Raw genomic sequence first — 115343 nt, 5'->3', positions numbered from 1 at the left:
CTCCTGGAACGTCGCCATGTCCGGCGCCACGCATTTCAGGATGAAATCGACCTCGCCGGACAGCATCCAGCATTCCCGCACCAGCGGCTCCGAACGCACGAACTCCTCGAACGCCTTGAGATCGGCGTCGGCCTGACTCGACAAATGGACTGAGGCGAACACGGTCACGTCGAAGCCGAGCCTGCGCGGATCGAGCAGCCCCCGGTAGCCGGTGATGTAGCCTTCCTCCTCCAGCGTCCTGACACGCCGCAGGCACGGTGGCGGCGAGATGCCGACCCGCTTGGCGAGCTCGACATTGGTGATCCTGCCATCGGCCTGGATTTCGCTCAGGATTTTGAGATCGATCTCGTCAAGATTCTTGGACACGGGGATGGCAGGCTCTGGCGGGGAACTGGGGGAGACGACGCTCCCCGGGCGGATGGCAACTCTCTTAGCGCAAGCCGTCCAATTTGCGCAATTTTATTACTCTAGATTTCCCCTGTTGACCGGGTCGTGAAGGGAAAATTCGCCGAGATGCGTTGCAATTCTTGCATGGCTCGCCAGATGGCTTAGACTTCGATTTGACATTTTCGATGAGGCTTCGGGGCGTTTCTTCTGCGCATTCCGCTCGCTGCGTCGTCAATTCTCCCCTTTCCAGCGAGTTGTCGTGCCCATGCAAGCTCCGATCCATGCCAAAGTCGTCATCATCGGTTCCGGCCCTGCCGGCTATACGGCGGCGATCTACGCGGCACGGGCGATGCTTGAGCCGGTGTTGATCCAGGGCATCCAGCCGGGCGGCCAGCTGACCATCACGACCGACGTCGAAAACTACCCGGGCTTCGCCGACGTCATCCAGGGCCCCTGGCTGATGGAGCAGATGGAGAAGCAGGCGACGCATGTCGGCGCCAGGATCAGGACCGACCTGGTCACCAAGCTCGAGCTTGGACAGCGTCCGTTCCGCCTGACCTGCGATTCCGGCGACGTGTATCTCGCGGAGACGGTCATCCTCGCCACCGGCGCGCAGGCGCGCTGGCTTGGACTGCCGTCGGAGGAGACGTTCAAGGGCTTTGGCGTCTCGGCCTGCGCGACCTGTGACGGCTTCTTCTATCGCGGCAAGGAGGTCATCGTGGTCGGCGGCGGCAACACCGCCGTCGAGGAAGCGCTGTTCCTGACCAACTTCGCCTCGACGGTCACGGTCGTGCACCGGCGCGACCATTTCCGCGCCGAGCGCATCCTGCAGGAGCGGCTGTTCAAGCATCCCAAGATCAAGGTCGTCTGGGACAGCGCGCTGGACGAGATCTGCGGCGCCAGCGGGCCTTCGAAGGTGACGCATGTCCGGCTCAAGAACGTCAAGACCGGCGCTGTCTCCGAACTGCCCGCCGACGGCGTGTTCGTCGCGATCGGCCATGCGCCGGCCACCGAGCTGGTCGCAGGACAGCTCAAGCTGAAACCGTCGGGCTATGTCGAGGTGGTGCCGGGCTCGACCGCGACCTCGGTGCCCGGCGTGTTCGCGGCCGGCGACGTCGCCGACGAAACCTATCGGCAGGCGATCACCGCCGCCGGCATGGGCTGCATGGCGGCCCTCGAGGCCGAACGCTTCATCGCCCACGCGGCGAGCGAACGCGCCGCTGCGGAATGAACTGACGATGCCACGATCACGGGATGGATTTACGGATATGGATTGGGACAAGCTGAAGGTGTTTCACGCAGCGGCGGAAGCGGGCAGCTTCACGCATGCCGGGGAGCAGCTCGGGCTGTCGCAATCGGCAGTCTCGCGCCAGGTCAGCGCCCTCGAACAGGAGCTCGCGGTCTCGCTGTTCCATCGCCACGCGCGCGGCCTGATCCTCACCGAACAGGGCGACCTCCTGTTCCGCACCGCGCATGACGTCTTCATGCAGCTGCAGGCGGCCCGCGCCAAGCTGACCGACAGCCGCGAGCGGCCGAGCGGCGACCTGAAGATCACGACCACGCCCGGCGTCGGCATCAACTGGCTGATTCCACGGCTCGGCGAATTCACCGCCATGTATCCGGAGATCCGGATCTCGCTGATCGTCACCGACGAGGAGCTCGATTTGTCGATGCGCGAAGCCGACGTGGCGATCCGCACCCGCAAGCCGACCCAGCCCGACCTGATCCAGCGCAAGCTGTTCGCGATCAGCTTCCACGCCTATTGCTCTCCCGAATATGTCAAGCGCTTCGGCACGCCGCGGACGCTCGACGAGCTCGACGATCATCGCATCATCATGCTAGCCGACGGCCAGGTCGCGCCGCATCTGCAGAACCGCAACTGGCTGGTCGATGCCGGCCGCAACGGCTCGGGTCCGCGCGAGGCGTATTTCAAGGTCAACAACATCCTGGGCCTGGTGCGCGCCTGTCAGCAGGGTCTCGGCATTGCCGCGCTGCCCGACTACCTCGTCGAGGAAAACAGCCGCCTCGTGCAGTTGTTCGGCGAGTCGGATTCGATCCAGCTCGACACCTACTTCGTCTATCCCGAGGAATTGAAGACAGTGGCGCGCGTGCAGGTGTTCCGTGACTTTGTCGTGAGCAAAGCACAGCGCTGGCCGGCTTGAGATTGTGCATGTCTGACATGCGGTGCACCTGCTTGCTGCAGGACCGCATCGAGGACCATACTGCAGTTGCGCTGAGCGTCGGCGTTGCCGCATTGTCCCCCTCCTCCAGTGGCGCGGGCGCTCAGAAATCCTTCTTGGAAGGTGATTGTGTCGGCCTCTTTGGCCAGTACCTCCAGCCGGGCTCATTGGGCCCGGCTATTTTTTTGTCCCGGCACCTGCGCATCGTTGACACCACCGCCTGCACCGCGCATGTAGGTCGCATGTCCACGTCGTCGCACACCAAGCTGTCGTCGAAAAAAGCTCCCCGCCCGGGGACATGTGGACGCGCGCGCTAGAATCTCTCCAGAGTTTCACCGCCGCACCACCAGCCCCGCCGCAAGGACGGGGCTTTTTTGCGTGTCCCGTCTCCGGCCTCAACACCCAAGGAGATGGACCATGATCGACACTCGAACGCGACTGCAGGGACTTTGGCTGCCGCTGATCACGCCCTTTCGCGACGGCGCGCTGGATGAGCCGTCGTTGCGCGAACTGATCCGGCACTACGCCGCCAAGCCCATCGATGGCCTCGTGCTCGGCGCGACCTCAGGCGAAGGACTGGCGCTGTCGTGGGACGAACGTGCGCGACTGGTTCACACCGTGCGCGACGAGCTCGCGGCCATCGGCCGGGCGTTGCCGATCTGTCTCGGCGTCGGCGGCGTAGCCACCTCCGATCTCATCGAAGCGCTCGATCGAACGGCATCATGGCCGATCGATTTCTATCTGATCTCGAGCCCGCCTTACGTGCGCCCGTCGCAGCGCGGGCTGCTGGCACATTTCACTGCCTTGGCCGACCGCGCCGCGCATCCGATCGTGCTCTACAACATCCCCTACCGTTCCGCCGTCGGGCTCGACAACGACACGCTGCTGCAGCTCGCCGCGCATCCCGTCATTGCTGGTCTCAAGGATTGCTGCGCCAACCGCGCGCAGACTCAGGACCTGATCGCGCGCCGGCCCGCCGGATTTGGGATCCTGACCGGTGAAGACGCCCAGAGCTTCGACGCGCTTCGAGCTGGCGCCGACGGCGCCATCCTGCTCTCGGCGCATCTGGAGACCGAGACGTTCGCCGCGATCCTGCAGCATGTGAGGGCCGGCCGTCATGACGCGGCAGCAGCGTGCTGGGCGCAGGTCGAGGGTCTCACGCGGCTGCTGTTCACCGAGCCGAGCCCTGCCCCGGCAAAATACTGGCTGGCGCGGATCGGCCTGATTGCAAGCGCGCAGCTACGGCTGCCCATGGTGGAGGTCGGCCCAGAGCTTGCCGCGCGGCTGGATCAGGAGATCGAGCGCCGCCGGCCGGCGACACAGGGTCGGGTCGCCTGAGCGGAAGCCAGCATAATCATCGGCTCTGTCTCGACCTCCGCCCATCAGCGACGACAGAGCCGGCCCACCCCTGCGGCCCGGACACCGGCACGGAATCCCCGTGGTTAATCCGAGCTAACAGATGTCGTCAAAAGCCGCGTAGTCCGAAACCTCGTGTTTAAAGATGTTCCGCTATGGATGTTGAAAACGTTTTGAGAGCGCGGGGGCGTCGTGGCTTTTCAGGATCATCCATTCCCTGACCGTCAGGGATTCAGCGTCGAAGATATTCTCTGGGCGGTCGGGATCTGGTCGGTGATCCTGACCCTCACTCCGGCGATCGCGTTCTATCTGTTGATGGTCGCCTGACCTTGCCGCGCATCCTGCGCCGCGCCGGCTCGCAGCCGATGTGGTCGATGCGAGCCAATGATCCGATCTGACGCGAAAAACGCGCGGGCGACCGCGCGTCGATGCCTCACAAGAGATGAGGGCTCAGGCCGCCTGCTTGTGCATGGCGCCGTTGGCCGACACCGTGCCGCGAATCGCCCTCACCGAACGCTCGATCGCAGCCCAGAGGCGCGCGATTTCGGCCGCCGCGCGACCTTCCGCGTAGTATTCGCGAACGCCTTCGCCCTGCCCCAGGGCCATCAGCAGATCGGCACGGTTGGTGATCTGACCACCCCAAACCGGCGCCTTGAACTTCGCCAGCGCCTCGCGGGCGATCGTGACGATCGGGCTTTCGGCATCGTCACGGCGTGCCGGAGCGCCGTTGAGAACGACGGCGTAGGGCTTGCGCGCGGCACGGCAGGTCTGGATGGTTTCCTGCACGGCGTTGACGTCGAACACGCCCGGCCGCGCCGGGATGATCACCATGGTCGCGTTCTTGATGGCATCCTCGACCACCGCAGAGATTGTTGGCGGCGTGTCGATCAGCACCCACTCGACGCCGTCACGGCGGGCCGCGGACACGATCGCGCTCACCGAGTTCACGGCGGTCTTGATCGGCGGCTCGTTGGTGCCGCGCAGCTTGTGCCACAGCGTCAGCGACCCCTGAGGGTCGGCATCGATGAGCAGACAGGACTTGCTCGCCTTGATCTGCGCAGCGAGATGGGCGGCCAGGGTGCTCTTGCCTGAACCGCCCTTACGCGATGCGAAAACAATAACGTTCATACCTTGGCCTCCAGATTGACCCCGGCGGCGAAAATGAATCAGTGAACTGATTCGCGGAAGATAAATTTAGCGATTGATAAGGCGTAACTCCTGATTGCCGAAACGAAATGGTTTTTGAGTCACACCGAGAGCAAAAAAGCGGCACACCGGAACGCATCCCCGACAACATCCGGTCTTGCTCGATCGCATTTGCAGGCTGAGGATGCGCGAGACGCGAAAGGAACGCATCTGCCGTTCGCGCCCGTCCCCGCTGTCGCAGAGTGCGGGTCTTGCTCACGTGGCATCAGGGCGGATCGACTTCTTCACTTTTCCGGCGCGGGCGTTGACCGGTTTCCTGGTGACAACGGGCCTGATGCTCATGGGCCGGTCCGCGCGCCCCGAAGACCCAGCTTCACGCGGCTGCGGCCCGAACTGGGCCCGACATGGCGGCGACAGCTCCGCCTTGCGGCGGACCATGCAGGCCGTCACGCGATCGACGTCGGGGATCTCGGAACTACAAAGCCGGAAGGCATCGCTCGTGCACGCCTGCTCTTGCTCGGCCGTGTAGGCGCGCGCCGCTGCCGGCACCAACAGTGCGGCTGCCGCGATCAGTACGCCAGCGACGCACGGATTGAGATCCACCCCCCTCATCGTTCCCTCCCCCTCGTCGGCACAAATTGTGATTGAGCGAGACGGGATTCGCAAGCAAGGCACAGCCACGGGCCAGCATTGTCAGCGTTGTGGGGGCCATCGACCTGCATCGGTCGAGCAGCGGGAGCCGATATCTCCGTTGAAATACGGAGATCAGAATCACACGAAGCGAAGCACCCGGTCTCGTGTGACGATGATCTTGCTGCGAAGCGCATTTGCGGACCGATTGGCCAGGTCCACCACCTCACGCGAACGAACCCTGAACGATCGCGAGCGGCTGGGAGATCAGTCAGGTCTCGCACCGGCGTGACACCGCGGTTCCGTTGATGGAGTCCGCGATGCCCTTTGTCGTCCTCACCAACGTCAGCGTCAGCTCACCTTGCTCATGACGCCGACCAGATCGGCGTCGGCCGGGGCGTCAGAGGGCACCAGCGTAGCAGCGGTCGCGCGCTGCGGGCGCATCGGCTGCGGTATGGCAGCGACGCTGGAACGGCCAACCAGGATGTGAGCCGTGATGACGGCCGGAACACCGAGCCCGAAGACGATGTGCACGGTGCTGATCCACGGTCGAAGTGCTTCGGACCCGACGTAGTAGAGCCCGAACGCGGTCGCGATCAGCAGGCCATACATCGCAAGGCTGACGATTCCGGTCGCACGGTTCTTCCGGGCGCGCCAGGCGCGCTGGACGTGCATCGGGCCTAGCGCCCCCAGCAGCATGAGCGTCACCATCGCCGCACCGCCATGGGTGCTGAGCAGGAATGCGGCGGCCTGTTGCCAAGCCTCGCTATCCACCTCCGAGCGGGTCTTCATCTGATCCGCATAGATCCAGAGCGCTCCACTGGCAAACAGGAGCCCGAAAATCGCGTAGAGGGCGAACCGAAACGCACCTTTAAGCCGCATGCTGGAGATCTCCTTGCCAATCCGATGTGGTGAGGACGTCGCCGTTCGCGGCAACGAGCATCGCGCTCGCCTGCCATTTGGCGAGTTGAGCTGCGGCACGCTCGCCGGCGAGCATGACGATCTTGGTCAGCGCATCGGCGACCATGCACGTTGGCGCGCGGACCGTTGCGCCCTGGGCGGCCATGGCCGGCAGGCGCGTTGTTGGATCGACCACCGCAGTGTCCGTCGTCTCCGCCGATCGGAACGGATCGAAGCGGCGCGCCGAGGATGCCAGTGCGCCATTGCTCACTTCGACCTGGCACAGCAGCCGGTCCGGCGCGCGCGGATCGCGAATATGGACGAGGCGGGTGCCGGGTCCGAGCACCGCGAGGTCGCCACCTGCATTCACCATGGCGGCGCGCACGCCACAGCTGCGCAATGCATCGATTGCGCAGTCCACCGCATATCCCTTCGCGATCCCGCCGAGGTCGATCTTCAGGCCGGCGTGGCGAAAGCGGACCTGGTGGTCGGCCAGCAGCTCGATCGCAGCAGCGGCCTGCGAAGACGAGCCGCGTGACGGCTGTCTTACGCCGGCGACGCCGATGTCGAAGGTGCCGTCCGAATGACGGGCCATCTCCAGAGCCGTCTCCAGCACCGCGTAGGTCGAAGGATGCACCATCACGGCGCAATGCGATGCCTCGCGGTTCAGCCTGGATACGTCGCTGTCGGGATCATGGAAGCTCATCAGCCGATGCACCTGCGCCACTGCGGAGAACGCCGTTTCAACGGAGCTCTCCGCATCGCAGCCCTGCGCGTCGGCGATATCGATCTCGACGAACGTCCCAAGCAGGGCTCGTGCGCGCCGGATGCTAGCGGAAGTGGCTGGCATGATATGTCAGCACCTTCTTCACGCCTTCCGTCAGATGGGTCGACGACAGCGTGGCGCCGGAAATGTTCCGGATATCCGAGTTGATGCGCAGCTCGTTCTGACTGCCCTTGCCGACGAACTGGCCGAGCCAGTTGGGATCGTGCACCTCGCCGCCATACGACTCGCGGTAGTTCAGGATTTCGACGCGACGCACCTTGCCATCGGGCCCGATCGCGACCGTATAGTCGATCAGAAGGTGCTTGCCCACGACGTGGTCGTAGTAGAAGTAGCCGCCATTGCTCGCCTTCCACACCCGGCCTTCTTGAACCTCAGAAAAGCTGGCCCCTGGAAACGCGGCCTTCTGCGCTTCTTCGACGCTCATGTACTGCATGGCGTAGGCCGGCGCGGCGATCGACATGACGGCCGCAGCGGGTGCCGTCCATTTCAGCCAATCGCTCATCGCGTCCACCTCAAATCTGCATTCATGTCACGTCCTCCCTTTGATCAAATCTTGCGTCTTCTCGACATGCCACGCACCGTCGGCTGACCGAGAAGCACAGAAGCAGCTCCTGCTTCTGACCCCGTCCTCCCGACTTTCAGCAACGGCTTGCTGCGAACCGTTGTGATTGTCAGAACCAGCATAGTAAGTGGTCCGATTGCGGCGAATTGCCGCGTCGATGTTGGCGATTTGCCGGAGTGGCTGGGGAATAAGAATGTTGCTTGAGATTGCCGCGGCACGAAGCCCTTGCCTGACGGCGAGCGGCACGCGGACCTGTCATTTCAGCGGCATACAAACAAGCTTGCGGCAGTTTAGATCGATTCAAAAATGAAGGTCATCGTTCGGGCGACACATCGGAAGCGCGCCGCTGTCGCAAGCCGGTCGTTCCTCGGGTGGCGGTGAGTCAGCACCGCCACGGCATCGCAGCGTATCAGCCCTGTCGATGCCGCGCATGCGGCATCGACCTGGTGAAGAGCAGAGTACAGACCACGGCTGCGACCTACCACGGCATCTGGTTCATCGCCTCCCAGCCGTTGCCGCCATAGGGAGAGGGCACGACCTTGATTTTCGCCATCATGCCTCCGTCCTCGTGCTCGAGAATGTGGCAGTGGTAGACGAACTCGCCGACCTGCGAGAACGGAATATCGACGACCACCGGCTTCGAGGTGCACTGGCCGCTCCGCCACTGCTCGATGCTGCAGACTCCGCTCTGAGCATCCATGACTTCCGGAACGTTCGGCGTCGCGACACCGAGCGGGACGTTGTCCTGCAGCATGCCGCCGCCGATGCTCCTGTTCAGCGCCACCGACAGCGGCGTGTTCTCGCCCGCCTTGCTGTTGATGGTCCTGAACCGGGTCTGATGGATGTGGAAGTTGTGATTCTCCGTCGAGAGCTGCACCAGCTCCCAGGTTTCATGGACCGGCCGCTGCCCCGCGGCGAGTGGCAGGCAGACGATGTTCTGCGCCGGATCAAACTGACTCACCGGGAGCTGGGTGCCGGGCACCGGGTTGCCGTTCTGATCGACTTCCTCATAGCCGAGACCAAAAGTGCCATCGTCGGTCAGATCGGCGAGGCCGAAGAAGATCCGGCGACGATGACCCGCTGGCAGTGGGCGGCACCCGCTGGGCAACGCCGAAGCGCTTGCATACGGGACCTTTGCATCGAGAATGCCCGACGGCTGCATCGTAGCGAGCGCGTCACCCCTGATGTCCAGGCCATAGGCGATGTGATTGCGCGAGCCATGCTGGTGGAATTGCACCTTGGCGAGATCGACCGCCGGCCACTGGTCGCCGCTGCCCATCGTCAGCCCGGCCATCTTGAAGGTCGCTGATGCGGTGTGCCCGGGACTGGCGATCGCTCCCGTCGCCGGGTCTCGATAGGTGACGAACACCTCAGTCCGCGAGCTCGGCATCATGACCATCTGGGTGACGCAAACCGGCTTCGAGTGGAAGCGCGAGGTCGGCAGGGGCGGACAAGGCACGACCCGGAAGCGTGCGCCGCCGAGACGAACCATGGTATCCATGGTCGTGTCCTGCGGCAGGTTCACGCTGACGCCGTCGACCGAGATCAGCTGCATGATCATCGGCTTCTGCGACTCGTCGTCCGTCAGCTGAAGATTGTAGGACAGGCTTCCGGACGCGTTGGTCAGCCGCCAGACCTCACCGTCGGAGTCGGTCACCTTGATCTTCGGGAACGTCCGGCCGTTCACGGTGAAGAACCATTTGCCGCCAGAAAAATTGGAGCCCTCATCGGCCGAGTTATCGACGCCCGGACAGGACCCCTCACGCACCTCGGAGCTGTCGGCCGGAAACTGCGCGCAGAAGCCGGGATCCTGCTGATTGATCACCTCGCCCGGCTTGACGTCCGCCGGACCGCTGTCGAACTGCACCGGTCCGCCTGGGGCGACCTGAAGATCCTTCAGGATCAGATGGCGCACGCTTGCCTCGGGAAACGGCGTGTCGCGCGCGTCGCCATGCGCGTAGTCCGAGACCTCGCCGACCGAGATGATGCCCGCCAGCCCCTGCGAAACCTGGTTGAGCGAAATTCCGTGGATGTGCGGATGAAACCAGAACTGGCCCGACGGGTGATTGCGCGGGATGTCGATCCGGAAATCCGCATAGTCCATCTTGTTGGAGCCGTGCTGATGGGTCGTCTGCGGCACCGGCATGCCGTTGGCCGAGTTGAAGATCTGCACGAAGACGTAGTCGCCGAAGGTCTGGTCCTTGAGCGTCGGCGCGCGCGGCTCGACGATCAGCCCGTGGGTATGCAAATTGGTCGGATTGCGGAACAGATTGGCCTGGCCGGGATCGGCGTTGTGGTTCACCTTGGCCGGGTCGAGCTGCGGCAGCTGATTCACCAGCCTGATCTTCAGCGTGTCGCCCTTCTGCAGAGCCAGTCGCACGCCGCCGTAGTCGGCCACCGCGGCGCCGGCCGGGCAGGTGTTGCCGGACGCCGGCCGCGGGCAGATCTCGTAGACCCAGCCGGTCGGGTTCATCGGCGAGCCGCTCGGTGGAGCAAAGGTGATGGTCGAAATCGGCTTGGCCTTCGCGATCATCAACAGATCGAGGACGCCGTGCCTGCTCCTGAACACCGTCGGCTCGGCCAGATCGTGGGCGCTTGCTGCGGCCCCCGCCAACGTCAATCCTGCCAGCAGCGCGGCTGCGGATGTCAGTGTCCTTCTCATTGGCTTCTTCAGACGCCCGGCTAACATGCCTGATCCCCATTTGACTCGAGATACGATCGTTACGATGCGATACAGGTCCGACCGGCGCGGCTTACGAGCGTCTCGCTCGAGCCGTCAGCGATTGGTGCGCCCGCACCCTCCCCTCTTGTCGCTAAGAATGACGGGTGTCTCCTTTGTGACCGTTTCTTTCGTTTTGTGAGAATCGCGATCCAGCCTTTAAGAATCGATCTAACAAGTCGGCCTCGCACGTGCGGTGTGCGCATGGCGTACAAGATCGACACAAAATCGACAATCAAATCACGTCGTTCGCATCAGAACTGATTAGTCGTACGGACCTGCCGCAACAAGCCGAACTCTCTGCCGGCGATCTGTCACGACCTGCCCCCAAGGAGACCAAAGGATGCTGCTTGCTGCTGTTCTCGCATGGGCTTGCAACGTGGCCGGCATGGCCTGTGGAGCGCCGACGACCGAGATCATCCAGAAGGCGTATGAACAGGAAGCGCCATCGTCCGGTGTGCGCCACGACAAGGGACTCAAGATCGTCGAGTCGACATGCGACAAGGGCGACGAAAGCGGTCGTTTCCTGTGTCAGGTCTCGTTCGTATCCGATGACGATCCTGACAAGCGGCTTTATTTCGACATCGTCTCCGCGGCTCTCACCGACAAAGGATGGGTCCTGACCAGCGGATTGTGCAAGCGCTGACGGCGGCTGGGAGCAACGACCAGACCGACCTCCATGAAAGCCGCCGCGGGGTGCCGCCCCGCCGATACGACATTCCCTGATCGTTCGTTCCTCACAGTGGTCGGCGTCCAGAGCGTTGCCGCTGATGCATCCGAAGCAGCCGCGATTCCGGCGACAGGAAGGGCGGCCCCGCTTGGGCGAGCGGAGGCGCCGTGGGTGTCGACGGCACGTCGGCGACCGTGGTGGCGACCGGATTGGCCGACGGCCCTGACGGCGAGGCGAAATACAGGACCGCGAGGTCGTCGCCCTTCTGCAGCGTGGCCGACCTCGCCTCGACGTGACGCAGCGTCCAGCCCTGATAGTCCGCACCGGTTCTGATCCGCAGCGGAGTCCTGCTGCCCGGATCGAGGAAGATGGCGAGACCGCGGTCGCCGTTGACGACAGTCCCGACCAGCGAGAGCTGCGGCCGCTCCGGTGCGCTCTGCTCCTGCACGACCGGCGCAGCCGCGACGGCCGGCGGCGGCGTATCGGTCGGCGGAGGACGCCGCGCCGGCGAGAAGATCGGCCGCTCCCGGGTTTCCGACAGTTGCTCGAGCGGAATGGCCCATAGCGGATTGCCGCTCCTCACTGGCGTGCGCGCCGTGAACGGCGCGTCACGCGACGGTGTGGCCGGCTCGGCGAACGGCTGGCGGGCGACATCATGCCCCGCCGATCCGGCGATGCCGTACGCCGAGGCCGCCGCGATGGCGCAGCAGCAGCCGGCGACCCCAAGTTTGACGAGACGCCTCATTGCGGGCCCTGCCACTGTCCGGACACCGTGATCGTGACGCGTAGTTTGCCGCCGGATATCGCGGGTGACCCGTTGCCCTCGACCACCAGCTCATCGACGAACAGACATGGCATTCCAGCCTCCAGGTCGTACAGGACGGGCTGCAGGGCGGACTCAGCAGCTTCGAAATTCGCGGTCGCGCTGATCTGACCGTCCTTGGCGCGGGGACCTTGCACATCGAGCTGCGACGATGAAACGCTGCCGCCGTGGCGGGTCACCACGTCGCCGAGGCGCTGCAGCAGGGCCGCGCCGGCCACGGTGACGGTGGGACCTTCGAGGAAGGCTGATCCAGCCATGCGGGCAGCACCGTCCCCATCCCGATGCGCCGGCATCAAGCTGTGTGCGTCCAGCAACCGAAGCGTACTGGTCAGCGCGCCCACCTCGTCGCGCTGATCGAGCATGCTCTTGATCGGAAGCATCGTCGCAGCGATCAGCACGAGCAGCAGCCCGGCATAGGCCAAGGCGGCCACCGAGGGCGGGGCGGGAGTGCCTGTGAGGAATTTCGCAGTGCTCATGTGCCAGGTCCAAAATGCGGCTTGATGCCGGCTTCGATGCGGAAACGCTCCCCGGACTCATCGGCTGAACGTGTCGTCGGCGCGGAGAATGTCGCGCGCGTGAAGTGGGCCGACTGCTCGATCAGCCTGACAAGCGCGGGGGCATCCTGGCTGGTCCCCGCAATCTGCAGCTTGTCCTTGTCGATCCGCAGCTCGGTCACATAGGTGTTGTCCGGAAGCACCCGCGACAGGGCATCCAGCACCAAGACGTCGGCGGCGGTCGCCTGCTTGCGGCGCAGGAGACCGCGCAACGCAGCGCTGTCGCTGCCTTCCAGATCGAGGCGCAGCGCTGCGCGCCGCTCCGAGATCTTCTGCGACAGCAGCCGCTGCTGTTCATCGAGCTGCTCTCCGACGATGCTCCGCGCCGCGAGAGACAGCGTCGCCGCGATTGCAGCAACCATCAGGACGGCCGCCAGCATGCGGCTGACGCGTCCGACATCGAGCGACCCGCGCAGTTGCTGCTCGGTCAGCCTCGTTGCGCTCGGCGTGCCGAGCTCACTTGCGTCCGCAGTCTGGGCGGTCTCGGGTGCGGCAAACAGCACGACCGATCCGGCACGCCAGGATTCGGCGAGCCCGACGAGGGCATCGAACCTCGTCCTTGGCGCGGCGATCACGGTGGTCCGAATACGGTCACCCGATATCTCCACTGGAGGCGTGCTCCCGAACACCGCCTCATGCGCCGTCCACGGCGTCAACCGATCGAGCTGCGAGCGGATCATGGCATCGAGAAACTCGACGGCGCGCCGGGGAAGCTCCATCGGCTTCCACAGGAAGCGGTCCGGCATCAGCACGATCTCGATCCGGCTGCCGCGCAGGAGATCCTGCCAGCTCGTGGAAACCACTGGAACGCTCGCTTCGCCATCCGGCATGAGGACGTGACAGTCCGGCAGCGACGATCGGCCGGGTCGCGCGATCATCCGCAGGATGAAGACATTGCGCTCGGTTTCGATCAACTGGATCGGCGGCTTGAGATTGAGCCGGCCGATCATATCCACGATGATCGCGGCGACCGAGCCGATCCAGGCTGCGAGTTCGCGGCGTACTCTCGTTGCCATCATCATCACATCGCCCTTCCTGACGACCTGAGCATTGCGGGATTTCCGGCATCGTCGCGCCAAGCGAGGATCTGGTACGGGTCGTCGCCATCGCCGAGCAGGATGACGGCCTCGACTGCGGTCCGGCGACCGGCGTCGAAGCCGATGGTAATCCACACCCGGACGGCATCGCCGACGTCCAGGGTCGCGCCGGCACGGGCCGGTCCGAGCGCTGACGCGACCGATCGACCGTCGCGGCGCAGGCCGGTGCGCTGCTCGAGGAAGCTCTTCAACAGATCCTGCGTCATCCCGGGCAGCGCAGCCACCACCTCGGGCGCGGCCTCCAGCGCATCGATCTCGCGCCGGCCGCTGAAGACGGTCACGAAGGGCATCGCCTTGTCGGCCAGCGCCGACGGCAGATTGAGCACCAGCCGAAGCTCCTCGCTATTGGCGAACGGCGCACCGCGCGGCACGTAGTCCACGCCGGCTGTCCGGTAGAGGTCGCGCTCGCCGTCCGACGCCGTCTCGGTCAGCGGCGTCCGCCAACCGATGATCCTTTCGGCATACTCTCCGGCCTTGTCTGCACTGGCGCCGAGCACGCCAAACAGGTTGGCCAGCATCTGCTTGGACGCGTGATTGAGATCGACGCGGGCACCTTCCGAGCGGAACGTGACCGACACCTGCGCATGATCGAGCCGGAATGAAAAAGCCCCTGCGGGTGGCCGTTGCGATTTCGGCGCGGAGGACAATTTGTAGGCGGCGAGCTCCAGGCTTGCCGAGGCCAGCGCGGCCGATCGCAGGCGCGCATCATCGAGCGACAGCCGTTGGACGGTGCTGACGAGATACACCGACAGCGCCCCAGCCAATCCGGCCAGTGAGATCAGGATCCACAACACCGCTACGAGGATGAAGCCGCCTTCGCGATCATCACGATCCGGGATCGGGGGCTGTGTCGGCCAGCGCATGGTCATGGCTCCGACCGCGCGGAGGCACGCCCGACGGTGGTGTCGGCCGACAGCGCCTGCCGATCGCAACTGCTGTCTGCGGGACGGCAGACGCTGTCGGCCGGCGCCGAGACATGGATGACGGCAATGCGAGAGACCGAGGGCGTGCTCGCGTCGCCTGCATTGCGTACGGTCACCCGCACGGCTGCCGGCAGCTTCTCGGCGTTGCGCCACGACGACGTCCAGGTCCGGTCGGCACCCGCATAGGCAAACGACACCCGGTAGGGCGCCTGCAGCAGCACGACCGGATCGACCAAATCGCGGTCCGATGAACGGCCCGGCGCGAATGCCGCGCGCTTTCGCGTCACCACGGCGCCATCGCCCTCGCCTGCTCCGGCGACGCGGACCAGGTCGAGGCCGCGGCCGCCTTTCGGTCCAAGCGAGATCCGCACGAAGGTGATCGACGTCTCGGATCCATCGAACAACACGGATTTGGTCTGACCGTCGGGCCGGATGAATTCAGACGCTGCAATATCCGCGCTGATGCGGTCGAGGGCGACGCTCACGGACTCACTGCCCTGGATGCGACGCAGGCCGCGATCCCAGTTGGGCAACCAATGCGAGGTGATCACAGCCAGCGCCGACACGAGCAGCCCCATCAGCGCCATCGCGGCGAGAGCCTCGATCAAGGTGAAGCCCGACTGAGGATCGTTGGCTTCCCTCGTCATCGCTCGGCCTGCTTCCGAAACAGACGGATCGTCTCCAGCTCCATGGTCGCGCCCGAGGGCGAGCGAACCTGGACCAGGATCTTCTGCGGCAGCCAGACGGACGCATTGCCGGGCGCGCCGACATCGATCGCGAACGGCTGCGCCTGCGCGCGCCAGGCGTGCGCCATCGACTCGCCGGACTGAGCCAGAGACGGCGAGAGTGAACGCGACGGAAAGGCCAGCCACAGCGCATTGTAGCCCGCCTGCACCAGCGCGACATGCTGCTCCAGCCTTCGGCTGCCGCGCGCGGAAGATCCCATCAGCGCGGCAATGGCGACAAGCGACACCGCCACGATCGCGAGCGCCACCAGTGTCTCGAGCAGGGTAAATCCTGCGCTCGATCTATCGCTTGGCGTGGTCAGCATTCGACGCAACTTCGATCCTTCCGGTCAGCCAATTCACGCGAATGTCGTAGCCGGCATTGTCATGCGTGAGCGTGATGACACCACCGCACGACATGCCTGAGCCGAAGAAGCTGATGGTCTGGAGCGCGGGCCGCTCGTCGCAGTTGCGCGGCAGGACCGTCTCGAACCGCACGTCGTCTGGCAGACGAACCACTTGTCCGCTCGTGCTGGAGCGGATCACCCGCGCCTGCGCATCAATCCGCGTCGTGACCTCGCCCCCGCGCCGGATGGCGGCATTCCGATCGGCCTTCAGCAGCGCCGCAACCTCGATCGCATAGGCTTCCAGATGCGGCCGCGAGGTGCGCCTTGAAACCGCAGGCAGCAGCACGGCCGCCAGCAGCCCGACGATCGCGAGCACGCAGACCACCTCGATCAGAGTGAAGCCGGCCTCGCGGCCGTCACGGCCGGCCATGCTATCTCACCCCGACGGTGGTCGACGACGACGAGATGTCAGCGGCGAGATCCACGCCCCCTTCCTGTCCGTCCGCCCCATACGATACGATCTCGTAGGGCACCTGCTGTCCGGGCGATCGATAGGCATAGGCGTGGCTCCAGGGATCGCTCGGAACGTTGCCGCCTTTGAGATACGGTCCGGCCCAGCCCGGAATCGTCGCGGCCGGCCGGACCAGCGCAGCCAGACCTTCCGACGTGGTCGGGTAGCGTCCGGTGTCGAGATAGAACAGATCGAGCGCGCTCGAGAAGCTCTGGATCTGAATCCGCGCCGTCTTGACGCGGGATTCATTCAAGGAGGTCAGCACACGCGGACCAATCAGCCCCATGATCATTCCGATGATGGCGATGACGACCAGCATCTCGACCAGCGTAAAGCCGCGCTGGGCCTCGTGACGTGCGCCACGAGCCCGTCGGGCCATGCCGATAATCCCTGCGTGTTTCATCTGATGGTTCATCTTCTGTTAGCCGACGAGTTGAGTGACCGACAGCAGCGCGGACATCACCGAAACAATGAGGCCGCCCACGACGGTGCTGATGAGAATGATTGCCGCAGGACCAACGATGCCCACGATGCGATCGAGGTGGCGTTGCAGCTTGGCCTCGTAGAATTCAGCAATTCTGCCGGCAAGGACCGGCACCTGCCCGGTCTCCTCGCCGATCCGGATCATACGGGTCGCCATGGCCGGCAGGATGTTCGCCGCCGCCAGCGCCTCCGACAGCTTGCCGCCATGGCGCACGCGGTCGGCCGCAGCGCTCCACTCGCCCCCGTTGCCGGTGACCGACATGATGTCGACCAGGATGCGCAAGGTCGCGGTCAAGGTCAGGCCGCTGCCGAGCAGGATCGCCAGATTGCGGCAGAACACACTCGTACGATATGACCGGAACACTGTCGCGAGGCCCGGCAGCCGGCAGAGCTGCGCGATCAACGCAGCACGGACGCTGGCCCGACTGAACAGCAGAAGGCCTGCAGCGATGACCGCGCTCGCCGAGATCGCAAGCGCGGCGCCATTGCCGCGCACGAAATCGGAGATATCGAGAAACGTGTTGATGGTCGCGTCGGTCCTGGCACCGAAGTCGCGCAGCACGGCCGAGAACTGCGGCAGCACGAACAGGACGAAGAACAGCATGACCAGCGCAGCGGCGATCAAGACAAACAGCGGGTATTGCATGGCGTCGCTGAGCTTGCGACGCATCGCTTCCGCGCGCGCCCGCTCGGCGCCGAGCACGTCGAGGACGTGATCGAGACTTCCCGAGGCTTCGCCGACCCGCACCAGCGCCAGGTACATTGCGGGAAATTGCGAAGGATGATGCGCCAGCGCGTCGGCAAGGCTTTCTCCGGCGAGAATGCTGGACCGCAGCCGGCTGACGATCGGACGCAGCCGTCCGATGTCGGCGTCGCCAGCCAAAAGTTCGAGGGAATCCTCAAGCCGTGCACCGGCCTTCAGCAACAGCGCCAGGTCGCGCGTGAACGTCGTGACATCAGCCTGCGTCGGACCGCCGAGCCAGGCCAGCATGTCACGGGTGACGGAGCTTGCCGCCCTTTCCTCAATCGTCTCGATCGGCAGCAGCCGCAGATACTCGATGCGGTCGATCACGTCCTTGGCCGTCGCCGCCGAGATCGTGCCGTGCACGACGTCGCCCTTTTCGGTCAATGCGCGATAGCGGAACTTGCTCACCGGCTCACCTTAACGTCGTCACGCGCAAGATCTCCGCGACCGACGTCACGCCGGCCCGGCACTTTGCGATTCCATCATCGAGCATCGTCGTCATGCCGCTGCGGACGGCGGCACGGTCGATCATGCCGGCATCGGTCGCCCCCTGGATCAGCGATCGGATCTCCTGGTTGAGCTCCAAAATCTCGAAGATGCCGAGCCGACCACGATAACCGGTGCCACCGCAGCTGTCGCATCCTGCCGGCTCATACACCGTCTCGCCGGCATCGAAGCCGACCGCGGCATAGCGCGGGTCTGCGCAGAGATCGTCGGCGCTCAGCACCCGCTGCGAGCGGCAGCGCGCACACAGCCTGCGGACCAGTCGCTGCGCGATCACCGCCCGGAGCGTCGAGCGGAGCAGAAAGTCCTCGACGCCGAGATCGAGCAGCCGCGGCACGGCCGCCGCGGCGTTCTCGGTGTGCAGCGTCGTCAGCACCAGATGGCCCGTCAAAGCGGCATGAACCGCGACATGGGCGGTCTCGCTGTCGCGCACCTCGCCGACCATGATGACGTCGGGATCCTGCCGCACGAACGATCGCAGGGCGGAGGCGAAGGTCAGTCCGATGGCCGGCTTGACCTGCGACTGGTTGATGCCCGGGATCTCATATTCGACCGGATCCTCGATGGTGAGGATCTTCCGCGTCGGCTCGTTGAGCATCGACAAGGCGGTCGCAAGCGTCGTGGTCTTGCCGCTGCCGGTCGGCCCGCAGATCACGATCATGCCGTGCGGCAACGCCAGCAGCCGGCGCAGCGATCGATCATCGTGCGAGGCAAAGCCGAGCTTCTCGATCGACAGCAGCCCGCGATCCTTCGGCAGCAGCCGTATCACCGCCGACTCGCCATACTGGGTCGGCATCACGGCGACGCGCACATCCAGCTCGAGACGACCGATGCGCAGCCGCGCGGCGCCGTCCTGAGGCAGGCGCCGTTCCGCAATGTTCAGCCCGGCGACGATCTTGATCCGCGAGATGACCGCCTGGGGCAGCACGCCGGACGGCTCAGGGACCGGCTTCAGCAAGCCATCGACCCGCATCCGGACCGACAGGCCGCTGCGCATCGCCTCGACATGGATGTCGCTGGCGCGCAGTTCGACCGCCTGTTCAAACAGGTCATTGACGGCACGCACCACCGGCGCACCGGTGGCAAGATCGCGCAGGCTCTCAATGTCGTCTTCGCGCAGCTGCGGCTGCGCCGCTTCGCTGCGAGCCGGGACTTCGTCATCGCCGGTCAGCCGGTTCAGCGCAGTGGCAATGTCCTCAGCAGAGGCGACGACCAGCTCGATCGGGCCGCCGAACACCAGCTCCGCGGCACGCGCAGTCGCAGTGTCGCGTGGGTCTGCGACCGCAAGACATGGCCTCTGGTGGGCGGATTGAAACGGAAAGACCATCGTCTCCCGCAAAAATCGCCGGGAAAACTTCTCCGCGAGCGGCGTCGCGGCCAGCAGCTTGGCCAGTGCAATCCGCGGCAATCCAAGCTGCCGCGCAATCTCGTCGGCGAAGCCTGGAGATGCCGGATCCGTCGCCCCTGCTGAGCTGATCCCGACCTGTCCAAGCGCTGCTGCACTGGACGGTCCGGCGAAAGACCGGACCGGCGCATTGCCGCCTTGCACATCGTCGGCGAGTCCAAAAGGAGGAGTCGAGCTCATGGCGCGTCCCGTGACAGATCTTGTCGATCACCTCATTGCGGAGGGCAGGTTTGCGATTACTTCGTTTTCTGAACCAAAGATGACGCTTATGAGATCAGCTCATTAGAAGAGCTACAAACCTGGTGCCGACACGGTCACACCGACTCGACCGCGGTGCCATTCGAGCGCCAGGCGCTGGCCCTCGACGACCTGATCGAGCGACATCTTGATTGCGACCGCATTTCGAATTCGCAGATACGGTTCGCGCTGGCGAATGGGTGCCGCCGCAGCCGCCAGGCTCAACCATTTGTAGGCCAACACGTGATCCTGGCTCACGCCGAGCCCCTTGTCGTAGCTCAGGCCAAGAAAATGCTGCGCCGCCGGATCTCCGGCTTCGGCGGCTCCGGTGAACAGCTCGGCTGCGGCTTCGTACGATTGCGGGACGCCGAAGCCGTTCTCGTACATGTAGCCAAGCGCCGTCATCGCGCGCGGATGGCCGCGCTGCGCCATCGGCGCGAGCAGCGCGGCAGCGCTGACATAGTCGCCGTGCGCGAAGGCTGCCCATCCATCCCCCCGCGGCCGGGCGCCGGCCGCGGCGAAGCCGACAACCACCGCCAGGATGGCGACCGCAATGGTCGGCCCCCGCCTCATCGACCGCCCCGCGGCGTCTGAAGGGCGCTCGTCGATACCGGCCCGATCGTGCCGCGCAGCTTCGAGCGCAGCTCCTCGGCGACGTAATGCGCATCGGTGCCGTCGCGAATGATCTGGGGGCGAATGAAGATGATCAGCTCGGTCCGGCCGCGGGTGCGGTCGTTGTTGCTGAACAGATCGCCCAGCACCGGTATCTGGTCGACGCCGGGCACGCCGTTGCGCGTACCCTGACGGGTTTCGCTGATGAGGCCGGCCAGCAGCACGGTCTGGCCACTCGCCACCGCGACCGAGCTCTTGACCTTGCGCTGCGCGACGGTCGGCGTCAGGCTGTTGGCCGTCTGCGGCGAGACGTTGCTGATCTCCTGCTCGATCTCCAATCGTACATTGCCGTTCTCGTTGACGCGCGGCGCCACTCGCAGGATGATTCCGGTGTTGCGATAGTCGATCGTGTTCACGACCGTGTTGCTGGTCGTCAGCACCGTCGCGCTGCCGGTCGAAACCGGCACCTGGTCGCCGACCTGCAATGTCGCGGCCTGATTGTCGATCACCACCAGCGAGGGATTGGACAGCACCTTGACGTCGGTGACCGTGTGCAACGCGCTCAGGATTGCGCTTGGCTGCGATTCCGATCCGACCAGGAAATTGAAGCCCGGGAAGGCGCGGCTCAGGAAGGCGTTGGTGATCGTGCCGGCGGCCGAGGCAACCGTCGTCGGCGCCGAAGTCGAGGTGGTGTTGAGGAGCGAGCCCTGGTCCGGCCGCAGGCCGAGATTCTTGCTGGTCAGATAAGCCTGCACGCCGTAGTTCAGATTGTCGTTGAGTGTCACTTCGGCGATGGTGGCATCGATCGCGACCTGCAGCTGCGGCCGATCGCACTGTCGCAGCGTGGCTTCGATGACGCGATAGTTCTCCCGATCGGCATAGATCAGCAGCGTATTGTTGACCACGTCTGGCGTGATACGTACGCCGTCCATGAGCGGCTTGCCGCCCGTGGCGGATGCACGCGAATCGGGGGCCGCATCGCTGCTCGTCTGGGTGGGCGGCGGAGCGCCACCGAATCCGCGGTTGGCGACCAGACCGTTGTTGCCGGGCTGCTGACCCGAGAAGCTGCCCGTCGACGCCGTTCCGGCGGCCGACAACCGCTCGCTGCTCGAACTCGATGAAGCTCCTGATCCCGGGGCGAGATCGGTCGACGACGTGTCGGCCGAATTTCCCGTGAACATCTCGTTCAGCACCCGCGCCATCTGGCGCGCTTCGCCGTATTTGACGCGGTAGACATGGACGCTGTTGCGGAGCGTGCTGCCGGCATCGAGCCGCTTGATCCATGTCTCGGCGGTCTTCAGCAGCGCCGGCTTGCGGCTGATGACCATGACCGCGTTCATCCGGCTGACGGTCTGGAACTTGACCATGTTCTGACCGAGGCCGCTGTCGCCCGTGTCCATGATCTTCTCGAGCTCGGCGACGATCGGCTCCGGATTTCCGTTGACGATCGGGAAGATGCCAACCGATTGCCCGTGCATCCAGTCCGCATCGAAGCTCAGCGCAGCATCGACCGCGGTGCGTCGTTCGGATCCGGTGCCCTGGATCAGCAACATGTTGCGGCCCGGATCTGCACGCACGCTGCCTGGCTTGAGAGCAAAACTGTCGAGCAGCTTCAGCAGCGTCGGTGCCGAGACATATTGCAGCGGAAGCACCGTGATGCCGTAGCCGGGCTCGGTCGCAGCACCGGGAGCGTCCACATTGCCGGCGCCGACCGCCTCGCCGAGCGGAATCAGTCGATAGCCGGAGTTGTCGCGAACCAGCGCCGTCCCGGACAGCCGAAGCGCGTTCTCGAGCACGTAGACCACGTCCGATTTTGGCACCGGACGCACCGACGACAGACTGACCGTTCCCTGGATCCGCGGATCGATGGTGTAGCCGACGCCGAGCACGTCGCCGAGTACGACCTTGGCCACGGTTGCGATCGGCGAATTCTCGAAATTCAGCTCGAACCCGTTGCCGATGGCCTGCGAATGGGCCGCCGCCTGCTGCACCGGGAGCGCTGGCGACGCGGGCGCCTCCGCGCGTGCGTCTCTGGGATCGTCGTTGCCGCCATAGATTTCCGCACGAGCCCGGCGCGCCGCGGGCGACTGCTCCGGCATGGCCTGCCTTGGATAGCGCGGCGAAAGGTCGAGACGCCCGACCTTGTCGATCACGTCGTCGCCACGACTTTCGCTCCCGAGCGTCGCCGGGTTACAGCCCGCCAGGGTCATTGACACCACGGTCAGCGTGGCAAGCGCGCAGCTTCGCAGCCAACCAGGGCCCACATCAGCAATCTCTAACACTCGCCCGCCCACCCAATCTGCCGAGTCATTCCGTCAGTTACGATGTCCCGGGGCGGAATCACTTTCGCTCCGTCCCGGGTCGTCAGTTCGCCTCCCCCGAGGGAAGCCGCTGCCTGCAAGGCAGCGGCTTTGGCTCGTGTTGCCCGTTACCAGAGCCAGCCGACGCCGGCGAGAACCCGGTCGGACATGGCACCGGTCGCGCTGTGGTCGATGACCTTGGTGTAGTTCAGCTTGTAGACCAGGCTCGGATTGGGGAACACGGCGACGCCGACGTCGTGGAACGTCATGTCGCCGCTGCCCGTGATGTTGTTGAGTCCGTTGGTCAGATCGGAGCCGAGCATGCCAGATGTCTGGAAGTTCTGGCGGGTGTAGCGGTAGAACGGCACGATGTCGTAATCGTTCGGCGCCCTGAAGTGATAGGCGATCTCTCCCGAATAGCCCCACATGTTCTTGCCGACGTTGTTGTCGTCGACGAGGTCATTGTTGGCGCGAAGGTTCTCCGGATTGGAGAAGTTCACATAGGCATACTCAGCCCGCAGCTCCAACCCGGTGTTCGGAACGCGGTAGCGCGCCTCGGTATTGAAGATCGTCATTGCGTTCTTGCCGAGCGGCACCTCGCTGCCGTCCGGCAGGGTCGCATAGGCCCCGCGCGGCGTGACGTCCGGCGAGTAATAGATCGCCGAGCTGCCGGCAAAGCCGGGGAGGAAAGACGGTGTGTAGCTCAAGCGCAGCGTATAGGCGAGCTGGTTGCTCAGCTGCCTAAAATCTCCGATTGGCGCGCGCGAGAGCGCGAGCGCTTCCGAGCCGCTGATGCCGCCTTCATAGCCACCGGGGTTGATATGACCATTGTCGCCACGATGATCGAATCCGTCGCCGAAGTCCTCCGCGCTCTGGCTGACCTGGAACTGGTAGTTCAAGCCATCGACGATCTTGCCGTAGAATCCGGCGGCTGGCGCATACCAGGTGGTCGGGATCAAACCGTTGGCGAGCTCGGGCCGCTGCACGGTGTAGAACAGGGTCGGCTCGTGATACAGGTTGGTGAACGAGATCGGGATCAAGTCGACACCTGGCGAACGCAAGGTGAAATGATCGTTGAACTTGATGTCGAAGAAGGCCTGCTCGACTTCGACCGCGCCATGGAGCTTGTCGTCATTGTCGAACGCGGTGCCGCCGTGCTCCCACTCCAGCTCGGCGTTGAAGGTGATGTAGTCGTTGACCTGATAGGTCGGCAGCAGCACCAGACGGGCCATGTCGAAGCCGCTCTGCCACTGGCCGTTCGCCGCGGGGTTCTGGCTCGAACCCAGCTTGATCTCACCGTACATGCCGATCCGCATTCCCGGCACCGGCGAAGGCGCCACGCCGAACAGATCCTTGCCGGATGGCGGAGCAGCCTTCAGATCTGCAGCGGGCATGAATTTCGGCTTGGGGTCGGCGTCGGCAAATGCCGCAGCGAGCCGAGACAGAGGAGAAGACGACGGTGCGGCGTCGGCCGCCGTCGATCCGCCCTTGACGTCCTTCGAGTCGGCGAGCGCCATGGCGTTGCTGACCGAGGCGTTGTTGGTCGAGACGTTGCCGACCGGCTTGGACGCGGCCTGCGCGTTGTCGGATGCCTTCGAGGCGTTCCCGCGTGCGTCCTTGGCGCCGGTCAGAGCGACCGCGCCCGACGGATTCCTGGATGCGAGCGACGCCGACTGTCCGACTCCGGCCGGCTTCTTCGTCTTGGCGTCCTTGAGCTCGACCTGGAGCGTGTTGATGCGCTGCTCCATGGACTCGATCTTCGCCATCATCGCCTTGACCGCCGCCGCGTCTGGAGACCGCGACGATCGATCATCGGCCGCCTGTGCTGCTGCCGCGCTCAACGCCAGTGTCGACACCGCGGCAAGCAGGGATGGCAGAAGTCTACTGCGGCCGCGAACTGGACGACCGCCGTTGCCCATACTCAAAGTGCCGTCATGTGAGGACACGGATCTATCCGTGTGTCTCCCGCTGCAGCTAATCAAGACCATCAGTCAAACCTCCCCATAATGATGCGCGGACGAGCATCCCCTTCACCCGCGCCGCCGTGAACACAGAAGTCGTGCGCGACTGCGAGCCATTCGCGCTAGAAGCCTGCGATGTCGATACTTGGGCTTGCCGGAGATGCTGGCGTGTCATCACTTGGGCGACGCCCATCGAGTGACATGGCCATTGCCGGCCCCGCCGATCACAGCGGCGGCCGAAGACGATGGCTAAGTACTTTCAGCTTCTACTAATTATTGCCCGACGCACATGCGACGCGCGAGACAGCGAGCACCACAGCGTTGAGCTGCATTCGGGCTGTCGCGGCGCGCCGCATCGGGCGCCGCCACACTTGGTCGGCAACGGCCGCACTCCGAGAGAAATTGCGGTCTGACGATGGCGCGGCTTGGACGACACGCTGGAATGCAGCGACAAAGCGGGACTACACGTCGCATCGATTGCGGCAAGACGACGCATGATCCGTTCACCACGCGATCGTCCGGACGCAGGCGAATACCTGCCGCAACCAATCAAGGCAGTCCGCGCCGACGCGGATATCGCCTGTTTAAAGGAATTCTAAACGCCCTCGCAACAACCGACGGCAGCAGTTCTTCAAGCGATAACAGATCAGTTGGTGCAGTTTTCCATGGGAAGACACCGTCGACGGTTCTCTCATCATTACGCCGCATTGCGTGACCCTATTGTCCGTCAATTAGTGTGGTCCATCCGTTGTTGGTTAGTATTTCCGCGAGAACGGGGAGCGAACAACATCACCTGGGCCACGCCAGGACACGGAATCACAGAGCGCGTCCATTTTGCTTTGACGCACGCGGCCCGCGTTGGCCGCAAAGCGGAATGACGTCAGGACCGGGATTTGAGGGTGAACCGATTGCTTCGCTTGGTCGCCGCCATCATCGGAGAGCCAACATGAACGCTGTCCATCGGCTGGAGCCGGCGGTCGGACCGTTGCAGAATGCGCTTGGCCATGTGGCCGAGGCGATCCTGCACGACGCGCAATTGGTCGACCGACTGTCCGACCATCAGCTCGCGGGCGGACAGCGCTTCGTATTTCATCAGCACGAGCTGGAGAACCTGCCGGGTGTCACCTGCAATACTTTCGATGCGCATGGCCCCGTCTGGCTGGCGGTCGAGCGTCTGATCGCGACGCATCCGCCGGCGGTCGATTCCGATCTGGCGATGTGGATCGACGTGCCCTCCGATCCGGACCGGCGTCCGCTGGTTCGGCAGCGGGTTACGATCACGGTGCAGGCGACCGAGAAGGACCAGCTGATCGCGGCCGCGCAGGCACGCGCCGAGCAATGCGCGCCGGCAAGCGGACAGCCGGCTTCTGCCGGGCTCTGGAGCGTGCGCTTGCACCTGGAGCATCGCCCGGATGTCGTCGAACGTCTGGATCGCTATCTTGCCGGGTCGTGGGCGGCGTGGGCCGCAGCGGAGCGGCCACGCCGTCGGAGCATCGCGCTTCACCACAAGCTGCGCGACATGGCCCGCGTGACGGGTGCGGGGCGCAACGATGCGAGCTGCGAGATCGTGTGGGGTGTCGGCGTATCGCGCTGGCGCCGCCGCGGCCGCGAGTTGGACCTGCCCCTGCTCGAGCGTCTGGTCGAGATCGAGGTTCTCGACGGCTCGGACGCCGAGATCAGGATCCGCCCCCGCATGGTCGGCGCGACGGTCAATCTTCGCGCATTCGAACCGCTCACATCCGCTGCAAAGCTGGCGAGCAACACAGCCGAGCAGCTGCTCGAGCGCGGCGCGGAGCTTTCGCCTTTCGAGCCCGCCAGCTTCGAGCCCATCCTCAGCGCCATCGGCTCGCAGCTCGACCCGGACGGGATCTATTGCCCGGGGCTGCCGGATGCGGCGTTGCTGCTGCCCGAAGAAACCGAACAGCTGGTCGTCTCGGATCGCTGGGTGATCTTCGCGCGGCCGCGCTCGGACGGACTGCTGCTGCGCGACATCAAACGCCTGCAGCGAGCATTGGACTACACGCCGTCGAACGAAGGCTGGCTGACCGCGCTGGCGCACCGCTTGATCGGGGCTCCGGAGCACGACAGCCATGACGGCGCGCGCCGGCGGCTCTCCAGCGTGATCGGGGACCCGATCGACATCGTGCCGGCTGCCCAGGTCGCGGCCGACCGCGGCGATCTGTTCTTTCCGCTGCCGACCAACTCCGACCAGATGGAGATCGTGCGCCAGCTCCGGCGATCGGACGGACTGGTCGTGAAGGGCGCAGCTGCGCCCGACCGGACGTCCGCCGTCGCCAACGTGGTCTGCCATCATCTCGCGCTAGGCTTGCGTGTCCTCGTCGTGTCACGCAACGAATCCGCGCTCTCGGCGCTGTCCGAAAAGCTGCCCCGCGCCGTTCGCGAGCTCACGGTCGATCTGACCGGCTCCGACAAGGACGTGTTGAAGCACGCTGAGAGCGTGGTCAGCCGGCTGCTGTCGATCCTGGACACGACCGACCTGCAAGACCAGGCCGAACAGGTCAATCGGCTCGAGCGCGACATCATCGCGACCAGTCACGAGATCACGCGTCTCGATGACGAGGTCGCCGACATCGCCGGCCGTACGATGCTGCGATCGGGGACCTCCGACGTTCCGTTCGACGCGCTGGCAACCATGATCGCCGATCGCGAGACCTATGCGTGGTTCACGGATCGGCCACTGCGGTTTCTGGGCGAGACCGACCTGATCGTCGCGGCGGTCGAGCAGGCGCGGGCGGCGCGGTTGCGACTTGGCGGAGATATCGAATATCTCGATGACCAGTTGCCGGAGATCGCGCTCCTGCCTGACGCCGCTTCTGTGATGCGTCTGCATGCGGATTTGCAGCCGATTGCCGCGCGGAGGGATCGGGACGGCGATGATGGCGCGCTGGCCCGCCAGGCCGTCGCGACACTCGAGCCGGACGGCGCCGGCAAGTTCGCGGACGATCTCGACGCACTGGCGGCAGCGCATCGGGTGATTGCCGACGAACCATGGCTTGCAGCCTTGTCGCCGGTCGGCCCCGAGGCCAGCGAGATCTCCGTCGACGGCGGCATCCTGGTGGATTTTGCCCGTGATGCATCCTCGTTGTTATCCCGACGGGCTGGCTTCCTGGTAAGGCCGGTGGACATGCCTGCGGACGCCTTTGCCAACGAGGAGCTGCTGAGGACCGTCGAACGGCTGTCGGCCGGAGAGAAGGCATTCACAACGTTCTCGCTGTCCGGACGCGCGTTGAAGCCGACACTGGATACGATCAAGGTGGCCGGCTTCTCACCGAAGAGCGCGGCCGATTGGGCGCATGTGCGCGACTATCTGACGTGGCGGCGCCACCTGCATTCACTCGACGTTCGATGGCGCTCACTGGCCGCGGAGATCGGCGCACCCACGCCAGAGCCGGACGCCTCCAACACGCTCCATGGCCACGAGCGCATCGTCAGGAGCGTCGAGGTGGCGATCGTGACGGCGGCGCTGGCCAAAGGCAGTGTCCTGACCACCGTCGCCAAGCTGTCGATGCCGGACGCCAAGGTCGCCAGCCTGCTCGGCGACAGCCGCCGATTGGCCGCGCTTGCATCCGTCATCAGAAGCACGGCCGGCCGAGTCGGCAAGCAGCGTCGTGAGCTCGAGCGGCTGAACGCGCTGTTTCAGGGCTGCGGTGCGATCACGGCCCGGGTTCAGTCCGAGGTGCTGTCGCAGATCGGGCGCGATGACGTCGACCCGCGCGAGATCGAGACACGCTGGGGTGCCATCCGCAGGCAGTTGCAGGGCCTGCATGAGCGGCGCCAGGACGTCGAGCTCATCAACGAGGTCTGCCAGACCATGACCGAGGCCGGAGCGAGCGCATTCGCCCGGCGAATCCGGACCGAGCCGGCTACCGCCGACGGCGGTGACCCGGTGCTAGTTGCGGATTGGATGATGGCCTGGAACTGGGCCGTGCTGATCCGGCAGACCGCAGGCGACGGTCAGCAGCAGCTGCTGCAGGATCTGTCGGACCAGCGCGTCGCATTGGAGACGCGGCTGCGGGAGCTGTTCGAGCAGGTCGTGGTTGCACGAATGCATCTCGCTTTGGCCCAGAACACGAGCGGCGCCGTGCGGCAGGCGTTCACCATGTTCACGACGACCTTGCGCAAGATTGCCGCGACCTGCTCCGGCCCCAGCGCGTTCCGGCTGCGCCAGGTCGCGCGCGAGGTCCTCGAAAATTGCCACGAAGGCATTCCCTGCCAGCTGATGCCAGCTTGGCGCGTTGCCGAGCAGTTGCCGGCGCGGCTGGACGCCTTCGATCTCGTCGTCATCGACGACGCCTCGCGATCAGACCTGCGCGAGCTCACGGTCCTGCTCAGGGGCCGCAAGATTCTCGCCGTTGCCGAGGACCGGGCGAGCGACGAGACGGTCGCGCCGGGCGATCGCGACATCGCAGGCATCACGCATGCTCCACTCGGCGGCGTTCCGATCTCCATTCGCCAGCTCATGCCGCCGAAGACGGTGCTCTGCGATTTCCTCAACTCGCTGTTTCCCGAGCGGGTGATCCGGCTCCGTGAGCATGCGCGTCGTCTTCACCCCGTTGCGCTGCCGATGGCCGGCCCGCCGCAACAATTCGCACAGTTGCAAACCTCGGCGAGCTCAGCACATTCGGCACATGCTGCGCCCGCCGCCGCTGCAGAACACCCTTCGCCGGCCGCACTGCCCGTCGCGCCACCGGCCTATTCGCTGGAAGACGAGATCGCCACGGTAGCGGAAAGTCTGTCGCTCGCCCGGCGGGAGCAGCGTGACGAGAAGCGCGTGTTGAGGGAGCGTCCAGCGCCGGACTGGCTGCGCAGCGGAGCGACGGGGAGCACGGTGGAGCCCGACGCCTCGTCGCTTGATGCGCCCTCTGCGGCGCTGCCGGCCTGGATAGGGCAAGCAGACCCAGTGACGGACAGCGCGAACGAACCTCGCGCGGACGCAAGGTCGACGCTGGACGAGACGGCCGAAGTCTCGCGCGCCAGGCCGGCGAATGGACCTGAAAAATCCGAGGCAACGCCGCGAGTGCAGGCCGAGCCTTCGCGCAGCCGCATCATCATTGATCATCAGCGGCTGTCGGCACGCCTGCGTCCAGCACTTGACCAGATAAGAACGCGGCCGCGCCCCGCGCTGCGCCGATACGCCGTAGCCGCGGCCGCGGTCCTCACCATCACCCTGGTGACCGCATCGATCTTCTGGCAGCCGACAGGAAGTCGGATCGCGGCGTCCTGGCACACAGTCATGAACCAGTTCGCGGCCTCGTGGAATGCGGCCTCGCCTGCTGCCGCGCTGCCGGCGAGCACCGAGCCGCGCAAGGTCACCGCGGAGCGGATGATGCCGGACGCCAGGAGCACGGCCGAGACGCTGGTATCGCATGCCGTTCTCTATCAGGAGGATCCGCAGGATCCGGGCGGCAAGCGCTATCTCGGCAAGGTGACCTGGCACGTCGAGCCTGCGGCCGGCAGCGTGCCGGCCTCGATCAAGGGCGATGTCGAGATCGACAAGCAGATGAAGGCCACCTTGTCGCTACGGCCAAACAAGGAAAACGACATGCCGGCGAGCCACATCCTGGAGGTCAAGTTCAACTGGCCGGGCGACCCGAGCCACGCAGGAGTCGACTCCTTGAAGGGCGTCAGCATGAAGGCCAAGGAGGCCGGCCGCGGCGCTGCCTTGTCCACCCTGACGGCCAAGGTCACGCCGGAGTTCTTCATGATCGCGCTATCGGCCAATGAGGTCGACAAGACGCGGAACGTCCTGCTGCTGAAGGGCAAGGAATGGATCGACATCCCGATCGTGTACAATGGCGGCAGTCGTGCCGTCCTGGCGATCGAGAAGGGAGCGGAAGGTGAGCGCGCATTCACGGATGCGTTTACCGCCTGGGGACAATGAACCGGCGGCGAGGACCACGCATGGCGGCTCGCGCATGCTGACCGGGATCGACGTCCTCAAGCCGTCGCAGGCGGCGTCTGATGAGCCGGCAAGGCCGCTGGCGACCGCCACTTATCCCGTGCCTTGCGAGCGGTGCGGGCGCGTGGTGCGCGTCGCGTTGAACGCGCTGCGTGCTCCCAGCTTCCATCACGTCGCTGAGCAGGCCTCGTGCCCCGACATCCAGGAGCGCCGAAGCAAGGGTGACGGCGGGCTGCTGCTGATGATGTGCGGCCCCTTGAAGCAATCTCTCGCAGCCTTGTGCGATGCCGCCGAGGTCGACGCGACCGCTCCGAGCCGCGACAAGCCCGGACAGGTTGTCTGCAGCATCCCTGGCGTGTCGATCGCCCAATACGCCCCGGACGAAGCGCGCAGCCGCGCAGAGATCTGGCAGGCGCACGGGCATGACAGGCTGGCGCGCCGACTACGCGAAGCCGCTGCCGTCGCCGAGCGCGGGCCGCCGATTTGGAGCCGTGTCGCGGCTGGCCTCGGCGCATTGCTGCTCGTCGGAGCCGGCAGCTGGTTCATGCTGGCGCGCGAGCCGGCACCGGCTCCGCCAGCGCAACCGCAAGCGCAAGCGCGCGAAGCCTCCGAGACATCGTCGGGTCCCGCCAGCACCGACCCTGCCTTGCGCAGCGCCGCGGTGCAGGCCCTATCCGCCGCGACCGCCCCCACGCCGAGCCCGCCCGTCGATGCACCCGCAGACGCGCTGGCGATCGCGGAGCCGGCGCCTTCGCTCGCAGGCGTCACCCTCGCCGCGGATTCGACAGCTCCAGCAGCTTCGACGCCGGCGCCAAGTCCGGAAGCGGCAAAGGTCCGCCTGCCCGACATCGTGATGATCCCAGGCGGATCGTTCGCAATGGGCGGCACGGAGAGCTCTGAGCTTCCGATTCACCGCGTCACCGTCCAGCCGTTTGCGCTCGGCAAATACCCGGTCACGATCGGCGAGTGGAAGGAATGCGTCGCCGACAAGGCGTGCGCCGAGGTGATGAGTGGTCCGGATGACAACCCGGTCACGAACGTCAACTACGACGATGCCCGGGACTATTTGGCGTGGCTCTCGCGGACCGTCGGCAAGCCGTTTCGGCTTCCGACCGAGGCCGAATGGGAATATGCGGCGCGCGGCGGGGCGAGCACGAAGTTCTGGTGGGGCGACCAGATGCGCGCCGGCATGGCCAACTGCAACCGCTGCAACGAGGCCGGCGCACCTGCACAGCTGATGAAGGTCGGAAGCTTTCCCGCCAATCCGTTTGGCCTGTTCGACATGGGCGGCGGTGTCGACCAGTGGGTCGCCGACAGCTGGCACAAGAACTATCAGGGAGCGCCGTCGGATGGCTCGGCCTGGATCGACGAGCAGAGCTTCATCCGTGTCATTCGCTCGGGCTCGTGGAAGAATGATGCGAGCTATGTGCGCAGCGGCAGCCGCGACCGCTATGATGGGCGCGTGAGGTATCCGACCCATGGCTTCCGCATCGCGGTTTCGCTCTGACGAGGGTCGCTTGGACATCTGCTGAGCTTGGCCGGGATACCTGTCGACGCCGACGTCAGCCCCAGGGCGACTGAGATACCGTGTTGCAGCGGGTCTTTAGCCGTGCGGATCACCGGCCGGACGATCGTTCTTTTTCGCCACTTTATTCAGATTCTTATCTGAAATCGGAAAGTGAGACGGATTGGAACCTCAAATTTGCCTTGCTAGGGTCGATGTATCGATCGGCTGCCTTGTTCGATAATTACCATCCATGATCATCTCATTTGTGAGTTCGGAGTTATGAGGGGCGAAAAATCCGCGCATTCAGCGCCGCTGGCCGACCTGACGTCGTGGCGGCGATTTTGTCATGCGCCGATCGCGGCGTCCGCCTTTGCCGCTGCGCTGATGCTGTTACCGACGCAGGCAGCGGCGCAGGCAAAGACGGCTCCCAAGGACGCCTACCTCTACTTCATCTCTCCCAGCGACGGCGACACTGTGAAGAGTCCGTTCTGGTGCCGGTTCGGTTTGCGCAACATGGGGGTGACCCATGCCGGCGACAGCTTTTCCAACACCGGCCATCATCATCTCCTGATCGACTCTGACGAACCGATCAGCCCGGGCGAGCCAATTCCGCAGGACAGGAAGCACCAGCATTACGGCGGGGGCGAGACCGAAGCTCTGATCGAGCTGCCTCCGGGCAAGCATACGCTGCAGCTCGTGATGGGCGACGGCATGCACTTCAACTTCGATCCGCCGTTGGTGTCGAAGAAGATCACGATCACCGTCACGGACAGTTCGAAGCGCCACAGCCGGAGCGCCGAGCAGGCGCACAGGCGGAGCAGGCGCGTTCACGAGCATGCGGCCCGCACGAGCGAAACATCCACGGCCGAAGCCGCGCCGCCCGACCCGTCAAAATCGGCGGGCGCCGTCGATTTCCTCAAAGGCTTGTTTGCGGGCACGAAGTGACGCCGGATCATGATCCGTTGAACAGGAAGGGCGGGCCTCGTCTCGCGCTTTGGTCCCCCCAACATCGGCTGCCCCGCAGCGAACACGATCTCGCTGCCGGCCGCAGCCGACGTGATCTGCAATGGTCAACCGCGGCTCACCTCATGCGAACCCACGCGCCTTTGCCGGCCGAGGACTTCACGGCGGCATCGATGAACTTCACACCTGCGAGTCCATCCTCGACGGTTGGGAACAGGACGTCAGGAGCGGGCTTCCCGCCCACTCTCGCCGCGTGGATGGCGCGCGCGGCCTCGGCGTAGATCGTCGCGAAGCCTTCGAGGTAGCCCTCCGGGTGGCCTGAGGGAATGCGCGTGACGCGGGCCGCCTCGCCGATGGCGCCGGCGCCGCCGCGGGTCAGGAGCTGCTTGGGCCGGCCATACGGCGTGAACCAGAGCTGGTTCGGATTCTCCTGCGCCCATTCGAGTCCGCCCTTGCTGCCATAGATCCGCAGCGTGAGGGCATTCTCATTGCCGACCGCGACCTGGCTCGCCCATAGCATGCCCTTGGCGCCGCCCTTCCACTTGAGCATGATCTGGACATCATCATCCAGCCGCCGTCCCTCGACGAAGGTGGAGAGCTCGGCGAGCAGCTCGTCGAGCTCTAGCCCGCTGACGAAGCAGGCTAGATTGTAGGCATGCGTGCCGATGTCGCCGATGCAGCCGCCGGCACCTGCGCGGGCCGGATCGGTGCGCCACGCGGCCTGCTTCTGGTTGCTCGTTTCGAGCCGCTCGGTCAGCCAGTCCTGAAGATATTCGGCCTGCACCAGCCGAATCTCGCCGAGCTCGCCCTGTGCAACCATGGCCCTGGCCTGTCGCACCATCGGATAGCCGGTGTAGTTGTGCGTCACGACGAACACCCTGCCCGTCGTCCTTACCAGCGCCGCCAGCTCTTCGGCTTCGGTCACGGTCGTCGTCAGCGGCTTGTCGCAGATGACGTGGATGCCCGCCTGAAGGAAGGCTTTCGCGACGGGAGCGTGCATGTGGTTTGGCGTGACGATCGCGACCGCCTCGATGCCGTCAGCCCGCGCAGCTTCGGCCTTCGCCATCTCCTCAAAGGAGCCATAGGCGCGATCCTCCGCAAGGCCGAGCTCCTTCGCCGAGGCCCTGGCCCGGATCGGATCGGATGCCAGCGCGCCGGCCAACAGCTCGAACTGGTCATCGATGCGTGCGGCAATGCGGTGGACCGCACCGATGAAGGCTCCCTGTCCGCCGCCGACCATTCCCAGACGGATCCGGTCATGTCGACCGGCGTGGTTGCTTGCCTCGATCGCCATTTTCGTTCTCCGCTCAGGACAGGCCCAGCATCTTGCGATTGGCCATGTCATCAGTGCCCGAGCCCGCGAAATCGTCGAAGGCCTTCTCGGTCACGCGAATGATATGGTTCTTGATGAACTCCGCGCCCTCCTGCGCGCCCTGTTCGGGATGCTTGATCGCACATTCCCATTCGAGCACCGCCCAGCTCGCATAGTCATATTGCGTCAGCTTGGAGAAGATCGCGCCGAAATCGACCTGTCCGTCGCCGAGCGAGCGGAAGCGGCCGGCGCGGTCGACCCAGCTCTGAAACCCGCCATAGACGCCCTGGCGCCCGGTCGGATTGAACTCGGCGTCCTTGACGTGGAAGGCCTTGATGCGCTCGTGATAGATGTCGATGTAGGCGAGATAATCGAGCTGCTGCAGCACGAAGTGCGAGGGATCGTAGAGCAGATTTGCGCGCCTGTGGTTGTTCACCCGCTGCAGGAACATCTCGTAGGAAACGCCGTCGTGCAGGTCCTCGCCTGGGTGGATCTCATAGGCGAGATCGACCCCGTTCTCGTCAGCGTGATCGAGGATCGGCAGCCAGCGCCTCGCGAGTTCGTCGAGTGCGGCCTCGACCAGGCCGGGCGGACGCTGCGGCCACGGATAGATGTAGGGCCAGGCCAGCGCGCCGGAGAAGGTCGCGTGCGCGGTGAGCCCGAGGCGCCTGGACGCCACGATCGCGCGCTTGACCTGGTCGACAGCCCAGCTGGTGCGCGCACTCGGATTGCCGCGCACCTCGGGCGCCGCAAAACCGTCAAAGGCCGCATCATAGGCCGGGTGAACCGCCACGAGCTGGCCCTGCAGATGGGTCGAGAGCTCGGTGATGGCAAGTCCGTGGCGCGCCGCGATCCCCTTGATCTCGTCGGCGTAGTCCTGCGACTCCGAGGCCTTGTGGAGGTCGAACAGCCTGCCATCCCAGGTCGGTATCTGGACTCCCTCGTAACCGAGCGAGGCGGCCCACCCGCAGATCGAATCGAACGAGTTGAACGGCGCCGCATCCGCAACGAACTGAGCCAGGAAGATTCCCGGTCCCTTGATCATCCTCATCGCATGCTCCCTCTCCCGTGGAACAGCAGTCTCGATTGCCGTCGACTGAAAATGCAACCGATAAATCTACGACCGAGATCGGGGGCGACAATCAAAACGTCTGATCCGGTGCGGTCGAACTATTGGTTGCCGGGTTCTCAGACGCGAAGGACGCCGAGGCCTGCGATTGTCCGCTCGAATTCGACGAAGCCATGCAATGTCGATGATGCCGGCTGAGATCGTCCGGCGGCGTCTCCCCAAGCACGGCTCGGGCGACCGGCTGCGGCGGCCCTGGTCAAGATTGCCCAAGGATACGGAACTCGTCGCAGCCCCGAAACTCGGTCGGCAGCCCCCTCCGCAATGCGGTTCAGGAATCTGATAGAGAGCCACGGCCCGAAGGCGACCCGCAGTACGTTGATGATCAGCGCGTCCGGACAAGGCCATATGCACGCCAGTCCGGAATCGGGATCGACGACAAGCGGCCGACTCGAACGGATCGGGTGCCGATCACATACATCGGCTCGACATCGCCACAGATTTTTTGGGGGCTAAATCAATCGACCGAGATCTGGTGCCGGAGCCTGATCGCCGCGGTTGCCAGATGGCAGCTAGCCCAACGCAGGCCGCCCAGCCAACCTAATCCTAAATCATTGATTTAATTGGTACAGTTGGGTGGGCTCGAACCACCGACCTCCTGTTCCACAGACAGGCGCTCTAACCAACTGAGCTACAACTGCATCGCCATGGATCGCCCCGCTGGGGCGTCCGAACGGGCCGGAAACTAGGTGCAACGGGAGAATTTGGCAAGGCCGAGAACCGATAAAGTCTCCCGCCGTGCCCCCGTTTTTGGACGTCGTTTCGAGCCGTGTCGACGGCATCCGAAAAGATATCGGACCCGGTCGCGACGCGCCGGGTCCTGAGACCTTGATCGCCAGACACAGCACATCGCGTGCGCCCGGCCGAAGGTTGGCCGCCTCAGGCCGCGGGCTTGAACAGCTTGGTGGCGCTTTCCTTGATCGGCTCGACCGTCTCGACCGCGACCTTCTGGCCGAGCTCGCCGAGCTCCTTGGCCTGAACCGTGAACGTCTCGAACTGCTTGCGGACGAACCCGGTCCACAATTCCATCGCCTCGGTTGGCGACTTCACGCCGAACAGGCCCTGGGCGAAGTCGAGCGAAGCCGTGGTGTTGGCCTTCGTGAACTCCATCACCTTGGAGGAGTAGGCGCCGGCGCCCTTGCTGGCGTTGGCGAAGAAGGCCTCGATGGCGGAGTTGTGGGTCTCGGCCGCATCCTTGAACTTGGCATAGTTCTCGCGAGCCTGCGAAACGCCCTTTTCCGCGAGCGCGCGCATCTGTTCGGGAACCTCGAACGGAATGATCGATGCAGAGAAAGGATCGGTGGCATTGGTCATGGCATGCATCCTTCGAAACATTGAGACTGGACCGCCCCGGCAATCGGGAAGTCACTTCGGATCACGCAGAGGAACCGCCCCTGGAGGTAACAACCTCGCGTAGAGCTATAACGTGTCGATTTTGTGCAACGCAACGGAAATTCCGACATCAGGAACTCTTTGTCGCGCCCACGCACGAACACGATCTCTCCTCAACCCAAAAGGGTAGGATCCGGCGAGCCGTCACGCCTTGGGCTTGGTGGCGTCGATCGTCGCCTGCTGATGCCTGTCCCCTCTCGCTCCGCCTGCTCGGCCAGCGGACCGCATCTGGCCCCGGATGAGACGTGCCCACGACGACCCTCGACCGATTTGCCCGCCATCGTGACCACCCGCTCCGCAATTACAACATCCAACCCGTGTTTCTGCCTCCGGTTCAGCGCCGCGGCGGCGCACGAGGAACACATTAAGGTTATCCAAGCTTTAGCAGGATCGGAGCACGGCCCGGCCGTGGACCTCTGCCCTCAAAACGCGCGATAGTAACGAATTCTTAACGCTGCCACCTCCGGCCGCCGATCAACGTCACGAGAACCGTTCGCCGTCGCCGCCCATGAACCAAGCCGATCTCGAATTGCAGGCCCTCAGCGACCCCCGGCTGGCCATCCATGCCGCGGGCGGACTGCCGGCGTGGCTGTGGTCGGCCGATGGCAGCCGGGTGCTGTGGGCCAACGCGGTCGGTGCTCGCGCCCTCGGTGCCGCGAATGTGCCGGCACTGCTCGCCAAGACGTTCGGTCCCGCCGATTCGCACCGCCGGCAGATCGCGCAATTGGCCCGACGGCTGCCCGAGACCGGCTCGGTTCGGCTGGAGCGTGTGCGCGGCTTCGGCGCGCCGCTCGGCACGCTGGCGACCTGCGGCTGCGCCCTGATCGACCTGCCGGACGGGACGCGCGCCGTGCTGATCACCAGCACCGACACCGGTGGCCGCGGCGTTCCGCTGGCAGAGCGTCTGAAGCGTCTCGTGGAAAGCAGCGAGCATGCGATGATCGCATTCACCCAGGACGGCCAGTTCGCAGGCCTCAGCGCAGCCGGACGCCGCCTGTTCGGAATGCACGACCTGAGCGCTTCAATTTTCGCTGCGGCCCGCAGCACAGCACTTGCCGATGGTGCCGCCGAGGTGACGCTCGGCAGTGAGCGCGCGGTGCTCTACCGGATCGGCAGCGGCAGCCAGATCGGACTGGTCGCCGTGCCGTTGCCGGCCCTGCCCGACGAGTTGGACGCACCGAGCCTGACGCTGACATCAGATGCAGAGCTCACCGCAGATGCCGTCCCGGCATCACCCGCTCCCGTGGAGTTCACCCACGCGGACGTGGCCGAGACTCCGCCTGCTCCTTCGATGGATGACATGACTGAACGCGAGACGGACTACGAAGCACCTGCGCTGTCGAACGAAGCGCCGGCCGAATTCCTGATGATCGACGATCCCGCCGAATCGGACCTGTTCGAGCCGTTGGCGATGCCGACGCAGACCACGGCCGACATGCCTCGCCCAGACGCTGCGCCGATACCCGGCGAGGAGCACCTCGCCGAAGCGCCCGCGTCCCCGAGACAGCAGGCGCAGGACAACGAGTCCAGCACGATGGCCGATCAACCATCGGAGCCCAGCCGCCGCCATCCGCTGCGCTTCTCCTGGCAGATCGATGCCGAGGGACGATTTTCGCTCGGCTCCGACGAGTTCGCCCGCCTGCTCGGCGCTGCCAGCGCCGCATATCTCGGTCGTCCCTGGCACGAGATCGCGGAGGCGCTTGGACTGGATCCGGACCGACGCGTCAGTGCGGCGATCCAGACGCGGGAGACCTGGAGCAACCTCGTCGTCACCTGGCCCGCCGGAGGCGGCGAGCATCTTGCCGTCGAACTCTCGGGACTGCCCGTCTTCACCTTGGACAAGGCCTATTCCGGCTATCGCGGTTTCGGCGTCTGCCGCGACCTCGATGCCCTGAACCGGCTCGAAGCGCTGCGGCCGACCGGCGCCGGTGCGGCCGAAGCGCCGACGACCGACGAAACCGATCTTGACCAATCCGTCGCTGCCCCATCAGAGCCTGCTCAATCCGACCATGCGCAGGCCCCAGATGCGCCGCCGCGGCAAGACAACATCACGGCTCCGGCGCATGACACTTACATTGCGACAGAAGCGCCCCACATCGATGGGAGCAGTCTCGAAGGCGCTGGAAACGTCGTGCCGTTCCGGGCCCCCGGAGAGAGCAAGCTTCCGGCGCTGACGCCGGTGGAGAACAATGCGTTTCATGAACTTGCGCGCCAGCTATCGGCCCGGCTCGAAGGCGAGATCCGCAACCCGGCGACGGAGCATTCCAACCTGCCGCCCGAGCCGGGCTCCCGCGTGAGCGAAACCTTCGGTCCGCAGCATCAGGACCTGCCGGCCGCCGACATGACGAGCGAGCGCGGCGCCGGACTGCAGGCCGAATGGCTGACGCCCGAAGCGCCGCCGGCCCAGGGCGACAGCCAGCGCGACCGGATCCTGCTCGACCTGCTGCCGACCGGCATGCTGATCTATCGGCTCGACCGGCTGCTTTACGCAAATCCGGCCTTCTTCAAGCAGATGGGCTATGCGGATCTCCAGGCGCTGGAACAGGCCGGCGGCCTCGACGCCCTCTATGTCGAGCCCGGCGCATCATCCGTGACCAGCAGGCCGGAAGCCGGAACGCCGGTCACGATCTCCGCAGCCGACGGCTCCTCCAGTGAGGAGATCAAGGCCGAGGCGCGCCTGTTCACGATCACCTGGGATGGCGACAGCGCGCATGCGCTGATCTTCGCGCCGGCGCCCGGCCCGGCGGCGGCGCTCCCCGCAGCCGCTGACGCGGCGCCGACGCATGCTCCAGCACCCGCTGCACCGCCGCCGCTCGTCGTTGCGCCGCCTCCGGCGGCCGGCCATGCCGATGCCGAAGATCTGGCTGCGATCCTCGATGTCACGACCGAAGGCATCCTGATGTTCGATGCCGGCGGCAACATCCACGCCTGCAATCGCAGCGCCGAGGCCTTGTTCGGCTACGACGGCGCCGAGCTGGCTCGCCGCAATCTCATCGAGCTGTTCGCGGCGGAGAGCGCGCGGCTGGTGTTGGACTATCTCGACTGCGTGCAGCAGAACGGCGCCCCCGGCGTGCTGGATCAGGGCCGCGAGGTGCTCGGCAAGGTCGCCCAGGGCGGCGCCGTCCCGCTGTCGATCACGATCGGCCGGACCAGGACCGACGGCCCGAACTTCTTTGCCGTGTTCCGCGACCTGTCGCAGCTTCGCCGCGGCGAAAGCGAGTTGCTGCAGGCGCGGCGTGTCGCCGACCGGGCGGCCAATGCCAAGGCCGACATGCTGGCGCGCATCAGCCACGAGGTGCGGGCGCCGCTCAACGCGATCATCGGCTTTGCCGAGGTGATGATCGGCGAGCGCTTCGGCACGATCGGCAATGCGCGCTATGCCGAGTACATGAAGGATATCCGGACGTCCGGCGAACGCGTCGTGTCGCTGATCGACGATCTGCTCGAGCTGTCGCGCATCGAGACGGGAAAGCTCGAGCTTGCCTTCACCGCACAGAATCTGAACGAGCTGGTCGAGAGCTGCGTCGCGGTGATGCAGCCGCAGGCCAACCGCGCCCGCATCATCATCCGCACCTCGCTGTCGCAGACGCTTCCGCCGGTCATCGCCGACACCAGGGCACTGCGCCAGATCGCCATGAACCTGATCTCGGCCTCGATCTCGCTCGCCAATGCCGGCGGCCAGGTCATCGTCTCCACGGCAATGTCGGATTTCGGCGAGGTGGTGCTGCGCTTGCGCGACACCGGGCATGCCTTGAACGATCAGGCGGTGGCCGCAGCGCTGGAGCCGTTCCGCGCAACGGGCGCTGCCGAGCAGAGCGCCGATAGCACTGGTCTCAGCCTCTCGCTCACCAAGGCGCTGGCCGAAGCCAATCGTGCACAGTTCCACATCAAGGCGGCGCCGAAATCCGGCACGCTGATGGAAGTGGTGTTCTCGCGCGCAGTTGCACGCAATCAGAGCGCCGGCTGAGCCGATCCCGCCGATCGGGTCGCGAGCGCGCGCAGCTTGAGACCGAGCAGCAGCGGGCCGAACGCCAGCACGAAGCCTGAAAAGGCGATGATCCAGGCGATGGCCGCAACGTGCAGCAGCGCGCCGGCATGGTCCGGCACCAGCACGGCGCAGATCCGCGTGACCGCCGCGACGATGATGCCCAGATAGACCACATGGGTCGCTGCGGAGGCCGTCAGCACCTGCCCGGTATGGCCGAGCGTGGCGCGCGTCATCACTGCGAGCGTCATGATGCCGGCGGCACCGACCATCCAGGCATGCAGCCCGGCGCTCGGCAAGACCCATCCGACGCTCGCCGCCGCAGTGAGCAGGAATCCCAGCGGCACGAACGCGTAGCCGACATGCAGGATCACGAGCAGCCGTTCACGCAGCGTGCGGTCGCCGGCCCAGCGCGCAAGCCTCACCGCATGAATCAGGCCGGCCGCAGCCAACGCGAGCCCGGCGACTGCGTTGTCGGGCACCACGATCCAGCCAAGCAGGCTCAGCACGCTGACCAGCAGGACGGCGACGTCGAAGCGACCGAACGGCGTCGGCAGACGGCCGGGGTTGTGCTTGACCAGCCAATTGCGTGTGAAGCTCGGGATGATACGGCCGCCGATCAAGGCCAGCAGCAGCACGATCACGGCAACACCGACGCGGATCGCATGGTCGGCCGTGCCTCGCAGATGCGCCTCGATGTGAAACGCGACGTTTCCGCCGCACAGCACGGCGACGATCGCAACCACCGGAAGGTTGCGCCAATTGCGGCCGACGGTGATTTCGCGCGCGGCGGCGAGGACCACCAGCAACAGAAAGCTCGCATCGATCAGGAGCGCAGCCCACCAGGGGCCCAGCGCCGACAATGTCACGGTCACGCGCCCGGTCATCCACACGGTCACCAGCGCCAGCAGAGGCGCACCACGGATCGGCAGGCGCCCGGTCCAGTTCGGGATCGCGGTGAACAGGAAGCCGGTGACGATGGCCGGCAGATAGCCGTAGAGCATTTCGTGCACGTGCCAGTCGCGGGGCGTGAAAGCCGAACTCAAGGTCAGTTCGCCCTGGAAGGCCGGAAGCCAGATCAGGATCGACAACGCCGCCTGGACCGCGCCGAGCAGGAAGAACGGCCGGAACCCGTTGGCGAGAACAGTCCAGCCCTGATAGCTCCTTGGAATGGCCATGTGCATGCTCGCTCGCTTGACGACGGACCGCGCCCGTCGCCCCTATGTAGTTGAGCCAGAGCCGGGAAGGTTTGTGCCAGCGCAAACTTCGAGGACACAGCGCCGAAGGGAACGCATGAGGCTCCACGTCATGCTCGCGGCAGGGAGCGGCGACATCGTGGAAGCAGGCGATCGGACAGCCGGCGCAAGGCATCTGGAAGGAAAGTAAGGCGCCCGTCATCTGCGGCTTGGCCGCATGACATCGTCGATCAGTCCATCGAAGGAGATTGGCATGCGCGGCTCCATCCGCAGGTGGATGGTCGCGCGCGCATCGTTTTCCATCTTGGCCGCAGCACAAGCACCGCGGCGTGCACCGGTCTAGACCGCGCGGCTGTGCAACTGCTTCGATGCGTCGAGATGGGCATCGAAGGCGGCGGCGACACTGCGCACCAGGAAGCGGGAATGCTCGGTCACCGCCAGCGCGCTGCCGTTGAGCTCGACCACCCCGTCGGAAATCAGCGCGTGCAGCCGCGGCGCCGATTGCAGCATCACGTCGGCCTCCATGCCGTGGCGGGTGCAGATGACATCCAGGTCGACGCCGTAGTCGCACATGATCCGCTCGATGATGTCGGCCCGCAGGCGGTCGTCGTCGGTCAGACCGTAGCCCTTCACCGTGGCAAGGCTGCCCGAGGCGATCTTCTCCTCATAGGCGCGCACCTGCGGCGCATTCTGGACGTAGCCCTGCGGCAGTTGCCCGATCGCCGACGCACCGAAGCCGATCAAGAGGTCGTTGGCATCGGTGGTGTAGCCCTGGAAATTGCGATGCAGCCGGCCCTCGCGGAACGCAATCGTCATCGGGTCGGATGGCAGGGCGAAATGGTCCAGCCCGATCTGGACGTAGCCCGCATCCTTCAGCGCATCCGCGATCGCGCAGGCCTGATCGTAGCGCTCCAGACTGTCCGGCAACGCGGCGTCCTCGATCTTGCGCTGATGCGTCTTGAACGACGGCACATGTGCATAGCCGAACACGGAGAGCCGATCGGGGCGCAGGTCGATGGCGCGCCGAACGGTGTCGAGACATGACGCCACGCTCTGATAGGGCAGGCCGTAGATCAGGTCGAAATTGACGCCGGCCACGCCCGCCTCACGCAATCCGTTCGTGGCCGCGGCGGTCTGCTCGAAGCTCTGCACCCGGTTGATAGCCCGTTGCACCCGCGGATCGAAGCTCTGCACGCCGAGGCTCGCGCGGTTGACGCCGCTCCGCGCCAGCGCATCGATCATCGCCGGCGTCAGCGTACGCGGATCGATCTCGACGGCGATCTCGGCCGACGGCAGCACGGCGAAGGAATGGCGCAACGATCCGACCAGATCGACGAAGGACTCCGGCGCCATGATGGTGGGCGTGCCGCCGCCGAAATGAATGTGCCCGACCTGAAGCCGGCGGCCGATCTGGCGCGAGACCATGTCGATCTCGCAGCGCAACGCGGACTCATAGACCGCGATCGGCTCGTCGCGCTTGGCGACCATGGTGGTGCAGCCGCAATACCAGCACATCGCGCGGCAGAACGGCACATGCAGGTAGAGAGATGCCGTCGCGCTCTCCGGAATGGCGCGCAGCCACTCAGCGTAGGTGGAGGGGCCGACCGCAGCGGAGAAATGGGGCGCCGTGGGATAGCTGGTGTAGCGCGGAAGGCGCTCCTGTCCGTAGCATGCCGCGAGATCTGGTCTCATGTCCTGCCTGTCCACCTGATTTTGGACGTCTTTGACACAAGGCAAGCAGCACGGCCTTGAGCTTCCTCAAGGCCGGCCGACAGCTGCCCCGTCGGCTACCAGTAGAATGCCGGCTTTCGCCAGCGACATTGCGCTTCGTCAAAGTGGCCGGTCGATTTCGCAACGATCATCGGATTGCTCACGATTCGAGGGACCCGCGATGGATGTTCTCGACCTGCTCATTCGCCTGCTTGCCGTCCTCATCGATGTCCGCGGTCATATTCCTCAATCCGGCGGGTTCGAGTCGTTTCGCGACGATTCCACACCGACGGGCCTGTTCGGCCACATCGCCCTGTTCCTGACCACGATGTTTTGCATCGCGGCGGCCGTGGCCTTCGTCGTCCTGCTGTCGGTCCGCTGGCTGAGCTGACGCTCGCGCCAGAGGCTCGCGCGCTTGCCTCGAGCTCGCGCCTGAAGAGATCGCGACCTATCCGTCGGCGAAGCGTCGCCTCACCGAAAGGCACCTGTCTCAATCACGCTTGAGCTGATTGCCCCACGAGTGGCTCAGCCTGCCCTTGTCCGCAATCGAGCGCCGCCACTCTGGGCTTCCGCCGTGAGCAGCACGCATGGCGCCGAAGCATCGCGCAGCAGCTGAGCCGACTGATGAAGCGCCATCCACACCCAACGACGACAGGCCGGGCCACAGCAAGCCGTGACATGTCACGCTCCGACGGTGCCATGGCACTGGCACAAATGACAGTCACTCAAAATCAACTTTCGGTTGCGACACTCAACTTACAAACGTTAGAGAATTGCCGTTGAGAGACGCGATGAGCGGACCAGGAGGCGAGTGTGGTTTCTCGACATCCGCCGGTCTTCTTCACGTCCGACCTGCACAGGTACGGGATCGGCAACACGAGCTGGTTCGATGACAATTCGCCCCGCGCATTGGCTGGGCGCTGCCTCGTCGACGCGCTGGAATATCTGCGGGCCTCGCCGAAATTCGCCGCCAAGGACTGGCATGTGGTGAATGCGAACGCCGCGCGCATCGTCCACCAGTGCCTTGCGGACACCGCAGTCGCGCGCCACGACATTCTCGATCGCGTGGCGCCGGCCATCGAAGAGATCTGTGCGCGGATCGTCGCCAGCCGCCAATTTCGCATCCCGTTCTATGGCGACGATTTCTGGGACTGGGCCAGCGTGGTCGACGCCTTCTGCGAAGTACAGACAGTCTCCGCCACCGCAGCGCAGGTGGCTCGACGTGAGCTGGACCAGTTTCGCAGAACCGTCCACATCCGCATGCCGAGCGGCCTTTCGATCGGCGACCCCGAGCAGGAATGGTTTGGGCCGGCGATCGCAACGCGCGCCCATCGCCTTCTGGATACGCGCGTATCGGGCTTCGACCCTGACTTGCGCCACGAGTTGCAGGCCCAGGCGCTCGAACGCATCGAGCGCGGCAGATATCGCGGCCGGCAGGTGACGCCGTGGCAGATCAGCTGGCACTACGGTCAGGTGGTCGGCGAATTTCAGCGGGCCGCGAGCGAACAGGCGGCAGAGCTGGCGGATTTTGCGTGGCTCGCGGTCCCGCTCGAACCCGCCAAGCGCGCACTTGTTCTCGCGCGCATCCTGCAGGGGGCCGGCGCGATCAGGGACCGACGGACGGTCCTGCAGACGCTCGAAGAGCTCTATCGCTGCGAGACACCCGGCCGGCCGCTCGGCCAGGGCGTGATCGGCGCCAGCATCGAGGCCTCCCTGGACGTGCTCGAGGCCCTATGGGCGCAGCTCGATGACCGCGAGAAGGCTGGCATCAATGCGATGCTGGACGCTCTGCGTTTCCTGCATGCCAAGGCCCATACCATCGGTTTCGTCGTCGAGACGCCAGAGGATATCGAAGGTCTGATCCAGGCGATGGGGCCGGGCACGCTGGTCGAGCAGCGCAACGCCACGCGCGCGATCATCCGGCATTCCTGCTTTCATGCGGTCATCTGCCTGGGTCGGTCAATGACCGAGGTGGCAAGCGCCACGTCGGTCGTGATCGAGGAGCACGGTGCGCGCTGGGTGATGATGCCGGAACGGGGGCATGCGCTCGGCCCCCCGCTTCCGCAAGCAGGCCAGGGCGCGCGCTTCGTCGGCGCCGGTCCGGGTGATCTCGTGATCAGCACTGCGTTGGCGCCGTTCCGGATCGATCTCAGGGTGCGGGATGCGCTCAGCATTGCCGAGCCGCCGCTCCCCAATCAGGGGAGCATGATCATTCCCACCGACCCCGAGCTGTGCCACCTCGCCCATCAATCAGCGACGACCCTGCTCGGCGAGATCGGAGTGTTCTTCGAAGGGGTGACGGTCACATGCGATGGCAGCGGCGCGGAGGCGGACGTCGCGGCGGCGTTTCCCGGTGCGCTCGCCAGCGATGAAACCGCTTACGTGATGGCGCTGATCTGCCTCGGCCGCAGCGTGCCCTGTCTCGTGATCCAGAGTCTTGCCGAGACGGCGCCGCGGTCCGCCAGGAGCCCGGACCGCAACGCGGCATGCCGCCTTGCGGTGAAGGTCTCGGAGATGCTCTGCCGGCGCTGGTAGCGGCGCGCCTCAGGTGTTCTTGAGGGCGACCCGGAACTCGGCTTCGGTCTTTGCCTTGACCTCGTCGAGCGTCACGCCGTCGGCGAGCTCGATCAAGGCCATGCCGTCATTGCCGTGCTTGTCGATCGTGAACACCGCGAGATCGGTGACGACCATGTCCACCACGCGCTCGCCCGTGAGCGGCAGGTTGCACGTCTTGAGCAGCTTCGGACCGTCCTTGGCGCTGTGCTCCATCACGACGACCACGCGCTTGACGCCGGCGACGAGATCCATCGCGCCGCCCATGCCCTTGACCATCTTGCCCGGGATCATCCAGTTGGCGAGATCGCCGTTCTGGGCGACCTGCATGGCGCCGAGGATCGACAGGTCGATATGGCCGCCGCGGACCATCGCGAACGAATCGGCGGACGAGAAATAGCTGGTGATCGGCAGCTCGGTCACGGTCTGCTTGCCGGCGTTGATGAGGTCGGGATCCTCCTCGCCCTCATAGGGGAACGGACCCATGCCGAGCATGCCGTTCTCGCTCTGCAGCGCGACGTCGACGCCCGGCGGAATGTAGTTCGAGACCAGCGTCGGAATGCCGATGCCGAGATTGACGTAATAGCCGTCACGCAGCTCCTTGGCGGCGCGGGCCGCCATCTGCTCTCGCGTCCAGGCCATCAGACTTCCTCCCCGGTTGCAGCGGCGGCTTCACGTTTGCGCACGGTGCGCTGCTCGATGCGCTTGAGCGCGGTTCCGACCTGGATGATGCGCTTCACGAAGATGCCCGGCGTATGGATATGGTCGGGATCGATCTGGCCGGCCGGCAGCAGATGCTCGACCTCCGCGACCGTGAAGCGGGCCGCCGTGGCCATCATCGGATTGAAGTTGCGCGCGGTCTTCCGGTAGACGAGGTTGCCGGCGGTGTCGCCCTTCCAGGCATGCACGATCGCCAGATCGGCGAACAGGCCGCGCTCCATCAGGTATTTCTCGCCGTCGAACTCGCGGACTTCCTTGCCTTCGGCCACCAGCGTGCCGACGCCGGTTTTGGTGAAGAACGCCGGGATGCCGGCGCCGCCGGCGCGGATGCGCTCGGCCAAGGTGCCCTGCGGGCAGAATTCGAGCTCCAGCTCGCCGGCCAGATATTGCTGTGCGAACAGCTTATTCTCGCCGACATAGGACGAGATCATCTTCTTGATCTGCCGCGTCTCGAGCAATCGGCTGAGGCCGATGCCATCGACGCCGGCATTGTTGGAGATGACGGTGAGATCCTTCACCCCGGACTCGCGAATGGCGTCGGACAGGGTTTCTGCGATGCCGCAAAGGCCAAACCCACCGGACATGATGGTCATGCCGTCCTTGAGAAGGCCCGCAAGGGCGGATTTGGCGTCCGGATAGACCTTGTTCATACGGGAATGACCTGATGGAGAGCGGCGACCGCGCGGATATCGACCGGATTATTAGGCGAAATCTTCGCAATGCGTCAATGATGCCTTCCCAACGCGCACGTCCTGCTTTAGCTGTCGCACCGGTCTGCGGCTCCGGGACAATCATCCGGAGTCAGGGACCAGCGGGCTCCGCCGCAATCCGGCCACACCAGCGGCGCGGCCTTGAAAGCGTCAAGAAAGCGCATCAAGTTGTTGATGTTGGCAAGGGTTTTCGGCGCGCCCTGCCCATCTCCGGTAACCAGCGATCCGACGATCCCAGGACATGTCCGTGACCATGGCCCAAGGAATGAGGCGCCTCGGCACACCGATTGCGGTGCTGCTTGGCATTGCCTTCGTGGGCCTGCTGGCGAGCTCATGGCTGGTCAATCGGGAGGCACTGCGGCGCGCCGTCGAGACCCAGATCCGCGCCGTCACCGGACTCGAGCTCGTCGTCAAGGGACATATCGACGTCTCGTTGTTTCCAGGCAGCTATGTCTCGTTCCACGACGTCGGCCTCAAGGGCAGCGGCACCGACGACCCCGCGCTTCGGGTCGACGTGCTGACCGCCAATCTGCAGCTGCTGCCGCTGCTGCTGCAGCGCTTCGAGATCGCCGACGTGATGATGCTGCGGCCGGAGATCAACGTCATCCGCGAGGCTGACGGCAACAGCAACTGGACGCCTTTCATCGAGACCATCGCCCATACGATGCGCCCGGGGCCCGACAGCCAGATGTCGTTCTCGGAGATCCGCATCCAGGACGGCATCCTGATCTACGAGGATAACGGCCATCATGCCTCCGAGCGGCTCGACGACATCGACCTGTCGCTGGCCTGGCCCTCGATCTCGCGTTCCTTCGCCGCGACCGGACAGTTCGACTGGCGCGGCCAGCGCATCGAGGGCTCGATCAGCATCAGCGATTTCCTCGCCGCACTGTCGGGAGACCGGTCCGGTCTGAAGATGCGGCTTGCCAGCCCGCCCCTGAAGATCGCCTTCGACGGCACCGTCGCCAACCGCACCAGCGCGTTGATGGAGGGCACGTTGACGGTGGACAGCCCGTCGCTGCGCGACGCGCTGCGCTGGACCGGACAGGCCCCGCTCGGCGGCGGCGGCTTCGGCCGCTTTGCGCTGCGTGCGCGCGCCAATGTGGTCGGCGCCTCCATCGCGCTCACCAACGTCAATGTGGAGCTCGACGGCAATACGGCCGAGGGCGTGATGACCTACGCCAATAACGGCCGCCAGGCGCTGCAGGCGACGCTCGCGGCCGATGCGCTGGACTTCACCCCCTATATTTCCACCTTCCGGCTGCTCGCCAACGGGGCGCGCGACTGGAACAGGCAACTCTTCGACCTGAAGGCCTTGTCCACGACGGATCTCGACATGCGGCTATCGGCCGCAAAGGTCACCGTGGGCTCGTCGAAGCTCGGACGCACGGCGTTAGGCGCGAATCTGCGTAACGGCGTGCTCGCGCTTTCGGTCGGCGAAGCGCAGATGTATGGCGGCGTCGTCCGTGGGTCGTTCGGGATCGCGCGGGCCGACACCGTCGCCGACGTGAAGGCCGAGCTGCAGTTCACCGACGTGGATCTGCAGGCCTGCGCCAACGAGATGTTCGGCGTGTCGTCGCTGTCGGGACGCGGCAATCTCAACGTCTCGCTGACCGCGTCCGGCTCGAGCCCGTTCGGGCTTGCGCAATCGCTCGACGGCAGCGCCAATCTGCAGGGCCGCGACGGGGCGATCTCAGGCTTCAACGTCGAGCAATTGCTGAAGCGGCTTGAACGCAGCCCGCTGTCGCGCGGCGGCAGTTTCCGCACCGGCTCGACCCCCTACGATTCGCTGACCATCGCCGTCAAATTCGCGGACGGCGTGGCGACAGCCGATGACATCCGGGTCGAAAGCCCGACCGCGCGGATCACGATGACCGGCACGGCGTCGGTGCCGAGCCGCGAATACGATTTCAAGGGTGTGGCGAGCCTGTTGTCATCAGGCAATGGCAGCAACGGCTTCGAGCTGCCGTTCGTGGTGCAGGGGCCCTGGGAGGATCCGCTGATCTTTCCCGATCCCGAAAGCCTGATCCGCCGCGCGCCGGCGGCGGCGCCTCTGCTCGACGCGGTCAAGGACCGCAAGACGCGTGATGCGGTCCGCTCGGTGCTCGAGCGCTTCACCGGCGGATTGCGTCCGGCACAGTCGGACAGTGCTCCGCAAGCCGACACCCCGAGCGGCGAGACTCCCGCCAAGCCGAATTGAGCAGCGACGCCGATCGTTCGAGCCGCACTTGAGGCGCAGCCGGCAGGAGCTGCGGCCTCGACCTATGTCTGATATATTACTTCTGGATCGAGTCCGGTCCCTGGGTTAGTGTCCAATCAACCGATCAAGCAAGATCGGCGGATCAGGGAGAGACACGTGAAATCCAGGGGAATGGGTGCGCTTTCAATCGCAGTCGCAGCCGCCGGGCTTTTTTGCGCTGCAGCACCAGCCATCGCTCAGGACACCATCACGATCTGGTGGAGCAAGGGCTTCTACAAGTCCGAGGACGATGCGCTGCTCAACGTCGTCAAGAAATTCGAGGCCAAAACCGGCATCAAGGTCGAGCTGTCGCAATACGCGATCCAGGACATGATCCCGAAGACGGTCGCCGCTCTGGATTCCGGCACCGTGCCTGATGTCGCCTATGCCGACACCTACGACGTCCAGGCCCAGGGCAAATGGGCCTACGAGGGCAAGCTCGAGGATCTCACCGATATCCTGGAGCCGATGAAATCGGCGTTTGCGCCGAACACGATCGAGACCGCCAATCTCTATAACAACGTCACCAAGAAGAAGGCCTATTACGGCTTTCCGCTGAAGCAGCAGAGCATGCACGTCCAGATCTGGGGCGACCTGCTCGAGAAGGCCGGCTTCAAGCAGAGCGATATCCCCACCAAGTGGGAGGACTACTGGACGTTCTGGTGCGACAAGGTGCAGCCGGGAATCCGCAAGGCGACCGGGCAGCGCATGTATGGCGTCGGCCAGCCGATGGGCGTGGAATCGACCGACTCGTTCCAGTCGTTCTACACCTTCATGGACGCCTACAACGTCAAGCTCGTCGACGACGACGGCAAGCTGCTGGTCGACGATCCAAAGGTGCGCGAGGGCCTGACGAAGGCGCTGAAGGACTATACCGACACCTACATCAAGGGCTGCACGCCGCCGTCCTCGACGACCTGGAAGGATCCGGACAACAACGTCGCCTTCCACAACAAGACCATCGTGATGACCCACAACTTCACGATCTCGATCGCCGCCAAGTGGTTCGAGGATTCGACCAACCCGGCGCTGACGCCCGAGCAGCGCGCGGCCGGCAAGAAGGCCTATGAGGAGGACATCATCACCGCGTCCTTCCCCAACAAGCCGGACGGCACGCCGATCAAGTATCGCTCCGACGTCAAGACCGGCCTGATCTTCAGCAATGCGAAGAACAAGGCGCAGGCCAAGGAGTTCATCAAGTTCCTGATGCAGGAAGAAAACCTTGGCCCCTACGTCGAGGGCGCGCTGGGCCGCTGGTTCCCCGTGACGACCGCCGGCCAGAAGAGCCCGTTCTGGCAGGCCGACCGCCACCGCAAGGCCGTTTACACCCAGTTCACCGGCGGCACCTCGCCGTTCGACTTCACCAAGAACTACAAGTTCACGATTCTCAACAATGAGAACGTCTGGGCCAAGGCGATGAACCGTGTCGTCAGCGAGAAGGTTCCGGTCGAGAAGGCCGTGGACGAGCTGATCGCCCGCCTGAAGGAGGTCGCAGGCTAGTTTCTCGCGTCGCGATGCACTAGCCTGAGACCCCTGACAACGACAACAGTTCCGGCCGCAGCGCATGCGGCCGGTTCGGCTATCGGCGGGACAAGACGACCCGGGAAGAAACGACCATGGCGATCACGCTCTCAGCTTCCGATTCCGCGCTCGCGGAAGCGCCGCGCCCGGTGCTGCTGACACCGTCACAGGTGTGGGGCATCGTCATGCTTGCGCCCTACCTGCTGATCTTCCTCGCCTTCGTCGTCTATCCCGTCGGCTACGGCCTGTGGCTGGCGCGCGATCCGGCCAGCTACGTCGCGCTGTACAACGACCCGATCTTCGCGCGCGCCGCCGTCAACACGCTGATCTTCCTTCTGGTCGGCATCAATCTGAAGATGGTGATCGCGCTGTTCCTGTCCGGCTTCTTCATTCAGCAGCGCGGCTGGATCAAATGGCTGTCGGTCATCTTCATCCTGCCCTGGGCGGTGCCGTCGATCCCGACCATCCTGTCGGTGCGCTTCATGCTCAATCCCGAATGGGGCATGGTCAACCACCTGATCTTCAACCTCACCGGTGATGACGGCCCGAACTGGCTCAACGACCCGACGATCGCGCTGTCGATGGCGATCGGCATGCACATCTGGAAGTCGCTGCCGTTCTGGACGCTGATCCTGATGACCGGCCGGCTGGCGATCTCACAGGATTTGTTCGAGGCGGCCGAGGTCGACGGCGCCACCTGGTGGCAGAAGTTCCGCTTCATCACCTGGCCGTCGATGCAGATGCTCTACATCACCTGCACGCTGCTCTCGATGATCTGGACGCTCGGCGACTTCAACAGCGTCTATCTCCTGACCGGCGGCGGGCCGGCCGATCTCACTCACGTGCTGTCCACACTCGGCATCCGCTATCTGCGGCTCGATCAGCTCAGCCTCGCCATGGCCTCGATCGTCTGCGCCATGCCGCTGGTGCTGCCCCTGGTCTATTTCATGATGAAGCGGTTGTCGCGATGAAGCTCCCATCCTTACGCGAAGTCGGCACCGAAGCCCGGCTGCTGCTGATCGGCATCCCCGTCTTCATCTGGACGATGATCCCGATCTATCACATGTTCCTGTTCGCGATCTCGCCGAAGGAGGACGCGTTCTCGGGCAAGCTGTGGCCGGACCATCCGACGCTGCACAATTTCTCGATCGTGTTTCACCAGCAGCATTACTTCCTGCGCGACTTCTGGGTCCAGTTCGGCAACTCGGTCGTGATCGCCGTCGCGGTCGGCGCCCTGACGCTGATCATCGCCACCTGCGCGGCCTACGCGATCTCGCGCCTGCGCGTGCCCGGCAGCCGGATCGTGATGAACCTCGCGCTGTTCACCTATTTCATTCCGGCCGCCTTCCTCGCGGTGCCGATGTATCGCACCATGGGCAAATACGGCCTGCTCAACAACGACTGGTCGCTGATCCTCGCCATGGTGACGATCGCCTCGCCCTATGCGATCTGGGTGCTGAAGCAGGCCTCCGACAAGCTGCCGGTCGAGCTCGACGAGGCCGCCGTCATGGATGGCGCCAGCCCGCTGCAGATCTTCCGCCTCGTCTACGTGCCGCTGATGATGCCGTCGCTGGTTGCGATCGGCACCTATGCCGTGCTGCTGGCCTGGAACGAATATCTCTACGCGTTCCTGCTGCTCTCCAACGACAAAGCGATCACCCTTCCCGTGGCGCTCGGCAACTTCCTCGCGGCCGACGACTCGCCGTGGGAGCTCCTGATGACCACCGGCTTTATCTATGCGCTGCCGCCGGCCGCGGTCTATTACGCCTTCAAGCGCTACATGGTGGGTGGGCTCACCGCAGGCGCCGTGAAGTCGTGACGGCGCGATGAGCGTCGGGTTCCGACAGGGGCGCCTCGAGGATTCCTCGCGCCCCAACTGGGATGGCGATGGTCCGCGCCCGATCGACTGGTTCGCGTGGTATCCGGCCGCGGACGGCGCGCTCGAAGCCCAGCTTCCGATCGCGCCGTGGCCGCAAGGCTGGTTCAAGGCCGGCCCTGCGGCGCTCGAGGCGCCGCTCGCTGCCAACGGGTCTTGTCCGCTCGTGGTCTACTCGCACGGCACCGGCTGCAACGGCCTGCAGTTCGAATGGCTGGCCCGCGAGCTGGCGGCCCGCGGCGCCATCGCGGTCGCCGTCAATCATCACGGCAACAGCAACGCCGAACCATACCGGGCCGAGGGCTTCCTGTGCTCGTGGGAGCGGCCGCGCGACATGTCGTTGCTGATCGACCACATCATCGCTCATCCCGAGTTCACGGGCCGTATCGACCTCGACCGCATCTTCGCGGTCGGCTATTCGCTCGGTGGCGTCACCGCCACAGCCCTGCTCGGCGCCATCATGATCCGCTCGCCGTTCGAGCCCGGCGCCAATCTCGGCCGCGGGCCGCGCGAGTTTCCCGATCTCGTCGATCATCTGCCGCGCCTGATGGACGAAAGCCAGATCTTCCGCGACTCCTGGGCACGCATGTCAGCCTCCTACCACGACCCGCGCATCAAGGCGGCGCTGCTGCTGGCGCCCGGCCGCTCGGTGCAGGGGTTTTCAGAGGACAGCGTCGGCGCGATCGACGTCCCGACGCGCATCATGGTCGGCGGCGCGGATGCGCTGCTGCCGGCCGCCTGCTGGCTGCACGAGCGGCTGGCGAGCAGCGATTTCGATATGGTCGCCGCAGAGGCCGGCCACTACGTGTTCCTGCCTGAGAGCACCGAGCTCGGCCGCAACGCCGATCCCGCCTGCTGCGTCGACCCCCCGTCAGTCGATCGCGGCGCAGTCCATCGCTTTGTCGTGGCCGCCGCGATGCAGCTGTTCGCTGACTAAGCGGCGCTCTCGCAACGACGACTGCTAAAGAGGCGCCGCGCTCTCGCCGCGATCGCTCGACAGCTTCGACGCCAGCGACGCGATCACGATCACCACCGCAATCAGCCCGATCACCAGCGTGCAGATCGCATTGATCTCCGGCTTCACCCCGAGCCGCACTTCCGAATAGATCCGGATCGGCAGCGTCGCCGACCCCGGCCCCGTGGTGAAGCTCGCGATCACGAGATCATCCAGCGACAGCGTGAAGGCCAGCATCCAGCCGGCGACCACCGCCGGCGCGATCAGCGGCAGAGTCACCATGACGAAGGCACGGAACGGATCGCAACCGAGATCCATCGCCGCCTCCTCCAGGCTCCGGTCCAGCGAGACCAGGCGCGACTGCACCACCACGGCGACGAAGCACATCGTCAGCGTCGTGTGCGCGATCGTCACCGTCCAGAAGCCGCGCTCGGCGTCCAGCGCCACGAACAGCAGCAGCAGTGACAGACCCGTGATCACCTCCGGCATGACCAGCGGCGCATAGAGCATGCCGGAGAACAGCATGCGGCCGCGAAAGCCTTGGCCGCGCGACAGCGCGACGGCAGCGAGCGTCCCCAGCAGCGTTGCAACGGTGGCCGACGTTGCTCCGACGCGGAGGCTCATCCATGCCGCGTCGATCATCGCGCCATCGTTGAAAAACTCGTGATACCAGCGCAGCGACCAGCCGCCCCACACCGTGACGAGGCGCGAGGCATTGAACGAGTAGATCACCAGGATCAGGATCGGCAGATAGAGGAACGCGAGGCCGAGCGTCAGCGAGGCGACGTTGAAGCGGGACAGGCGAGAGGCGCTAGGCATGGGCGGCGAGCTCCTGCCATGTCGAAAGCGAGTAATTTTCCACCCTCCCCTGGAGGGCCCTCCAGGGGAGGGTGATCAGCCGGGCGAACATCGAGACTGCGCCGTCCATCACCGCTGCGCCTCCAGCTGCCGGCGCTGCAGGCGGTCGTAGAGCAGGAGCGGAAGCAGCAGCACGCCTAGCAGCACCACGGCGATGCTGGAGGCCACCGGCCAGTCCTTGTTGGTGAAGAACTCCAGCCACAGGGTCTGGCCGATCATCAGCGACTTGGAGCCGGCGAGCAGGTCGGGAATGACGAACTCGCCGACGATCGGAATGAAGCACAGCAGCGCGCCGGCGCCGACGCCGGGCAGCGACAGCGGAAACGTCACCAGCCAGAAGATCTCGCGCGGCGAGGCGCCGAGATCGGCGGCGGCCTCCTCCAGCGCCGGTTCCAGCTTCGTCAGAGTTGCGAACAGCGGCAGGATCATGAACGGCAGATAGGAATAGACGATGCCGACATACATCGCGCTGTCGGTCGACAGCCACACCACCGGCGTCGACACCAGATGCAGCGCGAGCAGGATCTGGTTCAACAGCCCGTCATGCTGCAGGATGTTGACCCAGGCATAGATGCGGATCAGGAACGAGGTCCAGAACGGCACGATGACCAGCATCATCGCGATGCCCTGCCAGCGCCGCGGCAGACGCGCCATTCCATAGGCGATGGGATAGCCGATCAGGAGCAGGATGGCCGTCGATGTCACCGCGACGACGACGCTGCGCAGATAGGATGACAGGTACAGGTCATCCGATAGCAGCAGGCGGAAATTGTCCAGGGACAGCGCCGCGAAGGCGTCCGAGAGCGACGACAAGCCATCCGCGAGCGAGAACACCGGCGTATAGGGCGGCTGTGCGATCGCCGTCTGCGACAGGCTGATCTTGGCGACGAAGGCGAACGGCACCAGGAAGAACAGCACCATCCAGACATAGGGCGCGATCGCCGCGAAGCGGGCCGGGCGCGAGAAGATGCGGCGCGCGCTCATCGCTCCAGCACCACGCAATCATCGGGCGTGAACCAGGCCACGACGCGCTGGTTCAGGCCATAGCCGTCGGCATCGAGCCGCGCGGTGTTGGCCTGGGAGGCGTGCAGCACGGCACCGCCATCGAGCCTGATCTTGTACACGGTCTTGCCGCCGAGATAGCTCGCATCGGTGATGGCGCCCTCGACGCAATTGATCGCTGCGGCGTCGGCTGCCGGCCGGCGAAGGGCCAGCCGGATCTTCTCGGGCCGGATCGCGACCGCAACCTTGGTCTCGGAGATCGGTGCAACGGGCTGCGCGGCAACCAGTTCGCCGGCAGCCTGGGTCACGACTCTGAGCCGGTGCGGCTCCCGCGCGGTCACCTCGCCCTCGAACAGATTGATGTCGCCGACGAACTCCGCGACCCAGCGCGAGGCCGGCTCCTCATAGAGCCGGCGCGGCACCGCGACCTGCTCGAGTTTGCCCGCGTTCATCACGCCGATCCGGGTTGCCACCGTCATCGCCTCCTCCTGGTCGTGGGTGACGATGATGAAGGTCATGCCGAGCTTGCGCTGCAGCTCCATCAGCTCGAACTGCGTGCTCTCGCGCAGCTTCTTGTCGAGCGCGGCCATCGGCTCGTCGAGCAGCAGCACCTGCGGCCGGCGCGCCAGTGAGCGCGCCAGCGCGACGCGCTGCTTCTGGCCGCCCGAGAGCTGGTCGGGCTTGCGCTTCTCCAGTCCTTCGAGCTTGACCAGCGCGACCATCTCAGCGACGCGCGTGGCGGTCTCGGCGCGCGGCAGGCCGGCGCGCCGCAGGCCGAAGGCGATGTTGTCACGCACATTCAGATGCGGGAACAGCGCGTAGTTCTGGAACATCATGTTGACCGGCCGCTCATGCGGCAGCACCTGCGCGATATCCTCGCCGGACAACAGGATGCGGCCTTCGTCCGGGGTCTCGAAGCCGGCCAGCATGCGCAGCAGCGTGGTCTTGCCGCAGCCGCTGGGGCCCAGCAGCGCGAAGAACTCGCCGGCGCGGATGTCGAGCGAGACGCCGTCGACGGCGCGGAAGCTGCCGAAGCTCTTGACGACGTTCTCGATCCGCAGAATGGGCGGTTGGGGATCGGGGCGCGGCTCCGCGGATGGTGATGGCGCCGGCTCGGCGGCGGGCTCGGGGGTCGCGATCTCGTCAGCCATGATCCGGTCAAGTCACCTGCCGGGCCCCAACGGCCCGGCTGTCGGCAAGCTAGCCGCCGATCGACTGCAGCTCAACCGCACGGGCCGGACTATCCCCGTCGCCGTCGCGGGCGGGCGGCGTGGCCCGCGCTCCGGCGGTGGCCATGAACGTGGTCAAGGCTTCGCGTTCGGCTGCAGAGACGGTCAGGCCGAGCTTGGTCCGCCGCCACAGCACGTCCTCCGGAAACCGCGCCCATTCCTTGGTCATGAGATAGCGGACCTCGGCCTCGGTCAGCTGCGCACCGAAAGCCAGGCCGAGGTCGGCCCGGCTCCCGGCGTCGCCGAGAATGTCCGCCAGCCGGGTGCCGTAGGCGCCAACCAGGCGCCGTGCCTCGGCCTCGCCGAGGAAGCGCCAGCGCTCGCGCACGTCGTCGACGAAATCTTCGAAACGATCCCAGTCGAAGTCGCCGCCGGGCAGCGGCGCGCCCGCCGTCCAGCGTGACGACATCGGATAGAATCGGGCGAGCTGGGACACCGCCTGCTCCGCGCGGCGGCGGACGGTGGTGACGTCGCCGCCGCACATCGTCAGCAGCGGCGCCTTCCGCCGGCCCGCATCGAGACTCACGACCGTCTCCAGCCGTGCGCCGTCGCGACCGCGCATCACCATCATGTTGGCGCCCGACACGGTTCTGATGACGTCGGCTGGCTGGATGTCCGAACGAAAATAGCGGTTCGCGGCCTTGCAGAGATAGCTGACGTCGGCCGCCCGCATCGCCACCGCGGCCGGGTCCCCCTTGAAGTCGTGAGCGATCGTGCCGATCAGCGTGAAGTCGCGCTCATAGGGCTGGGCGAAGATCAGCCGGCCATCGGGGTTCTGAAACACATAGACGGCGTCGACCTCGAACAGCCGGGGCACCACGATCTGGCTGACCTGCCGTGCCGTCACGCGCGGCGGCGGCTGGCGGAGCACGGTCTCCGCCGTCGAGATGCTCCACGCTCCCGTGGCGTTGGCGAGCGCGCCGGCGGTGACGACACGGCGATGGCCACGATCGATGATCGCCAGGCGCCAGATGCGGTCGCGATCGGCGCGCACGCAGCGGGCGCCGGTGCAGATCGCAGCGCCGCGCTCCGCGGCATCCAGCGCCGTCAGCACCACGAGGCGGGAATCGTCCACCACGCAATCAGAATATTCGAACGCCGTCCCGATCGGACGCTTCAGCGCGTCACCGACCGGATGATGCGTCACATCGAGCGTCGTTGCCGCGGGCAACAGCTTGCGGGCCGCGAGCCGGTCATAGAGCCACAATCCGGCACGCAGCTGCCAGTGCGGACGCTCATTGGCAGGGGCGGGAATCGCAAAGCGAACCGGGCGCACCAGATGCGGCGCCGTCGCCAGCCAGATGTCGCGCTCGGCCAGCGATTGGCGGACGCGCATGAAGCCTCGTCGCTCAAGCGCGGCGAGATCGCCATGCACCAGCCGGGACGTCGCGGAGGAGGCCGCGCTGCCGAGATCGCCCTGCTCGATCAGCAGCACGCGCAAGCCGCGGCCGGCCGCGTCGCGCGCCAGCGTAACGCCGTTCAGACCTCCACCAATGATCGCGAGATCGTAGTCCGCCATGCGCACATGTCTTTGAGCGTGTCAGGACGCTCGATCGTAGACCTGCGCTGATGATTCTCGTAGCGACCCGGCTTGCGGATCAACCGATATATTCGCGCTGTTGCACGGCAGCCTCTGACCGCAATCCTACGGTCAGCCCGTTTTACGCGCGGTCGCAACGACGTCGTCATGCGCGCGGCCGACGACGCCGTCATATTTGTCGATCGGCAAGGGCTTGCCGAGCAGATAGCCCTGAACCGAATCGCAGCCCTGCTCGGCGAGAAAGCCGAGCTGCTCGAGCGTCTCGACGCCTTCCGCGACGATCGACATGTTCATGCCGTGGCCAAGGCCGATCACCGCACGGATGATCGCCGCCGATTGCGGATTGCGGCCGAGATTCATGACGAAGGCGCGGTCGATCTTGATCTTGTCGAACGGGAACGCCTGCAGATAGCTGAGCGACGAGTAGCCGCTGCCGAAATCGTCCATCGAGACGCGGACGCCGAGCGCCTTCAGCCGGCGCAGCAGCGCAACACCGCGATCGAAATCCTCGATCAGCACGCCCTCGGTGATTTCGAGCTCGAGCCGTCCCGGCGGCAGACCGGTCTCGAGCAGAATCGAATGCACCAGAGCCACCAGGTCGCCATGGACGAATTGGGCCGGCGACAGGTTGACCGCGATCTGCAGCGGCTTCGGCCAGGACGCCGCCTCGCGGCAGGCCTGGCGCAGGATCCACTCGCCCATCTCGACGATCAGCCCGCTCTCTTCGGCGAGCGGAATGAAGTCGCTCGGCGGCACGAAGCCGCGGACCGGGTGGTGCCAGCGCGCCAGCGCCTCGAAACCGATGATCTCGCTGCAATCGACGGTGTGGCCGGAGCTCGCCTGCGGCTGGAAGTACAGCGACAGCTCGCCATGCTTGATCGCGACCGAGAGCTCCTGATGCAGCACCCGGCGATCGCGGATCTGCTGGTCCATCTCCGGCTCGTAGAAGGTGATGCTGCCGCGCGATTTCGCCTTGGCCCGGAACAGCGCGGCGCCGGCATTGGCGAGCAGCGAGGCCGGGTCCGAACCGTTGTGCGGAAACACCGAGATGCCGGTGGTGAGCGCGGTCCGGATCGACTTGCCGTCGATCTGGAATTCGACGGCAATCGCGTCGGCCAGTTGTTCGGCCAGCGCCCTGCCCGCCTCCGGCTGCTTGCCGTCGATGATCAGCCCGAACTCATCGCCGGACAGGCGTGCGACCACGCCGCCGCGGGCGACATGATGGACGCGGCGGGAGACCTCGATCAGCAGCTTGTCACCGATGGCGTGGCCGAAGACGTCATTGACATCTTTCAGGCCCTTGAGGTCGACATTCAGCACGGCGAATTCCTCGTCGGTATCCGCGCAGGCTTCGATCATCTGGCTCAGCGCCTGCAGGAAGGCGGCGCGGTTCGGCAGATCGGTCAGGCCGTCATGATAGGCCATGTGCGCCATCCGCGATTCGGTCTGGCGCCGGTCGGTCACATCCTCATAGGTCTTGATCAGATATTGCGGCTGTCCGCCGTCGCCGACCACCGTCACCCGGCGGGTCAGAAACAGACGCAGACCGTCCTTGGTCGAGATCGGATGCTCTTCGGTCATCAGGCTGCGTTTTTTGACCGCAGCCTCGTCGCGCGCCACGATCAGCCTCGCCTCGCGCGGATTGAAGATGTCGGCGGCGGTCAAGCCCGTCGCTTCCTCGCGCTTGCGGTTGAGGATGATCTCGGCGCTGCGATTGGCGAGCAGATAGCGGCCGTCGTCGACGCTCTCGACGATCAGCGAGACGGGAATATTGTCGACGATGAGCTCGAGGAACTTCTTGGTGTTCTCCAGCTCGAGACCAAGCGAGCGCCGCTCGGTCGCATCATCGAACACCGAGATAAGGAATTGCGGCTCGCCATTCTCGTCGCAGGCCACGACCCGGCTTGAATCCAGAATGAGCTGCTTGGTGCCGCGCTGGATCAGGAGCTCGGAGCGGTGCGATGTGCTCGGAGCAAGCGTGGCGATACGATCGGCCGCTTCGATGTTGGCGGCGGTTTCGACGGAGAACAGATCCTGCGCCCGGCTGCCGACGATGCGCTCGCGCGGGATACGTGAAAATTCCTCGAAGGCGCGGTTGGCGAAGATGTAGCGGCCGTCCTCGATCGTCTTGGCGGCGACGCAGACCGGAACGTGATTCAACACCGATTCCAGGAACTGCTTGGTCGAGGCGAGCTCACGCTCCAGCCGGCGCTGCTCCGTGCAATCCTCATGGATGCCGATCGATCCGCCGGTCGGCAGGCGGAAGATCTTGGCGCGCACCGCGCGGCCGTCCGGCAGTTCGGTCAAGCACCCGTCGGGCTCACGCGCGAGGCGCGCATAGTCTTCGACGGTGAGCTTGAGCAGGCCGCGCTGGCGGCGCAGCTCCACCAGATCCCGGCCGGTGCAGCCGGGAGGAATATCCGCCCGCCCCATGCCATAGATTTCGAGAAAACGGCGGTTGTAAAAGACGACCCGGTTGGCGGCGTCGGTCAGCATCAGGCCCTGGCTCAGATTGTTGAGGGCTGAGCTGATGAACGCATTGCGCCGCAATTGGGCGCGCTTGGTGCGGCGCAATGCCGAATGGATCCAGATCAGGACCGAGGCCAGGAATGCGCAGATGACGATGCCGCCGATGACCACCTTCCAGAGCACGTCGGGCTCGACGGCTCCGATATAGCTGGACGGCGACAAAGGTGAGATACCGGGCGAGGCAGCCCAGGCCGTCGTCGACGACGCGGCGGTCAGCGAGGCCATCGCGGCCACAACGACACGCGCACGAAACGCGTTTCGGTCGCTCGCCTGCCAATTGTTGCCAGCCATCAATCACCCGCGGTATTCGGATGGCATTCTCTGGCTCGACCGGTTGGGATCGGGTAAACGGTTTCCACAAACTTCGAAAAAGACGAAGCAAATCCTGGCAATGACCTTGTATGATGAACGATTTGCTAAGCAGTGGCATGCTTTGGAGCGGAGTTCCGCCCACCAGGGATTGCAAGCGGAATGACTTCCCGGAATCATCTCAGGAAAGCGTATGGATAAGGTTGATTGCGTCGTCATTGGCGCCGGCGTCGTCGGCCTTGCAGTGGCCCGACAGCTGGCCCGGGCGGGTCGGGAAGTCATCGTGCTCGAGGCCGCTGAGGACATCGGCACGGTTACGTCATCTCGCAACAGCGAAGTGATCCATGCCGGCATCTACTACAAGGCCGGCAGCCTGATGGCCCGCTTCTGCGTGAGCGGGAAACGCATGATGTACCGCTATTGCGACGAGCACGGCGTTCCCTACCGCAATTGCGGCAAGCTGATCGTTGCGACCAGCCCGGCCGAAACCGAGAAGCTCCAGGGCATCCGCGCCCATGCCGAGGCGAACGGCGTCGAAGGCATGCGGCTGCTGACAGGCCCGGAGGCGCGCGCCATGGAGCCGGCCCTCGCCTGCGAGGCCGCCCTCCTGTCGCCGTCGACCGGGATCCTCGACAGCCACGCCTTCATGCTGTCGTTGCGCGGCGAAATCGAGGACGCCGGCGGTGCTTTCGCATTCCATACGCCGCTGCTGCGCGCCAAGGCCGCGGGCAGCGCGATCGAGCTCGATGCCGGCGGCGAGCAGCCGATGACGCTGTCCTGCCGGCTTCTGGTCAACGCCGCCGGCCTAAACGCGCCGACGGTCGCCCGGCTGATCGACGGCATGCCGTCAGAGCTGGTGCCCACCGCCTATCTCGCCAAAGGCAATTATTTCAGCTGCAGCGCCAAGGCTCCGTTCAGCCGGCTGATCTATCCGGTGCCGGAACCTGGCGGGCTCGGCGTCCATCTGACGCTCGACATGGCCGGCCAGGCCCGCTTTGGCCCCGACGTCGAGTGGATCGATACGATCGACTACGCCGTCGATCCAGCGCGCGCCGAACGCTTCTATCCGGCGATCCGCAAATACTGGCCGACATTGCCCGATGGTGCGCTGATGCCGAGCTATTCCGGCATCCGGCCGAAGATCGTCCCTCCCGCGGTGGCATCGCAGGACTTCGTCATCCAGGGCCCGCGCGATCACGGCGTGGAAGGACTGATCAATCTGTTCGGAATTGAATCACCCGGGCTGACATCATCGCTCGCGATCGCCGCCCATGTCGGCGAACTCACCGCGAGCTGACATCCGCAACGCCGGGTCGCGAGGGGCGACGGTCAACGAAAATCGATGACCCCATCCGTCGGCGGCCATCGGTCCTCACTCAAACTCTTATCAGGATTGCGCCTGGGACGGGGTTTATCCGCCGTCCCAGTACGCGTGGTCTTGCGATGGTAATTGACGTCGGTTGTCGTCACATCTCAGTGAAGCGTTTCGGTAGTGACCTGCCTCAAGCGCTCGATCTCATCCTTCACCATCAGTTTACGCCGCTTCAGTTCAGCAATCCGCAGATCGTCGGTCGATAGATGCAGGAGAGCTTCATGCAATTCGTTTTCAAGAACTTTATGCTTACGCTCCAGTTCAACGAGATGCGCCTGAATGGCCATTCGACAGCTCCTTGGTAGGTGAACCCGAGATTCGACCAGGGTGAATGAGTGTACACAAGTCGCTTGACCTGTCGATGGGGCCAAAAGACCGCACATGCAAATTTGAGCACCGTGTGTAATGAAGCGTGAGGAGATGCGGACGATTCGAGAATCGACGCCAACCTGAAATTCACGGGACAGCGGCCGAGATCATGAGGTTCGCGGCTTGCTTATCAGCTTCGCAAGCGCAATATTTACGCCCGCCTTTCGCTAGGCTTCCCACTTCCTTCCGCATTTTTGCTATCATAGATCATGGCTGACCAAGACGAGCGCGAACTGCAGGCCGAACTCGCGCGCCTGCAGCAGGAGCACCGCGATCTCGACGCGGCGATTGACGCTTTGCATCAATCGCCCGCCCCCGATTTGTTGCGGCTGCAACGGCTGAAGAAGCGGAAGCTTCTGCTACGCGATCGGATCGCCTTCATCGAAGACCAGATCACGCCCGACATCATCGCCTGACGCAAAGCGTCAGCGCTTTTGTCGTATTTTGCACTGAATGGAGGCTGGGGCGGTACGAGACTGATATTGACATTTAGGAACAAAACAAGAACAATCAAGCCGCTTCCTATCAAGCCCTCAAAGCCCAGGACGGTTCTGATGCCCGCCTCCTCTCCCTATGACCGCCTCTACGAACAGGCCTGCGATCAGGCCATTGCGATGTGCGACGGCAATCTGCGCTCCACCATCAAGGCGCTGATCATGGCGAACGAGTATCTCGAGCTGGAGCTGCAGGAGTTGCGCGCCGCGATCTCAAGCGGCTGCATGCCAAACACCGTCTCAGACGAAGCGCAGAGCAATGCGGCGTAAGCCTGCCGAGCTCTAAATCTCTGATCGCGACGGCACCTGCTGGAACCTCGCGAGCGCAAGGAGGATCGTGCCATGCCTGACGTGACCTACTACGTCGCCATGCCCTTCAGGCGAGACGAACTGGGCACGCTGATTGCCGGAGCAGCCGAGGAATGTCAGAGCTCGACTGCCGCGCTTCGTCGCGCGGAGGCGATGTCGCGCCTGCCGGACAACATCGGTGCCATCGCCTTCAGCCGCAGCGGCGATCCGTTGATGGGCGAGTTCAGCGACGCCAAGCTGCTGCACAAATTCGGCGCGTTGCCCGACGATCTCGGCGAGGTGTAGTCGATCGATCTTGGCGGGATGTCATCGACGCGCAGGACCGGTCGATGCGGGACCGCGGTCGCTGCACACGCCATCGTCATCCCGGCGGACGTCCATAACCAAAGCACGTGATATGGCGGCAGGCCGGCGGCTCCGATCTCGCGCCACAACATCTCCCAGGGCGAAAGGGCTCGCTGCCAAATCCTCCGCGGCGCCGCTGCGCGGCTCGGGCTTGCCCGGGAACGACGGCGAAGGTTGGCGAGCGATGAGTTCGTCGACGCTCCCTGCCGTCGATCAGGGGCGGATCTCGTGTCTGCGCTGCGCCTTGCGGATGTACATCGCACGATCGGCCTCCTCGAGCGCACGCACCGGGTTGACCCGCTTGTCCAGCAGGGCCACTCCGGCCGAAGCACCTGCACGCACGGCCTGATCGGCGAAGGTGAAGCTCAGATTGTCGATCGCTTCCTCCAGCGCCGCGGCCTTGACGCGCGCATCGGTCTCGCTGAGGTGCCAGAGCAGGACACCGAACTCATCACCGCCGAGCCGTCCGATGACGTCGGAGGAGCGGACCTCCTCGCTGAGGACGCGCGCAACGGCCTTCAGGACCTCGTCGCCGGCGGCATGGCCGAACATGTCGTTGATCGGCTTCAGGCGATCGACATCGAGCACGACGAGGGCGCCGGTGGCGTCATAGCGCTTGATGAAAGCGATGGAGCGGTGGAGCTCGCGGGCGAAACCGCGGCGATTGAAGATGTCGAGCAGGAAATCGCGCTCGGCGGTGGCGGTCAGTTCCTCGATCCGCAACTGGGCCGCCGCCAGCTCAGCCTTGAGGCGCCGGATCGTCTGCCGGGCGCCGGCCGGTATGGGATCGGGCCCCGCTGGTGGCGACCGGCCGGCCCGCAAAACCCTGGGACGGTATCGAGTTCCACGCTTGCCGGCAGGTCCCGACCTCTTCATGCGCTTCTTTTTCATCCGATCCCCTACCGCACGGAGGTTTGGACTTGCCGGGTTTAACCAAGACAGGATAGTCCATTCAGACCTCCATGCCATGGCTTGCCGCTGTCAGGACCGATCCTATACTCCGGCCCATGCTGAGGGATTCCCGAGAAGAATTGAGGTCATGACCGCCCCGATCGCCATTATCATGGGAAGCCAGTCCGACTGGGATACCATGCGCCATGCCGCCGCGACACTCGGCGCGCTGGGCGTGAGCTATGACGCCCGTATCGTCTCGGCGCACCGCACCCCGGATCGGCTGTATGCGTTCGCCAAGGGCGCGAAGGCGGCTGGCTTCAAGGTCGTCATCGCCGGCGCGGGCGGCGCCGCTCATCTGCCGGGCATGACGGCCTCGCTGACGGAGCTGCCGGTGTTCGGTGTTCCCGTCGAATCCAAGGCCCTGTCGGGGGTGGATTCGCTCTATTCGATCGTCCAGATGCCCGCCGGCATTCCTGTCGGCACGCTGGCCATCGGCAAAGCCGGGGCGATCAATGCTGCACTGCTGGCGGCGAGCGTGCTCGCCCTGACCGACCCCGCGCTGGCCGAGCGCCTGTCCACCTGGCGACAGTCGCAGACGGATGCGATCGCCGAACGTCCGGAGGGCGCGGCGTGACCGGCTCCGATCGGGTCAAGCTCAAGCCCGGCGACACCATCGGCATTCTCGGCGGCGGTCAGCTCGGCCGCATGCTGGCGCTTGCCGCGGCCCGCCTCGGGCTGCGCTGCCAGGTATTCTCGCCGGACCCGGATTCACCAGCCTTCGATGTCGTCCTGAACGCCACCTGTGCGGAATATGCCGATGTCGAAGCGCTGGAGCTGTTCGCCAACGACGTCGACGTCGTCACCTATGAGTTCGAGAATGTCCCGTCCGCCGCAGCCATGGTGCTCGCGGCGCGGCGCCCGGTGCTGCCGGGCCGCGCCGCGCTGGAGACGACCCAGGACCGGCTGACCGAGAAGGATTTCGTCACGTCGCTGGGCATCCGCACCGCCAGCTACGCCGACGTCTCGTCCGTCGGCACGCTGCGAGAGGCGGTCCTGCGGATCGGCCTGCCCGCCGTGCTGAAGACCCGCCGCTTCGGCTATGACGGCAAGGGCCAGGTCAAGATCCGCCAGGGCGACGACCTCGAGCGGATCTGGGCCGAGCTTGGCACCAAATCGGCGATCCTCGAGGCATTCGTGCCGTTCGAGCGCGAGATTTCGGTGGTCGCGGCCCGCGCCGCCGATGGCCAGGTCGAATGCTTCGACGTCACCGAGAACGAGCATCGGGATCACATTCTGAAGGTGTCGCGGGCGCCGGCGGCCATTCCGGACGCGCTCGCCGACGAAGCCCGGGACATCGCCAGCCGGATCGCGACCGCCCTCGACTATGTCGGCGTGCTGGCCGTGGAGATGTTCGTCGTATCCGACGGGCCCAACCCGGGCGTGCTGGTCAACGAAATCGCCCCCCGGGTGCACAATTCCGGCCACTGGACGCTCGACGGCGCGTCGATCTCGCAATTCGAGCAGCACATCCGGGCCATTGCCGGCTGGCCGCTCGGTAAGCCGCTGCGCCACGGACACGTCACCATGACCAACCTGATCGGTGACGAGATCGACAACTACGAGCAATGGCTCACGGTCCCAGGTGCGACCGTGCACCTCTACCGCAAGGGCGCAGCCCGGCCCGGCCGCAAAATGGGCCATGTCACCCAGGTTTCGCCGCTCCCGCCCCGGCAGGGCTGACAGGGCTGAAATAAAGCGGAGCGACGGCGTTAAACTTGCCGTTAAGAGCCCGCCACCGGGTGGACAGCATTGAGGTTGTCTGATACATGGGCGCCCTCAAGGTTAAGGGCGAGGCCATTTGCCGGCCCTGACTTCAGCCGATTTCAAACCGATAGACTGAGAAAGAGGATGCCGCGTGCAGGTTCTCGTTCGCGATAACAATGTCGATCAAGCCCTCAAGGCGCTCAAGAAGAAGATGCAGCGCGAGGGCATTTTCCGCGAGATGAAGCTCCGCGGCCATTACGAGAAGCCCTCCGAGAAGAAAGCCCGCGAGAAGGCCGAAGCCGTGCGCCGTGCGCGCAAGCTGGCCCGCAAGAAGCTGCAGCGTGAAGGTCTGCTGCCGATGAAGCCGAAGCCGGTGTTCGGCGCTGGCGCAGGCGGCGACCGTGGCGCTGGCCGTGGTCCTGGCGCGGGTCCCCGCCCTGGCGCGCCGCGCTGATCTGCACGGTTCGATCTGATATCCATCTGATGATGTTAGAAAGCGCGGGCCCTTGGGCTCGCGTTTTTGTTTTTGGGGTCTCTGGGCCTTGCCCAGGGCAACCGGTCGCGATCACCGCCATCTGCTGATCGGCGCGAGATCACGGCTCACACCCCAGCCCGCTTCAAAGCTCCTGACAAACAAAAGCGGCGGACCATTGGACCCGCCGCTTTGCTGGATCACCGCGGCAACTGACGCGCCCGGCAACTATGAGAGCAGCTATTTCGGCAGCACCGAGTGGAACACCGACTTGGCGGCCGACATCATATCCTGCGCCACGCTCGACATCTGATCCTTGATCGAGGAGTCCGACTTGTCGGCACGCAGGTCGAGCGGACGCAGCTGCCGCGTGGGAATCTCAGCCGGCGGAGTCGGACGGCCATCCGGCTGCAGCGAGCCGGTGTAAGACGGGCTTGCACCAGCAGCGGGGGGAGCAGCCGCGCCCTGATCGGTTGAAGGCACGGATACCGAGATCGGCGGCGGCAGCGGGCGGACCGGGGACGCCTGCGGCGCCACGGTCGCGATGCGCGGCGTCTCGCGGGCGGCTTCGACGGACGGCTTCTCGCCAGATCCCTTCGCCTCGTTGGCGCGCAGCCGCTCGATCGCAGCCCGCGCCAGATCAGCGGCATCACGGCGCTCCTCCTGCGAGGCCGCCGGCGTCTCGGCCGGAGCACCGCGCGCGATCAGCTTCTCACGTGGCGAGACCGGATGGCGCGGCGTCTCGGCGGGAAGGCTGGCGGTCTCGGTCGGCTTCACGTCGACCACCTTTTCCGCGGCCTTGTCGGCCAGCGACTTCTCGGAGACGCCCTTCGCCTTGATGCCGGCAGCGGGGACATTGGAGACTTCGGCAGACGTCTCGGCCGGCTTCGCATCCGCCTTCGCCTCCAGCCTGGCGCTGTCGGTTCCCTTGTCGGACGATTTGGCCGTGTCAGCCTTCGCGTCAGCCTTGGAGCCGGTCAGCTTGGCATAGGCAGCCGACGCCACGGCGGCCACGGTCGAAGGCGGCGCGTCGGGCTTGGTATTGATGTAGTGGTTGACGATGTAGGCCCCGATGATGGTGGCGACCACCGAGGGGATGATCTCCAGGGCAAACTTGGTGATGTATTTCAGCATGCTTGACCACTCCCGCGCGGTATTTGCGGGAACTTTGAGGCACAATTAAGGGACCATTCCCCACCTTCCGCAGCTCATACCCGTGCCGATGGCTGGGCGATGAACGGCAGAAAATCGTTTTCCTGAAAGCCTTTGCGACCGTAGCCGTGCTGCAATCCGAGACCGCTCGGAGGCTGCCGCAGCTATCCGGATCGCTGGCTCAAGATACCACAATCAGCGGCATCCCGGTAAACAAATGGTTACGGCTTCAGTTCAACTTCCAGGAAAACGATCTCGGAACCGGTCTCGTTCAGCACATCGTGTTCGACCCCGGCTTTGCGGAAGTAGGATTTGCCGACGGCGAGCTGTGCCTTGGAGCGCTCCCCGGACGGCGCCACGATCGTCATCTCGCCCGCGGTCACCGGCACGATCACGTAATCCATCCCGTGGACATGGCGCCCCGTCGCACTGCCGGGGGCCAGCCGCCACTCCGTGACGCGGACCTCGGGCGTATCGACCTGGACGTCGGACTGGGCGCTGAGCATGGGGAATCTCTTTGGAAATCAGGGCACGAAGAGCAGAAAGAGGAATACCGCGAACACCACCATGTGCACCAGCCCGAACAGGATGTTCGTCCGTCCCGTGCCGAACGTCAGCATGCTGAGAACGAAGGTCAGGACCAGCAGTACCATCCCTTGGGCGTCGAGCCCGAGCACCAGCTGCTTGTCGAGCGCGTAGGCGGCGACCGCCACCGCAGGGATCGTCAGGCCGATGGTCGCGAGCGAGGACCCCAGCGCCAGGTTGATGCTCTTCTGCAGGTCGTTGGCGCGGGCGGCCGAGATCGCGGCGACGCTCTCCGGCAGCAGGATCAGAAGCGCCACGAGCACGCCGGCGACAGCCGGCGGCGCACCGGTCGCGGCGACGCCGGCATCGACCACCAGCGAGAACTTCTTGGCGAGCAGCACGACGGCAAGCAGCGCGACCAGCAGCAGCCCGACGCTGACCAATAGCTTCGTCCGCGGCAGCCGGACATCGTCGTCGCTGAAGCCGGCCGAGCTGCCGACGAAGTAATCCCGGTGACGGGTCGTCTGCGTATACAGGAAGACAGCATAGAGCAGGATCGTGGCCACGCTGACGAAGGCGAGCTGCACGGCCGAATAGACCGGACCGGGCGAGGTCAGCGTATAGTTCGGCAGCACCAGGGTGATGGTCGCCATCGTGAACAGCACGCTGAGATAGAGGTTGGCGCCGGACACCAGGACATCCTGCTCGCGATAGCGGAGGCCGCCGATGAAGACGCAGAGGCCGACAAGGCCGTTGCAGACGATCATCACGACGGCAAAGACCGTGTCACGCGCCAGCGCCGGGGCCGACTTGTCGCCGAGCATGATGGTGGCGATCAGCGCCACCTCGATGACAGTCACCGCCAGGGTCAGGAGCAGCGTGCCGAAGGGCTCGCCGATCTCGTGCGCGATCACCTCGGCATGATGCACGGCGGCGAACACGGTGCCGAACAGGATCACCAGCAGCACCGCGGCGAACCCAATGCCGGCAGCCGAGGGCGTAAAATCGTAATGCGCCAGCGTCACGATCGCGACCAATGCGACCGCCAGGACGGGAAAGATCACCGATGATGCGGGCGTTGCGCCCTTTACGCTCATGATTCGTGTCCTTCGATCCGTTCTGCCCGACTATGCGCGACGGCAAGGCGGCCGTCACCCGGCCTGCGGGCGAATGGCCCAAAGCGAGGTCTTGTCCGGGTTGCCGGCGATCAGATCAATGCGCGCTGAGCAGCGGATGAATCGGCAGCACGGTCAACAGCAGGAACAACGGGATCAGGACGGCCGCCGCCCGCAGCATGTAGCCGAAGAAGCTCGGCATCTTGATGCCGCGCTCATTGGCGATCGCCGCGACCATGAAGTTCGGCGCGTTCCCGATATAGGTCAGCGCGCCCATATAGACCGCGCCCATCGATATTGCGGCCAGCGTTCCCGAGAGCTCGCCCATCAGCACCTTGGGGTCTCCGCCGGCGAGCTCGAAGAACAAGAGATAGGTCGGCGCGTTGTCGAGGAACGCGGACATCAGCCCGGTGAACCAGAAATAGGCGACCTCTCGCGGCGCGCCGGATGGCGTCGTCACCGCATTCAGCAGCCAGCCGAAGGTCCCCTCGTGGCCGGCATTCAGCATGGCGATCACCGGAACGATGGCGGTGAAGATCGCCGCGAACAGCTTGGCGACCTCGCGGATCGGCTCCCAGTTGAACCCGTTGGCCTCGCGGTGTTCGTCCGGCGTGAGCCGGAGCGACAGGCCGGCGATCACCACGAGGATGGCGTCGCGAACGAGGTTCTGCAGTTCGAGATGCGTGCCGTAGACGTCGAAGGTGATGCCCGGCTTCCAGGTCGCCGAGACCAGCGTGTTGACCACGATGGCCGCGATCAGGACGATGTTGACGAGACCGCGAACGCGCACCGGCTCCCTCGTCCCGGACGCCTGCGACGCCGGCTTCTCCGCCCGGAAGCGCCAGACGTCGATGGCCGCAAAGATCACGAGCAGCAGGCCGGCGACGATCGCGGTCTGCAGCCAGATGTGCTGCGTGGTCCAGAAGAAGTCGACGCCGCGCAGAAAGCCGACGAACAGCGGGGGATCGCCGAGCGGGCTCAGCGCACCGCCGACATTGGCAGCCAGGATGATGAAGAACACCAGCACATGCACATTGTGCGGCCGCCCGAGGTTGGCGCGGATCAGAGGACGGACCAGGATCATCGCGGCGCCCGTGGTGCCGACAACGCTCGCGATGATCGTGCCGAGCGCAAGGATGGCCGTATTGGTGGTCGGCGTGCCTCTGATATCGCCGGTGACCAGGATGCCTCCGGCGACCGTGTAAAGCGCGAACAGGAGCACGATGAAGCTGAGATACTCGGCGAGCAACGCGTGGACGAAGGCGGCAAGCGCCGTCGCAAGCCCGGCGTTCCAGGACAGCGCCGCCAGCGTCACCAAGGCCCATGCCGCGGCGATCTTGCCGTAATGGTGATGCCAGAAGCCGGCAAACAGCAGCGGTCCGAGCGCGATCGACAGCAGCAATCCCGCGAACGGCAGCGCGAACGGCCAGGCCATCGCGGCGCCGTTCAGCCCGGCGGCATGCGCTGGCATCGGCAGACCTGCAAAGAACAGGACAGCGGCCAGGCCACCCGGCCATCTCGCCGCGCGAACGCTAGGGGCCGCTGATAAAACTCTTCGCTGTGTCGGTCGCACCGAAAAGATCCAGATCATTATGTCCGCCGTCGGCAAACCGTACGAAGCGCTTGGGCTCATGCGCAAGTGCGAACAATCTTTCCCCGAAGCGGATCGGAATCCCCGGATCTCTGGCGCCATGCATGATCAGGAGCGGCACATGCACATTGGCGATGCGCTGGTCGGAATGGAAGCTGTCACGCATCAAGAGACTCACGGGAACCACCTTGAGCATGTCGGATGCGACGTCGACCGTCGACGTGTAGGGCGCTTCGAGGATCAGCCTGGCGATCGGATGCTCCGCAGCGATCGCGGTGGCCACGCCGCTACCGAGCGAAAACCCCCACACCACGATACGCGTCGCCTCGTAGCGCTCACGGGTGAAGGCAAAGGCGGCTGCGGCGTCCTGAAGCAGCCCCTGCTCGCTAGGACTGCCGCTCGATCCCGCATAGCCACGATACGACAGCGCAACGAGACCCGTGCCGTCGGCGGTCAGCGCCTTGAAGCGTGACACCACCCCGGCGAGGAAATCGCCATTGCCGGGGAAATAGAGAACGACCTTGCTGCCGGGCTTCGCCGGCACGTGCCAGACGATGACCTTTTCGCCGTCGGCCGAGGTCAACACATGCTCTTCGGCCTGAGGAAATCCGGCTGCAGCCGGCGCCGTGCGGCCGACCGGCGGGATCGGAAACAGCATCGCACGCTGACGGACGAACAGGACCGCAAGCACCGTGCCGTAGATCGCCACGACGACGATCAGGAGCCATTTCAGAATCGTCATGGCTCTCGACGATCTCGGCTACATCGCCTTGACGATGTTCTCGGTCATCTTCTTGGCGTCGCCGAGCAGCATCATCGTGTTGTCGCGATAGAACAGCGGATTGTCGATGCCGGCATAGCCCGACGCGAGCGAACGCTTGATGAACATCACGGTGCCCGCCTTCCAGACCTGCAGCACCGGCATGCCGTAGATCGGCGAGGTCTTGTCCTCCTCGGCCGCGGGATTGGTGACGTCGTTGGCGCCGATCACGAAGGCGACGTCGGTCTGGGCGAATTCGGAGTTGATGTCCTCGAGCTCGAACACCTCGTCATAGGGGACGTTGGCCTCGGCCAGCAGCACGTTCATGTGGCCGGGCATGCGGCCAGCGACCGGGTGGATCGCGTACTTCACCTCGACGCCTTCCTTCTTCAGCGTGTCGGCCAGCTCACGCACCGCGTGCTGCGCCTGCGCAACCGCCATGCCGTAACCGGGGACGATGATGACCTTCGAAGCGTTCTTCATGATGAAGGCCGCATCATCGGCCGAGCCGAGCTTGGCCGGCTTCTGCTCACCCGTGGCGCCACCGGCCGCTGCGGTCTCGCCGCCGAAGCCGCCGAGGATGACCGAGATGAAGGACCGGTTCATCGCGTGGCACATGATGTAGGACAGGATGGCGCCGGACGAGCCGACCAGCGCACCGGTGATGATCAGCGCCGAGTTGCCGAGCGTGAAGCCGATGCCTGCGGCCGCCCAGCCGGAATAGGAGTTCAGCATCGAGATCACGACCGGCATGTCGGCGCCGCCGATCGGGATGATGATGAGCACGCCGAGCGTGAGCGCGATGATGGTAATCAGCCAGAAGTCCAGCGCACTGCCGGACATCACGAGTCCGACGATGAAGACCACCAGCGCGATCGCCAGCACGATGTTGATGATGTGGCGCGCAGGGAGAATGATCGGCGCACCGCTCATGCGGCCCGACAGCTTCAGGAACGCGATCACCGAGCCGGTGAAGGTCAGGGCGCCGATCGCGACGCCGAGCGACATTTCGATCAGGCTCTGCGAATGGATGTTGCCGGGGGTGCCGATGTCGAACGCTTCGGGCGCATAGAACGCGCCGGCCGCCACCAGGACCGCCGCCATGCCCACCAGTGAGTGGAAAGCGGCGACCAGTTCCGGCATCGAGGTCATCGGCACGCGACGAGCAATGACCGCGCCAATGCCGCCACCGATGGCGATGCCGAGGATCACCAGGACCCACGCCACGGCGTCGGCCGGGGGATGGCTGGCCAGGGTGGTGGCAACGGCAATCGCCATGCCGGCCATGCCGAAGAAGTTGCCCTGCCGGCTGGTCGCCGGGCTGGACAGTCCACGAAGAGACAGGATGAACAGCACACCTGCCACGAGATAAAGGAGTGCCGACAGATTGGCGTTCATTGCAGATGCCCCGTTGTGCCTGTCTTCCCGCGTCGTGCGGCGTTGTTACTTGGACTTCTTCTTGTACATCGCCAGCATGCGCTGGGTGACGAGGAAGCCTCCGAAGATGTTCACGCAGGCGAAGATCAGCGCGATGAAGCCGAACGCGCGCGCCAGACCGCTGCCGCTCGACAACATGGGAACGCCGACCGCAAGCAGCGCGCCGACCACGATCACCGAGGAGATTGCGTTGGTCACCGACATCAGCGGCGTGTGCAGGGCCGGCGTCACCGACCACACCACGAAATAGCCGACGAACACCGCCAGCACGAAGATCGACAGCCGGAAGACGAACGGATCGACGGCTTGGACGACATGTTCCATGGCTTTGCTCCTTTAAGCCTTCGGCTGGAAGTTCGGGTGGACGATGGCGCCGTCCTTTGTCAAAGCCGTGGCCTTGACCAGCTCGTCGTCCCAATTGACTGCCAGCGCCTTCTCCTTCTTGTCGATCATCGTCTCGATGAAGGAGAACAGGTTGCGGGCGTAGAGGCCGGAGGCGGACGCTGCGACCCGACCTGCGAGGTTGGGGTAGCCGATGATCTTGACGCCATCGATCTCGACGGTCTCGCCGAGCTTGACGCCCTCGACGTTGCCGCCGCGCTCGACCGCGAGGTCGACCAGCACGGAGCCAGGACGCATCGACTTCACCATCTCCATGGTGACGAGGCGCGGCGCCGGACGGCCCGGGATCAGCGCAGTCGTGATGATGACGTCCTGCTTCTTGATGTGTTCCGCCGTCAAAGCAGCCTGCTTGGCCTGGTACTCTTTCGACATCTCCTTGGCGTAGCCGCCGGCCGTCTGGGCGTTCTTGAACTCCTCGTCCTCGACCGCCAGGAACTTGGCGCCGAGGCTTTCCACCTGCTCCTTGGTGGCCGGCCGCACGTCGGTGGCCGAGACCATGGCGCCGAGCCGGCGCGCGGTCGCGATCGCCTGCAGGCCGGCGACGCCGACGCCCATCACGAAGACCTTCGTCGCCGGCACGGTGCCGGCCGCGGTCATCATCATCGGGAAGGCGCGGCCGAATGCCTCAGCGCCTTCGATGACGGCGCGGTAGCCGGCGAGGTTGGCCTGGCTCGACAGCACGTCCATGACCTGGGCGCGGGTGATGCGCGGCATCAGCTCCATCGCGAAGGAGGCGATGCCGGCATCGGCCATCGCCTTGAGCGCGGCGTCGTTGCCGTAGGGGTCCATGATCGCGAACACCAAGGCACCGCGCCGGTAATTGGCGAGCTCGGAGGCTTCCGGCCGTTTCACCTTGATGATGATGTCGGCGTCCTTGAGCGCGTCGGCGCTGACGGTTGCGCCCGCCGCCGTGAACTCCGAATCCGGCAGGCCGGACTTGATGCCGGCACCGGGCTCGACCGCGATCTCGGCACCCAGCGCCTTGAACTTCTTCACCGTGTCGGGAGAGGCGGCGACCCGCGGCTCCAACGGGTCGATTTCCTTGGCGACGGCAATCTTCATGAGGCCTCCGGCGCGGATGCGCGCGCGAGCTTAAAAGGGCGGGACGTCCAACTGGCTTCAGCCTTCAGCGCCAGGGGCGCTCAGCTGAAGGCCCGCCGGCGGAGATGCCGGCGGGCCCAGAGCGACACTAAACGAGGAAAATAGCCATCAAGATGACGATCAGAGCGACGCCGATCGTGCCGAACTTCACCAGATTGATGAAGCCCACATACGTGGCCTCATGCGCCGCGTAGTCGTTGCCGTCAGCCGTCGAGTAGGCGATCTCGCCATGGTTTGCCATCGGGGTCCCCCAGAGAAAATTGCTTTGTTAAGGTCGCATACCCCAAAGCCAATGCAAGGGCAACGGCTGGCATGCAAGGCAGTTTTATCGGTTTTTCCGATCGCCCTATTCGCCGGGCCAATTGTCAAGGATCCAGCGCGTCAGGCTGGCCTCGCTGACCTCGCCGGCGGCGAGGGCGAGGATCATGGCGGTCGCTTCAGCCGGGTCCGGCGCGAACGCGATTTCGTTTCTGCGCAGAAACGTCATCATCGCCATGAAAGCGATCCGCTTATTGCCGTCGACGAAAGCGTGGTTCTTGGCGAGTCCGAATGCATAGGCTGCGGCAAGCTCGGGAAGCGTCGCCTGCTCATAGCTCCATTTGTTAATGGGCCGCTCCAGGGCCGAGCGGAGCATGCCCTCGTCACGCAGCCCAGGCGCGCCGCCGAAGCGGCGCAACTGTCGGGCGTGGATTGCGACGGCCTGCTCGTAGGTGATCCAAAGCGGTTCTTGCTGCTCGCTCATTTGGCGAGCGCGGCGAGGGTGTCGCGATACTCATCCATGATCTCGTCCGCGATCTCCATCGTCCGCTCGAAATCCGGATCATAGGGCAGCGCCTGGAAGCCGCCGCCTGGCAATTCGACGATGTGCAGTTGCTGACCGCGCTTGAGGTCGAGCCTCTGCATCAGTTCACGCGGCAACAGCAGGCCGTCGGAATTGCCGATCTTCTTGATTTCAATCTTCATAGCGGGCCGCTCCGAAAAAATGGCGCGTTATACAAATGTATAACGCGCCTCTTCATTCCGTTCAACAAATGTTTTACGCCCCTACGCCATCCGCTCCAGTTCGTCGATCATCCCGGCAATGACCGACAGGCCGCCGTCCCAGAATTTGGGGTCCTTGGCGTCGAGGCCGAACGGCTTGAGCAGCTCGGAATAATGCTTGGTGCCGCCAGCCGCGAGCATCGCGAGATAGCGCTCGGCGAAGCCGTCGGCGGCGTGCTCGTAGACGGCATAGAGCGAGTTCACGAGGCAGTCGCCGAACGCATAGGCGTAGACGTAGAATGGCGAGTGGATGAAGTGCGGGATGTACATCCAGAAGTTCTCGTAGCCCGGCTTGATCTCGATCGCCTCGCCGAGGCTTTCGGTCTGCACCGACATCCAGATCTGGCCGAGCCGCTCCGCGGTCAGCTCCCCGTTCTTGCGCTCGGTGTGCACGGCGCGCTCGAACGAGTAGAACGCGATCTGCCGCACCACCGTGTTGATCATGTCCTCGACCTTGCCGGCGAGCAGCGCCTGACGCTGCCTGGCGTCCTTGGTCTCGGACAGGAGCCGCTTGAAGGTCAGCATCTCGCCGAACACGCTCGCGGTCTCCGCCAAAGTCAGCGGCGTCGGCGCCATCAGCGCGCCTTGCCTCGCCGCCAGCACTTGGTGCACGCCGTGGCCGAGCTCGTGCGCGAGCGTCATCACGTCGCGCGGCTTGCCCTGATAGTTCATCAACACATAGGGATGCGCCGACGGCGTGGTCGGATGCGAGAACGCACCCGGCGCCTTGCCTGGACGCACCGGCGCATCGATCCAGCTCTGGTCGAAGAAGCGCTGCGCGATGTCGGCCATCTCCGGTGAAAAGCCGCGATAGGCCGTCAGCACCATGCTCTTCGCTTCCGGCCAGGCAATGGTGGCATTGGCCGCGAAGGGCAGCGGCGCGTTACGGTCCCAATGCGCCAGCTTCTTCTTTTTGAACCAGCGCGCCTTGAGATGGTAGTAGCGATGCGACAGCTTTGGATAGGCCGCCCGCACCGAGGCCACCAGCGCATCGACCACCTCGCGCTCGACGCGATTGTTCAGGTGGCGGGAATCCGCGACATCCTGGAAGCCGCGCCAGCGGTCGGAGATGTCCTTGTCCTTGGCGAGCGTGTTGGTGATCAGCGCGAAGGTGCGCTCATTGGCCTTGAAGGTCTTGGCCAGCGCCTCGGCGGCGGCCTTGCGCTTGGCGCCGTCACGGTCCTGCAGGAAGTTCAACGTCGGCTCGATCGCGAGTTCCTTGCCGCCGACCTGGAAGCGCAGCCCGGCGATGGTCTGGTCGAACAATCTGTTCCAGGAGGAGTATCCCGTCTGCGACTTTTCGTGGAACAGCTGCTCGACGCGGTCCTCGAGCTGATAGGGCTTGTCCTTGCGCAGATCCTCGATCCACGGCCGGTAGTGACCGAGCGCCGGCGTCTCCATCGCGCGCTCGATCACGGCGTCGTCGATGCGGTTGAGCTCGAGCGGGAAGAACAGCAGATGGGTGGAGGCGGCCGTGAGCCGTTCCGAGATGTCGCCATAGAATTTGGAGATCGCGGGATCGACGCTGTCGCCGGCATGCGCAAGCCCTGCGAACGAGCCGAGCCGTCCGGCGAGGTCATCGATCGCCTCGTAGCGCCGCACGGCGCCTGCGAGCCATTCGCCGCCATCCTCCCGCGCCACATGCTCGGCCAGCTTGCCCTTGTAGTCCGTCTCAAACGCGACGCATTCAGAATCCATCTTCGCGAGATCGTGAGCGATCTCCGGCGCATCGATGCCCATATAGAGGTCGCCGAGATTCCACTCGGGCAGCGCACCAATGCCGCTCTTGGCAGCCACCTTCTTGGCCGGCCTTGCAGACGATTTGGCCGTCGCACCTCGAGCCGCCTTGACGGCTGCGGGCCTCGACACCGGCTTCTTCGCCGACGTCTTCGCCGGCTTGGCCTTTTTCGAAGGCCCGGTCTTGGCGGATTTGCTCTGGGTGGATTTGGTCGGCTTGCGAAGGGCAGAAGAGGCGCGCGAGGTCATCGGATGGGTAACCTGTTGTTCGAACGCATATCCCGATCAGCGAGGTTTAAGGTTGCGTTAATCGGCGTCGGCGAGAGTGCCCCGATTCGAGACAGATAGTCGTAGCGTGCAAGGAAAGCCATGGCTGCCAGCATTTTGATTGCGGATGATGATCCGGTCCAGCGCCGGCTGGTGGAGAACATGGTTCAGAAATGCGGCTATGAGGCGGTCGTCGTCGAGACCGGCGACGCCGTGATCGAGAAGCTGACCAATCCCGACGCCGGCCCGATCGACGCCATCGTGCTCGATCTCGTGATGCCCGGGCTCGACGGCATGGGCGTGCTGTCGAAGATGCGCGAGGCCGGCATCTCGATTCCCGTGATCGTGCAGACCGCGCATGGCGGCATCGACAATGTCGTCTCCGCGATGCGCGCCGGCGCGCAGGATTTCGTCGTCAAGCCGGTCGGCATCGAGCGGCTGCAGGTTTCCTTGCGCAATGCGCTCAATACGTCCGCGCTGAAGGGCGAATTGCAGCGCATCCGGCACAGCCGCGAGGGGCGGCTGACCTTTGCCGACATCATCACCCGCGCAGAAGCCATGGCACCGATCCTGCGCATCGCCGAGAAGGCTGCGGCCTCCTCGATCCCAGTGCTGATCGAAGGCGAATCCGGTGTCGGCAAGGAGCTGTTCGCCCGAGCCATCCACGGCACCAGCGAGCGCAAGACCAGACCGTTCGTCGCGGTCAATTGTGGCGCAATCCCGGATAACCTCGTCGAATCGATCCTGTTCGGCCACGAGAAGGGCGCATTCACCGGCGCCACCGAGCGTCACATGGGCAAGTTCGTCGAGGCCCATGGCGGCACGCTGTTCCTGGACGAGGTCTCCGAGCTGCCGCTCACCGCCCAGGTCAAGCTGCTGCGCGCGCTGCAGGAGGGCGCCGTCGAGGCCGTCGGCGGCCGCAAGCCGGTCAAGGTCGACGTTCGAATCATCTCGGCGACCAATCGCCGCCTGCTCGATCGCGTCAAGGAAGGCCATTTCCGCGAGGATCTGTTCTACCGGCTGCACGTCCTGCCGCTGACGATTCCTCCCTTGCGCGTACGGCGCGAGGACATCCCGCATCTGCTGCGGCATTTCCTGGCGCGCTTTGCCGCCGAGGAGAACCGTCCCGTGTCAGGCATCGGCGGCGAAGCCGTCGCCTATCTGACCAAGCTCGACTGGCCCGGCAACATCCGCCAGCTCGAAAACGCAGTCTATCGCGCCGTCGTCATGAGCGAGACCGATCAGCTCGGCGTGGCCGATTTCCCGCTGATCCCGACCCATGCGCCGCCGGTGGAGCCGGCGCCCGCGCTGACCGTGGAGCGGCCCGTCCATCCTGGGCTGCCGGCCATGGTGCCGGGTAGTGAAGTACCCATCGCTCCGTCATCCCTGCCCTCGCATGGCAGTCTGGCGATGCTGACCGCCGGGGGCGATGTGCGGCCGCTGGAGGAGATGGAGCATGAGATCATCCGCTTCGCCATCGCCCACTACCGTGGACAGATGTCGGAGGTGGCGCGCCGTCTCAAAATCGGACGCTCGACGCTCTATCGCAAGCTCGACGAGGCCAATGGCGAGACTCCATCGACGGAATCACCACCTCTCTGAGGTCACGACGAGGACCGCGGGGCGAGACCATGGTTGCGCTCCGCTCCCGTCCGAAAATCGCCGCAAGGCCTCGCAACAATGGAACATCTGAACCGTTGCCTTGCGGTGACAGACAAAGGAAAAAACGCGTGGCACAAACGCACGATCGGTTTGGCCGGGGTTTCCCAAGAGTCAGTTTGTCGTGAGTTGTCCCGTGTGGCGCTGGCCGCAGAAGTGGGGCTTAAGTATCGTTTGGGCGTGAATCACCACGTGCAGGCGTGACCCATTCTCACGGGCGGTGCTCGCTCACGGGCGGTGCTCGAGCCGAAGCTGGCGGGCAGAGATCGACCTTGTTACCGACCCTGTTCCGGAAGGGACAGATCATCCGAGGGATTGACGATGCGAGATTGTGTGACCACCCGTGGCGGATATGACCGCGTGCTGATGGCTATCGCGGCGACCTTCCTCGCGGTGTCCTCGACCTCTGCTCTCGCCCAGAACGACCCGCCCCGCAACAGCGCTGCCGAGCTGGCCATCGACGCGGCCATTCCGTTGCCGGAGCCGGCCAACGTGCCGCCGCCGACCGCCAGCGATTTCAAGCCCGATACGACCGCGACCGTTTCGCCCAGCCAGGCCAAGGCGCCCGAGCCGGCCAAGCCGCTCGAATCGGTTGCGGTGCCTGCAACCGATCCGGCCAAGACCGTTGCAAGCCCGCCGCCGGCGACTCCCGCGACGGCAACGGCACCCGACACCGCGAAGGATCCGGTCAAGGCCGCGAGCAGCGTGCCTGCGGCGGACCAGCCGGTTGCAGACCGCCTGCGTGATCTGATGGCCACCAAGGCGACCAAATATTTCGACCGGAAGGCCGAGCGCGCCGCGGTCGAGAAATTCTACACCGGCCGCGACTATGCGCCGATCTGGACCCAGAGCGGCAGCGTGACGGCTGCGGCCAAGGGCGTCATGGCCCGGCTGAGGGACGCCGCCGCCGACGGTCTCAATCCCGCCGACTATCCGGTGCCGGATTTCACCGCCGCAGCGTCCACCCCGGACGCCCTCGCGGAAGCCGATCTCAAGCTCACTGAGAGCATGCTGGACTACGCGCGGCAGGCGCAGAGCGGCCGCATGCACTGGTCGCAGGTGTCGGCCGACATCCAGTATCCCGAGCATCCGATCGACCCGAACGAGGTGCTGGCCAATGTCACCGGCGCCAAGGATGCGTCGGCGGCGCTCGACAGCTACAACCCGCCGCACAAGCTCTACAAGCTGCTGAAGGCCAAGCTCGCCGAGCTGCGCGGCGGCCCCGACGGTGCGCCGATCATCATCGACGACGGCGAGCCGCTGAAATACACCCCTGCGCGCGGCAAGAACGCGCCGGAGGCCGAGGCGCAGATGTCCGACCCGCGCGTGCCGAAGCTGCGCGCCAAGCTCGGCATCACCGAGAACACCGACGACATCCGCTACGACGCCAAGGTCGCAGCCGCGGTCCGTAAGTTCCAGGAGAGCGTCGATCTCAAGCCGACCGGTGTGCTCGACGACCGCACCGTCAAGGCGCTCAACACGCCCAAGCGCGACAAGCAGATCGACACGGTCCTCGTCAACATGGAGCGCTGGCGCTGGCTGCCGCGCGACCTCGGCGCCCCCTCGATCGGCGACGCCTATGTCATCCTCAATATCCCCGACTACACGCTGAAGGTGATGCAGCGCGGCGCGCAGGTCTGGACCACCCGCGTGGTGACCGGCAAGCCCGGCCAGCATGCGACGCCGCTGCTCAGCGAGACGATGAAGTTCATCACCGTCAACCCGACCTGGAACGTGCCGCCGTCGATCATCTACAACGAGTATCTGCCGGCGCTGCAGCAGGACCCGACCGTGCTCGACCGCATGGGCCTGCGGCTCGAGCGTGCCCGTGACGGCTCGATCCACATCTCGCAGCCCCCGGGCGAGGCCAATGCGCTCGGCCGCATCCGCTTCAACTTCCCGAACAAGTTCCTGGTCTATCAGCACGACACCCCGGACAAGAACCTGTTCGCCCGCGACGAACGCGCCTTCAGCCATGGCTGCATGCGCGTGCAGTATCCGGATCAGTACGCCGCTGTTCTGCTCAACATCACCATGCCGAACGAGCGCTACACGCCGGAGCGCATCCGCAGCATGTACGGCTCGAGCGAGATCGACCTGAAATTCCCGACGCCGATCCCGGTGAACATCACCTACCAGACCGCGTTCGTGGACGATGCCGGCAAGCTGCAGTTCCGCAAGGACGTCTATGGCCGCGACGCGACCATGATCTCGATCCTCAAGAGCAGCCGCGGCAAGGATCTGGAAAACGTCGTCGCGCACGCCCAGCCGAACTATTCGCGCCCGAAGGGACCGCTGCCCAACGCGGTCAACGTCAGCGACAACAGCTTCTCGTCGGGCTCGTCCAGCCCGAACTTCTTCGAACGGCTGTTTGGTGGTGGCGGTCAGCCGACGCCGCCGGCCCCGGTCGGCCGGCCGTCGCGGCGGGTCTTCACCCGGTGATCGGGCTGCGGCCCTAGACGTCAAATTTCGATTTCAGATCAAAGACCTCGCCGACCGGGAGACCGACGGCGAGGTTTTAATTTGTGATTAACCACAATGATCAACCACGATTCGATGGCACTTTTTCGCCACACTCAAGCGTATATGTTAAGGGTAATTGGGGGGCGGGTCGGTCAGTATCCCTTAACCATCCCGCCTTAGGTAAGCGTTTCCTCTCTCTTCCGCCGGACGGGCCGCAAGAGGGTATCTGAGTAAACGCTCGTCGACGGGGTGGGCTGCATCTTGCTGTCTGTTTTCGCGCGCCAATCGCGTTCGCTACCCGGAGCGGGATGGAGCGCAATCTGCCGCTTCGGCCTTGCTTCGCTGCTCCTGCTGGTCGGAGCGGGCACGGTACGCGACGCAGAGGCCCTCAACGAAACCCGCACCCTCACCTTCCACCACACCCATTCCGGCGAGGACCTGACGGTCACCTTCAAGCGCGAAGGCCGCTATGACGAAGACGCGCTGAAGAAGCTCAATCACTTCCTGCGCGACTGGCGCACCCAGGACGAGACGGTCATGGACCGCCGGCTGTTCGATATCCTCTGGGAGGTCTATCGCGACGTCGACGGCAAGCAGCCGATCCAGATCATCTCATCGTACCGCTCCCCCGCCACCAATTCGATGTTGCGCCGCCGCTCGGCGCATTCCGGGGTGGCCCGCCACAGCCAGCACATGCTGGGCCACGCGATGGACTTCCATATCCCGGGCGTGCCGCTGGAGCAGATCCGCTACGCCGGCCTGCGTCTGCAGCGCGGCGGCGTCGGCTTCTATCCGACATCGGGCTCGCCGTTCGTTCACCTCGACACCGGCAACATTCGCCACTGGCCGCGGATGACGGCCGACCAGCTTGCGCGCGTCTTCCCGGATGGCAAGACCGTCCACGTCCCAAGCAATGGTGTCCCGCTCAAGGGCTATGAGCTCGCCAAGGCCGAGATCGAGAAGCGCGGTCCGGGCGACGACGCGTCGTCTGGGCGGTCCGGCCTGTTGGCGCGGCTGTTCCGTGGTCGTCCGAGCGAGGATGACGAGGAGGCCGGCGAGAGCGAGAAGGCCGATACCAACACCAAGCCGGTGCAGACCGCCGCGCTCACGTCCAATGCGCTCACGTCCAAGACGGCCGACAACAAGCCCTCGACGGCGCGTGGCAAGATCACCAATGCCCTGCAGCTGGCATCGGCCGATTCGCAGGCGGTGCAGCAGCCGACGGCACCGAAGTCGGACACCAAGCCCGAGACCACGAGTGCGATCAGCGCCCCGTCGCGGGACGGTGCACCGCAAAGCGTCGCCGACATCATCAATGCCCGTGGCTTCTGGGGTGACAATCCGAGCACGCCGAAGCAGGCGACGCCCGAGCAGGTGGCAGCGATCACCGCCCGCCGCGCGCTGTCGGCGATCGATCAACCGCAGACGGCGAGCCTGATGCAGGCCATGGCCTTCGCCCCGGCGCCCGCGGCCGATCGCGGCAATGCTGCCACCGCGCCGATGCCGGTGCGAAACTCTCGTCCGGCGGCCACCCGCCCCGCACCGACGGCGAGCGATGCCAAGGGCGGCCAGAGCCAGGACGGCCTGATCACGATGGCGACCCGGATGTCGTCGGCCAAGGGGCCCGATTCGACCTGGATGCGCGCGATCATGCTGACGCCCAGCGCATCGTCATCGATGTCGGTGACCAAGCTCGGCGATCCCGATCTCACCGTCATGCGCAGCTATTTCGTGAAGCCGCAGACGGCGCTGGCGATGACCTTCTCTGCCGATCCGACGCCGGGGCTGAGCTATGACCAGTTCAGCGGGCCTGCGATCATCAAGCTCGAGATCAAATCCTTCACGATGCGCGCCGCGGCCTTGCGCTGACGGCCGCAGTGACAGACCCCGGCTTCGTTCCTGACGCGCAAATGCCCCCGCGTCGATGGCGCGGAGGCAGGATGGCTCGGATAGACGTTCAGGAAGTTTGAGCGCAGCAGGCGCTCAGATCATGCCCAGCGCCTGCATGTAGGTCTCGAGGATGCTTTCCTCTTCCTGACGCTCATTGGGGTCCTGCTTGCGCAGCCGGATGATCGTACGCAGCGCCTTGACGTCGAAGCCGTTGCCCTTGCTCTCGGCATAGACGTCCTTGATGTCCTCGGAGATCGCCTTCTTCTCCTCCTCCAGCCGCTCGATGCGCTCGATGATCGACTTGAGCTGGTCTACGGCAAAGCGGGTCGCGGGCGACTCGTCGTCCTTCGCGGCGGCGGTGACCATCTGATACTCCTGAGTGGAACTCGTGTGTCCAATAAAGGCGCCTGCGGGCGCCGCGTGTTCGCCGCGACCCTCAAATCTGGTGTGCCCTGCGTCAAGCAGACATCGCCCTCATCCACAGAGCGCCCACATGTTGTTGGGCCCGGCAAGCTGCGCGGCAACGCCATGGGCCGGGTCGCTTGCGTTTTGTGCGCCTCCCGGACAGGACTCCGATTCGCAGGCTGCCGGTGACCCGAAGGCTCAATGGCCCGGATGCACCTTCTTCATGGCCTCGATCTGCTCGGCGCTCGCTTCGCGCTGATGCTTCGCCTTCCACTCGTCGTAGGGCATGCCATAGACCGCCTCGCGGCTCTCATCCTTGGTCATCGCCGCCCCCTGGGCGTCGGCAGCGTCCTTCAGCCAGTTGGAGAGGCAGTTGCGGCAGAAGCCGGCCAGGTTCATCAGGTCGATATTCTGAACGTCGGTTCGGGTCCGCAGGTGCTCGATGAGCCTGCGGAACGCAGCGGCTTCGAGTTCGGTCCGAGTGGTGCTGTCGATGGTCATCGCTTTGCTTCCCTGTTCCGCATGGTGGCGGATCTCTGCTATATGATGCGGCATCGTCGCAGGTTTGGCCATATCGCAGCACCGTCAAGGGAGCGAGGAGTGCGATCGAATCCGCCTTCGCCACGAAATTGCCTTGCCGTTGACAGCCGCAGCCAAGTCGCGCGACATCAATCAACGTTTGATATAGCGTCGCGCAATGATCCCCAAAATCTCCTCCATCCTGCATCGCATTCCCCGTCGCCCCGGTTTCGGACTGCTTTCGCTGCTTGGGCTGGCCGCGCTCTGTCTGTCAACCAGCCCGGCGGCGGCTGATTTCCGGCTCTGCAACAACACCTCGAGCCGGGTCGGGATCGCCCTCGGCTACAAGGACGCCGAGGGCTGGACCACCGAAGGCTGGTGGAACGTATCGTCTCGCAGCTGCGAAACGCTGCTCAAGGGCACGCTGGTCGCGCGCTATTATTACATCTACGCGCTGGACTATGACCGCGGCGGCGAATGGTCGGGACAGGCCTTCATGTGCTCGCGCGACAAGGAGTTCACCATCAAGGGCACCGACAATTGCCTGGCACGCGGCTTCGACCGCACCGGCTTTTTCGAGGTCGACACCGCCGACCAGCGCGCCTGGACCGTGCAGCTGACCGAAGCCAATGAGCAGCCGGCGCAACAGCGCGTGCCCGGCATTCCCGGCACGCTTGGACCGGGCGGCAACGTCCCCGGCCTGCCCAACGGGCCTCAGGCCGCGCCGCCTCCGGGGTCCGGCCTGCCGTCCGGGCAGACGCCGAAGCCATGAGACGCCTGCGCCGCATCAAGATCCTCGCCACGCTCGGTCCCGCCTCCTCGGACAGCGCGATGATTCGCAAGCTGTTCGAGGCCGGAGCCGATATCTTCCGGATCAACATGAGCCATACGCCGCACGACAAGCTGCGGGAGATGGTGGCGACGATCCGCAGCGTCGAGGCGAGCTACGGCCGGCCGATCGGCATCCTGGTCGATCTGCAGGGCCCGAAGCTCAGGGTCGGCACCTTCGCCGAAGGGCCGGTGCAGCTGAACAACGGCCAGAGCTTCGTGCTCGATTCGGACAAGACGCCGGGCGATGCGACGCGGGTGTACCTGCCGCATCCGGAAATCCTGGCCGCGCTGCAGCCGGGCCACGCGCTGCTGCTCGATGACGGCAAGGTGCGCCTGATCGCCGAGGAGACCTCCCCGACCCGCGCCGTGACGCGCGTCGTCATCGGCGGCAAGATGTCCGATCGCAAGGGCGTGAGCCTGCCGGATACCGACCTGCCGGTCTCCGCGATGACGCCGAAGGACCGCGCCGATCTCGAGGCCGCCTTGAACATCGGCATCGACTGGATCGCATTGTCCTTCGTGCAGCGCGCCGACGACGTGCTCGAAGCCAAGAAGATCATCCGCGGCCGCGCCGCCGTGATGTCCAAGATCGAGAAGCCGCAGGCGATCGATCGATTGCCTGACATCATCGACGTCTCCGACGCATTGATGGTGGCGCGTGGCGATCTCGGCGTCGAACTGCCGCTGGAGCGCGTGCCGGGCCTGCAGAAGCTGATGACGCGGATGGCGCGCCGCGCCGGCAAGCCGGTGGTGGTCGCGACTCAGATGCTGGAATCGATGATCCAGTCGCCGGTGCCGACCCGTGCCGAGGTCTCCGACGTGGCCACTGCGGTGTACGAAGGCGCCGATGCGATCATGCTGTCGGCCGAATCGGCGGCCGGCAAATATCCGGTCGAAGCAGTCTCGACCATGAACCGGATCGGCGAGGAGGTCGAGCGCGACGCGGTCTATCGCTCCGTGATCGCGGCCCAGCGCCCCGAGCCGGAATCGACCGCCGGCGACGCCATCGCGGAAGCCGCCCGCCGGATCGCCGAAAACCTGGATCTGCCGGCGATCATCTGCTGGACCTCGTCTGGCTCCACTGCAATCCGCGTCGCCCGCGAGCGGCCGAAGCCGCCCGTGGTCGCGATCACGCCGAATCTCGCGACCGGACGCCGGTTGTCCGTCGTGTGGGGGGTGCATTGCGTGGTGGCGGAAGACGCGCGCGACCAGGACGACATGGTCGAGCGCGCCGGCTCGATCGCGTTCCGCGACGGCTTCGTCCGAGCCGGCCAGCGCGTCATCGTCGTTGCCGGCGTTCCGCTCGGCACGCCCGGCACGACCAACATGGTGCGCATCGCCTATGTCGGGCCGTCCAGCGAAGCCCATCTCTGACGCCAGTCAATCGGTGCTGATGCCGGGCCTCAGGCCTGCGGTCGAGGCCGCGGGCCCCGCAGCCGTTATGACCGGACAGGCCAGGATGTCGGTGCCGTCGGCGCCTGGGATACGCTCGCAACGGCGCGCGCCGTCGATCGCGAGAGCGTAGTCATTGAGCACGTCGAGCCGCGGCGGATTGTCGGCCGGACTCTCCGCATAATACAGCGCCCACACCCCGCCGGGCAGCGGTTCGGCCAAGCCGTTTCGAACACGGCGGTCGAGCACGCCGCCGGGGACGATCGGAACCACCAGCTCGGACAATTGATAGACGCGCGAGCCTTGCGGCAGGAACGATGTGACGTAGCCGAGCGGCTTCTGCAGCAGCAGGAACGTCGCCGGTCGCAGCAAGGCATCGGCGAGCTGCGGCCGGTATGGATCGGACCACGGCCGCCGCATCCAGTCGGTCGGTTGCGAGGCCAGCGCGATGACAGCCGCAGTGCCGACGATGACGGCCTGCCTGCTTCGTGCCGATAACGCCATGGCCGCATGCCCGCGCCAGGCATCGATCAGGCGTATCAGCAGCAGCACGATCAGCGGCGCCGCCAACAGCTCCAGCGGCATCAGATAGCGCTGGATGGAGAACGCCAGCATCCACAGCAGATAGCTGATCCAGAAGAAGATGACGAGGCGCCGGTCGCGCAACGCCAGCACCTCGCGCCGCTGCCCCAGGCCAGTGAGGATCAGCGCGATCAACAGCACGATGACGACGGCGAAGCGCGGATCGCGGAACGCCCATTCCGACGACGGATGCTTGCCGACCACCCAATAGAACGGATAGGCGAGCGCATCGAGCACGCCGGACGGCATGAAGCGCGTATCGGCGATCGAGATCTGCGGCGCCTCGGGCGAGCGGAAGAGCGTATTGTAGAATGGAAACAGCGGGCTGCCGAAGTCGCGCATCATCTTCAGCGCCCACGGCCCCGCCGTCACCATCCCAGCCAGCGCGCTGCCGGCGCCGAACATGACCAACGCCCGCAGCGGCTGCGCCACCAGCAGCAGCGAGACGCCGGCTCCGATCAGGTAGGTCGCGTTGGTCAGCTTCAGCCCTGTAGCAGCTCCGATCAGCAGGCCGGCGATGAGGAAGCGACGGCCGCGTTCGTCGTCATCGCGAAAGATCAGGCCGACCGCGACAAGGATCGGCATCGCGGTCAGGATATCGGCGAAGCTGGTGCCGACCTCGGACAGGGTCATGGGGCTGAGCGCGGCGATGAGGACAGCGGCACCGAGCGCGAAAACATCGGCACTGCGATCGAGCAGCACGCGCGCCACCCACCAGACCACGGCAAGGTTCAGGCCATGCAGTGCGCCGAGCGCGACGCCCCACCAGGGCGTCTCGAGCCCATGGCGGACGACGTAGGGCAGCAGATAGATCAGCGGATTGAGGAAACTCTGGAAGCCGCCCGGCGCAACATCGAGATCGAAGCGGCCGTGAACGAGCGCGAAGCCGGCATAGTCGTGATAGTTCTGCCAGTCCCAGTTGATGTCCTCGCCAACGACGTAGGCGTAGATCGCGCCGGCAATGGCCGATCCGGCGATCACGAGCGGCGTCACCAGATGTTTGCGTGCGAGGGCCATCGTTCGGGGAAAAGCACCTGGAGCTGCGAGCCGCGGCGGCCGTCCCGGCGCCGCACCCGACCATGGCGGCGACGCATGAATCCTTGATTAAGTGTCGCTCGCTTGGAGGTACTACGCGCCGACCAGACTCTTGACCGGCAGCACCGCCTGGACGACGAGGCCGCGGGCACGCGCATCCATCACGCCGACCGCGCGCAGCGCCAGCAAGGTGACGGCCTGGACGGTGTCACGCAGCTTGGCGGGATCGTCGAGCGTGTCGGTCGCGAGCGGCCCCACCAGCGCCTCGTGCAGCGCGCCGAGCAGCGCTGTTGCCGCCAGCTGGGTGTCCTGCGCCGGAAGATGGCCGGCGCGGACGGCGGCATCGATGCGCGAGGCGATCTCGCCGACGATCTCGCGGCGGCTGGCGATGCGCGAGGCGGTGACGTCGACGTCGACCGGCTCGGCCAGGATGCCCCAGGCCAGCTTGCGCTGCGACAGCACATGCACGGCGACGGTCGAGACGGCCGCCGCCAGCGCCGAGGACGGACCGGGGGCGGCGTCGGCGGCGCGCCGGACCGCGGCCAGTTCGTCGCGCGACACCTCGGCGATCAGCTCGGAAATCAGGTCGGCCTTGGAAGGAAAGTAGCGGTAGACGGTGCCGGCGGCCACGTTGGCCCGGACCGCCACCGGGGCAATCTGAACAGCCGACATGCCGCCTTCAGCTGCGCATTCGCGGGCGGCGGCCAGGATCGCGCTACGGCGGGCGGCCAGCCGCTTCACGACCTGATGGGTTCGCCGGTACACCATGGCGCTTCTCATCCCAGACGCGCCCGTCCGGGACCGTCCGGCGAACGCTGGTTCAGTGTTTTTGGAGGATCGTCCTCGCAAATCGCTTGGAAGAACTGAACACCTGTTCAGGAAAGAAGACAAGCGGAATCACGGCCATGGTACCGGCCATGCGACCTTCAGGCCGCGGCGAGCGTAGGCTGCGACGCCGGCTGCCGCCGCCACCATGATCCGGCCCGGGCCAGCACCAGCCCGCCCATGATCAGATTGGCCGCCAGGCCAAGAGGAATGCCGGTCATCATGAAGGTGATCTGCAGGGCCGCGACGGTACCGAGCGCAGGCAGCTCATAGCGGCGGAAACCTTCGCCGAGGCCGATTCGCACCAGCCAGGCCACGGCAATCGCCTGCACCATCATGTCGTACATGAACAGATAGGGCGTGGTGAGCAGAAGCCCGACCGCCAGCGCCGCCGCCTTCAGCGCGTAGCGCACCGGGCTGCGCCACAGCGTCACCAGCACCACCGCGACGGCGGCCGTCAGCACCCATTGGAAGGTCCAGCCGAGTGCTTCGGAGCCGCCGAAATAGCGCACCAGCGAGAACAGGCTCTGCAGCTTCCACCAGGTCGCCTTGCCTTCGGTCAGGAACGCCTGGGAGAACATCGGCAGCCAATGAAGGAACGCCTGCCAGCTCTCGAGCCCAAAGGCCATCCAGGATGCGAGCGCAAGCACCACCGCAGTGACGCTCGCCGAGACGAACGCCGTCCAGCGTTGGGTTGCGATCAGCAGAATTGGAAACAGCAGACCATATTGCGGCTTGTAGGTCAGGAGCCCGAGACAGACGCCGGCCAGCACCGGCCGCACCGGCAGCCAATACAGCGTGCCGCCGACAAGGGCCGCAGTCAGACAGCCGTTCTGGCCGACGAGCGTATTCGAGAACAGCGCCGGAAAGCCGGCCGCGAGCAGCAGCCCGAAGCCGCGGCCGACGATCGCGCGGATCACCAGTGCGTACGGGATGAAGCTCGTAGCCGCCCAGCCGGCGAAGGCGATCGTGTAGGGAAACTGCGCAAGGAAGGCTGCAACGAACAGGAACGGTGGCGGATAGTGCCAGGCGAAATAGCCAGGGAAATCCTGCCCCAACAGATCGAGCTCGACCTGACGCTGCACGTCCCAGTCCCACGCCAGCGCCGGATGTCCCTGCAGCGCTAGCTTGCCCGCGGCCCAGACATTGACGAAGTCGGTGGGAATGCCGAGCCCGTCGGCGCCCCAGATCCAGATGCCGGAGAAGAGGCCTGCGGGGAAGAATGCGGCGTTGATGCAGGCGAGCGCGAAGCAGACTGCGAACAGGCTCAATGGAACGCCGCGACGCGGTGGGATCGCGGCGGCATCAGAATTGTCGGCCATCTGAACCTCGCCCGCGCCGACACGGGCGCACTCCTGCTCAAGCCATAGGCCGGGAGGCTTGAAGAAGGCTTAAGCGCAATCGCTCAGGCGCCCGCGCGCGCCGGCTCGGGACTGAGCAACAGCTCGGGACCGCACCGATTGTTTACACGCAATTTGTATTTCTGGGCTCCGATGCAACCGACGGCCGATCCGCAGGAGTCCACATGCCCTTTCGTCTCATCCTTCTTGCTCTCCTCCTGATCGTGCCCGCAGCCGGCCGCGCCCAGGACAAGGGCGCGGTGCGCGTTACGTCCGACGTCTCCTATGAATTCCTGGCGCGCTGGGACGCCGACCGGCTGAACAGGATCCTGACCGTCGACACGCCGAAATTCGCCGGCGTCCAGGTCGCCTACACCCCGGCTCAGACGTCCGTCCGGCTTTATCGCGTCACCTACGCCTCTGTCGTCCCCGAGCGCGGCAACAAGCCGATCACCGCGACAGGCCTGCTCGCGGTGCCGGAAGCCTCTGACAAGACTCCGCCGATGGTGTCCTATCAGCACGGCACGGTGTACGGAAAACAGGAGGTGCCGTCTTTCCCGGAGCAGTCACCCGAGACGCAGCTGATGATCGCGCAGTTTGCCGGCCAGGGCGATGTGCTGATCGCCGCCGACTATTTCGGCATGGGCCTCTCGACCGAGCCGGAAGGCTACATGGTCAAGGCCAGCCACCAGCAGGCGACTTACGACATGCTGCTCGCCAGCCGCGCCGTGCTCAACGACATGCACCTTACAACGGGCAGACTGTCCATCGCTGGCTGGTCGCAGGGCGGCTTCGTGACCATGGCCTTTCTCGAGAAGCTCGAAAGCGCCGGCGTCCCCGTCGCGGCCGCGGCGACCGCGAGCGCGCCCGTCGACGTGTTCGTCGCGCTGAACGGGTTCCTCAACTTCCCACGCAAGAACGACGCCGCCTGGGTGAACTCGTTGTTCATCCTGTCGGCCTTTGCATTCGAGAACTATTACGGCGTTCCGGGACTGGCGCGCTCCGTCATCAGCGACACCTATTACGACGTTGCCCGCAAGGCCTATGAGCGCGAGCCGTTCAACGTCGCCGACGTTCCGACCGACCTGCACAGACTGATCAGGCCGGACTATTTCGATGCGCAATATTTCGCGGCGTCGGCCTACGGCCGCCTTGTCGCGCAGACGCAGGCCTATCGCTGGATCATCAGGACGCCGGTGCGCAACTATTACGGCGAGACCGACGAGGCGATCTCGACCGGGCTCGGCCGGCTGGCGATGACCTATCAGCAGGCGATCGGCGCCGGCAACGGCAAGGTTGAGGCGGTCTCGACCGGCCCGACCAGCCACCGCGGCACGTTCGCGACCGCCGTTCCGCAATGGAAGACCTGGTTCGACAAGCCGTAACGATCGGCTTCGGTCGCTGGACAGCCGCGCTCAGAAGGCGCGGCTGTAACCGACTTGGAGTCCATAAGTGAGCGTGTTCTGGCTCGCCGCATTGGCGCTGATCATCGCCGCCGATCCCGGCGCGAGCTCGTAGCGCAGGCCGGCATTGCCCTCGACCCAGCTCCGGCTCAGGCGCGGCCCGAGCCCGGAGAGGCCGCAGAACGCCGTGAGCGGCGCCGCACCGCTGCAGTCGGCCGCCAGCAGCGAGCCCTGCACCAGCGGCGCATCGGTGCGGAGATTGCTAGCCCAGGCGAGACCGCCGAACACGGTGATCCGCTCGGTCAGCACGCCGCGCAGCTGCGAACCGACGCGCAGCGTCGTCGCCGCCGCGTTGAATGCGGAGATGGAGGCCGGGAACGGGCCGCCGCTTTCAACGAAGCCGCCGACCCGCGCATTGACGTAGGACAGCTGGACGAACGGCGTGACCGTCGCCTTGGCTCCGGGGATCGCAAGCGCCCAGCCGATCCGCGCCATCGCGCCGGCAGAGCTCGCATGGGTCGCGCCCTGCGACCCCGCCAGCGTCGTCCCGTTGAGATAGCCGCGCGTCAGCGTCAGGTCGGGATAGAGCGAGGCGACTGCCATCGCCAGGAACTGGAATCCGGTCTCGGGGCGATGGGCGAAATAGGTGCCGAAGGTCGCGCCCGGTGCGTCGAAGCGCCCGCCATAGCCGAGCCCGTTGCGCAGGCCCGCCACGCCAATGGACACGCCGATCGAGGTCGATGGCGCGAGCGCGCGCGCCAGGCCGAAGGTGCCGGACAGCTCCGTGCCGCTGGTGCCATAGCTGGAATTGCCCGCCACGAGTCCATAGGCAAAGCCGCACCATGGCGACGCCTCGCCGCCGGCCGTCCTAGTCGGCGGCGGTGGCAAGCGCGCCCATCGCGGCGTCCGTCGCAGTCACGCCTTGGTTGGCGATGACGCCCAGGCTGGCGAGCGAGGCCCTCTGCTCCAGCACGCTGGTGATGCTGCCGGATGTCGGCGCCGTATCCGTCGGTGTCGACGCCGTACGGGTCAGCTGCACCAGGAACAGGTCCTGCGTGCTGTCGGCATCGTTGCGGTGACCGCTGCCGAGGATGAGAATGTTCGACGACGAGCTCGTCGCTGAGACCGCGATCCCGGTCGCGTCGGTCAGCGTGACATTGGCGGTGCCGACGCCGAGGCTGGCCAGGATCGACGCCAGCGTGGCGCCCGACGATGACTGCCCGTCCGAGGTGACGGACCAGTAGACCGCCTGCGAACAGAGGCCGCTGCTGCTCGCCGTGCAGGCGTACTCCACCCGTCCGACGACGTTGCTGCCGGAGGCATCAACGGCATTGGCGACCGCGCCGAGGCGGCCAAGATTGTCGGTGTCGGTAGGAGCCACCGTCGCGAGCTGCAACGTGGAATGGGTGGCCCAATTGTCGGTCGTGCTCCAGCGCACCGCTTCGAAATTCGTCGCCGAATTGCCGAGCCAGCCGACGGCAACGCTCCCGGTGGCAACGCTGCCGCTGCCCGCATTCAGCGCCCGCGCTTCGCCATAGGCGTAGGTCGTCGAGCTGTTGTTCAAGGGCGTCATGCCGAGCTGGGTCATCGTGCCCGAGGCGAGCGTCCAGACGAACGGCTTGGGCTGCCAGATCGTGGCATAGTCACCGAACTGGTCGGTATCCGACAGCAACAGCCCCGAGCCGCGCGCAAGATTGACGTCGTTGGTGAAGGCCCCGCGCGGGAACAGTCCGTACCAGCCGACCACCGTGCCGTTGTCGGCCACCGCCTTGCCCGAGCTTGCCGGCGAGCTCACCGGATCCGGCGTGGCGCCGAGCAGCTGCACCGAGTTGGTGGAGAGGTTCCAGATGGCAGCCTGCATCGTGCTCGTGCCGGTCAGGATCCCATGCGGCCAGCTCGCATTGAACTGCAGCGTCCCGCTCCAGCCGGTCGCATAGGCGGCGTTCGGACTGATGCCATAGGCCGCGCCGTCGGTGTCGGCGCCGTGAAGCGGCAGCTGCGTCGGCGTGACGCCCGCAAATGCGCCGGCCGTGCTGGCCTGCCAGATGTAGGGATAGATGTCGTAATTGGCCTGGGTGCCATCGGCGCCCAGCACGACGCCCACGACGGTCTTGCCCGCGGCATCGACGCCGGTCGCCGACCCGCTGACGAAATTGCTCAGCCGGGCCTCCGGCAGCGCCAGCGCGGTCACCGCGCCCGAGCCGAGGCCACCGCCGGCCATATTCGCAGCCCAGACGATCGGCACCTCGACCGCGAACACCGAGCCGTAGGGCGTCTCGCAGATTGTCCCGGCGCCGCCGACGGCGAGGCCCGATGCGCTCATCGCGCTGCCGTGGAGATAGCTGCCGAAGCAGCCCCCGCCGGCGGAATAGGTGGCCTCGCCGAAATAGCTCGACGTGAAAGGACCGGACTTGGCCGTGTCGAAAATGCCTTGCGCGGCAGCCTCACCGCCATCGAGGCCGACCAGACCGGTCAGCGAAACCACGAGAAAACCCAAGGCCGGGCGGCAAGCCGCCCGCGAAAACATCATCATCTGAATACCCAACCCCTGGGCATTCGTTAACAAAGGCAATGGGTTGCAGACAACGAAAAGCCCGGCTGCGAACCGGGCCTATCGTCTCAATCTCTTGATCTTTCAGATCGGGAGACGCCGCTCCCGACAAACCCGGCGCCGCTCAAGCCTGGGGCTGCGGCTCCAGGCCGGGATCCGGATCCGGACGCGGGCGCGACTTGCCCGCGGGCGGCACGGCTGAGGCGCGCGGCGTCGACGGCTCGATCGCCGACTCGCGGTTGGGCTTCTTGCCCTTGAGCAGGTCGAGGATCTCCTCGCCGGTCAGCGTCTCGTATTCGAGCAGCGCCTGGGCGATGGCCTCCCAGTCCTCGCGCTTCTCGGTGATGATGCGGCGCGCTTCCTGCTCGCCGGCCTCGATCAGGCCGCGAATTTCGGAGTCGATCAGGCGGGCGGTGTCGTCCGAAATGTTGGTCGAGCGCGCCACCGAATGACCCAGGAACACCTCCTGCTCATTGCTCTGGTAGCGGACGCGGCCGAGCTTGTCGGACATGCCCCATTCCATCACCATCGCGCGGGCGAGGTTGGTGGCCTGCTGGATGTCGCCGGTGGCGCCGTTGGTGACCTTCTCCGCCCCGAACTTCTGCACCTCGGCCTCGCGGCCGCCGAACATCATCGCGAGCTTGGAGACGCACCACTCGCGGGTGTGCGAGTGACGGTCGGCCTCGGGCAGCGACTGCACCATGCCGAGCGCACGTCCGCGCGGAATGATCGTCGCCTTGTGGATCGGGTCGTGGCTCGGAACGTTGAGGCCGACGATCGCATGGCCCGCCTCGTGATAGGCGGTCAGCATCTTCTCTTCCTCGCTCATGACCATCGAGCGGCGCTCGGCGCCCATCAGCACCTTGTCCTTCGCCTCCTCGAACTCGGCCTGCGTGACCATCCGCTTGTTGCGGCGGGCAGCGGTCAGCGCGGCCTCGTTGACGAGGTTCATCAGGTCGGCGCCCGAAAAACCGGGCGTGCCGCGGGCGATGGTCTTGAGGTTGACGTCCGGCGCCAGCGGCACCTTGCGGACGTGAACCTTCAGGATCTGCTCGCGGCCCATGATGTCGGGATTCGAGACGACGACCTGACGGTCGAAGCGGCCTGGGCGCATCAAGGCCGGATCGAGCACGTCGGGCCGGTTGGTGGCGGCGATCAGGATCACGCCCTCATTGGCCTCGAAGCCGTCCATCTCGACCAGCAGCTGGTTGAGGGTCTGCTCACGCTCGTCATTGCCACCGCCGAGACCGGCGCCACGATGACGACCGACGGCATCGATTTCGTCGATGAAGATGATGCAGGGCGCGTTCTTCTTGGCCTGCTCGAACATGTCGCGGACGCGGCTGGCGCCGACGCCGACGAACATCTCGACGAAGTCCGAACCGGAGATCGTGAAGAACGGCACGTTGGCTTCACCCGCGACGGCGCGCGCGATAAGCGTCTTGCCGGTGCCGGGAGGGCCGACCAGCAGCACGCCGCGCGGAATGCGGCCACCGAGCCGCTGGAACTTGCCGGGGTCGCGCAGGAATTCGACGATCTCCTGCAGGTCCTGCTTGGCCTCGTCGACGCCGGCGACGTCCTCGAATGTCACGCGGCCATGCGCCTCGGTCAGCATCTTCGCACGCGACTTGCCGAAGCCCATCGCCTTGCCGGCGCCGCCCTGCATCTGCCGCGACAGGAAGATCCAGACGCCGATCAGCGCGATGAACGGCAGCCAGGACACCAGCAACGACACGAACCACGGCACGTTGTCGCCCGGCGGCTTCGCCTGGATCGAGACCTTGGCGTCGTACAGGCGCTTGACCAGATTCGGATCGCTCGGCGCATAGGTCTGGAACGAGGTGCCGTTCTTGAAGGTGCCGTGGATCTCGGGGCCCTGGATCACGACGTCGCGCACATTGCCCTGATCGACCTCGGTCAGCAGCTGCGAGAAATTGATGTCGGTCGACGACGCACGTTGGCCCGGATTTTGGAAGAGCGTGAACAGCGCCAATAGCAACAAGACAATAATGACCCAAAGGGCGAAATTGCGCAGATTGGCGTTCATCGATTTTCCTTCGTGGTCGCGCGGATCGCGGCCGTCTGTCCTCGGACTCATCCCTGGGTAGCCACGAGGGAATCCCCCGGTCGACCGTCTCGTAATCTAGGTACCACTCGCAGCAATGCCAAGGGAACCAGACAGGACTATTTAACGCATACTAGCCCGATTCCCGCTTAAAAAAAGGCGCTGGAAAAGCCCCGGCGACGCAGGTGGTTAAGGGTCCGCGAAGGCTGCCTCCCGCTCAACTGCGGCGTGGTCGCCGTGGCGGCGCCGGAGTGATGCGGATGGCCTCGCTCGTCATGCTTACCAGCGCACCAGCCAAGGTCTGTTTTAGCCTGCCCGGCGTCGGCATACCACCATCCAGGAGCCCCGCAAGAGTCCGGTCCATGCGATCAAGCAGCGCCTCCGCCTTGCCGAGTTCCACGGGTCCTTCGGTTCCAAACCGGTTGATGGCCCGCATCAGCAGCCTCAGCCTGATTTCCGACGGGAGTGCGACAAAGGCGCACGGCTCGAAGGTCTGGCCGTGATCCGGTCGGCCGCGCCCAGCGCCAGCCGGGCGCAAAGCGAGATATTTTTCGGCGCCGTCCGCCATCAGCTCGAGGGCGGCATTGGCCCGAGCGAGGCGGCCGGCCAGCGTCGCCAGCGTCCGCGCGTCGCCGCCCTCGGCGGCCAGCGCCGGCATCAGCGCGCGCAGGCGCGGCCGCGTATAGGTCGAATCGCGATTGGTGGGATCGTCGACACAGGGAACTCCGGCGCAACGAAGCGTCGCGACGAGGCGGGCCTTGGGAAGCGGCAGCAGCGGGCGGGCAAGCAGCAGCCCGTCGCGCTCGCTCACCGCCGCCATGGCCGCAAGCCCGACGATGCCGCTGCCGCGCAACAACCGCATCAGGACGGTCTCGGCCTGATCGTCGCAAGTGTGGGCGGTGACGACATGGCTGGCGCCGGCCTGCCGCGCGGCGCGCGCCAGCAGGCGATACCTGGCCAGGCGCGCCGCCTCGGGAAGCCCCGTTGCCGGCTTCGCGTCGGTCCAGCGCAAGGTCCGGTGCCGAATGCCGAGTTCGCGCGCGACCTGCTTCACCATGCGGGCTTCGCGGGCGGCGTCGGGCCGCAGACCATGATCGACGGTGACCGCCAGGAGATCCGGCCCCTGCGCGAGGGCCGAGCGCCACCGCGCCGCGAGCCACATCAGCGCCATCGAATCGGGGCCGCCGGACACGGCGAGCACGAGCGCTGGCACCGTCGACAGCGGCGCCAACAGGCGCTCGGCCTCGGCTGCAGAGATCGGCTGATCGTCCTCGGAACGTGGCTTCGACATGGCGCGGCAGCCTATCTGCCCTGTCGATTGCAGGCGAGGGCCCTACTCCCGCTGGCGCCCGATCAGCACTTCACCCGCTTCTGCTCGCGATCGACGGTTGCCTTCACGCCGGCAGAGGCGCGAGGATATTTGCGGGTCACCTCGCCGAACGCAGCGCAGGCCGCCTCTTTCTCCTTCAAGGCCGCGAGCGACTGGCCAAGGCGCAGCAGCGCGTCCGGAGCCTTCGACGACTTGTCGTGCTTGGTCGTCACGTTGAGGAAGATCTCGGCGGCGTCGCGATATTGCTGGCGCTGGTAGAAGCTTTCCCCGAGCCAGTATTGCGCATCACCGATCATCGGATCGTTGGGATATTTCTGGGTGAAGCTGCGCATGGTCTGCTCGGCCAGCGCATAGTCCCGGCGCTGCATGTAGCCGATGCCGAGATCGTACTCGTCGCGCGGCGTCTGCCGCGGCGGTGCGGTCTCCAGCCCGGCCGCGCCGGGCGCGGCTGGAGCCGCGGTCTGCGGATAACGGCCCGCCGCCGGACCGGCGGGATCGGCCGCCCTGGCGACCGGTTGAGCGGCGCCGGGCTGGATCGGCAGCTGGCCGCCGCCAAGCGCCTGCGGTGCGCCGGGTGCTGTCGGATTCTGATTCGGATCGAACGCGTCGCCGCGGCGGGTCCGCCCGCCGGCGGCCGGCTGCTGCTGCTGCTCCGGCACGATCGGCACGGGGGCCGCGGCCTGCGGCGGCACATAGCCCGGCTGCTGCTGCGGATAGGTCGGCTGTTGCTGCTGGCCGTATTGCGGCTGGCCATAGGCCGGCTGCGCAGGCTGTCCATAGGACGGAGCGTTTGGGGTCGGCGGCGGAGCCGCCACGCCTGGCTGGGCGGCGGGAGCGACGGCCGGCGCCGCGCTCTGCAGCTGCCGCAGCCGCTCCTCGAGCTGGCGATTGCGATACTGCAGCTCTTCGTTCTGGCCGGTCAGCTGCCGGAGCTGGTTCTCGAGCCGCTGAATCCGGATCTCCGGATCGTCGTCGACCTGGGCCAGCGCCCGCGTCGAGAAGCCCTGCAACGAGACAACGACGAGCGCTGCGACAAGCGCGGCGGCGCTCCTGGAAAGAAACATCAACGACATGCTGCCCTGACGACCGGATCGGCGAGAGGTTGAAAATCAAAGCCTCGTGGCGAGGCTGTACGGCAAAACCGCAATAGCGACAAATGACGTTCAAGCGAAGACGAAAAGATGAAGCCGGCGTCGGTGACCGACGCCGGCTTCATCAGCAACCCATTCGTTCAGCTTTATGAACTGGCGTTCAGCACAGTGACCGCGCGGCGGTTCTGCGACCAGCAGGAGATGTCGTTGCAGACCGCGACCGGCCGTTCCTTGCCATAGGAGATCGTGCGCATGCGGCCCTGATCGATGCCGCGCGAGACCAGGAAGTTGCGGACCGACTGCGCACGGCGCGCGCCGAGGGCGATGTTGTATTCGCGGGTGCCGCGCTCGTCGGCATGACCTTCGATCGTGAAGCTGTAGCGCGGATAGCTCTGCAGCCACTGCGCCTGCTTCTCGAGCGTGGCGATGGCCTGGGGCGTGAGGTCGGTCTGGTCGCTCTCGAAGAAGACGCGATCTCCGACGTTCACGACGAAATCCTGCTGGCTGCCCGGAGAAGCCGCGCCACCTGCCATGGCGTTGGCGTCGGTCAGGCTCTTATTCGCGCAAGCGCCCATGGACAGCGCAACCGCGAGCACGGCAGCCAACTTCAATCCCTGGAGGATACGCATGTGATATTTCATTCCCGGAGCCTCCACGCTCACGTTCTTAGACTGCCATCCGGTCTACAGGGCGATGGTTAAGCGAACGTTCCGTCAACCTTGATGAGGCCTTGCCGAACCCCGTCAAATGCTAACGAAACCCGAAAAAGCGGCCCTGATGGTTAATGGGTTGTAAATGTGGCGCCAGGGTGAAGGCAAGCGGCCACGCGCCTGGACCACGGCGCTTTTTCGCTGAATCTTGCGGCAAAGTCGCAGATCGAACCGGCCGGGCAGCCGTTTTCACGCCGATTGTGGCCGGCGATCAGCCGGCGTTGAATCAGCCAGCCTGGAATCAGCCAGCCTTGGCGACTGGCTCGATCCTGAACGAATCGGTGAACGCATCCGGCGCCGGCCGGTCGAACAGCATCCGCCGCTCGAACGCGCTGGAGCGCATGAACGGAAAGCGCTGGAACACGCGGTCGCGGATCTTGGGATAATGCGCCGCCATGAGGCCGACCGGCTTGGTCAGTCCCGAGTAGAGCCGCGGCTCACCCCAGGGCTCCTGCAGGAACACCCTCTTGTAGAAGGCACGATGTTCCGGCCTGACATTGGCGAGACCGATGTCGGCGTTGAAATGGGCGCAGGCGACGTAGCCGAGCCTGACCGTCACATAGGGAAGCGCCGGAAACAGCCGGGCCTTTTCGTAGTCGGCCACGAACCGGGTCGGATCGATCATGACCTTGCCGCGATCGAGCTCGGGATGCAGCAGATCGGCGAACATGTCCGACGACAGCGACCGGCGCCATTGCGTATTCAGCACGCTGATGCGGATCGAACTGTAAAGCTCGCCATCGACGTAGACGCCGAAGATGAAGCTGTTCGGAAGATCATCGTATTCGTCGGTGACGCGCTCGCTGGCGGAGGGGAGAATGGCGCCCTCGCGAAGATAGGCGCGGTAGCGCAGCCGATAGATCTCGTCCTTGTCTTCAGCCGTCACAGCCAGCCGATAATCCACATTGTCGAGTGCATCCGACTTCTGATCAGCAACGGCAGTCACTCTAGCCGCCGACTTCATTCGCAATCCCTTTCACAACTCTTACGCGTAGTTATGAGATTAACAGTGCGTTAATTCCGGCGCAAAGCTTTCGCCGGTACACAGTTAACGGCACGTAGATTCCCGGTGTCACAACCGTAACTTACAAGGGGAGCAGAGAAGCCAAGCGGATCGCTTTGGAGCAGCTACGTACCAATTCGAAACTGAAGCGCGTGGCATACGCGCGCCCTGCCCTCGCCTGATACGACGTGCGGTTGTCCTGCTGCTCGTGACATGGCCGCCATGCTCGGCGCGCAGGGGCCCCGGGCTGCGGACAGCACGCGCGAGCGCCGGCAGCGTCGGCGACGCGGATGACAATCATGGACTTTCAAAGCGCCGCGCGCTGGCGGTTCGTGACGCGCTGGTCGCGACCGGTGTCCGTTGGACAGCGTTGAGGCGACGGGAATCGGCGTCCGGGGCTCGCGGGGGGCCTCGCTGGAGGATCGCGTTGCCGTCGTAACAATGGTTCCGCGCCGGGACCTGCGCTGATGCGCGGGGCAGACGCGGCAAATGCCCGGCTGAGGCGCGCCGATCAGGCGATCGAGCGCGTGGCCACGAGGGCTGCGATCGGCTCTTCGGTCGATCGGCGCCCGTGGGAGGCATTGAGCAGCTGGCGGATACGCACCGCGGGCACCGGACGGCTGAACAGATAGCCCTGCGCCTCGGTGACGGTACCGTCGACACTGACCAGCTCGAGCTGCTCGTTGGTCTCGATGCCCTCGACCACGACCGACATGCCGAGATCGGCCGACAGCCGGGCGACGCCGCGCAGCAGGGTCAAAGGCCGGTCGCTGTCGATGCCTTCGAGGAAGGAGCGGTCGATCTTGACCTTTTCCAGCGGGAAGTTGTGCAGATAGCTGAGGCTCGAATAGCCGGTGCCGAAATCGTCGAGCGAGATCCGCACGCCGAGCATATGAAGTTGCGACAGCACGTCATGGGTCAACTGCGTGTTGCGCAACAGCGAGGATTCGGTGATCTCGATCTCCAGGCGGTGCGGCGGCAGGCCCGAGACTTCGAGCGCGTAGCGCACCTCGCTGAGCACGTCGCGCTGGTGGAACTGCTGCGGCGAGAAGTTGACGGCGACGCTCACCGCCTCCGGCCACTTCATGCATTCCAGGCACGCCTTGCGCAGGATCCAGCGTCCGAGGTCGACGATCAGGCCCATGTCTTCGGCGACCGGGATGATGTCGACAGGCGAGACCGTGCCGCGCACCGGATGATTCCAGCGCAGCAGCGCCTCGCAGGTCGAGATCTTGCCGGACTTCAGGTTGACCAGCGGCTGATAGAACAGCTCGAACTCCTCATTGGCCAGCGCCTTGCGCAGGTCGAGCTCGAGGATGCGGCGCGCTTCGACGGTCTGGGCGAGCTCATCGCGGAAGAAGCAGAACGTGCCGCGGCCCTCGGCCTTGGCACGGTAGAGCGCCATGTCGGCGTTCTTGAGCAGCGTGTCGGCGCTGATCCCCGGCGCGGTCATGGCGATGCCGACGCTGGCGCCGATCTCCACGAGATGATTGTCGATCTTGTAGCGCTCGCTCAGCTGATCGACGATGCGGCGCGCCAGCACCGCGGCGTCGTCGTTGGAGCGGATGTTGCGCTGGAACACGACGAACTCGTCGCCGCCGAAGCGGGCGACGAAATCCTCCGGGCGCAGCATGTCGCGCAGCCGCTCCGACACCGCACACAGCAACTGGTCGCCGCAGGGATGACCGAGCGTATCGTTGACCTGCTTGAAGCGGTCGAGATCGACGAACAGCAGCGCCGACAGCTCGCCATGACGCTGCGGGATCTTGAGCAGACGCTCGATCTCGTCGCGGAAGCTGACGCGGTTCGGCAGGGTCGTGAGCTCGTCGTAGCGGGCGAGATGCGAGATCCTGGCCTCGGCGTGCTGACGCTCGGTGATGTCCTCGAGCAGCACCACCGCGCCGCCATCGGCCATCGGCTGGAAGGTCCACGACAGCGAGCGGTCGCGCACGATGTCGGGATCGCTGGTGATGATGTTGTGCGTCTTGGTGTTCTCGATCTCGGACAGGATCATCCTGCCGCTCGAGGCGGAGATCACGCCGGAGATGACGCAGGCGTTGATGATATCGGCGGCCTTGCCGCCGCGCTGCAGGATGTCGTCCGGCAGGCCCATCATCTCGCCGAAGCGGTGGTTCATGACCGCGAGGCGTCCGTCCGGACGGAACATGCACAGGCCGTGCGGCATGTTGTTGAGCGCGGTGTCGAACTGCTTGGCCAGCGCAGCCTCGCCCTCGCGGGCGACGAAGGCCTGGACGAAGATCCGCTGCAGGTTCGCCGAGATGTGCTTGAGCGACAGAAAGAACAGCACGCAGAACGCCGCCATCCCCATGTAGTAGGGACTGCCTTGCAGCGCGAGCGCGATGGCGAGCGGTCCACAGGCGAGCAGGATCTGAACGTGGAAGATCCATGGCCGGCCATAGGTCCGGCCGGCGCCCGCCGACATGTAGCAGAGCGTGACCGCGAGCGCGATGAGGTGCACGACCGGGTCGCTGTTGTCAGCCACGGCGACGACGCACCAGACGCCGAGCACGAGCGCGTACAGCATCGCGCCGATCTGATAGCGGATCTCCCAGCGCGCGACCGCTTCCTGCGTCAGCCGGCCGCTGTCACAGAGTTGCCGGTAGTAGCGCATATCGAGCGAGCGAAGCCCGCCGGCGATGATGAGCATGACCGCGCATGGCCACAAATTGGCATCGCCGCTCTTGATGGCGGTCATGACGGCCGCGACGGCGGCGCAGAGCGCGCCGGCAAACATCGGGCCGGGATCCTGGAAGAGGGAGTCGACGAGCGCCGCCTGGATGGCGGGCGACAACTTTCGATCGTCTTCTCGGTTCTGACTGGCAAGCTGCATTCGGACGCACGCGTTCTGTTCGGTGCGCAAACATTACCGTTCGCAGATGAAGTCTTTCTGAGGGAACATCGTTAGCGGAGCGTTGCCGCATCGCGAACACACGCAAAAAACGCCGAGAATTCAGCAAACTAGGCAAACACTACCCAGTTGCTGCAACGAGCGGTTCCAATTTTTTCAACGGCACGTATGACGTGAATCGAACAATCGCGTCCACCACGGCGTGAGCGGGCCACGGCGGGCCCGCTGTCGTCACGACAACAGCGGCGACCAGGCGGGGTCCGAGGCGTAGCCGGGCGTCGGCACTTTGAGCTCATTGCGGCCGGACACGTCGATCGAAAACAGCGACGGACCACCGGTGCCGCCGAGATCGCGGAAGAACATCAGCACGCGGCCGTTGGGCGAGAAGGTCGGGCCCTCATTGTGGAAGCCGGAGGCGAGGATGCGCTCGCCCGAGCCGTCGGTCTTCATGATGCCGATCGCGAACTGGCCGCCGCCCTGCTTGGTGAAGGCGATGGTGTCGCCGCGCGGCGACCAAACCGGTGTCGAGTAGCTGCCCTCGCCGAACGTGATGCGCTGCGCGTTGCCGCCATTGGCCGACATCACATAGATCTGCGGCTTGCCGCCGCGATCGCTTTCGAAGCAGATCTGGCTGCCGTCCGGCGAGTAGCACGGCGAGGTGTCGATCGCCGGCGTGTCGGTGAGCCGTGTGATGCTCTTGGTGTCGAGGTCGACCGCGAACAGGTTTCCGTGATCTCCCTGCTCGATGCCGATGGCGATCCGCTTATCATCCGGTGCGAAGCTCGGCGCCGACTTCACCAGGCCTGGCAGCTTGCCGAGGATCTCGCCTTGGCCGCTCGCAATGTTGAGCAGCAGCAGGCGGGGTGCGCCGCCGTCCGTGTCGACGTAGCAGATCTCGTGGCCGGCCGAGGAAAAGCGCGGCCGCATCGCCGCCGCCCCGGCAGTCAGATAGCGCATGTTGGCGCCGTCACGATCCATCAGCGCGAGTCGCCCAGGCCGGTGCCCCGCGCCCTCGCCTTCGATGTAGGCGACCCGGCTGTCGAAATAGCCTTTGCTGTCCCCCACCAGGCATCCATAGATCTGGTCCGAGATGATGTGCGCGATGCGGCGCCAGTGATCGGGTGGCGCGACGTAGCGCTGTCCGATGCGCTGGTGACCGGAGGCCACGTCGTACAATCTGAAGGCAACCTCGACGCGCCCATCGTCATGGCGGATGGCCCGTCCGACCACCATGGCATCCGCATGCAGAGCCCGCAGGCGCTCCGGGCGCGGCGGACTGTCGAAATCGATCACGCGTTCGAACGAGGCGGCTGAAGCAACCGACTGGATGAGGCGGCTGCCGTTGAGATCGTCGCTGATGATCTGCGACAGGCCGGAGGCGAGACCACCGTCGGCCTGTCCGCCCGTAAAGGGAATCACGGCCAACAGAATCGACGCGGGATCTTGCAGCACCGGCTGGATCCGCAAAGCGCTCTGCGCCGGCGATCTGCCGGTCGCAGCCGGCTGCATCGCAAGCGCTCCGAGGACGGTCACGACATGCCGGCGCGTCAGCATCCATGCACCTTTGCACCTGTGTAATCTGCAGATCCGGTCTGTGATCAGATGACAACGCAGAAGCACCGCGGGCGAGCCGTCAGCCACGCCCGCTTTCGTCACGACAGGAGCGGCGACCAGGCGGGGTCAGAGGCGTAGCCGGGCGTCGGCACCTTGAGCTCGTTGCGGCCGGACACGTCGATCGAAAACAGCGACGGACCGCCGGTGCCGCCGAGATCGCGGAAGAACATCAGCACGCGGCCGTTGGGCGAGAAGGTCGGGCCCTCATTGTGGAAGCCGGAGGTGAGGATGCGCTCGCCCGAGCCGTCGGTCTTCATGATGCCGATCGCGAACTGGCCGCCGCCCTGCTTGGTGAAGGCGATGTAGTCGCCGCGCGGCGACCATACCGGTGTCGAGTAGCTGCCCTCGCCGAACGAGATGCGCTGCGCGTTGCCGCCATTGGCGGACATCACATAGATCTGCGGCTTGCCGCCGCGATCGCTCTCGAAGCAGATCTGGCTGCCGTCCGGCGAGTAGCACGGCGAGGTGTCGATCGCCGGCGTGTCGGTCAGCCGCGTCGTCGTACGCGAGCGCAGGTCCATCACGAACAGATTGGAGTTGCCGCCCTGCTGCAGGCTCAGGATGATGCGCTGGCCATCCGGCGAGAAGCGCGGCGAGAACGACATGCCCGGGAAATTGCCGACGATCTCACGCTGGCCGGTCTCGATGTTGAACAGATAGACCTTCGGGTCGCCCTGCCCGAACTCCATATAGGTGATTTCCTGGCTCGACGGCGAGAACCGCGGCGTCAGCACGAGGTCGGCGCCGCGGGTCAGATAGCGGACATTGGCGCCGTCCTGGTCCATCAGCGCCAGCCGCTTGACCCGGCGATCGGCCGGACCGCTCTCGTCGACGAACACGACGCGGCTGTCGAAATAGCCCTTCTCCCCGGTCATCGCGGTGTAGATCTGGTCCGAGATGATGTGGGCGATGCGGCGCCAATATTCCGGCGCCGTGACATATTGCTGCCCGGTGCGCTGCTGCCCGGACACCGCATCCCAGAGCCGGAACTCAGCCTTCAGCCGTCCGTCCGGCTGCCGCGTGGCGCGGCCGGTGACCAGCCCCTGGATGTTGAGCGGCCGCCAGCTCGCGATCTGCGGCGGAGCATCGAAATTGCTGATGCGCTCGGGGAACGCGGCCTGGTCGACCGGCGCGAACAGACCGCTGCGCTTGAGGTTGTTGTTGATGACCTGAGCAATGCCGTTGGCGACGTCGGCATCGCCGGCGCCACCCGGCACGAACGGCGGGACCGCGATCGGGATCGGCGCGAATTCGCCAGCCGGGATCGGCACCCGCGTCTGTGCCAGAACAGAGCGCGGAGCACCGATCGCTGCGGCGCCGAGGGCGACCGCCCCCGCGATCAGCTCACGCCTGGTGGGCGAGATGAGCAAGCGACGCAGTTCAGAGGAATCGTTCATGTGGTGAATTCGCTTCATGAGGACAACCATAGACCTCGTTACGTCCGCCGTGCGTCTTCGTTGAACACAGGCTGGAAATAGCCCCAATCGTCGTAGTACTTCGGCGGCAGATTGTATGGCGCGCACGCAATGATCGCGCGCTGGGCGCTGTCCCGATACGCCCGCAGGAACGGCGTGTCGGCCGCGCCGACGGGGACCGGTGGTCCCTCGAGCGTGCCGTCGCGACGCAGCCTCACATTGAAAGCGACGACGGGATTGGCGTCGACACTCGTATAAGGCGGCTTCCAGCACCGATTGACCTGCTGCTGGAACAACGCCACCCAGCTCGCCGCATTCTCCGCCGCTGCGCCGCGCACGGTACCCAGTGCCGCGTTCGCATTCAGCTCCGTCCCCGTCACCGCCTGACGTGTCGGATCCTTCTGATTGATAAGGCTCGACATCTTCTCGGCGTCGAACTTGCGCTCGCTCTTGTGCTTCGGCGGTTCCGGCGTCGCGGCGGCGGTCTGCTGCGGCTTCGGCGGCTGCTTCGGCTTGTCCTTGTTCAGCACGCTCGCGATCTGGTCCGGATTGAAGGGGTCGGGCTTCTTCTCCTCCGGCTTCGGCTTTTCGGCGGGCGCGGGCTTGGGCGGCTCCGGCTTGGTCTCGGCCACGGGCTTGGGCGGATCGGGTTTCTTCTCGACCGGCTTCGGCGGGTCAGGCTTCTTCTCGACGGGCTTCTCCGGCTTGGGCTGCGGCGTCGGCGCGGCATCGGTCTCGGTGACCGGCTTGGGATCAACCTTGCCGACGATGTCCTCGGTCGGCTTCTTCTCGCCGATCTTGTCGGCCAGGAGCTTCGCGACTTCCTTCCTGCCGGTCAGAGCTCCGGCCTTCGCCTTCGAGCTGTTGTCCTCCGAGATGACGTCGACCGGCACCAGATCCTCCGCCGGAAGCACCATAGGGCGCGCAGAGAAGCTGAACAGACTCCAGCACAGCACCAGCACGTGCGCGGCCACGGAAAAAGCCGTGCCCTTGCGCGTCCGGATGAACTGCATGAGGTCTGCTGATGTCATGAGCCCTGTTCCGGCAGCACCACGATGCTGGCGCGATAGCCGGCGTCGCGGGCGAGGCCCAGCACCTTCATCATGTCGGAATAGCAGGCATCGCGATCGCCGCGGATCTTGACGACATTGTCGGGCCCACCGGCGCCGGCATCTTTCATCGCCTTGATCTTCGGCCCGAGCTCGTTGATCGCGATCGGAGAGTCGCCGAGATAGACGTCGACCTTGGAGGCGCAGCCGCCGCCGGTCTTCTTCACGGTCACTTCGAGCGGCGGCTTGGCGTCAGCGGTCGAGGCCGAGCCGCCCTGCGCCTGCGGCAGGTCGACCTGGATGTTCACCGTCAGCAGGGGTGCTGCGACCATGAAGATGATCAGCAGCACCAGCATGACGTCGACCATCGGCGTGACGTTGATTTCCGCCATCACCGCCGCCTTGCGCCGACCGCGGCGGCCACCGCCGCCGGAGGCGCTTCCCGTGCTCATGCCCATGTTCTGGTACTCACGATCCGGACGCCACTATACCTGCCCTCATCCCCGCTCGTCGATCTGACGGGACAGGATGGCCGAAAATTCATCCGCGAAGCCTTCAAGCCGCTGCGCCTGGCGGTTCACCTCGGAGGTGAACTTGTTGTAGAAAATCGTCGCCGGAATGGCTGCGATCAGGCCGATCGCGGTGGCGAACAGCGCCTCCGCGATGCCCGGCGCGACGACCGCCAACGAGGTGTTCTTCGACGCCGCGATCGCCTGAAAGCTGGTCATGATGCCCCAGACGGTGCCGAACAGGCCGACGAAGGGGCCGGCGGAGCCGACCGTCGCTAGCACCAGGAGCCGGCGCTCCAGCCGCTCAATCTCGCGCGCGATCGAGACGTTCATCACCTTTTCAATGCGCATCTGCAGGCCGGCGAACGACCGCGCATGGCCCTCGAAGGAGCGCTTCCACTCGCGCATCGCCGCGACGAAGCAGGCCGCCATCGACTGCGTCGGCTTTGCCGACAGCACCCGATACAGCTCCTCGATCGACTCGCCGGACCAGAACGCCTGCTCGAAGCGGTCCATCGAGCGGCGGGTGCGCGAAAACAGGAACATCTTGTCGATCGCGATCGCCCAGACCCAGATCGAGCAGGAGATCAGGCCGAGCATGATGATCCGCACCACCCAGCCGGCATTGCCGAACAGATCGATCAGGGACAGGCCGGTACCATCGCCAGTCATCCGCAGTATCCTCTCAACCAACCATCCCGGGACATTGCCGGGACCATGCATCCACCGTTCCACGGCGGATGCCGTCGCGGCGAAAGCGCCTACGCGAGAAAACCCTGAACTGATCGCTTTAAGAGGCCCGCCGAAGCCATAAGCGGCCTGCATCCTCTGCCAACGTGTCAAAACAAGGGCTCGTGGCGCGCGTAAGCGCCCCTTAACCAAACCCCCTCCGGGGTTAAGGCGGGGTTACCGCGGAGATCTACGGAGGTCAAAGCCACAGCGGGGCCAGCCAGATAGAGCCTTTGTGATCAGACCTTTGGCAGAACCCCCGTCCTGCGCTGATCGAACGGCCAGCGGCGTCCCGCCGCAGGTTGGCGGTATTAGGAGACGCAAAACGCCCGCCGCGGGGGAACCGCGAGCGGGCGTCTCGTGCCACAAGACCGGGGGCTCAGGGCCCTGCGGCGTCAGGATCGGTTGCCGATCAGCTCGAGGGCTGGTCGGTCGGCGGGGTCGGACGCGGCTTATGCTGAGCCATGAACGCGTCGAACTCTTCCTTGTCCTTGGCGTGGCGCAGGCGGGTCAGGAAGTCCCGGAACTCCTGCTGCTCCTCTTCGAGCCGCCGCAGGGTCTCCATGCGGTACTCGTCGAAGGCACGGTTGCCGCTGGTCGACGACGGCGCGGAGAAGCCGAAACCGAAGCCGCGGCGCTCCATCCGGTCGCGCATGCGGTCCATCTTCCACTGCATCCGTTCCATCTTGTTTTGCCAGCGATCAGAGCCGTTCCAGCACGCCATCTTTCTGCTCCCGAGTGTGAAAAAGAGAAGGGCAAGTCCGATCGGCCACCAGATGATGAAGCCGAGCACGGTCACCGCGATCCAGCCGGGATGCCAGGGCGACTCCATCATGCGGGGCCGATACCTCTGCTCCTCCTCCGAACCGCGCCATCGATTGACATCTGCGGTGTAGGCCATCTCCCTCTCCATTCGCGGCGCCATGCCGTGTGAATGTAAATAACATTTACATAGCTAGCTCAACCCGTGATTTTGTCAAGGCGACCGCCTGACGCGTCGCTCGAATTATTTTTGGCTGTCTTTTGAACCTTATTTCGGCCGGCCCCACGGCCCGGCCGGTCTGTCGTCGTCGGGCAGCGGCGGCGGCTCGGCGGAGCCCTGCGCCGCAGCCCGGCGCTCGGTCGAGAAGCCGAGCCCGCGCAGATAGATCAGCACCTCGGCCTCCAGCAGCTCCTCCGGCGTCATCGGCAGCTTGCGCCGGGCCGCATCACCGCGCGCAAACAGCGAGGCGATGCCGTGGGCCATCGACCAGATGTGCAGTGCCATCATCAGCGCCGGCGGCCGCGGCACGCCGGGCGGCGCCAGCGCGGCCAGCCGCTCGGCGGCAGCGCGGATCACGCCGAAAGCGCGCTCTCCGGCAGCCAGCAGACCGGCGGTGGAGTCCGCCGCAACGCCGGATTCGAACATCGCCGAATAGAACGCCGGCTCGGTGCGGGCGAAGCCGAGATAGGCCTTGCCGACGCGCTCGAACGCGGTGACCGTGTCGGGGCGGCCGTCGTCCCAGGCCGCCGAGAGTTGCGATTCGAACTGCTCGAAGCCGCGCTGGGCGATGCTGGACAGCAATTCGTCGCGATCGCGGAAGTGGCGGTACGGCGCGGCCGGGCTGACGCCGGCCATGCGCGCGGCATCGGCGAAGGTGAAGCCGGCAGCGCCCTTCTGCGCGATCAGGTCGAGCGCCGCCTGCAGCAGCGCCTCCTTGAGGTTGCCGTGATGATAGCCGCGCTCGGCGCGGCGCTCTTCCTTGCGCCAGCTCATGTGAAGGGCTTTTACATGAGCGACGTGAACAGAAGCCAGCGACTTTTCGGACATCCCCACGAATGGCTAGGGCACGGCGGCCTGTCGCGCCCACAACGCCTCGGCGCATCGGCGTTTGCAAATAACAGTGGAGCAAGCTCGCCATCCGAAGCGCGCGGGCCCGGGGATCGAGACCCTCGTTTAGGAAAAATCCGCCTGGGCCATTTTTAGTTGACTAGGAAATCAAATTAATTTAGTTTCCTGGTCAACTAGAAAGACGCTCATGCGCGCAGTCTCCTCCCTCGCCGATCACACCGGTTTCTGGCTGCGGATGGTCTCCAATGCCGTGTCGCAGGAATTCGCGCGGAAAGTCGCAGCGCAGGGCGTCACGGTCGCGGAGTGGGCGTTCATGCGGGCGCTGTACGATCACGATCCGATGCCGCCGTCCGTTCTTGCCGAAGCGATGGGCATGACCAAAGGCGCGATCAGCAAACTCGCGGACCGGCTCCTGACAAAGGGCCTCATCGCGCGGACCGAGAATCCGCAGGACAAGCGCGCTCATCGTCTCGCCTTGACGGCCGAGGGCAAGGTCAAGGTGCCGGTTCTGGCAACTTTGGCCGACGACAATGACGCTGCCTATTTCGGCGTGCTGAGCAAGGACGAGCACGACACGCTCGACCGCATCCTCCGGGCGCTCGCCGAACGACGTGGCCTCAAGACGACGCCGGTGGACTGACCACCCACGAGACATCGAGCCAACGACAAGGAAGGACACCGACATGGACGCGGACCGGATTTCGATTGCCCAGACGTGCGTCGAGGCCGCGCATGATGCAAGCCTGAGCTTTCCCGAGATCGTCGGCCGGCTGATCGCGGCCGGCTTCGAGAGCTACACCGTCGACTATCGCGCCAACACGCAGACCTGCTATATGCCCGACTCCGACCACGTCACGCTGGCGATGCCGCCGTCGGCCGGGAGCATCGCACCTGCCTTGGATGCCCAAGAGGTCGACCGGCTGGTGCGGTGGGCGCAGTCCAATCCTGCCGACTACACCTACGCGGCCTTCTGCGCGAAGGCGAAGGCAGCCGGCTGCGCCGGATATCTGGTGTCGTTCCTCGGCCGCCGTGTCGTCTATTTCGGGCGCACCGCCGAAACCCATGTCGAGCACTTTCCCGATTGACGTCGTCATCGGTTGCAGGCGAAGGGGGCCGACACCGAGCCAGGCGGCGGCTTCCTCCATCAATGGCGTGCAAAATGGCGCGCAACAGGATCGCGCGGCAACGGCCGCGCGCCCTCGGCCCCGCTCGACCTAGCCGCCGCCTGGAACGGGCAGCACCGGCATGATCTCGACACGCTCGCCGGGGAAGATCGTGAAGTGCGGATGGTTCACGAACATCTTCGCCGCGTCTTCATGCGAGGCCGCGCGGACCACCGTGAACGCGCCCATCTCGTTGGCGATGTCGTTGACGCCGCTCTTGTCGACTCGCTTGGTCTTGCCGAGCGGCCCGCCCATGGCGACGATCGCCTCCTTGTATTTGTCGACCCAGGCGTGCCAGGCGGCCATGCCTTGCTGCCCTTTCGCATTGCGTTCCGACTCGGACATCGCTTCCCAGGCCTGCCAGGCCGGGCTGGTCCTGCTGCCGAGAAAGACGGCGAGATAGGTGTTGCTGTTGTCGCTCATTGCACTTCCCTCCTGCTGTGAATGGACTGCTCAGGCCCGGCCGGCATGCGGCAGGTCGGAAAACCCCGCCGCGGCCTGCTGCACCTCGTCGGAAAAGTCCGCCATCTCCTGAACCTGGCGGATCTCGATGATCTCATTCTCCGAGGCCGGGCACTGCTTGGCCCAGGCGATCGCCTCGTCGCGCGAGCCGACCTCGATCATCCAATAGCCGCCGAGCACCTCTTTGGCCTCGGTAAACGGGCCGTCGGTGACCACCGGCTTGCCGCCAGCAAAGGACACTCGGGCGCCCGTCGACGGCGGGTGCAGCCCGTCCAGCGTGATCAGCACGCCGGCCTCCTTCAGCGCCTCATTGTAGCGCATCATCGCTGCCACGCGCTCGGGATCGAGCGCCACATCCGGCGGCGCGCTCTCATAGCCGAGCGGGATCATCAGCATCATGAATCGCATCGCATCCTCCTCTCCTGATCCAGGCTGCCTGCGTCAGCTCTTTGCGGCCTGCGCACGCAGCCGCTCAACGCGCTCGCGCAGCTCGGACGTGAACGACTCGCCGAAATCCTCCGGCGCATAGACCTGCCGGATCTCGATCTCACCGCTCGGGAACGGCGCCTGCTGCATGTGCTCGATCACTTCGTCGAGCGAGCCGGCCTTGATCATCCAGAAACCGGCGGCCAGCTCGCTCGTGAAATCGAACGGGCCGCGCGCGACGCTCGGCTTTCCCTCCGAGAACGCGATGCGCGCGCCCTTGGCGGTCGGATGCAGACCCTCGCCGGCCTCCATCATGCCGGCCTTGGCCAGTCCCTCGTTGAACCGGCCCATCGCGGCGAATTCCTCCGTGGTCGGCAGGACGCCGGCTTCCGTGTCCCTGGTTGCCTTCACGATCACCATGAACCGCATGGTCACTCTCCTGATGCCATCAGGCGGACCAGGTCCGCCCTCATCAGCAAGACGATCGGACCGCAGCCCCGCCGACACTGCCCCGCAATTATTTTGCGAGACGGCCTGCTCAGCCCTGCTCCTGTGGAAACAGATGGAAGAAGGGTTCCGCCTCGGTCAGCACGCGCGCGACGGATGGCCGCGCCTTGAGGCGATCGAGATAGGCGCCCACGGTGCGCAGCCCGTCGTCGAGCGGTTCCACCTTGTCGGCATAGAACAGCGCCGGCAGTGCCGCGCAATCGGCCAGAGTGAAGCGATCGCCCATCGCCCAGCCGGCCGGTGGCAGCTCGGCCTCGAGCATCGTGTAGGAGGTGCGCAACCGCGCCCGCGCCTCCGCGACGCCGGATGGATCGCGCGCATCGGCCGGACGCAGCCGGTCGAACACGATCGCCTGCGTCGGCATGTGAACGTAGAGATCGAGAAAGCGGTCGCGCAGGCGTGTCCGCAATGCCAGATCGGACTCCTCAGGAATAAAGCGCGTGGCCCCGGCGCGGTGCTGGTCGAGATACTCGATGATGATGCTCGATTCCGGAATCATGCGCTGGAGCTGCTCGTCATACAGCACCGGAAACTTGCCGATAGGCCACAGTTTCAAGAACGCGGCGCGCTCGTCGGCATCGCCGAATTTGACGAGCTTCGGCGTGAACGGAACGTCGTTCTCGTACAGCGCAATCAGCACCTTCCAGCAAAACGACGAGAGAGGATGATAGTAGAGGGTGAGTGACATTACTCGCTCCTGATTGATGAAGATGAGAGCCGGCTAGTTTGATCCCGAACTCGCCCCGCAAGGCCGGAGCGCTCCCTCTCCCCGTTCTTACGGGGAGAGGGTTGGGGTGAGGGGCAGACGCACG

Annotated in this window: 102 protein-coding genes and 1 tRNA gene (1 of these 103 running past the window's edge); 32 read left to right on the top strand and 71 right to left on the bottom strand. The window is 65.3% G+C overall.

The window, feature by feature from the left end; all coding sequences use genetic code 11:
• Positions 1-366, bottom strand: partial view of an Lrp/AsnC family transcriptional regulator gene (locus QQL87_RS18850; RefSeq protein WP_284420258.1) — the 5' portion only. It extends 114 nt beyond the left edge of the window; the window shows 366 of its 480 coding nt (coding positions 1-366); its start codon is at positions 364-366; its stop codon lies beyond the left edge, outside the window.
• 286 nt (positions 367-652) lie between these two features.
• Here QQL87_RS18850 and trxB point away from each other — a divergent pair, with 286 nt between their 5' ends.
• The 4 genes from trxB (at position 653) to QQL87_RS18830 (ending at position 4250) form a co-directional block, all read left to right on the top strand.
• Positions 653-1618, top strand: a complete 966-nt coding sequence (gene trxB, locus QQL87_RS18845; RefSeq protein ID WP_284420259.1) for a thioredoxin-disulfide reductase — start codon at positions 653-655, stop codon at positions 1616-1618.
• Between the two features lie 7 nt (positions 1619-1625).
• Positions 1626-2549 carry a LysR family transcriptional regulator gene (locus QQL87_RS18840; protein ID WP_008962929.1) on the top strand — a complete coding sequence of 308 codons (924 nt, stop codon included), beginning with the start codon at positions 1626-1628 and terminating at the stop codon, positions 2547-2549.
• Between the two features lie 435 nt (positions 2550-2984).
• The gene (locus tag QQL87_RS18835) at positions 2985-3905 is read left to right on the top strand and encodes a 4-hydroxy-tetrahydrodipicolinate synthase family protein (RefSeq protein WP_284420261.1); all 921 of its coding nucleotides are present in this window, start codon (positions 2985-2987) and stop codon (positions 3903-3905) included.
• Between the two features lie 210 nt (positions 3906-4115).
• The gene (locus tag QQL87_RS18830) at positions 4116-4250 is read left to right on the top strand and encodes a hypothetical protein (RefSeq protein ID WP_284420263.1); all 135 of its coding nucleotides are present in this window, start codon (positions 4116-4118) and stop codon (positions 4248-4250) included.
• 123 nt (positions 4251-4373) lie between these two features.
• Here QQL87_RS18830 and QQL87_RS18825 read toward each other — a convergent pair whose 3' ends face one another.
• The 6 genes from QQL87_RS18825 to QQL87_RS18800 form a co-directional block, all read right to left on the bottom strand.
• Positions 4374-5051, bottom strand: a complete 678-nt coding sequence (locus QQL87_RS18825) for an AAA family ATPase (RefSeq protein ID WP_172109907.1) — start codon at positions 5049-5051, stop codon at positions 4374-4376.
• Positions 5052-5324: 273 nt separating this feature from the next.
• Positions 5325-5681, bottom strand: a complete 357-nt coding sequence (locus QQL87_RS18820) for a hypothetical protein (protein WP_284420264.1) — start codon at positions 5679-5681, stop codon at positions 5325-5327.
• Positions 5682-6050: 369 nt separating this feature from the next.
• Positions 6051-6581 (bottom strand): hypothetical protein, encoded by a 531-nt coding sequence (locus QQL87_RS18815; RefSeq protein ID WP_284420265.1) that lies wholly within the window; start codon positions 6579-6581, stop codon positions 6051-6053.
• Positions 6571-7449, bottom strand: a complete 879-nt coding sequence (locus QQL87_RS18810; RefSeq protein WP_284420266.1) for an FAD:protein FMN transferase — start codon at positions 7447-7449, stop codon at positions 6571-6573. The genes QQL87_RS18815 and QQL87_RS18810 overlap by 11 nt, the downstream gene beginning before the upstream one ends.
• Positions 7430-7888: an FMN-binding protein gene (locus tag QQL87_RS18805; protein ID WP_284420267.1), complete on the bottom strand. Its 459-nt coding sequence runs from the start codon at positions 7886-7888 to the stop codon at positions 7430-7432. Before QQL87_RS18805 ends, QQL87_RS18810 begins: the two co-directional genes overlap by 20 nt.
• Positions 7889-8426: 538 nt before the next feature.
• On the bottom strand, positions 8427-10421 hold the full coding sequence (locus QQL87_RS18800) for a multicopper oxidase domain-containing protein (protein ID WP_349817285.1): 1995 nt from the start codon (positions 10419-10421) through the stop codon (positions 8427-8429).
• Between the two features lie 589 nt (positions 10422-11010).
• On the opposite strand from QQL87_RS18800, the gene QQL87_RS18795 reads away from it, so the two are divergent.
• Entirely contained in the window at positions 11011-11313 is a 303-nt protein-coding gene (locus QQL87_RS18795) for a hypothetical protein (RefSeq protein ID WP_284420270.1), read from the top strand.
• Positions 11314-11404: 91 nt separating this feature from the next.
• Here QQL87_RS18795 and QQL87_RS18790 read toward each other — a convergent pair whose 3' ends face one another.
• The 13 genes from QQL87_RS18790 to QQL87_RS18730 form a co-directional block, all read right to left on the bottom strand.
• Complete coding sequence (locus tag QQL87_RS18790; RefSeq protein WP_284420271.1) at positions 11405-12082, bottom strand: hypothetical protein; 678 nt, start codon at positions 12080-12082, stop codon at positions 11405-11407.
• Positions 12079-12591 carry a type II secretion system protein GspM gene (gene gspM / locus QQL87_RS18785; protein ID WP_349817283.1) on the bottom strand — a complete coding sequence of 171 codons (513 nt, stop codon included), beginning with the start codon at positions 12589-12591 and terminating at the stop codon, positions 12079-12081. Before gspM ends, QQL87_RS18790 begins: the two co-directional genes overlap by 4 nt.
• Positions 12592-12632: 41 nt before the next feature.
• Positions 12633-13730: a PilN domain-containing protein gene (locus tag QQL87_RS18780; protein ID WP_502871191.1), complete on the bottom strand. Its 1098-nt coding sequence runs from the start codon at positions 13728-13730 to the stop codon at positions 12633-12635.
• A gap of 5 nt (positions 13731-13735) precedes the next feature.
• Positions 13736-14680 carry a type II secretion system minor pseudopilin gene (locus QQL87_RS18775; protein WP_284420276.1) on the bottom strand — a complete coding sequence of 315 codons (945 nt, stop codon included), beginning with the start codon at positions 14678-14680 and terminating at the stop codon, positions 13736-13738.
• Positions 14677-15381 carry a PulJ/GspJ family protein gene (locus QQL87_RS18770; protein WP_284420278.1) on the bottom strand — a complete coding sequence of 235 codons (705 nt, stop codon included), beginning with the start codon at positions 15379-15381 and terminating at the stop codon, positions 14677-14679. Before QQL87_RS18770 ends, QQL87_RS18775 begins: the two co-directional genes overlap by 4 nt.
• Positions 15378-15785, bottom strand: a complete 408-nt coding sequence (locus QQL87_RS18765; protein ID WP_284420279.1) for a type IV pilus modification PilV family protein — start codon at positions 15783-15785, stop codon at positions 15378-15380. Before QQL87_RS18765 ends, QQL87_RS18770 begins: the two co-directional genes overlap by 4 nt.
• Positions 15763-16236 (bottom strand): GspH/FimT family pseudopilin, encoded by a 474-nt coding sequence (locus tag QQL87_RS18760; protein ID WP_284424117.1) that lies wholly within the window; start codon positions 16234-16236, stop codon positions 15763-15765. The genes QQL87_RS18765 and QQL87_RS18760 overlap by 23 nt, the downstream gene beginning before the upstream one ends.
• A 1-nt stretch (position 16237) precedes the next feature.
• Positions 16238-16696, bottom strand: a complete 459-nt coding sequence (gene gspG / locus QQL87_RS18755) for a type II secretion system major pseudopilin GspG (protein WP_284420280.1) — start codon at positions 16694-16696, stop codon at positions 16238-16240.
• A gap of 42 nt (positions 16697-16738) precedes the next feature.
• Entirely contained in the window at positions 16739-17953 is a 1215-nt protein-coding gene (locus QQL87_RS18750; RefSeq protein WP_284420281.1) for a type II secretion system F family protein, read from the bottom strand.
• 4 nt (positions 17954-17957) lie between these two features.
• Entirely contained in the window at positions 17958-19634 is a 1677-nt protein-coding gene (locus QQL87_RS18745) for a GspE/PulE family protein (protein ID WP_284420282.1), read from the bottom strand.
• Positions 19635-19745: 111 nt separating this feature from the next.
• Positions 19746-20264 carry a tetratricopeptide repeat protein gene (locus QQL87_RS18740; RefSeq protein ID WP_284420283.1) on the bottom strand — a complete coding sequence of 173 codons (519 nt, stop codon included), beginning with the start codon at positions 20262-20264 and terminating at the stop codon, positions 19746-19748.
• Positions 20261-22597, bottom strand: coding sequence for a type II secretion system secretin GspD (gene gspD, locus QQL87_RS18735; protein ID WP_284420284.1), 2337 nt, complete (start codon positions 22595-22597; stop codon positions 20261-20263). The genes QQL87_RS18740 and gspD overlap by 4 nt, the downstream gene beginning before the upstream one ends.
• A gap of 134 nt (positions 22598-22731) precedes the next feature.
• The gene (locus QQL87_RS18730) at positions 22732-24591 is read right to left on the bottom strand and encodes a porin family protein (RefSeq protein ID WP_502871188.1); all 1860 of its coding nucleotides are present in this window, start codon (positions 24589-24591) and stop codon (positions 22732-22734) included.
• Positions 24592-24989: 398 nt separating this feature from the next.
• On the opposite strand from QQL87_RS18730, the gene QQL87_RS18725 reads away from it, so the two are divergent.
• The 4 genes from QQL87_RS18725 to QQL87_RS18710 all read left to right on the top strand — a co-directional run bounded on the left by QQL87_RS18725 (position 24990) and on the right by QQL87_RS18710 (position 32936).
• Positions 24990-25163 (top strand): hypothetical protein, encoded by a 174-nt coding sequence (locus QQL87_RS18725; protein WP_284420285.1) that lies wholly within the window; start codon positions 24990-24992, stop codon positions 25161-25163.
• Positions 25164-25510: 347 nt separating this feature from the next.
• Positions 25511-30466, top strand: a complete 4956-nt coding sequence (locus tag QQL87_RS18720; protein WP_284420286.1) for a DEAD/DEAH box helicase family protein — start codon at positions 25511-25513, stop codon at positions 30464-30466.
• Between the two features lie 34 nt (positions 30467-30500).
• Positions 30501-31991 (top strand): formylglycine-generating enzyme family protein, encoded by a 1491-nt coding sequence (locus tag QQL87_RS18715; protein ID WP_284420287.1) that lies wholly within the window; start codon positions 30501-30503, stop codon positions 31989-31991.
• 384 nt (positions 31992-32375) lie between these two features.
• A complete protein-coding gene (locus QQL87_RS18710; protein WP_284420371.1) occupies positions 32376-32936 on the top strand; it encodes a DUF4399 domain-containing protein in 561 nt (186 codons plus the stop codon).
• Positions 32937-33072: 136 nt separating this feature from the next.
• On the opposite strand, the gene QQL87_RS18705 is transcribed toward QQL87_RS18710, so the two are convergent.
• From QQL87_RS18705 to QQL87_RS18690, 4 genes are all read right to left on the bottom strand, one after another.
• A complete protein-coding gene (locus tag QQL87_RS18705) occupies positions 33073-34248 on the bottom strand; it encodes a Gfo/Idh/MocA family protein (RefSeq protein WP_284420288.1) in 1176 nt (391 codons plus the stop codon).
• A gap of 13 nt (positions 34249-34261) precedes the next feature.
• Entirely contained in the window at positions 34262-35317 is a 1056-nt protein-coding gene (locus tag QQL87_RS18700; protein WP_284420289.1) for a sugar phosphate isomerase/epimerase family protein, read from the bottom strand.
• Positions 35318-35956: 639 nt separating this feature from the next.
• Positions 35957-36033 (bottom strand) — tRNA-His (locus tag QQL87_RS18695).
• Positions 36034-36271: 238 nt separating this feature from the next.
• Positions 36272-36706 (bottom strand): phasin, encoded by a 435-nt coding sequence (locus QQL87_RS18690; protein WP_284420290.1) that lies wholly within the window; start codon positions 36704-36706, stop codon positions 36272-36274.
• Between the two features lie 586 nt (positions 36707-37292).
• Between QQL87_RS18690 and QQL87_RS18685 the strand changes: the two genes are divergently transcribed.
• Positions 37293-40751 carry a PAS domain S-box protein gene (locus tag QQL87_RS18685; protein ID WP_284420292.1) on the top strand — a complete coding sequence of 1153 codons (3459 nt, stop codon included), beginning with the start codon at positions 37293-37295 and terminating at the stop codon, positions 40749-40751.
• Here QQL87_RS18685 and QQL87_RS18680 read toward each other — a convergent pair.
• Together QQL87_RS18680 and hemN are read right to left on the bottom strand one after the other, a co-directional pair.
• On the bottom strand, positions 40736-41947 hold the full coding sequence (locus QQL87_RS18680) for an NnrS family protein (protein WP_284420293.1): 1212 nt from the start codon (positions 41945-41947) through the stop codon (positions 40736-40738). The two genes, QQL87_RS18685 and QQL87_RS18680, sit on opposite strands and share 16 nt — an antisense overlap.
• A 357-nt stretch (positions 41948-42304) precedes the next feature.
• The gene (hemN, locus tag QQL87_RS18675; RefSeq protein ID WP_284420295.1) at positions 42305-43657 is read right to left on the bottom strand and encodes an oxygen-independent coproporphyrinogen III oxidase; all 1353 of its coding nucleotides are present in this window, start codon (positions 43655-43657) and stop codon (positions 42305-42307) included.
• Positions 43658-43856: 199 nt separating this feature from the next.
• On the opposite strand from hemN, the gene QQL87_RS18670 reads away from it, so the two are divergent.
• Both QQL87_RS18670 and QQL87_RS18665 read left to right on the top strand, forming a co-directional pair.
• Entirely contained in the window at positions 43857-44066 is a 210-nt protein-coding gene (locus QQL87_RS18670) for a hypothetical protein (protein ID WP_284420296.1), read from the top strand.
• 422 nt (positions 44067-44488) lie between these two features.
• Entirely contained in the window at positions 44489-46210 is a 1722-nt protein-coding gene (locus QQL87_RS18665) for a nucleoside phosphorylase-I family protein (protein ID WP_284420297.1), read from the top strand.
• Between the two features lie 9 nt (positions 46211-46219).
• On the opposite strand, the gene QQL87_RS18660 is transcribed toward QQL87_RS18665, so the two are convergent.
• Together QQL87_RS18660 and QQL87_RS18655 are read right to left on the bottom strand one after the other, a co-directional pair.
• Positions 46220-46870 (bottom strand): 3-oxoacid CoA-transferase subunit B, encoded by a 651-nt coding sequence (locus QQL87_RS18660; RefSeq protein ID WP_009030126.1) that lies wholly within the window; start codon positions 46868-46870, stop codon positions 46220-46222.
• Positions 46870-47598 carry a CoA transferase subunit A gene (locus QQL87_RS18655; protein WP_284420299.1) on the bottom strand — a complete coding sequence of 243 codons (729 nt, stop codon included), beginning with the start codon at positions 47596-47598 and terminating at the stop codon, positions 46870-46872. The genes QQL87_RS18660 and QQL87_RS18655 overlap by 1 nt, the downstream gene beginning before the upstream one ends.
• Positions 47599-47911: 313 nt before the next feature.
• Between QQL87_RS18655 and QQL87_RS18650 the strand changes: the two genes are divergently transcribed.
• From QQL87_RS18650 to QQL87_RS18630, 5 genes are all read left to right on the top strand, one after another.
• Positions 47912-49858 (top strand): AsmA family protein, encoded by a 1947-nt coding sequence (locus tag QQL87_RS18650; protein ID WP_284420372.1) that lies wholly within the window; start codon positions 47912-47914, stop codon positions 49856-49858.
• Positions 49859-50014: 156 nt separating this feature from the next.
• Positions 50015-51397: an ABC transporter substrate-binding protein gene (locus QQL87_RS18645; protein ID WP_284420301.1), complete on the top strand. Its 1383-nt coding sequence runs from the start codon at positions 50015-50017 to the stop codon at positions 51395-51397.
• A 116-nt stretch (positions 51398-51513) separates the two neighbouring features.
• A complete protein-coding gene (locus QQL87_RS18640; RefSeq protein ID WP_284420302.1) occupies positions 51514-52389 on the top strand; it encodes a carbohydrate ABC transporter permease in 876 nt (291 codons plus the stop codon).
• The gene (locus tag QQL87_RS18635) at positions 52386-53237 is read left to right on the top strand and encodes a carbohydrate ABC transporter permease (RefSeq protein ID WP_284420303.1); all 852 of its coding nucleotides are present in this window, start codon (positions 52386-52388) and stop codon (positions 53235-53237) included. Before QQL87_RS18640 ends, QQL87_RS18635 begins: the two co-directional genes overlap by 4 nt.
• Before the next feature lie 7 nt (positions 53238-53244).
• Positions 53245-54231 carry an alpha/beta hydrolase family protein gene (locus QQL87_RS18630; protein WP_284420304.1) on the top strand — a complete coding sequence of 329 codons (987 nt, stop codon included), beginning with the start codon at positions 53245-53247 and terminating at the stop codon, positions 54229-54231.
• 24 nt (positions 54232-54255) lie between these two features.
• On the opposite strand, the gene QQL87_RS18625 is transcribed toward QQL87_RS18630, so the two are convergent.
• The 5 genes from QQL87_RS18625 to QQL87_RS18605 all read right to left on the bottom strand — a co-directional run bounded on the left by QQL87_RS18625 (position 54256) and on the right by QQL87_RS18605 (position 61698).
• Complete coding sequence (locus tag QQL87_RS18625; protein ID WP_284420305.1) at positions 54256-55068, bottom strand: ABC transporter permease; 813 nt, start codon at positions 55066-55068, stop codon at positions 54256-54258.
• Between the two features lie 108 nt (positions 55069-55176).
• Entirely contained in the window at positions 55177-56091 is a 915-nt protein-coding gene (locus QQL87_RS18620; protein ID WP_284420307.1) for an ABC transporter permease, read from the bottom strand.
• The gene (locus tag QQL87_RS18615) at positions 56088-57260 is read right to left on the bottom strand and encodes an ABC transporter ATP-binding protein (protein WP_284420308.1); all 1173 of its coding nucleotides are present in this window, start codon (positions 57258-57260) and stop codon (positions 56088-56090) included. Before QQL87_RS18615 ends, QQL87_RS18620 begins: the two co-directional genes overlap by 4 nt.
• A gap of 49 nt (positions 57261-57309) precedes the next feature.
• Complete coding sequence (locus QQL87_RS18610) at positions 57310-58857, bottom strand: glycerol-3-phosphate dehydrogenase (protein ID WP_284420310.1); 1548 nt, start codon at positions 58855-58857, stop codon at positions 57310-57312.
• Between the two features lie 132 nt (positions 58858-58989).
• A complete protein-coding gene (locus QQL87_RS18605) occupies positions 58990-61698 on the bottom strand; it encodes a sensor domain-containing protein (protein ID WP_284420311.1) in 2709 nt (902 codons plus the stop codon).
• Positions 61699-61909: 211 nt separating this feature from the next.
• On the opposite strand from QQL87_RS18605, the gene QQL87_RS18600 reads away from it, so the two are divergent.
• Entirely contained in the window at positions 61910-63013 is a 1104-nt protein-coding gene (locus QQL87_RS18600) for an NAD(P)/FAD-dependent oxidoreductase (protein WP_284420312.1), read from the top strand.
• 176 nt (positions 63014-63189) lie between these two features.
• On the opposite strand, the gene QQL87_RS18595 is transcribed toward QQL87_RS18600, so the two are convergent.
• Positions 63190-63375 (bottom strand): YdcH family protein, encoded by a 186-nt coding sequence (locus QQL87_RS18595; protein WP_284420313.1) that lies wholly within the window; start codon positions 63373-63375, stop codon positions 63190-63192.
• A gap of 291 nt (positions 63376-63666) precedes the next feature.
• Between QQL87_RS18595 and QQL87_RS18590 the strand changes: the two genes are divergently transcribed.
• The 3 genes from QQL87_RS18590 (at position 63667) to QQL87_RS18580 (ending at position 64545) form a co-directional block, all read left to right on the top strand.
• Positions 63667-63873 carry a YdcH family protein gene (locus QQL87_RS18590; protein ID WP_009028242.1) on the top strand — a complete coding sequence of 69 codons (207 nt, stop codon included), beginning with the start codon at positions 63667-63669 and terminating at the stop codon, positions 63871-63873.
• A 138-nt stretch (positions 63874-64011) separates the two neighbouring features.
• A complete protein-coding gene (locus QQL87_RS18585; RefSeq protein ID WP_284420315.1) occupies positions 64012-64221 on the top strand; it encodes a hypothetical protein in 210 nt (69 codons plus the stop codon).
• 72 nt (positions 64222-64293) lie between these two features.
• Positions 64294-64545: a hypothetical protein gene (locus QQL87_RS18580; protein ID WP_284420316.1), complete on the top strand. Its 252-nt coding sequence runs from the start codon at positions 64294-64296 to the stop codon at positions 64543-64545.
• Between the two features lie 273 nt (positions 64546-64818).
• Here QQL87_RS18580 and QQL87_RS18575 read toward each other — a convergent pair whose 3' ends face one another.
• Entirely contained in the window at positions 64819-65328 is a 510-nt protein-coding gene (locus QQL87_RS18575) for a GGDEF domain-containing protein (protein ID WP_284420317.1), read from the bottom strand.
• A gap of 316 nt (positions 65329-65644) precedes the next feature.
• On the opposite strand from QQL87_RS18575, the gene purE reads away from it, so the two are divergent.
• The 3 genes from purE (at position 65645) to rpsU (ending at position 67717) form a co-directional block, all read left to right on the top strand.
• Entirely contained in the window at positions 65645-66133 is a 489-nt protein-coding gene (purE, locus tag QQL87_RS18570) for a 5-(carboxyamino)imidazole ribonucleotide mutase (RefSeq protein ID WP_284420318.1), read from the top strand.
• A complete protein-coding gene (locus QQL87_RS18565) occupies positions 66130-67239 on the top strand; it encodes a 5-(carboxyamino)imidazole ribonucleotide synthase (protein WP_284420319.1) in 1110 nt (369 codons plus the stop codon). Before purE ends, QQL87_RS18565 begins: the two co-directional genes overlap by 4 nt.
• Before the next feature lie 175 nt (positions 67240-67414).
• The gene (rpsU, locus tag QQL87_RS18560) at positions 67415-67717 is read left to right on the top strand and encodes a 30S ribosomal protein S21 (protein WP_009028248.1); all 303 of its coding nucleotides are present in this window, start codon (positions 67415-67417) and stop codon (positions 67715-67717) included.
• Positions 67718-67975: 258 nt separating this feature from the next.
• On the opposite strand, the gene QQL87_RS18555 is transcribed toward rpsU, so the two are convergent.
• The 12 genes from QQL87_RS18555 to QQL87_RS18500 all read right to left on the bottom strand — a co-directional run bounded on the left by QQL87_RS18555 (position 67976) and on the right by QQL87_RS18500 (position 78845).
• Positions 67976-68869, bottom strand: coding sequence for a hypothetical protein (locus QQL87_RS18555; protein ID WP_284420320.1), 894 nt, complete (start codon positions 68867-68869; stop codon positions 67976-67978).
• Positions 68870-69108: 239 nt separating this feature from the next.
• Entirely contained in the window at positions 69109-69393 is a 285-nt protein-coding gene (locus tag QQL87_RS18550; RefSeq protein ID WP_041756144.1) for a cupin domain-containing protein, read from the bottom strand.
• 18 nt (positions 69394-69411) lie between these two features.
• Positions 69412-70509 carry a calcium:cation antiporter gene (locus QQL87_RS18545; RefSeq protein ID WP_284420321.1) on the bottom strand — a complete coding sequence of 366 codons (1098 nt, stop codon included), beginning with the start codon at positions 70507-70509 and terminating at the stop codon, positions 69412-69414.
• A gap of 115 nt (positions 70510-70624) precedes the next feature.
• Positions 70625-71962 carry a sodium:proton antiporter gene (locus QQL87_RS18540; protein ID WP_284420373.1) on the bottom strand — a complete coding sequence of 446 codons (1338 nt, stop codon included), beginning with the start codon at positions 71960-71962 and terminating at the stop codon, positions 70625-70627.
• Positions 71963-72059: 97 nt separating this feature from the next.
• A complete protein-coding gene (locus QQL87_RS18535) occupies positions 72060-72860 on the bottom strand; it encodes an alpha/beta hydrolase (protein ID WP_284420322.1) in 801 nt (266 codons plus the stop codon).
• A gap of 18 nt (positions 72861-72878) precedes the next feature.
• Positions 72879-74276, bottom strand: a complete 1398-nt coding sequence (locus tag QQL87_RS18530) for an NAD(P)(+) transhydrogenase (Re/Si-specific) subunit beta (RefSeq protein ID WP_284420323.1) — start codon at positions 74274-74276, stop codon at positions 72879-72881.
• Between the two features lie 45 nt (positions 74277-74321).
• Complete coding sequence (locus QQL87_RS18525; RefSeq protein WP_284420324.1) at positions 74322-74639, bottom strand: proton-translocating transhydrogenase family protein; 318 nt, start codon at positions 74637-74639, stop codon at positions 74322-74324.
• A 12-nt stretch (positions 74640-74651) separates the two neighbouring features.
• Positions 74652-75779, bottom strand: a complete 1128-nt coding sequence (locus QQL87_RS18520) for a Re/Si-specific NAD(P)(+) transhydrogenase subunit alpha (protein ID WP_284420325.1) — start codon at positions 75777-75779, stop codon at positions 74652-74654.
• 127 nt (positions 75780-75906) lie between these two features.
• Positions 75907-76059, bottom strand: a complete 153-nt coding sequence (locus QQL87_RS18515; RefSeq protein WP_284420326.1) for an aa3-type cytochrome c oxidase subunit IV — start codon at positions 76057-76059, stop codon at positions 75907-75909.
• Positions 76060-76164: 105 nt separating this feature from the next.
• Complete coding sequence (locus QQL87_RS18510; RefSeq protein WP_284420327.1) at positions 76165-76560, bottom strand: type II toxin-antitoxin system death-on-curing family toxin; 396 nt, start codon at positions 76558-76560, stop codon at positions 76165-76167.
• Positions 76557-76781: an AbrB/MazE/SpoVT family DNA-binding domain-containing protein gene (locus QQL87_RS18505; RefSeq protein WP_015664446.1), complete on the bottom strand. Its 225-nt coding sequence runs from the start codon at positions 76779-76781 to the stop codon at positions 76557-76559. The genes QQL87_RS18510 and QQL87_RS18505 overlap by 4 nt, the downstream gene beginning before the upstream one ends.
• 81 nt (positions 76782-76862) lie before the next feature.
• The gene (locus tag QQL87_RS18500) at positions 76863-78845 is read right to left on the bottom strand and encodes a M3 family oligoendopeptidase (RefSeq protein ID WP_284420329.1); all 1983 of its coding nucleotides are present in this window, start codon (positions 78843-78845) and stop codon (positions 76863-76865) included.
• A 120-nt stretch (positions 78846-78965) separates the two neighbouring features.
• Between QQL87_RS18500 and QQL87_RS18495 the strand changes: the two genes are divergently transcribed.
• From QQL87_RS18495 to QQL87_RS18485, 3 genes are all read left to right on the top strand, one after another.
• Positions 78966-80465 (top strand): sigma-54-dependent transcriptional regulator, encoded by a 1500-nt coding sequence (locus QQL87_RS18495; RefSeq protein ID WP_284420331.1) that lies wholly within the window; start codon positions 78966-78968, stop codon positions 80463-80465.
• A gap of 378 nt (positions 80466-80843) precedes the next feature.
• The gene (locus QQL87_RS18490) at positions 80844-82964 is read left to right on the top strand and encodes a L,D-transpeptidase family protein (protein ID WP_502871187.1); all 2121 of its coding nucleotides are present in this window, start codon (positions 80844-80846) and stop codon (positions 82962-82964) included.
• Positions 82965-83246: 282 nt separating this feature from the next.
• Positions 83247-84854, top strand: coding sequence for a peptidoglycan L,D-endopeptidase MepK (locus QQL87_RS18485; protein WP_284420332.1), 1608 nt, complete (start codon positions 83247-83249; stop codon positions 84852-84854).
• Between the two features lie 114 nt (positions 84855-84968).
• Here QQL87_RS18485 and QQL87_RS18480 read toward each other — a convergent pair whose 3' ends face one another.
• Positions 84969-85241 (bottom strand): DUF2312 domain-containing protein, encoded by a 273-nt coding sequence (locus tag QQL87_RS18480; protein WP_284420334.1) that lies wholly within the window; start codon positions 85239-85241, stop codon positions 84969-84971.
• A gap of 237 nt (positions 85242-85478) precedes the next feature.
• Positions 85479-85781 carry a DUF1244 domain-containing protein gene (locus QQL87_RS18475; protein WP_284420375.1) on the bottom strand — a complete coding sequence of 101 codons (303 nt, stop codon included), beginning with the start codon at positions 85779-85781 and terminating at the stop codon, positions 85479-85481.
• Positions 85782-85977: 196 nt separating this feature from the next.
• Here QQL87_RS18475 and QQL87_RS18470 point away from each other — a divergent pair, with 196 nt between their 5' ends.
• Positions 85978-86571 (top strand): DUF1036 domain-containing protein, encoded by a 594-nt coding sequence (locus tag QQL87_RS18470; protein WP_284420335.1) that lies wholly within the window; start codon positions 85978-85980, stop codon positions 86569-86571.
• A complete protein-coding gene (pyk, locus tag QQL87_RS18465) occupies positions 86568-88004 on the top strand; it encodes a pyruvate kinase (protein ID WP_284420336.1) in 1437 nt (478 codons plus the stop codon). Before QQL87_RS18470 ends, pyk begins: the two co-directional genes overlap by 4 nt.
• A gap of 6 nt (positions 88005-88010) precedes the next feature.
• Here the strand turns inward: pyk and QQL87_RS18460 are convergent, their stop codons facing one another.
• From QQL87_RS18460 to QQL87_RS18450, 3 genes are all read right to left on the bottom strand, one after another.
• Positions 88011-89621: a glycosyltransferase family 87 protein gene (locus QQL87_RS18460; RefSeq protein WP_284420338.1), complete on the bottom strand. Its 1611-nt coding sequence runs from the start codon at positions 89619-89621 to the stop codon at positions 88011-88013.
• Positions 89622-89732: 111 nt separating this feature from the next.
• On the bottom strand, positions 89733-90407 hold the full coding sequence (locus tag QQL87_RS18455) for a TetR/AcrR family transcriptional regulator (RefSeq protein WP_284420339.1): 675 nt from the start codon (positions 90405-90407) through the stop codon (positions 89733-89735).
• A 158-nt stretch (positions 90408-90565) separates the two neighbouring features.
• The gene (locus QQL87_RS18450; protein ID WP_284420340.1) at positions 90566-91786 is read right to left on the bottom strand and encodes a glycosyltransferase family 87 protein; all 1221 of its coding nucleotides are present in this window, start codon (positions 91784-91786) and stop codon (positions 90566-90568) included.
• A gap of 203 nt (positions 91787-91989) precedes the next feature.
• Between QQL87_RS18450 and QQL87_RS18445 the strand changes: the two genes are divergently transcribed.
• The gene (locus QQL87_RS18445; RefSeq protein WP_284420341.1) at positions 91990-93189 is read left to right on the top strand and encodes an alpha/beta hydrolase; all 1200 of its coding nucleotides are present in this window, start codon (positions 91990-91992) and stop codon (positions 93187-93189) included.
• A 30-nt stretch (positions 93190-93219) separates the two neighbouring features.
• On the opposite strand, the gene QQL87_RS18440 is transcribed toward QQL87_RS18445, so the two are convergent.
• From QQL87_RS18440 to QQL87_RS18370, 15 genes are all read right to left on the bottom strand, one after another.
• On the bottom strand, positions 93220-94095 hold the full coding sequence (locus tag QQL87_RS18440; RefSeq protein ID WP_284420342.1) for an autotransporter outer membrane beta-barrel domain-containing protein: 876 nt from the start codon (positions 94093-94095) through the stop codon (positions 93220-93222).
• Positions 94076-95692, bottom strand: coding sequence for a hypothetical protein (locus QQL87_RS18435; protein WP_284424116.1), 1617 nt, complete (start codon positions 95690-95692; stop codon positions 94076-94078). The genes QQL87_RS18440 and QQL87_RS18435 overlap by 20 nt, the downstream gene beginning before the upstream one ends.
• Before the next feature lie 190 nt (positions 95693-95882).
• A complete protein-coding gene (gene ftsH, locus QQL87_RS18430) occupies positions 95883-97805 on the bottom strand; it encodes an ATP-dependent zinc metalloprotease FtsH (protein WP_284420345.1) in 1923 nt (640 codons plus the stop codon).
• 235 nt (positions 97806-98040) lie between these two features.
• The gene (gene tilS / locus QQL87_RS18425; protein ID WP_284420346.1) at positions 98041-99114 is read right to left on the bottom strand and encodes a tRNA lysidine(34) synthetase TilS; all 1074 of its coding nucleotides are present in this window, start codon (positions 99112-99114) and stop codon (positions 98041-98043) included.
• 62 nt (positions 99115-99176) lie between these two features.
• Positions 99177-100217, bottom strand: a complete 1041-nt coding sequence (gene ybgF, locus QQL87_RS18420) for a tol-pal system protein YbgF (protein ID WP_284420347.1) — start codon at positions 100215-100217, stop codon at positions 99177-99179.
• Positions 100218-100390: 173 nt separating this feature from the next.
• A complete protein-coding gene (gene pal / locus QQL87_RS18415; RefSeq protein ID WP_284420348.1) occupies positions 100391-100885 on the bottom strand; it encodes a peptidoglycan-associated lipoprotein Pal in 495 nt (164 codons plus the stop codon).
• A 310-nt stretch (positions 100886-101195) separates the two neighbouring features.
• Positions 101196-101918 (bottom strand): N-acyl amino acid synthase FeeM domain-containing protein, encoded by a 723-nt coding sequence (locus QQL87_RS18410; protein WP_284420349.1) that lies wholly within the window; start codon positions 101916-101918, stop codon positions 101196-101198.
• Positions 101919-102468: 550 nt separating this feature from the next.
• Positions 102469-104808 (bottom strand): putative bifunctional diguanylate cyclase/phosphodiesterase, encoded by a 2340-nt coding sequence (locus QQL87_RS18405; RefSeq protein WP_284420350.1) that lies wholly within the window; start codon positions 104806-104808, stop codon positions 102469-102471.
• A gap of 249 nt (positions 104809-105057) precedes the next feature.
• Positions 105058-106380, bottom strand: coding sequence for a Tol-Pal system beta propeller repeat protein TolB (gene tolB, locus QQL87_RS18400; RefSeq protein WP_502871190.1), 1323 nt, complete (start codon positions 106378-106380; stop codon positions 105058-105060).
• Between the two features lie 98 nt (positions 106381-106478).
• Positions 106479-107837 carry a Tol-Pal system beta propeller repeat protein TolB gene (gene tolB, locus QQL87_RS18395; protein WP_284420351.1) on the bottom strand — a complete coding sequence of 453 codons (1359 nt, stop codon included), beginning with the start codon at positions 107835-107837 and terminating at the stop codon, positions 106479-106481.
• Positions 107838-107875: 38 nt separating this feature from the next.
• Entirely contained in the window at positions 107876-108886 is a 1011-nt protein-coding gene (tolA, locus tag QQL87_RS18390) for a cell envelope integrity protein TolA (protein WP_284420352.1), read from the bottom strand.
• Positions 108883-109362, bottom strand: a complete 480-nt coding sequence (locus QQL87_RS18385; protein ID WP_284420353.1) for an ExbD/TolR family protein — start codon at positions 109360-109362, stop codon at positions 108883-108885. Before QQL87_RS18385 ends, tolA begins: the two co-directional genes overlap by 4 nt.
• A 39-nt stretch (positions 109363-109401) precedes the next feature.
• Positions 109402-110085 (bottom strand): protein TolQ, encoded by a 684-nt coding sequence (tolQ, locus tag QQL87_RS18380; protein ID WP_284420354.1) that lies wholly within the window; start codon positions 110083-110085, stop codon positions 109402-109404.
• A gap of 469 nt (positions 110086-110554) precedes the next feature.
• Positions 110555-111043 (bottom strand): DUF2852 domain-containing protein, encoded by a 489-nt coding sequence (locus QQL87_RS18375; RefSeq protein WP_284420355.1) that lies wholly within the window; start codon positions 111041-111043, stop codon positions 110555-110557.
• Between the two features lie 129 nt (positions 111044-111172).
• Positions 111173-111898, bottom strand: coding sequence for a TetR/AcrR family transcriptional regulator (locus QQL87_RS18370; RefSeq protein ID WP_284420356.1), 726 nt, complete (start codon positions 111896-111898; stop codon positions 111173-111175).
• A 262-nt stretch (positions 111899-112160) separates the two neighbouring features.
• Here QQL87_RS18370 and QQL87_RS18365 point away from each other — a divergent pair, with 262 nt between their 5' ends.
• Together QQL87_RS18365 and QQL87_RS18360 are read left to right on the top strand one after the other, a co-directional pair.
• Positions 112161-112613 carry a MarR family winged helix-turn-helix transcriptional regulator gene (locus tag QQL87_RS18365; RefSeq protein ID WP_284420357.1) on the top strand — a complete coding sequence of 151 codons (453 nt, stop codon included), beginning with the start codon at positions 112161-112163 and terminating at the stop codon, positions 112611-112613.
• A 43-nt stretch (positions 112614-112656) separates the two neighbouring features.
• The gene (locus QQL87_RS18360; protein ID WP_284420359.1) at positions 112657-113058 is read left to right on the top strand and encodes a DUF1398 domain-containing protein; all 402 of its coding nucleotides are present in this window, start codon (positions 112657-112659) and stop codon (positions 113056-113058) included.
• A 129-nt stretch (positions 113059-113187) separates the two neighbouring features.
• On the opposite strand, the gene QQL87_RS18355 is transcribed toward QQL87_RS18360, so the two are convergent.
• The 4 genes from QQL87_RS18355 to QQL87_RS18340 all read right to left on the bottom strand — a co-directional run bounded on the left by QQL87_RS18355 (position 113188) and on the right by QQL87_RS18340 (position 115219).
• Positions 113188-113559: a YciI family protein gene (locus tag QQL87_RS18355; RefSeq protein ID WP_284420360.1), complete on the bottom strand. Its 372-nt coding sequence runs from the start codon at positions 113557-113559 to the stop codon at positions 113188-113190.
• Positions 113560-113589: 30 nt separating this feature from the next.
• Positions 113590-114006 carry a YciI family protein gene (locus QQL87_RS18350; protein ID WP_284420361.1) on the bottom strand — a complete coding sequence of 139 codons (417 nt, stop codon included), beginning with the start codon at positions 114004-114006 and terminating at the stop codon, positions 113590-113592.
• Positions 114007-114039: 33 nt separating this feature from the next.
• On the bottom strand, positions 114040-114453 hold the full coding sequence (locus QQL87_RS18345) for a YciI family protein (RefSeq protein WP_284420363.1): 414 nt from the start codon (positions 114451-114453) through the stop codon (positions 114040-114042).
• A 109-nt stretch (positions 114454-114562) separates the two neighbouring features.
• On the bottom strand, positions 114563-115219 hold the full coding sequence (locus QQL87_RS18340) for a glutathione S-transferase family protein (protein ID WP_284420364.1): 657 nt from the start codon (positions 115217-115219) through the stop codon (positions 114563-114565).
• Positions 115220-115343 lie beyond the last annotated feature (124 nt).

The sequence above is a fragment of the Bradyrhizobium sp. SSBR45G genome, from assembly GCF_030159255.1.
Taxonomy (GTDB): domain Bacteria; phylum Pseudomonadota; class Alphaproteobacteria; order Rhizobiales; family Xanthobacteraceae; genus Bradyrhizobium.
Note: the sequence above shows the minus strand (reverse complement) of the source record. Positions and strands in the feature narration are given on the sequence as shown.

Bases quoted from the DNA above. Each gene is read 5' to 3' on its own strand.
- trxB (WP_284420259.1), top strand. From the start codon at position 653: ATGCAAGCTCCGATCCATGCCAAAGTCGTCATCATCGGTTCCGGCCCT.
- QQL87_RS18840 (WP_008962929.1), top strand. From the start codon at position 1,626: ATGCCACGATCACGGGATGGATTTACGGATATGGATTGGGACAAGCTG.
- QQL87_RS18835 (WP_284420261.1), top strand. From the start codon at position 2,985: ATGATCGACACTCGAACGCGACTGCAGGGACTTTGGCTGCCGCTGATC.
- QQL87_RS18825 (WP_172109907.1), bottom strand. From the start codon at position 5,051: ATGAACGTTATTGTTTTCGCATCGCGTAAGGGCGGTTCAGGCAAGAGC.
- QQL87_RS18820 (WP_284420264.1), bottom strand. From the start codon at position 5,681: ATGAGGGGGGTGGATCTCAATCCGTGCGTCGCTGGCGTACTGATCGCG.
- QQL87_RS18815 (WP_284420265.1), bottom strand. From the start codon at position 6,581: ATGCGGCTTAAAGGTGCGTTTCGGTTCGCCCTCTACGCGATTTTCGGG.
- QQL87_RS18810 (WP_284420266.1), bottom strand. From the start codon at position 7,449: ATGCCAGCCACTTCCGCTAGCATCCGGCGCGCACGAGCCCTGCTTGGG.
- QQL87_RS18805 (WP_284420267.1), bottom strand. From the start codon at position 7,888: ATGAGCGATTGGCTGAAATGGACGGCACCCGCTGCGGCCGTCATGTCG.
- QQL87_RS18800 (WP_349817285.1), bottom strand. From the start codon at position 10,421: ATGAACCCGACCGGCTGGGTCTACGAGATCTGCCCGCGGCCGGCGTCC.
- QQL87_RS18795 (WP_284420270.1), top strand. From the start codon at position 11,011: ATGCTGCTTGCTGCTGTTCTCGCATGGGCTTGCAACGTGGCCGGCATG.
- QQL87_RS18790 (WP_284420271.1), bottom strand. From the start codon at position 12,082: ATGAGGCGTCTCGTCAAACTTGGGGTCGCCGGCTGCTGCTGCGCCATC.
- QQL87_RS18780 (WP_502871191.1), bottom strand. From the start codon at position 13,730: ATGGCAACGAGAGTACGCCGCGAACTCGCAGCCTGGATCGGCTCGGTC.
- QQL87_RS18775 (WP_284420276.1), bottom strand. From the start codon at position 14,680: ATGACCATGCGCTGGCCGACACAGCCCCCGATCCCGGATCGTGATGAT.
- QQL87_RS18770 (WP_284420278.1), bottom strand. From the start codon at position 15,381: ATGACGAGGGAAGCCAACGATCCTCAGTCGGGCTTCACCTTGATCGAG.
- QQL87_RS18765 (WP_284420279.1), bottom strand. From the start codon at position 15,785: ATGCTGACCACGCCAAGCGATAGATCGAGCGCAGGATTTACCCTGCTC.
- QQL87_RS18760 (WP_284424117.1), bottom strand. From the start codon at position 16,236: ATGGCCGGCCGTGACGGCCGCGAGGCCGGCTTCACTCTGATCGAGGTG.
- gspG (WP_284420280.1), bottom strand. From the start codon at position 16,696: ATGGCCCGACGGGCTCGTGGCGCACGTCACGAGGCCCAGCGCGGCTTT.
- QQL87_RS18745 (WP_284420282.1), bottom strand. From the start codon at position 19,634: ATGAGCTCGACTCCTCCTTTTGGACTCGCCGACGATGTGCAAGGCGGC.
- QQL87_RS18740 (WP_284420283.1), bottom strand. From the start codon at position 20,264: ATGAGGCGGGGGCCGACCATTGCGGTCGCCATCCTGGCGGTGGTTGTC.
- QQL87_RS18730 (WP_502871188.1), bottom strand. From the start codon at position 24,591: ATGGTCTTGATTAGCTGCAGCGGGAGACACACGGATAGATCCGTGTCC.
- QQL87_RS18720 (WP_284420286.1), top strand. From the start codon at position 25,511: ATGAACGCTGTCCATCGGCTGGAGCCGGCGGTCGGACCGTTGCAGAAT.
- QQL87_RS18715 (WP_284420287.1), top strand. From the start codon at position 30,501: ATGCTGACCGGGATCGACGTCCTCAAGCCGTCGCAGGCGGCGTCTGAT.
- QQL87_RS18710 (WP_284420371.1), top strand. From the start codon at position 32,376: ATGCTGTTACCGACGCAGGCAGCGGCGCAGGCAAAGACGGCTCCCAAG.
- QQL87_RS18705 (WP_284420288.1), bottom strand. From the start codon at position 34,248: ATGGCGATCGAGGCAAGCAACCACGCCGGTCGACATGACCGGATCCGT.
- QQL87_RS18700 (WP_284420289.1), bottom strand. From the start codon at position 35,317: ATGAGGATGATCAAGGGACCGGGAATCTTCCTGGCTCAGTTCGTTGCG.
- QQL87_RS18690 (WP_284420290.1), bottom strand. From the start codon at position 36,706: ATGACCAATGCCACCGATCCTTTCTCTGCATCGATCATTCCGTTCGAG.
- QQL87_RS18685 (WP_284420292.1), top strand. From the start codon at position 37,293: ATGAACCAAGCCGATCTCGAATTGCAGGCCCTCAGCGACCCCCGGCTG.
- QQL87_RS18680 (WP_284420293.1), bottom strand. From the start codon at position 41,947: ATGGCCATTCCAAGGAGCTATCAGGGCTGGACTGTTCTCGCCAACGGG.
- hemN (WP_284420295.1), bottom strand. From the start codon at position 43,657: ATGAGACCAGATCTCGCGGCATGCTACGGACAGGAGCGCCTTCCGCGC.
- QQL87_RS18670 (WP_284420296.1), top strand. From the start codon at position 43,857: ATGGATGTTCTCGACCTGCTCATTCGCCTGCTTGCCGTCCTCATCGAT.
- QQL87_RS18660 (WP_009030126.1), bottom strand. From the start codon at position 46,870: ATGGCCTGGACGCGAGAGCAGATGGCGGCCCGCGCCGCCAAGGAGCTG.
- QQL87_RS18655 (WP_284420299.1), bottom strand. From the start codon at position 47,598: ATGAACAAGGTCTATCCGGACGCCAAATCCGCCCTTGCGGGCCTTCTC.
- QQL87_RS18650 (WP_284420372.1), top strand. From the start codon at position 47,912: ATGGCCCAAGGAATGAGGCGCCTCGGCACACCGATTGCGGTGCTGCTT.
- QQL87_RS18640 (WP_284420302.1), top strand. From the start codon at position 51,514: ATGGCGATCACGCTCTCAGCTTCCGATTCCGCGCTCGCGGAAGCGCCG.
- QQL87_RS18635 (WP_284420303.1), top strand. From the start codon at position 52,386: ATGAAGCTCCCATCCTTACGCGAAGTCGGCACCGAAGCCCGGCTGCTG.
- QQL87_RS18630 (WP_284420304.1), top strand. From the start codon at position 53,245: ATGAGCGTCGGGTTCCGACAGGGGCGCCTCGAGGATTCCTCGCGCCCC.
- QQL87_RS18625 (WP_284420305.1), bottom strand. From the start codon at position 55,068: ATGCCTAGCGCCTCTCGCCTGTCCCGCTTCAACGTCGCCTCGCTGACG.
- QQL87_RS18620 (WP_284420307.1), bottom strand. From the start codon at position 56,091: ATGAGCGCGCGCCGCATCTTCTCGCGCCCGGCCCGCTTCGCGGCGATC.
- QQL87_RS18615 (WP_284420308.1), bottom strand. From the start codon at position 57,260: ATGGCTGACGAGATCGCGACCCCCGAGCCCGCCGCCGAGCCGGCGCCA.
- QQL87_RS18610 (WP_284420310.1), bottom strand. From the start codon at position 58,857: ATGGCGGACTACGATCTCGCGATCATTGGTGGAGGTCTGAACGGCGTT.
- QQL87_RS18605 (WP_284420311.1), bottom strand. From the start codon at position 61,698: ATGGCTGGCAACAATTGGCAGGCGAGCGACCGAAACGCGTTTCGTGCG.
- QQL87_RS18600 (WP_284420312.1), top strand. From the start codon at position 61,910: ATGGATAAGGTTGATTGCGTCGTCATTGGCGCCGGCGTCGTCGGCCTT.
- QQL87_RS18595 (WP_284420313.1), bottom strand. From the start codon at position 63,375: ATGGCCATTCAGGCGCATCTCGTTGAACTGGAGCGTAAGCATAAAGTT.
- QQL87_RS18590 (WP_009028242.1), top strand. From the start codon at position 63,667: ATGGCTGACCAAGACGAGCGCGAACTGCAGGCCGAACTCGCGCGCCTG.
- QQL87_RS18585 (WP_284420315.1), top strand. From the start codon at position 64,012: ATGCCCGCCTCCTCTCCCTATGACCGCCTCTACGAACAGGCCTGCGAT.
- QQL87_RS18580 (WP_284420316.1), top strand. From the start codon at position 64,294: ATGCCTGACGTGACCTACTACGTCGCCATGCCCTTCAGGCGAGACGAA.
- purE (WP_284420318.1), top strand. From the start codon at position 65,645: ATGACCGCCCCGATCGCCATTATCATGGGAAGCCAGTCCGACTGGGAT.
- QQL87_RS18555 (WP_284420320.1), bottom strand. From the start codon at position 68,869: ATGCTGAAATACATCACCAAGTTTGCCCTGGAGATCATCCCCTCGGTG.
- QQL87_RS18550 (WP_041756144.1), bottom strand. From the start codon at position 69,393: ATGCTCAGCGCCCAGTCCGACGTCCAGGTCGATACGCCCGAGGTCCGC.
- QQL87_RS18545 (WP_284420321.1), bottom strand. From the start codon at position 70,509: ATGAGCGTAAAGGGCGCAACGCCCGCATCATCGGTGATCTTTCCCGTC.
- QQL87_RS18540 (WP_284420373.1), bottom strand. From the start codon at position 71,962: ATGGCCTGGCCGTTCGCGCTGCCGTTCGCGGGATTGCTGCTGTCGATC.
- QQL87_RS18535 (WP_284420322.1), bottom strand. From the start codon at position 72,860: ATGACGATTCTGAAATGGCTCCTGATCGTCGTCGTGGCGATCTACGGC.
- QQL87_RS18530 (WP_284420323.1), bottom strand. From the start codon at position 74,276: ATGAACGCCAATCTGTCGGCACTCCTTTATCTCGTGGCAGGTGTGCTG.
- QQL87_RS18525 (WP_284420324.1), bottom strand. From the start codon at position 74,639: ATGGAACATGTCGTCCAAGCCGTCGATCCGTTCGTCTTCCGGCTGTCG.
- QQL87_RS18520 (WP_284420325.1), bottom strand. From the start codon at position 75,779: ATGAAGATTGCCGTCGCCAAGGAAATCGACCCGTTGGAGCCGCGGGTC.
- QQL87_RS18515 (WP_284420326.1), bottom strand. From the start codon at position 76,059: ATGGCAAACCATGGCGAGATCGCCTACTCGACGGCTGACGGCAACGAC.
- QQL87_RS18510 (WP_284420327.1), bottom strand. From the start codon at position 76,560: ATGAGCGAGCAGCAAGAACCGCTTTGGATCACCTACGAGCAGGCCGTC.
- QQL87_RS18505 (WP_015664446.1), bottom strand. From the start codon at position 76,781: ATGAAGATTGAAATCAAGAAGATCGGCAATTCCGACGGCCTGCTGTTG.
- QQL87_RS18500 (WP_284420329.1), bottom strand. From the start codon at position 78,845: ATGACCTCGCGCGCCTCTTCTGCCCTTCGCAAGCCGACCAAATCCACC.
- QQL87_RS18495 (WP_284420331.1), top strand. From the start codon at position 78,966: ATGGCTGCCAGCATTTTGATTGCGGATGATGATCCGGTCCAGCGCCGG.
- QQL87_RS18490 (WP_502871187.1), top strand. From the start codon at position 80,844: ATGCGAGATTGTGTGACCACCCGTGGCGGATATGACCGCGTGCTGATG.
- QQL87_RS18480 (WP_284420334.1), bottom strand. From the start codon at position 85,241: ATGGTCACCGCCGCCGCGAAGGACGACGAGTCGCCCGCGACCCGCTTT.
- QQL87_RS18475 (WP_284420375.1), bottom strand. From the start codon at position 85,781: ATGACCATCGACAGCACCACTCGGACCGAACTCGAAGCCGCTGCGTTC.
- QQL87_RS18470 (WP_284420335.1), top strand. From the start codon at position 85,978: ATGATCCCCAAAATCTCCTCCATCCTGCATCGCATTCCCCGTCGCCCC.
- pyk (WP_284420336.1), top strand. From the start codon at position 86,568: ATGAGACGCCTGCGCCGCATCAAGATCCTCGCCACGCTCGGTCCCGCC.
- QQL87_RS18460 (WP_284420338.1), bottom strand. From the start codon at position 89,621: ATGGCCCTCGCACGCAAACATCTGGTGACGCCGCTCGTGATCGCCGGA.
- QQL87_RS18455 (WP_284420339.1), bottom strand. From the start codon at position 90,407: ATGGTGTACCGGCGAACCCATCAGGTCGTGAAGCGGCTGGCCGCCCGC.
- QQL87_RS18450 (WP_284420340.1), bottom strand. From the start codon at position 91,786: ATGGCCGACAATTCTGATGCCGCCGCGATCCCACCGCGTCGCGGCGTT.
- QQL87_RS18445 (WP_284420341.1), top strand. From the start codon at position 91,990: ATGCCCTTTCGTCTCATCCTTCTTGCTCTCCTCCTGATCGTGCCCGCA.
- ftsH (WP_284420345.1), bottom strand. From the start codon at position 97,805: ATGAACGCCAATCTGCGCAATTTCGCCCTTTGGGTCATTATTGTCTTG.
- tilS (WP_284420346.1), bottom strand. From the start codon at position 99,114: ATGTCGAAGCCACGTTCCGAGGACGATCAGCCGATCTCTGCAGCCGAG.
- ybgF (WP_284420347.1), bottom strand. From the start codon at position 100,217: ATGTTTCTTTCCAGGAGCGCCGCCGCGCTTGTCGCAGCGCTCGTCGTT.
- pal (WP_284420348.1), bottom strand. From the start codon at position 100,885: ATGAAATATCACATGCGTATCCTCCAGGGATTGAAGTTGGCTGCCGTG.
- QQL87_RS18410 (WP_284420349.1), bottom strand. From the start codon at position 101,918: ATGAAGTCGGCGGCTAGAGTGACTGCCGTTGCTGATCAGAAGTCGGAT.
- QQL87_RS18405 (WP_284420350.1), bottom strand. From the start codon at position 104,808: ATGCAGCTTGCCAGTCAGAACCGAGAAGACGATCGAAAGTTGTCGCCC.
- tolB (WP_502871190.1), bottom strand. From the start codon at position 106,380: ATGCTGACGCGCCGGCATGTCGTGACCGTCCTCGGAGCGCTTGCGATG.
- tolB (WP_284420351.1), bottom strand. From the start codon at position 107,837: ATGAACGATTCCTCTGAACTGCGTCGCTTGCTCATCTCGCCCACCAGG.
- tolA (WP_284420352.1), bottom strand. From the start codon at position 108,886: ATGACATCAGCAGACCTCATGCAGTTCATCCGGACGCGCAAGGGCACG.
- QQL87_RS18385 (WP_284420353.1), bottom strand. From the start codon at position 109,362: ATGGGCATGAGCACGGGAAGCGCCTCCGGCGGCGGTGGCCGCCGCGGT.
- tolQ (WP_284420354.1), bottom strand. From the start codon at position 110,085: ATGACTGGCGATGGTACCGGCCTGTCCCTGATCGATCTGTTCGGCAAT.
- QQL87_RS18375 (WP_284420355.1), bottom strand. From the start codon at position 111,043: ATGGCCTACACCGCAGATGTCAATCGATGGCGCGGTTCGGAGGAGGAG.
- QQL87_RS18370 (WP_284420356.1), bottom strand. From the start codon at position 111,898: ATGAGCTGGCGCAAGGAAGAGCGCCGCGCCGAGCGCGGCTATCATCAC.
- QQL87_RS18365 (WP_284420357.1), top strand. From the start codon at position 112,161: ATGCGCGCAGTCTCCTCCCTCGCCGATCACACCGGTTTCTGGCTGCGG.
- QQL87_RS18360 (WP_284420359.1), top strand. From the start codon at position 112,657: ATGGACGCGGACCGGATTTCGATTGCCCAGACGTGCGTCGAGGCCGCG.
- QQL87_RS18355 (WP_284420360.1), bottom strand. From the start codon at position 113,559: ATGAGCGACAACAGCAACACCTATCTCGCCGTCTTTCTCGGCAGCAGG.
- QQL87_RS18350 (WP_284420361.1), bottom strand. From the start codon at position 114,006: ATGCGATTCATGATGCTGATGATCCCGCTCGGCTATGAGAGCGCGCCG.
- QQL87_RS18345 (WP_284420363.1), bottom strand. From the start codon at position 114,453: ATGCGGTTCATGGTGATCGTGAAGGCAACCAGGGACACGGAAGCCGGC.
- QQL87_RS18340 (WP_284420364.1), bottom strand. From the start codon at position 115,219: ATGTCACTCACCCTCTACTATCATCCTCTCTCGTCGTTTTGCTGGAAG.